A 108931-nucleotide genomic window follows, 5' to 3' on the forward strand; every position below is an offset into this window, starting at 1 on the left:
GTGCGCTACCGGTCGCCGTGGAAATCCGCGCTGGGCTGGCAGGTCACGCTCTTCATGGGGCTGCAGTCGCTGGCCTTCTTCGTGATGATTACCTGGCTGCCCGCGATCGAGCATGACCAGGGACTTTCGGCGATCACGTCGGGCCTGCATACGTCGGTGTGGCTGCTGGTGGGCGTGGGCGCCAGCCTGACCGCCGGCGCGGTGCTGCACCGGACGTCGGACCAGCGGCCAGTGGCGCTGGCCAGCAGCCTCCTGGCCTTCTGTGCCTACGCGGGCCTGGCCCTCGCCCCTCAGCTGTCCCTGCTCTGGGTGGTGGTCGGCGCCGCCGGGTGCGGCAGCCTCATCGTGATCGGGCTGTCGCTGTTCAGCCTGCGCACCGAGCACCACGACCAGGCGGCCGAGCTCTCCGGCATGGCGCAGTCCATCGGCTATGGCATCGCCGCAGTCGGGCCGGTGGCGTTCGGCGCGCTGCACGACGCGAGCGGCGGCTGGACCGTGCCGCTGCTGGCGGGGGCGGGCCTCATGCTGGTCCTCTGCGTGACCGCGGTGCTGTCGGGACGGAACCGTTTCATCGGCTGACCCGGGCCGCCCCTGCCGCCTGCCGGCCTCGACACGTCCGCCATTGGCCGCCACACTTTTGGTAGCACCACCCTTTGCGGACTCATGCCCGATCTGTTGCCCAAGCGGCCCTCTCCCCTGTGAACCGGTCCCCTGCGAAATGGTGAACTCCCATGAGAAATGCAGCAATGGCCACCCTGGCCCTCGCAATCCTGCGGGTGGTCCTCGGCTACATCTTCGTCATGCACGGCTGGCAGAAGTACAACGACATTGGCATCGCGGGGATGCAGGCGGGGTTCAGCCAAATGGGCGTACCCAATGCCGAGGTCTTTGCCGTGCTCGTCATCCTCCTCGAACTGGTCGGCGGCGTGCTGCTGATCGTCGGCTTCCTGTCGCGGCCCATCGCGGCCCTGCTGGCCGTGGAGATGATCGGCGCCTGGGTCCTCGTCCACGCACCGAACGGCTTCTTCGTCAACGAAAACGGCTACGAGCTGGTGCTCATCCTGGCCGCCGCCGCGCTGACGATCGCACTGGCCGGTCCGGGACGTTTCTCCCTCGACTACGCCGTGTTCGGCCGCAGGAAGTCGAAGCTGCGCGCCTTGGCCTGACCCTCGAGGACGACCGCTACCTCCGCACAGGCTGGAAGGTTGTCGCCCGGCGGAGGATCTTGACCGGCCGGTCATGCGGAACCGAGACGGCTTCGGGAATGTCCTGCAGGTGGATGTCCACGGTTTCCTTGGTGCGGCGGACGATGTAGCCGGCGAGCACCCCGGCGTGTTCGTCATCGTTGAAGCCAACTATGCTCACCGGGCGGCCCAGATCTTCCAGCCTGAGATCCGCCGCGAGCCTCTTGATGGTGGCCATCCTGGCTCCTCTAGGAGTTCTTATCGGTAGGGGAAGTCTATGCCCGGCAGTAGGCTGGGAGTACCTGCGACCAAGGAGAACACATGAGTTCACTGCTGACGCCGCTGATCACCAGCGCCGGGCTGATCGGCGGATTCCAGACCGCGCGAGCCACCAAGAACCGGCCGCTGGGCGGGGCCGTGCTCGCCGCCGCCGGAGCCGCGGCATTCACCCTGTGGAAGCGCGATGCCGGGACCGCGACCGCGTCGGCGCTGACCGCCGCGTACCTGGCCGCTTTCGGGCTGTCCCATCCGCTGGCGAAGAAAATCGGCGCGTGGCCGTCGGTCTACACCGTAACGGGGGCGACGGCGGTGCTCGCCGCGATCTTCGGCGGCCGCCGCCGCGCGTAGCGGCAGCCACGTAGCAGCATGCTGGACCGAACCCGGCGCGGGCGGGTCGGGGCCGTGCGTAGCAGCAGCCTGGACCGGAACCCGGCGCGGGTCGGCCGCGGCTTGAGCGCCCAGGTTGCGCTCGCTCCGAAGAGCCGGGCGGGTTCCTACAGGCCGGCGAGGTAGCCCGCGAACCCCGCCGGCGTCCGGCCTTGCAGCCGCCCGGAGGTGACCGCCGTCAGCCCCGGGCAGCTGCGCACGGCAGCGCCGGCGGCCCGCAGCCTGGCCACCAGCCGGACGTCTTCATGCTCGGAGACGCTCTCGAACCCGCCGGCGCCCAGGTAGGCCGAAGCCCGGACGCCCAGGTTGGCTCCGTGGATTCGGCTGTGCCGGTCCTGCCGGGTGTACTGCCGGCGCCAGCTGCCCAGCCGGACCGCGTCCAGCTCGTCCGGATCGGGTTCCACGGTTCCGAGGACGGCATCGGCTCCGGCCTGCGCCAGCGCCGCCTGGACGCTAAGCCAGTGCCCCGGGACGCGGGTGTCCGCGTCGGTACACGCGATCCAGGTGGCCTCCAAAGCCGTGGTTCCGCCGGCAAGGCCGCTCCCCAAGGCGGCGGCGGCTCCGGCGGCCCGGGCGGCGCCGACCGACCCGAACTGCGCGTCGAGGATCCTGATGCGCGGGTCGCGGGCTGCCGCCGCGTCGGCGATCCGTCCGGATGTGTCGGTGCAGCTGTCCAGCACGAGCGTGAGCGCCGCGGAGCAGCCGGGGCGGGCTTCCGCCAGCCGGTCCATCGCCACCCGAATATGCTCGATGCAGGCTCCGAGGAGTGCTTCCTCGTTCCGGACCGGGACCACCACGAGGACCTGCCCGACCGGCACGGGACCGGAAGCCGCGGGTGACGCGGTGCGCTCGGGCCGGGATTCCGGCGTCGTTCCCGGCAGGACCCCCGCAAGCTCAGCCATTGGTTTGTCCCGGCGCCTGCAGGACTTCCAGCAGGAAATCGCGTTCCCGGTGCTCGACAACCACATCCCAGCCGGTCGTGGCGCGGGCCATGGCGTGGACCGTCTCGCCGTCGAGTTCCCAGCCCATGATGGGGTTCAGCCAGTGGCAGAGCACCAGGTGGCCGCCCGGCACCAGCGTCTCCTTGGCCCGCTCCAGGAGCCGGCGCAGTTCGGCCGCCTGGAGGAAGTAGCCGATCTCCGAAACCACCACGAGGTCCAGGTCCCGGGCGGCGTCCGGCCACCCGTCCGGAAGGTCGCCGCGCAGCAGCTTCACCTGGGTGCTGCCGGCGAGCCGTTCCGCGGCGCGCTGCAGGGCGACCTCGCTGGCGTCCACGGCGGTTACCCGGCCGCAGCGCGCGGCCAGCTCCTCGGTGAGCAGGCCCAGCGAGCAGCCGGCTTCGAAGGCGTGCCGGTAGCGTTCGCGGGGCAGGGCCGCCATGGTCACCGCCCGCTTGCGCTGCTCGTACCAGCTGGAGAGGTACGACCACGGGTCTTTTTTGCGGCGGTAGAGCGAATCGAAGTCCTTGGCCGCCGTACCGGCTCCGCGCGGCGGCGGCGTCCAGCGGAAGACCTCGACGCCGCGGTCGAAGTAGGAAAGGAACCCTGGGCTCAGCAGGGCTTCGTCGCCCGGCTGCGGTGACAGCGGGCCGGTTTGGGACACGTGCGCGGCGAGGGCCTGCTGCTTGGCATCCAGCGCGGCGGGGTCCAGCGGGAGGGCGCACCAGTTGCGCCACTCCTCGTGCCCCGGCTCGGACCAGTGCCAGTACCAGATGGGGAATTCCAGCAGCCCGGCTCCGGCTTTGCGGGCCGCGCGGGCAGCCGAGCGGCCGACGGCCTCGTGGTCCGTGTGCCCGTCGTCGCGGTAGGTGGAAACGACGACGGCGTGGCGGCCGGCGGCGAGGAGTTCCGCCAGGGCGTCGTCCAGGTCCCCGGTCCGCCGGGCGACGCCGCTGTCCGGCAACCCCAGGTACCGCCAGGTCAGGGTCCCCGCGTCGGCGGTGTTCCGGGCGGCCGCCGACAGTGTGTCCATGGCCCGTCCGAATTCGGCGAGCCGCAGCTCCGCCAGCTGGTCGGGGGTGGTCGAGGGCGATTCGGGATGGGATGCCTCGCCGGCCGTGCACAGGAGGACGGCCACGTCCGCGCCGGCACACAGGGTCCGGTGCACAAGGCCCGCGCCGCCGAGCGATTCGTCATCCGGATGCGCGGCGACGACGATCAGCAGGCCGCCGCGGCCTGGCAGCGCGTGCGCGTCGAGGGGCGGCAGGGCCTCGACGCCGGCCTCCTGCCAACTCTGCTCGGGCGTGCCTGCGTCCAGATGCGAAAAGGTCACCATGAGGATCCGTCCTCCGCCAGGACCAGGCGGCCCAGGGCGGCGTCGTCGCGGGCAGCGTGATGCTGGCGGATGTAAAGCGTGAGGTCGGCGACGCGGCGGGCGTGCTCCTCGTCGAAGGCAAGCGGCCCGGGGCCGAGGGCCTGTCCGCAGATGTCGATCATGCGGGCGCAGAGCCCGGCGATTTGACCGCGCACGCGGTGGGCTGCGGCAGCCCCGGCTCGGTCCCGGTCCACGAGGCCGGCGGCGGCCTCGAGCGCTACGGCGCCGGCGGCCAGCAGCCGGTCAGCCTCGCCCAGCCATGCGAGTGCCAGTTGGTCGGGTTCGCGGCGGCGGGCGGCCGCTTCGAGGGTTCGGAACAGTCCGACGGCGCCGCCAAACCAGCAGGCGGCCACGCCGATCCCGCCCCAGGCAAAGCCCGGCCGCGTGAGGTACCAGTCGGTGCCGCCGACCGGTCGGGCCGCGGCCCGCTCGAAGCGCACGGGGCCGCTGGGCAGCTGCCGCAGCCCATGGCTGGTCCACGCGCTTTCGACCGGCCGCACGCCCTCCTGCCGCAGGTCCACGGCGAAGGCGCGGCGTCCGCCGGGCACGTGGGCGGTGAGGACGGCGGCGTCCAGTTCCCCCGCGAGGGAGCACCACGGTTTGGTGCCGGTCAGCACCCAGCCCGGCGTACCGCCGTCGTCCGTTGCCTCGAGCCGTTCAGCGGCCGACTCCGCGGCGAAGACGCCCCACGCCGTCCCGGCGGGCAGCGCTTCGCCGGCCTGGTCAAGGATGGCGGCGGCGTCCAGGTGCGGTTCAACGGTCCTGGCCGCCGCGAGGTCCGCGGCCGCCAGCGCTGCCAGCAGCTCCCACAGCGCCAGTGTCCCTCCGGCTCCCGGCAGCGGCACCGGCAGCCGGTTGCCGCGCAGCACGTCGAGCACCGGCTTCGGGTCGCCGGAGCAGTCGGCGGCGGCAGCGAGCAGGGGCCCGGCCGCGCCCCAGGCATGCTGGGCGGCGGGCCGGGCCCCGAAGGCGTGCCGCATTGGTCCTTCAGCGGACGTCACGGCAGTGCTACTTGGACTTGCCGGATTTGCTGTCCTTCTCAGTCTTGCCGGCGGCGTCCTTTTCCGTCCTGGCGCCCTCCGACTCCAGCCGGCCCTCGGAGTTTTCGAGGTGTGCGCGGATGAACCACTGGAACAGCTCCAGCTCGGCCGTCTGGCCTATCAGCAGGTCTTCGGTGATCGGATCGAGGTCCCCAACAGCTTCGATAGCCTTGCGGTGGTCCTCGACGACGCCGTTGTAGACCAGGTTCAGCGCGGCCAAGTGCTCGGCGGTGCCAGCGCGGCCGATCGAGTAGTCATCCCAGGTTCGCTCGCTGACCAGCGCGCCGGGGAGGCCGTTGGGCGAGACGCCCATGGTGGCCATGCGCTCGGCGACCGCGTCGATCATGGCGCGGACCTGCTCGATCTGGGGATCCAGCATCTCGTGGACACCGATGAAGTCCCGGCCCACGACGTTCCAGTGGGCATGCTTGAGAGTCAGCTGCAGATCGTTCAGGGCATGCAGCCGCATTTGCAGCGTCTCACCGACCTTGTAGCCGTCCTCCAGCTTCAGACCCGGTACCGTAAAGCCTGCCTTCGATCCGTTCTTCCCGGCCATCAAAAACCTCCTTACTTGGCGCTGCCGCTTCTCGGCGCGTTGTGTTCCCCAACGTAATCAGCATGCTTAGGGAAGTCCATTCGAACGGCAGACAGTCCGCTCAGCGCGAAACCCGGACCGGCAACCTGAATTGCCTCGGTTTCGCTCCATCCCCATCCGGCCGGTGCTAGATTGCGGAGCATGACGGATGGATCACCCGACGAACCTGACGCGGCGCACCAGCGGCCGGCGGGTCTTGACGACGCGACTGTGGAAGCGCTCGGCAAGCTGTCCGAGGCACTTGAGGTCGTCGAGCACGCGCGCGGCAACCTCTACGGCTTCCACCGGCTGACCGGCAAGGCTGACCTCAACCTTGGCGAGGCGGCCGAACTGCTCCGCAGAGCCGGACATTCGGACCTGGCGGACAGGATCGAAACCGAGCTCGTGGGACGCAACGTGATCGAGGGCCGCTGGACCTTCCAGATCGTGGAAGATTACGACGACGGCTACTACGCGGCGTTCAGGGAACTGGAACGGCTCGCGCGGGATGAGCTTGCCGGGGGCCGGCGCCACCTGTTCGAGGCGGAGATGAAGGAAGCGCGCCGGACCCACGGGCGGCGCCACCACGAGGCGAGGCCGCGGCAGGGACCGGGGCCGGAGGGCGAGGCCGAGCCTCGGAAAGGTCCGCGCGGCAGCTGATCCCGCTACACCGGCTTAGGTCCGCCGTCCGCGGCACAGCCGGAGGACAATGCCGGCGATGAGGACCACGGCGGCGCAGATTCCGGCAGCCACGGCCACGCCGGTTGAGACCAGCCCGCCGTCCAGCCGGCCGACGCTGATCCAGGCGAGCCCCCAGGACAGGGCCAGCGCGGGTGCCAGCCGACCGCCGCCGAACCAGGCCGTGGCCACCCCGATCAGGGCCGCGGCAGCGAGCACGGCGGACGCGAGCGCGACGGGCATACCGAAGCCGTCGAAGCCGGCGGCACCCAGGACGGCAGAGGTGTTGGCGACGGTGGCAATGGTGACCCAGCCGAAGTAGAGGCCGAAGGTTCCGTCCGTGATGATCGCGTCCGCCGGCCCATCCGGGCGGCTGCGGCCCAGCAGCACGAAGATCCGGGCCAGCACCGCCAGCAGCACCACGATGACCGCCTGGCTCAGCCCCAGCCATCCGGCCTGCACCACCCAGATCCAGGCGGCATTCAGCAGCATGGCCGCCACCGCCCAGGGCCGCAGGACCTGCTGCCGCGCGGACCTTCGCTGGGCGGGCAGCACTTGCCAGACCGAGTACACCAGCAGGCCCAGGTAGATCAGCGACCAGATCCGGAAGGCGCCCTTGGCCGGTGCCAGCGGGGTGGAATCCTCGTTCAGCCAGCCGCCGGCGGCCAGCTGGATGGGTGTCCCGCCCAGCACACCGCTGCCCAGGAAAGCGCCGATGATCGCGATCATCCCGCTGGCCAGCACCAGCACCGGGATCGCCAGACCGGTCCCGCTCCGTGTTGTGGTCTCCATGGTTCCTCCTCGGTTGGCGACCGGTCGCCCGGTGTGCTTGACTCGATCATAACCATCTCGATAATCGAGAGATAAGGCAACTGTTCTTCCCGCGCCCGGGCCCGGCGGGACACCAGGAAGGGGCATCCCATGACGACGTCGCTGGTATGGTTCCGCGACGATCTGCGCGTTCGGGACAACCCTGCGCTGCTGGCCGCGGCCGCGGACTCCGCCGCGGTGGCGTTGTATGTACTGGACGAGGAGAGCGAAGGGGTCCGCCCGCTCGGCGGCGCCGCCCGCTGGTGGCTGCACCACGCGCTGGAAGACCTGCGCGGCGAGCTGGACCGCCTCGGCATTCCGCTGCTGCTGCGCCGCGGGGCCGCCGCCGGAATCGTTGGCGGGGTTGCGGCCGCTCTGGACGCGGAGGCCGTGTACTGGAACCGGCGCTACGGCGGGCCCGAGCGGCAGGTCGATGCCGAGGTCAAGGCGAAGGCGGAGGAGGACGGCCGCCACGCGGAGAGCTTCCAGGCCTCGCTGCTGCATGAACCGTGGCGGATCCAGACTGGCCAAGGCACGCCGTACAAGGTCTTCACACCGTTCTGGAAGACCGTCTCCGAGCTGGATTTCCGCAAGCCGTTGGATGCGCCGGAACCGACGCAGCGCTTCCGCGGCAGGCTCCCGGAGTCCGAGGAGCTGGACGGCTGGGAGCTGCTGCCGCGCCGTCCGGACTGGGCCGGGGGCTTGCGGAAGGCCTGGACTCCGGGCGCCGCGGCCGGCCACGAGCTGCTCGAAGACTTTGTCGACGGGGCGCTGGCTGACTACCCGCAGGGCCGCGACCGCCCGGCCGTCCGGGGCACCAGCCGCCTCTCTCCCTACCTCCGCTGGGGCCACCTGAGCCCGTTCCAGGTCGGGCATGCGGTCGCCGCCCGGCGAGGCGCCAACCATGGCGAGGCCGTCCGCACCTACCTCGGCGAGCTGGGCTGGCGGGAGTTCTGCTGGCACCAGCTCTACCATCAGCCGCTGCTGGCGGAGCGGAACCTGCGTCCCGAATTCGACGCCTTTCCGTGGGAGCGTCCGGGCCGCAAACGGTCCGGTAACGACGGCGGCGCCTCGCCTTCCGGGCGGAATGCGAACCGTGGCGGTCCTTCGGCTGCCGCCCGGGTCCGAGCCTGGCAGCGGGGCAGGACCGGCGTGCCGCTGGTGGACGCCGGCCAGCGTGAGCTCTGGACCACCGGCTGGATGCACAACCGGGTGCGCATGGTCTCGGCCAGCTTCCTGGTCAAGAACCTCGGCATTGACTGGCGGGTGGGCGAGCAGTGGTTCTGGGACACCCTGGTGGACGCCGACGCGGCGAACAACCCGGCGAGCTGGCAGTGGGTTGCGGGCTCGGGGGCGGACGCGGCGCCGTTCTTCCGGATCTTCAACCCGCTGACCCAGCAGGCCAAGTTCGACCCCGAAGCCCGCTACGTTTCGCGCTGGGTGCCGGAGTATGCGAGCCCGGAGTATCCGGAGCCGATCGTGGACGTGAAGGAGTCCCGGCAGGCGGCGCTCGAGGCGTACCAGGCGCTGCGCGAGGACAACGCCCCGGCCCGGGACAAGGCCAGCCGGGGCAGAGCCAGCCAGGGCAGGACCGGTCGGGGCAGGGCCGGATGATGGGCTCCGGCGTCTCCGTGGTGATCCCGTGCCTCAACGATGCGGGGCCGCTGGAGGCCTGCCTCCGTTCACTCGCCGGCCAGCTGACGCCGCCGGACGAGGTCATCGTGGTGGACAACGGCTGCACGGACAACAGCGCCGAGGTCGCCCGCAGGTTCGGCGCCCGGGTGGTCGCCGAGCCCGCTCCCGGCATTCCGGCCGCGGCGTCGAGAGGCTACGACGCCGCCGCCGGCGACATCATCGCGCGCTGCGACGCGGACTCCGTCCTGCCGCCGGACTGGATCCTTCGGATCGCCGCCGCCTTCTCCCGGGATCCCGGCCTGGCCGCCGTGACCGGGAACGGACGTTTCCATTCCCTCCCCCGCCCGGCCGCCGTCGTCCTTTCCGCCCTGTACCTGGGCTCCTACTACCTCGCCGCCGGGTCGGCGCTGGGCCACGCGCCGCTGTTCGGGTCCAATATGGCGCTCCGGCGCTCATGCTGGCTGCAGGTGCGGGAACAGGTGCACCGCTCGGACGCCGAGCTGCACGACGACCTGTGCCTGAGCTTCCACCTCGGGCCGCTGCGGCGGATCCGGCTCGATCCGCGGCTGGCCGCCGGGATGTCGCCGCGGGCCATCGCCAGCCGGGCCAGCCTGGTGCTGCGCTTCCGGCGTGCCTTCCACACGTTGTCCGTACACTGGCCGGAGCAGGCGCCGGCGCGGCGCTGGCAGGCCCGCCTTGCCGCCGGCCGGACACTTCCCGCCAATCGAAGGAGACAGTCCGCATGACACAACGGGTACTGGTCACCGGGGCCACCGGCTACATCGGCGGCCGGCTCGTCCCCCGGCTGCTCGAGGCGGGCTACACCGTCCGCGTGCTGGTGCGGTCGCCGTCGAAACTCAATGCCGTCCCCTGGCGCGACGACGTGGAAATCGCCGAGGGGGACCTGGGCGACGCGGAGGCGGCGGCGAAGGCCTGCGAGGGCGTGGAGACGTTCTTCTACCTGGTGCACTCGATGGGCTCCGGCGCCGGGTTCGAGCAGAAGGAACTCGCGATGGCCCGGACCGTGGCCGAGGCCGCCGCGCGCTCCGGGGTGAAGCGGATCGTCTACCTCGGCGGGCTGCATCCGGAGGGGGTGGAACTCTCCCGGCACATGCGCTCGCGGACCGCCGTCGGACGGGTGCTGCTGGAAGGCGAGGTGCCCGCGGTGGTGTTCCAGGCCGGCGTCGTGATCGGCTCCGGTTCCGCGTCCTTCGAGATGATCCGGCACCTGACCGAGAACCTGCCGGTGATGCCGGCGCCGAGCTGGGTGCGGAGGAAGATCGAGCCGATCGCCATCCGGGACGTGCTGCACTACCTGGTGCACGCACCCCAGCTGCCGGAGGGGCTGAACCGGACGTTCGACATCGGCTCGCGCGAGGTGCTGACCTACGCCGGCATCATGTACGGCTACGGGCACCAGGCGGGACTGACACGGCGCAAGGTCTTCTCGCTCCCGGTCCCGGCGCCGAAGCTGGCGGGCTGGTGGGTGGCGCTGACCACGCCGATCCCGCACTCGATGGCGGTGCCGCTGGTGGAGTCGCTGCAGCATGACGCGGTGGCCGCGGAGCACGACATCGACGGCTACATCCCGCAGCCCGACGGCGGGCTCACCGGCTACCGCAAGGCGGTGGAGCTGGCCCTGGGCAAGATGGCCGCGGGCGAGGTGGAGACCAGCTGGACCAACGCGTCGCAGGCGCCGCCGTCGGACCCGCTGCCCAGCGACCCGGAGTGGGCCGGCCGCACCGTGTTCGTGGACGAGCGCACGCGCAGCACCGACGTGGCTCCCGAGCACGTCTGGCGGGTGATCGAAGGGATCGGCGGGGCCAACGGCTGGTACTCCTGGCCGGCCGCGTGGGCCATCCGCGGCGTGCTGGACAAGCTGGTCGGCGGGGCCGGGCACAACCGCGGCCGACGGCACGGAGACCGGCTCAGCGTCGGGGAGGCCGTGGACTGGTGGCGGGTGGAGGCCATGGAGGACTCGCCGGAAGGCAAGGTGCTGAGGCTGCACGCGGAAATGAAGGTCCCCGGCCAGGCCTGGCTGGAGCTCTCCGCGCTGCCCGACGGCGCCGGCACCACCTACCGGCAGCGGGCCATCTACTTCCCCACCGGGCTCTCCGGCAAGCTGTACTGGTGGATCGTCCTGCCGTTCCACGGACTGATCTTCCCGTCCATGGCGCGCAACATCATTCAGCGGGCGGCGGCGTACCAGAGCAGCAGCATCGTCACAAAGAAACCGGTCACGTAGTTCAGCCAGAGGAACCGCTTCCAGCCGGCGTTGCTGCTCTCCGCTTCGGCGTCCGTCAGCGACCGGAACGGCCAAATGTTCGCCAGGTACGGCAGGGCCAGCAGGGCGCCCAGAGCGCCCGGCCAGCCGCTGAAGAGCATCAGGATGCCGGCCAGCGCGTAGGCGGCGAGCGCATACCTGACCGTGGCGGCGGCGCCCAGCACCGTCGCCACGGAACCGACCCCGCCCTGCCGGTCCGCGTTGATGTCCTGAACCGCGCCGAACGCCTGGCTGGCCATCCCCCAGAGGAAGAACGCCCCGAGCACGGCCCACAGCCCGGCGGTGAAGTCCGCGCCGGCGAGCACCAGCCCGAACAGCGCCGGGCTGACGAAGTGGAAACTCGACGTCATGGAGTCCACGAACGGGCGCTCCTTGAACCGGAGCCCGGGCGCACTGTAGGCGACCACGGCGAACAGGCTCAGTGCCAGCACCGCCGCGGACAGCCAGGTCCCGGCCGCCAGCAGGTAGGCCACGAACGGCAGCGGCAGCAGCACGGCGGCCAGCAGCGTGGTCCGGTGTAGCGAGCGGTCCAGCACGGCGCCCTCCGCGCCGCCCTTGCGCGGGTTGAGCACGTCGGACTCGTAGTCGAACACGTCGTTGATCCCGTACATCGCGAGGTTGTACGGGACGAGGAAGAACAGCGTGCCGATGATGAGCGGAAGGTCCACCGTGCCGGCGGCGAGCAGGTAGGCGGCCGCGAACGGATAGGCTGTGTTGACCCACGAGACCGGCCGCGAGGAGACCAGCAGGTTCCGCAGGGTCGAACGGGGCTTGAGGTCATTCTCCATGCGCGTCCTTCCTCCCGGCCGCTTGCTTTCCGGCGGTTTGCCTGCCCGTCCTCTGCCGTCCGGCCGGCAGCAGCGTCCACAGGGCCGGCAGCAGCAGCGCCGCCGCGAGCACGTAGGCAAAATCCTCCAGCGGTGCGAGCCCGATCCGCCATCCCGACGTGTGCTCCGCACTGTACTCGAAGAGCCCGGCGGCGATCATGATGTTGTCGAACACGGCCGTCAGCACGCACAGCGCCAGCAGGGTGAGGACGACGGCGGCGCCCGCCGTGTGCGGCCGGCGCGCCCCGGTTCCGGCAGGAGTGCGCCTGCGGTGCCGGACGAGGACCGCGGCCAGGGCGACGGCCGCCGCGGCGGCGAGGAAGGCGGCGTTGAGCAGCCAGTACGTCATGGGCGTGCCTCCTCGCGGGTGCCGCTTGGGCCGGACCGTTCGCGCCGGACGCTACGCGCGGTGGCACTGGTGCCGGGCAGGAACGATCCGGTGGCGAGTCGGCGGGCGAAGAGCAGGTACAGGTTCATGGCCAGGTAGCAGAGGAAGGTCAGGAAGACGGCTTCCTCCAGGGGAAGTTCCGGCGCCAGCAGGAGGCCGGTCATGATGTCCGTCTGCCCGCGGTAGAAGATGCCGAGCGCAATGCCGGACAGGTCCCACGCCAGGAAAAACGCCAGGCCGGCCAGCAGCACCAGGCCGGCACGCAGCGGGGCCGCGCGGAAGAACAAGCGCAGCCGCCAGTCCAGGATGGCCATGCCCGCCAGCGACACGAACAGCGCGGCCAGGTAGACAAACCCCATCAACGCAACCCCGCACCCGAGGAGGCCGGCAGCGGTTCGGGCAGCGCCGCCGTCGTTAGGTCCCCGCGCACGCGCTTGAGCAGGATCTCCGCGCTGATCAGGCACATCGGCAGACCAATGCCGGGGATGGTGCTGCCGCCGGCATAGAAGAGGCCGTCGACCTTGCGGCTCTTGTTACTGCCGCGCAGGAAGGCGCTTTGCCGCAGGGTGTGTGCCGGGCCGAGGACGCCGCCCTGCCAGGAGTTGAAGTCGCGGGCGAAGTCCGCCGGGCCGACGGTCCGCCGTACGCGGATCCGGTTGGCGAGGTCCGGGATGCCGGCCCACCGGGCGATCTGGGCGATGACGCGGTCGGCGACCTCTTCGACGCGCGGGTCACCGCCGCCGTCGATACCGCCGCCGCCCAGGGCCGGGTCCGCCGGGACGGGAACGAGCACGAAGAGGTTCTCCTGGCCCGCCGGGGCAACTGACGGGTCGGTGGCGCTGGGCCGGCAGACGTAGACGGAGGCGGGATCCGGAACCCGGGTCGGCTGGCCGAAGATCGCCGCGAAGTTCGCGTCCCAGTCCGCGGTGAACATGAGCGAATGGTGGGCCAGCTCGGGCAGCCGGCCGTCGACGCCGAGCATCAGGAGCATGGCGCCCGGGCCCGGCACGCGGCGCCGCCAGTAGCGCTCGGGGTAGCTCTGCAGCTCCCGCGGCAGCAGCGCGGTTTCGGTGTGGTGCAGGTCCGCGGCGGAGACCACGGCATCGGCGGCCAGCACGTGGGACCCGCCGCCGCCGTCCCGGTAGCTGACACCGAAGGCCCGCGCCCTGGTGCCGGCGCGCTCGGTCAGGATCCCGTCCACCTCGGCACCGGTGACGATGCGGACGCCGTGGTCCTCGGCGAGCGCGCGGATGGCGCCGATGATCCGGGTGAAGCCGCCCTGCGGGTAGAGCACGCCGTCGTCCAGGTCAAGGTGGCTCATCAGGTGGTACATGCTGGGCGCGAGCTTCGGCGCCGAGCCGAGGAACACCGCCGGGTAGCCGAGGATCTGGCGCAGCCGCGGGTCCGTGACGAAGCGGCCGGCCCAGGTGTCCAGGGACTCCAGCAGCAGGCGGCCCAGCTTCGGCGCGCCGCGCAGCACCTCACGCGTGAGCAGCGGCCGGAAGGAAGCGAAGGACGTGTAGAGGAAGTACTTCTTGGCCAGGCCGTAGGTCTCCTCCGCGGAATCGAGGTACGCGGACAGCCGGGCCCCGGCGCCGGGCTCCAGGGATTCGAACAGTTCCTCGTTCAGCCGGCGTTCCCGGCGCAGGTCCACGGCGGGGCCGCCGCCTTCGAAGAACACCCGGTAGCCCGGATCCAGCACGCTCAGGTCCAGCTGTTCGGCGGAGGTGCCCAGCAGGCGGAAGAAGTGGTCGAAGACCTCCGGCATCAGGTACCAGGACGGCCCGGTGTCGAAGCGGAAGCCGTCGCGTTCCCAGCTGCCGGCGCGGCCGCCCACGTCGGCCTGCTTCTCCAGCACGGTGACCCGGTAGCCGTCGCGGGCCAGCAGCGCCGCCGACGCCAGCCCGGCGATGCCGCCGCCGATGACGCTGATCCGCCCGCCCGGTTCCACGGCAGCGCCGCCCCTGGCCGGCCTGCCCGGCCGCAGCGGAACGGGAGGCCTCACCGGTGGCTCCGGAACAGGGCGGCGGCGGGCAGGTGCCGGAGCCGGGCGGCCGGAAGATGCACGGGCAGCCGCGCCGCCGGGACCTGCTGCCGGTACCACGCCGTGGCGATCAGGCGCAGCTTGACCTGGTTCGGCACCCGGACCCGCCGGAGCAGCAGGTCCCCGGCCGGGGTGCGCCGCAGCCGCGCGGAGAGCTCGGCGAACAGCGCGTGCACGGCCGCGACGGCGGTGCGGCTGCCAGCGGGCAGCTCCGGCACCACCGCGCGGGCGGCGGCCAGGTCGGCGTCGATCCCGTCCAGCACGGCGTGCTTCTCGGCTTCGGTGAACCCGTCGACGGATATCCCGGGAAAGTAGCTGCGGCCGAGGTCGCGGTAGTCGTCCGCCAGGTCGCGCAGGAAGTTGACCTTCTGGAACGCGGCCCCGAGCCGCCGGGCGCCGGCGTCGAGCCTGGCGAGGCGGTCCACGTCCACCGGCTTGCCCTGCAGGAAGGCGCGCACGCACATCAGCCCGACCACCTCGGCGGAGCCGTAAACGTACTCGTCGAAGCTGTCGGCGCTGTGCGCGGCGCGTTCCAGGTCGGCCCGCATGGAGGCGAAGAACGGCCTGACCAGGTCCGCGCCGATGCCGGTCCGCTTCGCCGTGAGGCCGAAGGCGTGCACCACCAGGTTGGAGCTGTAGGCGCCGGCCGCCGCCTCAAGCGCCTCCTGTTCCAGCTTGTCGAGGCACGCGCGGATGGCCTCCGGCGCCGATCCGCAGCCGGCGCTGGCGCCGTCGACGATTTCATCGGCGATCCGGACCAGCGCGTAGATGCTCTCCACGTCCCGCCGGACGGGCTTTTCCAGCAATCGGGTGGCCAGAGAGAAGGAACTCGAGTAGCGGCGGATGACGACGGCGGACGCCTCCTGGGCGACCGCCGCATAGAGTTCCGCCTGGGTCCGGTTATCCATTACCGCCTCCTTTGGACAGCACGTTCCAGCACGCTTTCGAGGTCGGCCACCAGGGCCTCGGGCAGGGCGGATTCCGCCAGGGCCGCCCGGGCCCGGCTGGCATAGCACTCGGCAAGGTCCTCGACGTACTCCCGGGCGCCGCACTGCTCCAGCAGGCGGCGTGCCCGGGCCGCGTCCTGCCGCGTGGGCGTGCCGCCTAGCAGCTCCGCCAACTGCTCCCACTCCGGGCAGAGCCGCGCGTAGGCGATGAGCGGGGTGCACTTGCCCTCGGCCAGGTCGCCGGTAGTCGATTTTCCCGTCTCTGCCTCGTCTCCGAACATGCCCAGCAGGTCGTCCACTAGCTGGTAGGCGGTGCCGATGCAGCGCCCCGCAGTTCCGACTGTCCTGAGCGCGTCCGCGGAGGCTCCCGCCATCAGCGCCCCGGCGCGCAGGGGGGCCTCGAAGGAATATACCGCGGTCTTCAGCCGCGACATCCTCAGGACCTCCTGCAGCGACGGCTGCTCGGGCGTGCCGGAGAACTCCACGTCCAGCAGTTCGCCGCCGGCCGAGGCGAAGACCGCCGAGTCCAGCTCGTCCAGCAGAGTGAGCCGCAGGTCGGCGGCCAGCTCGGCACCGGCGATGAGCCGGTAGGCGCCGGTCAGGGCCAGGTCTCCGGCGATGATGGCGGCGGACTGGCCGCGGTGCGCCGCTTCCTCGAGGCTCATCCCCTGCCCGGCGGCGCGGGCGCGGTAGACACCGGCCAGGTTCGGGACGCCCCGCCGCTTGAAGTCACGGTCGATCACGTCGTCGTGCAGGACCAGCGCGGTATGCAGCAGCTCGAAGGCGGCCGCCACCGGTGCCGCCGGCGCGGGATCCGGGCCGCCGAGTCCGGTGTATGCGGCCAGGACCAGGGCAGGCCTGACGCGTTTGCCGCCCCGTGCGGCCGAGCGCAGGGCCCGCCACAAGCCGGCATAGCCTGCGCCCAGGCGGTCGGCGCGGTCCATGCCATCGCTGAAGAACCGCTCAAGCGTCCCGTCCACGAGCCGCAGCCCATCAAACTCGGTTCCTCCGGACGCCGGAGGGTACTGTCGGGCGATGGGAATCGTCATGATTCATAGTAAACATGATTATTTCTCGATAATCGAGAGATGGGGGAGGATGGCGTTGTGCGGAAGGACGGCGGCGTGGCAGGCATAGAAGAAGTGGTACTGGTCGACGAGGCCGGCCGACCCATTGGAACGGCCAACAAGGCGACCGTGCATGGACCGGCCACTCCCCTGCATTTGGCCTTCTCCTGCCACCTCTTCAACGAGCGCGGCGAGTACCTCGTGACCCGGCGCGCGCTGTCCAAGAAGACCTGGCCGGGCGTATGGACCAACTCCTTCTGCGGCCATCCCGGACCCGGCGAGGACACCGCCGATGCCGTGCTGCGGCGCGCGCCGCAGGAGCTGGGCGTCGAGGTGTCGGAACTGCGCCTGGCGCTACCGGATTTCCGCTACCGCGCCACCGACGCCGCCGGGACCGTTGAGAACGAGATCTGCCCGGTCTACGTGGCCCGCCTGTACGGCGACCCGGCCCCGGACGCGACGGAAGTCGCCGAATGGAAGTGGGCACCGCCGTCGTTAGCGCTGAAGGCGGTCACCGCCACGCCGTGGGCCTTCAGCCCCTGGCTGGCGCTTCAGCTGCCGTTGCTGGCCGAGGCTTCGCCCTCGCTGTTCTCCGGCTGACCCAAGGCGCGTTCCCGCGCCGCCGTCATCGCGTCGCGAAGCTCCTCCATGAACCCGGAGAGCATCTCGATCTCCTCGGGTGTGTGCCGGGTAACCACCTTCAGGAGCTCCTCGACCATCGGCGTGAAAATCTCCGAACCGCGCAGCCGCGCGCTGTCCGTCACGTCGAGGTGGACCCGCCGCCGGTCCTCCCCGCTGCGGGTGCGGACCATATGGCCCACCTTGCTCAGCCGGTCCACCAGGGCGGTGGTGGCGGCCGAGCTCAGCGACAGCTTTTCCCCCAGCACGCCGGGGGTGATCGGCTGGCCGGCGCGCCGCGCGTTGATCACCGCCGTGAGCGCGTTCAGGTCCGTACGGTGCATCCCGTACTTGTGGCCCAGCGCCTCGATGTAGCGGTCCGTCTCCGTGGTGAAACTCTGCAGCAGCAGCATCAGTTCGCGGCCGCGGTAGTCCGCGCCGGGACGGATCTCGCCGGCTTTGAACTCGACCTGCGGCCCATCGTGCCGGCTGACGCCGGGGGCAGCCGCGGAGGTGCTGGATGAGCTTGGCATAGTGACCATATTAAGCCTCGGTCCACCTTCCTGCCCGCGGCCGCCCAAATGGCCTAGTCGACGGCGAAGAACTCCAGCCGGACCGAATCCGGAGTGCGGACCCCGCTGCCGACGAACAGCCGCGAATTGACCCAAGCGAAGGCACTGTCCGTCGCGGCCGTGATCCGCGGCGCGCAGCGGAAGTAGATCAGCGAGGGGTCGACCGTACAGCCGCTGACCATCCGGGCCAGGTCCTCGGGACGCCCTGCCCGGAGCGCCTTGTTTTCGACGAAGAGCCGCGTACCGTCCCCTGCCTCGATGACGTAGGTGGCGGTGAGGTAGGCCGTGTCCGCGGACGGGTACAGCTGGAAGTCCGCGCCGGCGTCCAGCACCCGGCCCGACCAGCCGTTTCCGGCGACGCTTCCCCCGCGGATCGGAACCACGCGGCGCCGGCCGTCAATGGTTTCGCCCAGGTCCAGCACCTCACCGACCTCGACGGTCACGGACGCGAAGTGGGTCAGGGCCGGCCGGGGCACGGCGCCGGACATCCGGCTTCCCGTCATGGCCCGCCTCCCGTCATTGCTGTTGCTGCTGTTGCTGCCGGCGCTGCTGCCGGACGTGCCCGATGCGCCGCCGCCGACAGCTACTTGAGCAGGGCGACATCCGAAACCAGTTCGATGTGGGACTGCATGGCCCGGGCGGCCACGTCCGCCTCGCCGGCCCGGATGGCCTCGGCGATCCGCCGGTGCGACGCCAGGGACTGCTCCGGCCGGCCCGGCTGCCCGAGCGACTCCAGCCGGGTCTCGAGCACCATCTCGGCGATGAACGTCATCATCTGGGCCAGCACCGGCGAATGGGCCGCCTGCGTCACCGCCCGGTGGAACAGCTCATCGCCGTGCGCGCCCCGGTCCCCCGCGGCAATTTCCCGTTCCATGGCCTCCAGGGCGGCGCCGATCGCGTCAAGGTCCTCGGGCGTCCGGCGGGACGCGGCCAGTTCGGCCAGCTTGACCTCCAGGGCGCTGCGGGCCTCCACGATCTCCGGCAGGCGGTTCCGGTGCTCCTGCAGCTCCTTGACGAGCTTGGCCACGCTGGGCCGGTAGACCAGCACGGCCCCCGTCCCGTGCTGGACATCGATCACGCCGAGCACTTCAAGGGCCACCAGCGCCTGCGCCAGCGTCGCGCGGGAAACGCCGAGGCTGTCCGCGAGCTCCCGCTCCGGCGGCAAATGGTCCCCGGGACCGAGCTGGGCGTCCTCGACGTACTCCAGGATCTGCTTCATGAGCTGCTCATAGAGCCGTTGGCGCGATACCCGCGCCAACGGCCGTGCCGTCTTCTTCTCCGCCACGCTGCAGTTCCTTTCGGATCGAAGGCCTTTTGAGAACTTTACCCGGCTACCTTGACAAGGACAGCCACTCTCCTAGAGGCTAGGCCACTGAGACAGTGATTCACTTCACAACTATCCTAATCCACGGAGGAGTGCGATGTCCGCGCCAATTCTCTCCATCATCGTCCTCGCGGCGATGTTCCTGTTGGCTACGGTGCTGCCCATCAACATGGGTGCCCTGGCCTTCGTCGGGGCCTTCCTGCTGGGAGCGGTCTTCCTGGGCATGGACCCGGATGCCATCCTGGACAACTTCCCCGGCGGCCTGTTCCTGACCCTGGTCGGCGTGACCTACCTGTTCGCGATCGCGCAGAACAATGGCACGATCGACCTGCTGATCCGCAAGGCCGTCAAGCTGGTCGACAACCGCGTGGCCCTGATTCCGTGGGTCATGTTCATCATTACCGCCGCCATTACCGCGGTCGGCGCGCTCGGCCCCGCCGCCGTGGCCATCATGGCCCCGATCGCGCTCAGCTTCGCGGCGAAGTACAAGATCAACCCGCTGATGATGGGCATGCTCGTGGTCCACGGCGCCCAGGCCGGCAGCTTCTCCCCCATCGCAGTCTACGGCGTGATCGTCAACGACCTGGTCAGCGGCGCGGGCTTCCCGGGCAGCCCGATGGCGCTGTTCCTGACCAGCCTCATCTTCAACCTCGCCATCGCCGTCGTCCTCTTCTTTGTCCTTGGCGGGCGCAAGCTGTCCTCCTCCCGGGTGGGGCAGTTCGTCGAGCAGGTCGCCGAGGCCCGCATGGCGGTCAGCGTGGGTGCGCACGCCGCCGACGTGAGCTACAAGGGCTCCGGCTCCGGCACCTACGGCCCGCGCGACCCGGCCGGCGAGGGCGTGCCGGCCATGAACACTCCGGCCGAGAAGTTTCCGCAGATCATGACCATCCTCGGGCTGGTCGCCCTGGCCGTCGTGGCGCTCGGCTTCAAGGTCGACGTCGGGTTCGTCTCCATCACGATCGCCGTCATCCTCGCGCTGGTCTCGCCCAAGGCGCAGAAGGGCGCGGTCAATAAGATCAGCTGGTCCACGGTGCTGCTGATCTGCGGCATGCTGACCTTCGTCGGCGTCCTGCAGGAGGCAGGCACCATCGAGTACGTGTCCGACGGCGTGGCGAATCTGGGTGCCCCGCTGCTGGCAGCGCTGCTGATCTGCTACATCGGCGCCGTGGTGTCGGCTTTCGCGTCCTCCACCGCCATCCTGGCCGCCCTCATTCCGCTGGCCATCCCGTTCCTGGATTCGGGCGCCATCAGCGCCGTCGGCGTGGTGTGCGCCCTGGCGATCGCTTCCACGATCGTCGACGTCTCGCCGTTCTCCACCAACGGTGCCCTCGTGCTGGCCAATGCGCCCGAGGGCACCGACAAGGACCGGTTCTACAAGCAGATCCTGGCCTACGGCGGCGTCGTCGTGGTCGCCGGACCGCTGCTCGCGTGGGCCACGCTCGTCCTTCCCGGCCTGCTGTAGCCGCCCGCACGCTTCCCATTCATCGAACCAGAAGGAGCCGTTTTGAGCACTGAAACGATGCCAGAGACCGATTCCCCGGCCGTTCCGGCCGCTGCCGGACCGCTGACCGGTTACACCGTCATCGACCTGAGCCGCGCGCTGGCCGGCCCGCACGCCGGAATGATGATGGCCGACCTCGGCGCCCGCGTGATCAAGGTTGAAAATCCGGGCCACGGGGACGACACCCGCGGCTGGGGGCCGCCGTTCGTCGGCCCCGACGAGGACCCGATCGCCACATACTTCCTCTCCTGCAACCGGAACAAGGAATCCATCGCCCTGGACCTCAAGTCCGATGAGGGCAAACGGCTCCTGTCGGCACTCATCGAGCGCGCCGACGTCGTGCTGGAAAATTTCCGCCCCGGGGTGCTGGACCGGCTGGGCTTCAGTACCGAACGCATGCACGAACTGAACCCGGGACTGGTGATCCTCTCCATCACCGGCTTCGGCCATGACGGCCCGGAATCGCACCGCAGCGGCTACGACCAGATCCTCCAGGGCGAGGCCGGCCTGATGTCGCTGACGGGCTCCGGTCCCGATGACCCGCAGCGCGTCGGCGTCCCGATCGCCGACCTGCTGTCCGGAATGTACGGGGCCTACGGCGCCCTGGCCGCGCTGTTGGAGCGCGAGCGCACGGGACGCGGCCAGGTGGTCCGCACCTCGCTCCTGGCGGCGCTGGTCGGCGTGCATGCCTTCCAGGGCACCCGGCACACCGTCGCCGGCGAGATCCCGCGGGCCCAGGGCAACCAGCACCCGTCGATTGCCCCGTACGGCCTGTTCAAATGCGGCGACGGCCACGTGCAGATCAGCGTGGGCAGCGAGAAGCTCTGGACGGCCTTCGCGCAGGCCTTCGGCATCGACCCGATCCGGGAGGACTTCGCCACCAACGCCCGCCGCGTGGCGCACCGGCCGGAACTGATCGCGGAGATAGAAAAGGCGTTCAGTGCCTATGGCGCGGAAGAACTGCTGGCCAGGCTCAACGACGCCGGTGTCCCCGCCGGCAAGGTCCGCACCTTGGACGAGGTCTACGCCTGGGACCAGGTGAGGTCCCAGGGCCTGACGGTCGACGTCGAGCATCCCGTCCTCGGCAAGGTCACCTTGCCCGGGCCGCCCCTGCGGTTCTTCGCTCCCGACGCGAGTGAAACAACCAAGGCCGCGCATCAGGCACCGCCGCTGCTGGACGCCGACGGCGAGGCCATCCGCCGCTGGATTTCCGGAGCCGAGTCCGACGGCGAGGCCGCCTGATATGCCCACCCTGGACAAGACCCGCCGCCTGGACGCAATGGAGCTCATCGGCACCGTCCTCGACGCGGGATCGTTCCGGTCGTGGGACGTGCCCGCCGCCGCCCGGGAGGTGGATGCCGAGTACCTCGACGACCTAGCCAAGGCCCGCGCCAAGTCAGGCACCGACGAGTCCGTCATCACCGGCGAAGGCCTGATCCGCGGGCGCCGCGTCGCCGTCATTGCCTCCGAGTTCAATTTCCTCGCGGGCTCGATCGGCCAGGACGCGGCCGAACGCATCACGGCCGCGATCGAGCGGGCAACCGCGCAGGCCCTGCCCCTGCTGGCCGGGCCTGCCTCCGGCGGGACGCGCATGCAGGAAGGCACCCCGGCGTTCCTCGCGATGGTCAAGATCACCGCCGCCGTGCGCAGGCACCGCCAGGCCGGGCTGCCCTACCTCGTCTACCTGCGCCACCCCACCACCGGCGGCGTGATGGCATCGTGGGGCTCGCTGGGACACATGAGCGTCGCCGAACCGGGTGCCCTGCTCGGATTCCTCGGCCCGCGCGTCTACTCGGCCCTGCACGGAGAGCCCTTCCCGCAGGGCGTCCAGGTTGCCGAAAACCTCTTCGACAAGGGACTGGTCGACGCGGTCGTACCGCCGGAGGAGCTGGCGGGAATCCTCGACCGCGCCCTGCGCATCCTGATGCCGGAACCGGCCGAAGCCGTACCCGCCCCCGCCACGGTCGATGTCGGGCCTTCCCCCGTGGATGCCTGGACTTCGATACAGCTCTCCCGCAATCCCCGCCGGCCGGACCTGCGCTGGCTGCTCTCGGCGGGAGCGGACGACGCGCTGCCGCTGAACGGCACGGGCCAGGGCGAAAACGACCCCGGCCTGCTGCTCGCGCTGGCACGGTTCGGCAGCCAGTCCTGCGTGGTCCTCGGACACGACCGGCCCCGGCATCCCGGCGGACCTGCCATGGGCCCCGGGTCGCTGCGCGAAGCCAGGCGGGGCATGCGGCTGGCCGAGGAACTCAAGCTGCCGCTGCTGACCGTCATCGACACCCCGGGTGCCGACCTGTCGAAGGAGGCCGAGGAGGGCGGGCTGGCCAGCGAGATCGCCCGCTCGCTGTTCGACCTGATCGGGCTGGAGTCCCCCAGCGTCTCGGTACTGCTGGGCCAGGGCGGCGGGGGCGGAGCGCTGGCCCTCCTCCCGGCGGACCGCACCATCGCGGCGCAGCATTCCTGGCTTTCCCCGCTGCCGCCCGAAGGGGCCAGCGCCATCCTGCACCGCAGCACCGAGTTCGCGCCTTCGATTGCCGCGGCCCAGGAGGTCAACGTTGCCGGCCTGCGGCGGGTCGGCCTGGTGGACCACATCGTGGACGAACACCCGGACGACAGGCCCCGGGACTTCTGCAGCCGGATGGCCACCGCCATCGAGTACGAATTGTCCCGCACGGCGGCCGCCCCCAGGGATGAGCGGCTCCAGCGCCGGTGGGAGAAGTTCCGCTACCTTGGCGGCTGACCCCGGTCCGTCCCCGCGCCGCGGCGGATTCGGGCACGGACCCGCCGCGGCGCCGTCAGTCCGTTGACCGCACTGCGGCGAAAAGCAGCACGTCCTTGCGCTCGCCGCCGATCACCTGATGGCTGCGGAGCAGGCCCTCGCGCTCGTAGCCCGCGGCAACGGCCGTGCGGACCGAGGCCTCATTCCACGGCTCGATGTACAGTTCGACGCGATGCAGCGCGGGCAGCGTCCAGGCGAACCGGGTCAGCGCAGTCAGGGCCGCGGCGGCCACGCCCTGGCCGCGGGCGGAGGGCGCCACGATATACCCCGCCTTCGCCCGGCCGGTATCGACAGCCTTCAGCCACAGCCCGATCTGCCCGAGTGCCTGATCGGTGGCGGCGTCGGCGATGGCGAACGAATAGCCCATCCCCTGGGTGAACCGGCCGTTCTGGCGCAGGATCCACTCCGTGCCCTCTTCCTCCGAGGCATCCGCAGGGACTGTGCTGATCAAGGGAACGTACGGGTCGCGGGACAGTTCGGTCACCACCGCCGCATCCGTTTCCCGGAACGGACGCAGCACCACCGATCCATGCGACGGCGGGGTCCGGGGCCATTCCAGCGGCAACTGCACGTCCATGCCAGCGATTCTGCCACGGCCCCGTGGCGGGCGACGGAATCCGACGACTTCGGCGCCGCCTATTTCTTGTTCTCCCAAAGGCCCATCACGTTGCCCTCCGTGTCGCGGAAGTAGGCCGCGAAGCCCATGTCCATCACGGCCTGCTTGGCGAGCACAGTGGAGCCGCCCAGGCTGCCGATCTTCTCCAGCGTGGCGTCGATGTCCTCGACCTCGACCGTGATGACCGGCGTGGCCAGGTCCCCTTCGCGGGCAAACATGCCCCCGTTGATGGAGCCCGGTTCGGACGGCATGCCCTGGTCGTTGACCGGCGAAGTCATGACCATGTGATAGTTGATGTCCGGAACCTCGCTGATATTCCAGTCGAACGCGGACTGGTAAAAGTCCCGCGCGCGGTTCTGGTCATCAGCGGGAATCTCGAAGTGCACTACCCGTCCAGCCATTGTGCTCACCTGCTCCATCGAAGGTCGGCCATAAGCGGGCGCGGGCGGCCCGCGCCACAGGTCCAAGTGTAGGGCCGCATGCACCTCGCCGCCCCGGCCATTCGGGGGCGAAGTTCAGGCAATATTCACGTGCAGCTGACCGCAAGGGCAAGGGCACCAAATGCGGGTTCCGGGCCGGCCGCCAACAGGGCACGGCAGCTCGGCCAGGCCGCCAAGCGGCCAGTGAGGAGCGGCAGGCGCGGGAACGGCCGCCCGCCGCGGATGATCCGCGTCACTCCAACCCCTCCCGTGCGGGTAAACGGCAGGTAAACAGCCCGGAGTAGCACCTGCTCAGGCGGCGATGAAACCTTTGGACGCACGGAGTGGCTGCCCCGCTTCCGCTCAGGATGGTCCCCTACACTGGGCTGACATGTATGACTCGTCAACCACGGAAGGGGGGCCGCACGTGACACAGCTCGGCTCCGACCCCCTTTCCACGGGCGGGTCTTCCTCCCCTCAGGAAGGGATGCCTGCCTCCCGCGAAACAGGCCCGGCCGCCTCCCGCGAAACAGGCCCGACCGCCTCCCGCGAAACAGGTCCGCCCGCCGACCGCGAAGCAGGCCCGCCCGCCGACCCCGAAGGACCCTTGCTCCACTCAGCCGAAGCTCCAGCCCTTTCCCGCGCCGCCCCGACAGTCACGATCCGCCCGGCCATGCCGGCGGACCTGGCAGCGATGGCCGGCTGGCAGTGCCGCCACGTTCCCGACGGCCTCTTTCCGCAGATGGGCGAGCGGTTCGTGCGGCGCTGGCACGCCAGTTTCCTGGACAGCCCCTTCGGCGTCGCGCTCGTGGCCGAACGGCACGACGGGTCCGGTGCCGGCGGAGCCGCTGCCGGAGGCGGCCCGGACGGCGGCGCCCCTGCCGGCGGCGCCCCGGCGGAGCCGATTGGTTTCCTGGTCGGTTCCACCGACCAGGTCCGCCACGTGGCGGAAGTCGTCCGTCGCCACCGCGTCGGGCTGGCCTTCGGCGGACTGGTCGCGCTCGCCGGGCGGCCGCGGCTGGCCGCCCACTTCATCCGCACCCGCGGACGCTCCTACCTGAGCCGAATCTTCCGCAACGCCAACGCACGCGGCCGGCAACCTGCGGATTCCGCTGCTTCCGGAGCGCCCGCGGCAGCAGTAACGACGGCGGCCGACCAGGTCGCGGTGATTACCGCGGTGGCCGTGGACAACGCCGCCCGGGGTTCCGGGGCCGGACAGCTGCTGGTGGAGAGGTTCCTCGAGGAAGCCCGGGCCGCCGGCGCCCCGCGGGCGGAGCTGGTCGCGATGCTCGGCGAGGGAAGCGCGGCCCCGTTCTACGACCGGCTGGGCTGGATCGCGGTGGGCGAGCATTCCTCGCGCGATGGCAGCCTCGCCCGGACCTACCGCTACAACCTCTCCTAGCCGGCCGGCGGGCCCGGCTGGAGGTGCCGGCCCTGCGGGACCCGGACTAGAGTTGGTACCAGGCAGGCAAGCACCTCCAAGGCCGGTGGCGCCATGGATTCCGACGCGATCTCGATCTTCCTCGCCGGCGACGTGATGACGGGCCGGGGCATCGACCAGCTGCTGCCCGCACCGAATCCGCCCGGGCTCCGGGAGTCCTTCATCCGTGACGCCCGGGACTACATTGCGCTGGCCGAGGCGGCCAACGGCCCGATCCCCCGCCCGGTCGCGCCCGAGGTGCCGTGGGGCGAGGCGCTGGCACTGCTCGACGAGGCCGCCCCGGACCTGCGGATCATCAACCTCGAAACCAGCGTGACCACCAGCGGCCGCTTCGCTCCGGGCAAAGGCATCCACTACCGCATGCATCCCGGCAACATCGGCTGCCTCACCGCGGCCGGGATAGATGCCTGCGTGCTGGCCAACAACCACGTGCTGGACTTCGGTGTGCGCGGGCTCGAGGAGACGCTGGACGTCCTGCACACCGCAGGCCTGCGGACCGCGGGCGCCGGCCGGGATGCCACCGAGGCATGGGCGCCCGCCGAGCTCCGCACACCCAACGGCCGGGTCCTGCTCTTCGCCGCCGCGCATTCCTCCAGCGGCGTGGCCCGCGGCAACAGCGCCCTGGGGGAACGGCCGGGCCTGGCCTTCCTGCCCGACCTCTCCGAGGCAGCAGCGGAATCGCTGCTGGAGCGGATCCGGGCCGAGCGCCGGCCGGACGACGCGGTTATCGTGTCGCTGCACTGGGGCTCGAACTGGGGCTATGGGGTTCCGCCGGCGCAGACCCGTTTCGCGCACCGGCTCATCGACGGCGGGGCCGACATCATCCACGGCCACTCCTCGCACCATCCGCGGCCAATCGAAATCTACCGCGGCCGGCCGGTGCTGTACGGCTGCGGCGACCTCATCAACGACTACGAAGGCATCCGCGGCTACGAGGAGTTCCGCGACGACCTGCGCCTGCTGGTGCTGGTGACGCTCGAGGCCGGAACGCCCGGGCTCCGCGGGCTGCGGCTGGTCCCCGTACGCTCGCGGCGGCTGCGGCTGGAACGCGCCGGCCGGGAGGACTCGGAGTGGCTTCGCCGCACCCTCGCGCGCGCCTGCTCGCCCTTCGGTACGCGCTTCGAGGACGACGGCGATGGCGGCTTCCGCTGCGGCATCCCCTAACCGCCGGTCCGCGGGCGGCAACATGAGCGGGCCTCGGCGTCTTACGCGCCCCGTTCCGTTCATAGGCAAAACCGTTGAACTTGGGCAGTTATTACAGTTTTACAGGGGTGGTTGTGACACGGATCATGGAAGGCAGAACAACCGGCCGAAGCCGGAACAGCTCATCCTAAGGACTTCCCATTCCATGAAGACTTCCCTGAATCCGCATGTCGTCACGCTCGGCACCGCGGGCGGCCCGCGCTGGTGGACGGGCGAGAATGCCGGCCGCCGCACCGGCATCGCCACGGCGGTCGTCGTCGGCGACGCCGTGTACCTGGTGGACGCCGGCAGCGGAGTCGGGCGCCAGCTCATGAAGGCCGGCCTGCCGATCTCGTCCCTGCGCGGCATCTTCCTCACCCACCTGCATTCGGACCACACCATCGACCTGGCCAGCCTGGCCATCTTCGGCATGTTCACGCTCAAGCAGGACCAGCACACCATCCGGATCGTCGGCCCCGGCAACCGCGGGGAACTTCCGCCGGCTTCACTGCGCGCTGCGACGCCGCCGTCGCCGGTGTTCCCGGAACTGCCCACCCCGGGCACCCGCGAGATGTTCCACCACCTGATGCAGGCCTACGGCACGGACCTCAATGACCGGGTCATCGACGCGCTGCGGCCGTCGCCGCTGGATTACTTCGCGGCCGAGGACATCGCGATTCCCGCGTCGTCGGGCTACCACCCCAACGGCAACCCCACCCCGGCCGGCATGGAGCCGTTCGAGATCTACCGGGACGAGCTGGTCACCATCACCGCCACGCTCGTGGAGCACCCGCCGATCGCCCCCGCGTTCGCCTTCCGGTTCGACACCGAGGAAGGCTCGGTCACCATCTCGGGCGACACGGCACCGTGCGACAACCTGGTCCGGCTCGCCCGCGGCACCGACCTGCTGCTGCATGAGGCCATCGATTTCGACTGGGTGCAGCGCGCCTACGGCAGCATCGACACGGACGAGGCCCGCGCCTCCATCGACCACCACCGCCGCTCGCACACCTCTCCCCAGGATGCGATCCGAATCGCCCGGCAGGCAGGTGCCGCGAGCCTGGCGCTGCACCACCTGGTCCCGGGCACGACGCCCGACTCGGTGTGGCGCGCGCACGGCGCGTCGTTCGAGGGCGGCTTCCATATCCCCGACGACCTCGACATCATCCCGTTCTCTTCCCGCTCTGCCGGCGGCGCTTCGGTCGCCACGACGGACAATCTTGAAATGGCGGTTGCACGATGAGCACACGCACGACGGCGAAGTCGGCTTCGCTGCCCCAGCCTCCTGCCGGCGGCCAGGGCGAGCCGCTGAAGGTTCCCAGCCTCAACACCCCGCAGATGCGGCGCATCCTGGCCTCCAGCTTCATGGGCAGTGCCATCGAGTTCTACGACTTCATCCTGTATGCGACGGCGGCCTCGCTGGTGTTCAACAAGGTGTTCTTTGTCAACGTGGACCCGGCAGTGGGGATCTTTGCGTCCTTCGCGACCCTCGCCGTCGGCTATATCGCCCGGCCGCTCGGCGGCATCGTCTTCGGCCACTTCGGTGACCGGCTCGGCCGCAAGGGCGTGCTGATCACCTCGATGCTGCTGATGGGCGTGGCCACCACGCTGATCGGCCTGCTCCCGACCACGGCGCAGATCGGCATGGCCGCACCCGTCGCACTGATCGCCCTGCGCCTCGTCCAAGGCCTGGCCGTCGGCGGCGAGTGGGGCGGCGCCATGCTGATGGCGCTCGAGCACGCGCCCAAGGAACGCCGCGGCTTCGCCGCCAGCTTCGCCAACATGGGCGGACCTGCCGGCGCCGTCATGGCCACCCTCGCCGTCTCGGCCGTCTCGGTGCTGCCGGACGAGGCCTTCCTGAGCTGGGGCTGGCGCGTGCCGTTCCTGCTGAGCGTCGTACTGGTGGGTATCGGCCTCATCATCCGGCTCAAGGTCGCCGAGTCGCCGCTCTTCCTCGCCTTGGAAAACAAGGCGGAAGAACGCAAGATGCCGATCATGGAGGTGCTGACCAAGTACCCGAAGAACGTCATCATGGGCACCTTGGTCGGCATGAGCTCCTACACGGTGCAGGGCCTGATGACCGTCTGGGCCATCTCTTACGTGGTGGACCACGTCGGCCTGGACCGCACCGGCGTGCTGAACATCAAGGCCATCGGTGCCGCGCTGACAGTCGTCGCCATCTGGTTCGCCGCCCGCTACTCGGACCGGATCGGCCGCAAGCCCGTGATGCTGATCGGCATCCTGGCCGGCGCCGTACTGGCCTTCCCGATCATGTGGATGCTCGAACTCGGCGCCCTGTGGCTCTTCGCTATCGGCCTGTTCCTGGCCAACGGCGTCATCCAAGGCACCATCTTCGGCCCGTTCGGCGCCTTCACGGCGGAGCTCTTCCCCACCCGGATGCGCTACACCGGTGCCTCGCTGGTCTACCAGCTGTCGTCCACGCTGGGTGCCGGGTTCACGCCGATGGTCGCGTCGGGACTGGTCCTCGCTGCCGGCGGCGAACTCTGGATGGTCGCCGCCGCCTGGGCCGGCGCGTTCGTCGTCGCCGCCCTCTGCCTGCTCGGGGTCAAGGAAGGCAAGAACCAGGACCTGACCGCGGAGAAGATGTAGCCCGGCCCTCCCGCCGGCCCCGGCCGGACCCTCCCGCGAAGGCGGCCGCTGCCCAGCGCAGCGGCCGCCTTCCGGCGTCGGCTACCCCGTCGCCCTGGCTGCCGGGCCACCCGCCGCTCCGCCGGCTTCCGCGCAGAAGTCCAGGAACGCCCGCAGGCGCAGGCTCGGCCGGGCCGTGGACGAATAGGCAACGCAGACGTCGCTGTGGCCGACGGGGCCGTCGATCTCCACCGTGGCCAGCGGCAGGCCGTCGTAGCTCGTGTTGACCGGCGGGCGCTGGACCAGCACGGTGTAGCCGAGTCCCCGGGCGACCATGCCGCGGACGGCTTCGAAGCTGGAAGAGCGCCAGGCGATTTTCGGGTCCAGTCCGGACAGCCGGAGGTTGACCAGCTGGTTGTCGCGGACCGTGGGGATGTCCAGCGAGACGAAGTCTTCCTCGGCGAGTTCTGCCAGCCTCACGCTCTTGCGCCCGGCCAGCGGATGGTCCGCGGCGAGCAGCACGTAGGGGCGCCCTTCCTTGACCGTGCGTGCTTCGACCCCGGGCAGCAGGTGCCGCGTGTGGGTCAGCACGGCGTCGAGGTAGCCGTCCAGCATCTTCTGCTGCAGCTCCCTGCCTTCGCCCTCTTCCAAGGTGACCTCGAGCCGGCGGTTCGGCTTGATGAACTTCTGGCTGATTACCGGAACCCAGAAGGCGGCAAGCGTGGTGTAGCAGCCGATGGCCAGCGGACCAACCAGCCCCTGCTGGCGCTCCACGATGGTGTCCTGGACGTCATCCGCGTGGCGCACCAGGGAGCGGGCGTCCCGCAGGAACTGCTGTCCGACGCCGGTGAGCGAAATGCCGCGGGAGCGCTGGCGGACCACCAGTTGCGAACCGACGGTCCGTTCCAGGTCCGTCAACGCCTGCGACATCGCGGCCTGCGAGATGTGGCTGGCGGCTGCCGCTGCCGAGATGGATCCGTGGTCCGCGACGGCGACGAAGTACTGGAGCTGCTTCAGCGTGAAATTGACCACCGGCCCAGCCTACGCGGCCCGCTCCCGTCAAGGGGCGGCATCCGGCGGCGGCGCCGGCGGGCCGTATTTGTTGATCGGAGGGCCGCGCGGGGATGATAAGCGATGAACCCTTTCACTCCCGGAGGTTGGCAGCGACGATGACGAAGCATGTTCCCGAGTCCCGGACGGCTGAGACCGTCGGGCAGCCAGCCAGCCGGCGCGCCCTGCGGCAGTCGCAGCCCGGCACGCCTCCCGGACAGCCCGCCCAGCCGCCGCGGCCGCTGTCCGCGCCGGCCGAACCGATCCCGCCGGCACCTTCCGCGCCCGCCGAACCGATCTCGAAGGTGCCTTCCTCTCCCGCCCAACCGATCTCCTCGGTGCCCTCCGTGCCGGCCGCACAACCAGCTCCCGGCCAGCGGGCGATTCCCTCCCGGACATCGGAGGGCGCGGCCCGGTCAGGCGCCCCCGAGGCTTCCATCCCGGCCGCTCCCCCGGCCCGCCGCCGCGACCTGCGCGAGACGTCCTTCCTGGTGACCTGCTCAGCCCAGCAGCCTGCGACGAAGGGCTGGCGCGGCGTGCTTTCGCGCATGGGCCTGCGGATCGAGCCGTCCCGCGAGGAGCTGGCCGAGCGCGAGGATGTGCGGATGGTCAGCCAGCACTGGCCCGGGCCGAGGACGGTAGCCGTCGTCAACCGCAAGGGCGGGGCGAATAAGACCCCCACCGTCGTGATGCTGAGCGCGATCCTCGCGCGCTACGGCGGCGGTCCCGTGCTTGCCTGGGACAACAACGAGTCGCAGGGCACGCTGGGCTGGCGCACCGAGCAGGGGCCGCATAACTCCAGCGTGCTGGACCTGGTGGATTCGTCCGGTAAGCTCCTCTCCCCCGAGTCGAACGCCGCGGACCTGGCGCACTACGTCCACCATCAGGCCGCCGACAAGTTCGACGTGCTGCGTTCGGACGAAGACGACGAGGGCGACCACGAGGTCACGGCGGAGGAAGTCGACATCGCGCACCGGGTAGCCAGCAAGTACTACCGGCTGATCGTCATGGACTCCGGCAACACCTCGCGCTCGGCCAACTGGCGGCGGATGATCGACCACAGCAACCAGCTCGTGGTGCCGGTGACGGCCATGGAGGACCGCGCGGAAGCGGCACGGCTGACCCTGCAGACACTCGAGTCGCGCGGCGAGCATGAAGCGAAACTCGCGCGCAACGCCGTCGTGGTGGTCTCCGAGTCGACCGACGCCGGCCGCGGCATGACGGGTGAAGCCCGCAAGCGCGCCAAGATCGAGGCGGAGCGGATCGAGGAGGGCTTCCGCCCGTTTGTCCGCGAAGTGGTGCGGATTCCCTACGATCCGGCGCTGGTGAACGGGCTCATCCGGTACGCGATGCTGCAGCCGGCCACGCAGCGGGCCTGGCTGCGCGCGGCGGCCGCGGTGGCGAAGGGGTTCTAGGCCCGCCCGCCGTCCCGCCCGGTTCGCTGCCCGAGTGCCGCCGCCGGAATAACCGGGCGGGTGCCGTCGGTTGCCGCTTAGGAAGCCATCCGCAACCAAGGGAAAACCACGTGAACCTCTTTACTCCCCTGTCCGTCGGCGCCCTCGACCTGCCGAACCGCCTCGTTATGGCCCCGCTGACCCGCCTGCGCTCCGGCACGGACGGTGTGCCCGGCCCGCTGGTGGCCGAGCACTACCGGCAGCGCGCCTCGCTGGGCCTGATCGTGACCGAGGGGACCTACCCGAGCTTCGCCGGACAGGCCTACGCGCACCAGCCCGGGCTGGTCACGGAGGAACAGATTGCAGGCTGGCGGCGGGTCGCTGAGGAGGTGCATGCCGACGGCGGACGCATCGTCGCGCAGGTGATGCATTCCGGCCGGGTCAGCCACCCGGCGACCAACGGCGGCCGCGACGTGGTGGCACCCAGCGCCATCGCGATCGACGGCGAAACCCACACGTATGAGGGAAAGAAGCCCTATCCGGTCCCCCGCGCCCTGGCCACGGACGAACTGCCCGGGATCATCGACGAGTTCGTGCAGGCCTCGAAGAACGCCGTCGACGCCGGGCTGGACGGGGTGGAGCTGCACGCCGCCAACGGCTACCTGCTGCACGAATTCCTGGCGCCCTCGTCCAACCAGCGGACCGACGCCTACGGCGGTTCCCCGGAGAACCGCGCCCGCCTCGTCGCGGAAGTAGCCGCCGCCGTCGTACAGGAAATCGGCGCTGACCGCGTGGGCATCCGTATCTCCCCCGAGCACAACGTCCAGGATGTGCTTGAGTCCGACCCGGAGGAGACCCGCGCCACCTATGCCGCCCTGCTTGACCGGCTGGCGCCGCTGGGCCTGGCCTACCTGAGCATCCTGCACAAGGACCCAGCCGGCCCGCTGGTCCAGGACCTGCGCGCCCGCTTCGGCGGCGCGGTGCTGGTCAACACCGGGTTCAGCGTGGTCACCACGCGCGAGGAAGCCCTCACGATCCTCGACGACGGACTGGCCGACGGCGTCGTCGTAGGCCGCCCGGCCCTTGCCAACCCGGACCTGGTCCGCCGCTGGCAGGAGGATCTGCCGCTGAACACGCCGGACCCGCAGACGTTCTACACTGAGGGACCTGCCGGCTACACGGACTACCCCGCCCTGGCCAACTAGGCCGCTGCGGTGCGCGGCGCCCCGCGGCGCACCTAGGCTGGCGGTATGGACTCCCCCATCCAGACGTACCTGCAGGCCCTGCACGACGAGATCGCCGGCATCCGCGACGGCACCCCGGACAGCAGCATCCCGGGCATCGCCGGCGTGGATCCGGACCGCTTCGGCATCTGCCTGGCCACGGCGGACGGCTATGTCTATGAGGTCGGCGACACGCGGGAGGACTTCACCATCCAGTCCATCTCGAAGCCCCTGACGTACGGGCTGGCGCTGGCCGACCTGGGCGCCGAGGCGGTGGACGGGAAGATCGACGTCGAGCCCTCCGGGGACGCGTTCAACGAGCTGTCGCTGGCCGAGGGCACCGGCAGGCCGGCCAACGCGATGATCAACGCCGGTGCCATCGCGGCGGCCTCGCTGGTCAAGGGCAGGGGCGGCAGCTCCCGGTTCGAGCGGATCCTGAAGACCTACTCGGACTTCGCCGGCCGGGAGCTCGACTACAGCGCTCGGGTCTACGAGTCCGAGCGGCGTAGCGGTTTCCGCAACTACGCGATGGGCTACCTGCTCCGGCAGTTCAATATCCTCGAGCAGGATCCGGTCCCGGTGCTGGAGGACTACTTCCGGCAGTGCTCGGTCCTGGTCACCTGCCGCGACCTCGCAATGGTCGCCGCCACGCTGGCCAATGCCGGCGCCAACCCGGTGAGCGGGAAGCAGGTGCTGGAACTGGACGTGGTGGAGCGGGTGCTGTCCGTGATGGCCACCTGCGGAATGTACGACGACGCGGGTTCGTGGCTGAGCTCGGTCGGCATGCCGGCCAAGTCCGGGGTCGGCGGCGGCATCATTGCGGTGCTTCCGGGCCAGGTCGGCGTCGGGATCTACGCGCCGCCGCTGGACGGGCACGGCACGAGTGTCCGCGGCGCCGCGGCCTGCCGGCGGCTCTCCCGCGACCTCGGACTGCACTTCGTGCATGCCGCCAGAACCGGCCGCTCCGCGATCCATGCCAGCTACGACATCACCGCCGCCCCCTCGGGCATCCGGCGGAACGACGAGGGCGCCGAGGTGCTCCGCTCCCACGGCCACCGCGCCCGGATCATTGAGCTCAACGGCGACCTGCTTTTCGCCGGCACCGAATCCGTCATCCGCGAGGTCAGCGCGCAGAGCCCGGACGTGGAGCTGGTCATCCTGGACCTGCGGCGGGTGGACGAAACCGGGCGGGTGGCGGCCAAGCTGCTTCCCCGGCTCCGCGATGCCTTGGCCGATGCCGGCTGCGGGCTGCTGCTCATCGATCCCGGTGGCGTACTGGCCGGCGCCCTCGGCAGCAGCGAAGACGGCGGAGACGGCTGCGCCCCCGCCTTCGGCACCCGGCGCGCCGCCGTCGAAGACGCCGAAAACCAGCTGATCGCCCGCTACGGCAGCGAGCTCTGCCTGCCCGAAACGGTGGCGGTCCCGGATTCCCCCGCCCTCGGATCGCTGGACCCTGCCGTGGCAAAGGCGCTGGCGGAGCGGATGGAGCCACGGGAGTACGACGACGGCGACGTCATCCGGCGCGCGGGCCAGCGGTTCGGCGGGATCTACTTCATCAGCTCCGGCAAAGTGGCCAGCTCCCTCCCCGCGCCCGGCGGCGGCCGGATCCGGATCAGCACGCTCAGCGCCGGCATGACCTTCGGCGAACTGGCCCTGGCCAGCGACGACCGCCAAGAAACCACCGTCAAGGCAGTGGGCCCCGTCCAGGTCAGCGTCCTGACCGCGGAAGCCATGGCGGAGATCGAAGCGGGCGACCCGCGGCTCGCCGTCGAGCTGTGGAAAACGCTGACCCGCGATGCCTACGTGCGGGTGGACCAGTACCTGCGCGAAACTGCCATCCGGGACGACGGGAGATAACCGGAGTACGGTGGAAGTACCAGTCCGCCCCGTGCGGCGGACGCTTCTGTTGGAGGACAGCAGCTATGGCACAACCAACCATCCCGCAGGAATTCGACCGCAGGCATAGCGAAGACGCCGTAGAGGGCGAGGCGGAACAGGCCGTGCAGATGCCCCATCCGCACTCCCAGGACGCGGCTGAGGGGCCGGATATCGAGGAAGCCCCACGCTAGGACCCGCCTCCCACCGGGCCGGGCCGAAAGGCCTTAGCCCGACCACGAGGCCCGCATAGGGTTGCAGTATGAAGCGCGTCGTGGTCCAGCGATTCGGCGGCCCTGAGGTCCTCCAGGTGGTGGAGGACGAGGATCCCCGGCCGGCGCCCGGCGAGGTTGTTGTGAGGGTACTGGCAGCAGGCGTGTCCTTCACGGATTCGCAGCTACGGGCCGGCACCTATTTCCACGTCCCGAAGCCTCCGTTTACGCCGGGCTACGAGCTCGTGGGGGTCGTCGAGGAACTCGGCGCCGGACGCTCCCTGCTCCATATTGGAGATCGCGTCGCCGCCTTGACGGTCTGGGGCGCCTACGCGGAACGGGTCTGCGTGCCGGAGGCAGAAGCAGTGGAGGTGCCGGAGGACCTCGACCCGGCGGAAGCCGTCTGCCTCGTCCTGCCCTACATGACCGCTTACCAGGTGCTGCACCGCGTGGCGAACGCACAGCGCGGCGAAAGTGTGCTGGTGCAGGGCGCGGCCGGCAGGGTGGGAGTCGCCGTCCTTGAACTCGGGGCGGCGGCCGGACTCCGGCTTTACGGCACCGCCTCCGCCGAGGACTGTGCGTCCATCGAGCGGCTGGGCGCAGTGGCGATCGACTTCCGGAGCGAGGACTTCGTGGCCCGTGCGCACGCCCTTCCAGGGAAAGGGGTGGACGTTGTGCTCGACGGGATCGGCGGCCCGCTGTCGCTCCGTTCGTTCCGCGCGCTGCGTCCGGGGGGCCGGCTTGTCGTGTTCGGCCACTACGCGACGCTGTCGCACGGCCGCAAGAGCCGGCGGGGGTGGTTCGAATGGTACGTCTCCACTGCTGCCGTCGCGGCGTGGGGCCTGCTCTCCCCTCGGCGCCGTGTCCTCGCCTACCGGGTCCAGAAGGTGCACGAGCGTGCCCGGCCGCTGGGCGTCGGAGGAGGACCTCGGGACCCGGACTGGTACCGGGAAGACTTTCGTGCGCTGCTCGACCTGCTTCGCGGCGGACAGATCCACCCGGTTGTCGCGGAGCGGCTGCCGTTGTCCGAGGCCCGTCATGCCCACGAGCTCCTCGAGCACTCGGCGGAGAAAGGCAAGCTTGTGCTGGTCCCGTACGGCGCGCCGGGCGCTGGCTGACGGGCGATGATGCCGAACAGGCACCGCTCAACCCGCCCATGGCGCAGCGGCTCAGGCGCGGGCGGCCAGCCCCAGCCCCGCTAGGACCGTGTCCACCCCGAAGAGGAACGCCTCGTCGTCGTTGTTCCGCTCCGCCCCTTCCGGCAGCAAACCGGCGGCGGCGAGGTCGGCGTGCGTCTGCTCCTCCGCCACCGAGCCCAGGATGCAGTGGGTCAGCGTGCGCGCGCCCCAGGCAGCGGGCTGCGCACCCAGCCCGCGGCGCTCGAGCAGCCGGCGCAGGGTGCTGATGGCCGGAAGAGCCTCGGAGGTCATCGCCTGTGCCAGCGAGACGACATCCGCGCCGTCCCGCACGGAGAGCAGGGCCGAGCGGATGTCCAGGGCCAGCTGCCGGACGGGCTCCGGTCCGCCGATTGGAGACCCGGTATCCGCAGCGGCGCCGGACACCTCGCCCTCCGGCCCGTCGGGATGATCGGCGTCAGGCTCCGGCACGGCGGCCAGGATTTGACGGGCCAGCACGCCCAGCAGTTCCTGCTTGTTCTTCACGTGCCAGTACAGCGCCCCGGGCTGCACGCCGAGGTCGCGGGCCAGCCGCCGCATGGACAGGTCGGCCAGCCCATAGCTGCGCAGGATCTGCATCGCCGCGTCCTCGATCTGCCGGCGGGTCAGCGCCATCGGGTCCTCCTGTTGGTCGTATCCGCCGCAGCGGCAGGTTCCAGTCCATCATGCCGCGTCACATTCGAAGCAAACTTGAACGCCGTTCAATAATCTCTTGACACCGCCTCCGCCCATTCCGATACTTGAACGGTGTTCAATTACTTTAGCGACCTGGCCGCGAAACAGCTGGACGGCGGCACCCTGACCCGCGAGGAAGCCCTCGCCATCCTGCGGTCGACCGACGATCAGCTGCTCGACGTAGTGTCGGCCGCCGCCCGCCTCCGCCGCGCCCACTTCGCCAACACGGTCAAGGTGAACTACCTGGTGAACCTGAAGTCCGGCCTCTGCCCGGAGGACTGCACCTACTGTTCGCAGCGGCTGGGGTCCGCGGCCCAGATCCTCAAGTACACGTGGCTGAAGCCGGAGGAAGCGGCCGAGCAGGCGGCAACCGGTATCCGGGCCGGCGCCTCCCGCGTCTGCCTCGTAGCGAGCGGCAAGGGCCCCACGGACCGGGACGTGGACCGGGTGGCCAGCATGGTGGAGGGCCTGAAGGACGAGCACCCGCAGGTCGAGGTCTGCGCCTGCCTGGGCATCCTCAAAGACGGCCAGGCGGACCGGCTCAAGTCCGCCGGAGTCGACGCCTACAACCACAACCTCAACACCAGCGAGTCCAACTACGCGGACATCTGCACCACGCATGAGTACGCCGACCGGGTCCGCACCGTGGAACATGCCAAGGGCGCCGGGCTCTCCCCGTGCTCCGGCCTGATCGTCGGCATGGGCGAGTCCGACGACGAGCTGGTCGACGCGGTGTTCGCGCTGCGCGACCTCGACGCCGACTCCATCCCGGTCAACTTCCTGATGCCCTTCGAGGGCACGCCGCTCGAGGGCACCTGGCTGCTCACGCCCGCGCACTGCCTGCGCATCCTCGCGCTGGTCCGCTTCGCCAGCCCGGACACGGAGCTGCGCATGGCCGGCGGCCGCGAAATGCACCTGCGCTCGCTCCAGCCGCTGGCCCTGCAGGTGGCCAACTCGCTCTTCCTCGGCGACTACCTCACCAGCGAGGGGCAGGCCGCGAAGGCCGACCTCGAAATGATCGCGGACAGCGGCTTCGTGGTGCTCGGCGCGGACGGTGCCGCGGCGGCTGCCGGCGCGGAGTACGACGGCGGCGCCGCGGCTTCAGCGTCCGAGCCCGCCGCGGCGGTGGTCGACGATAACGATCCCGCGAGCGTCCCGGTCACGATCCGACGGCGCGGGGCCGGAACCCGGCTCGCCCCGAACGCCTAGGCGCGCCGTGGTACTGCACTCCCCCGCCGCCGTCGTTCCCGGCACGGCCCCCGGCTCCGGGACCGAAACCACGCGCCGGCGTACGCCCGGCACCGGCACCATCCGTCGCGACCGCGGCCTCCTCTGGCATCCCTACGCCCCGCTGGACGGCCCGGCGCCCTTTGCCGTCGAGGCGGCCGGCGGCGTCCGGCTGCAGCTGCGGGCGGCGGACGGCGAGCGCTTCGACGTCGTCGACGCGATGAGCTCGTGGTGGTCCATGATCCACGGCTACCGGAACCCGGTGCTGGACGAGGCACTGCGGCACCAGTCGGAGCGGTTCAGCCATGTCATGTTCGGCGGCCTCACGCACGAGCCCGCGGTGCGGCTGGCCGAGCAGCTGGTCCGCCTCGCGCCGCAGCCGCTGGAGCACGTATTCCTCGCCGACTCCGGCTCGGTCTCGGTGGAGGTGGCGCTCAAGCTGGCAGTGCAGTACCAGGCGGCGACGGGCCGGCCGGAGCGGCAGCGCTTCCTCGCGCTGCGCGGCGGCTACCACGGCGACACCTTCGCGGCCATGAGCGTCTGCGATCCGGTGGATGGCATGCATTCGGCCTTTCCCGGGCTGGTGGCGCAGCAGGAGTTCCTGCCGCGGCCGCCGGCGGCGCGATTGGACAACGACGGCGAACTGGTCGCCGATGCGGCGGCGGTGGCGGGCTGGATCGCCGCCCTCAAGGAGACCGTTGCCCGGCAGGCCGGGGGGCTGGCGGCGATCATCGTGGAGCCGGTGCTCCAGGGCGCCGGCGGCATGTTCGCCTACGCCCCGGAGTGCCTGCGTGCGGCGCGGCGGGTGGCGGACGAGCACGGCCTGCTGCTGGTCTTCGACGAGATCGCCACCGGCTTCGGCCGGACGGGCCGGCTTTTCGCTGCGGAATGGGCCGGGGTCTCTCCGGACATCATGTGCGTGGGCAAAGCGCTGACCGGCGGCTACCTCACGCTGGCGGCCGTGCTCTGCTCCGCCGAGGTCGCCTCGGCCGTCACGAACTCGGAATTCCGGGCACTGCTGCACGGGCCGACCTTCATGGGGAATCCGCTGGCGTGCGCGGTCGCCTCGGCGTCGCTGGACCTGCTGGAGGCCAACGGGTGGCGGCAACAGGTGGGCGGGGTGGAGCGCGGCCTGGCCGCCTCGCTGGCCCCGGCCGCCGCACTGGGATCCGTGCGCGAGGTGCGCGTGCTCGGCGCCGTCGGCGTGGTGCAGCTGGACCGGCCCGTGGACATCCCCGCCCTCACCCGGGCCGCCCTGGATCGCAGCGTCTGGGTCCGCCCGTTCCGCGACCTGGTCTACACCATGCCGCCCTATGTCTCGTCCGCGGCGGACGTCGCCGCCATCGGCGCGGGCATCACCGGCGCCATCGCGGAGGTGCACGGCTGATGGGCGCCATGCAGCGGTGGCTGGAGGACCAGGCCCGGGTGCGGAGCCGGCGCGGGATTGTCCGGCAGGCGGCCGTCCGGGACGGCGCCGCGGGTCCGGCGCCCGCGCATTCCGCGCCGTCCGCGCCGTCCGCGCCGTCCGCGCCTTTCGTGCCCGGGGCCGGCCGGCGCACCGCCCGCCCGGTGCTCGACCTCGCCTCCAACGACTACCTGGGCCTCTCCACTGACCCGCGGCTGAAGGCCGCGGCGGCCGGGGCCATCGACCGCTACGGAACCGGGGCTCGGGCCTCCCGCGTGGTCACCGGGACCCTGCCCGTCCACGACGAGCTCGAGGCCGAACTGTGCCGGCTGACCGGAATGCCGGCCGCCCTCGCCTTCTCCAGCGGCTACGCCGCGAACCTCGGCGTGCTGACGGCCCTCGGCGGTCCCAGAACGCTGCTGCTCCGCGACGAGCACAGCCACGCCTCGCTGGTCGACGCCGCCCGGCTCTCGCGTTCGCCGGTCGAGGTATTCCCGCACGGGGACCTCGCCGCCTTGCAGGCCATGCTGGCCGCGCGCACGCAGCCGCGCGCCGTCGTCGTTGTCGAGTCCATCTATTCGGTGCTCGGTGACGCGGCGGACCTGGCCGAAACGGCCCGGCTCTGCGCGGAGCATGATGCCTTGCTGGTGGTCGACGAGGCGCACGGGATAGGAGTCGCCGGCGGCGGCCGCGGCGCGGTGCATGCCGCGGGGCTGGCCGGAGCCGGGCAGGTGGTGCTCACCGCGACGCTGTCCAAGGCGCTCGGCGCGCAGGGCGGCGCCGTGCTGGGTTCCGGGGCCCTCCGCCGGCATCTGGTCAATACGGCCCGCAGCTTCATCTTCGACACCGGGCTGGCCCCGGCCGCGGCTGCCGCCGCAGCGGAGGCGTGCCGGATCATCGCCGACGAGCCGCAGCTGGCGGGACTGGTCCTCTCGAACGCCGCGGTCCTGGCGCAGACCTGCGCCGTTCCCCAGGCCGCGGGCGCCGTGCAGTCGGTCCCCGCCGGCGGCCCCGGGAACGCCGCCGCAATCGCGGAGGAACTGGAGGCAGAGGGCGTGCTGGTCGGCTGCTTCCGGCCGCCGAGCGTGCCGGACGGCATCTCCCGGCTGCGGCTGACCGCCCGCGCAGACCTCACCGCCGAGGAGACCCGCCGGGCCGCGGAGCTGGTCGCGGCCCGGCTGGCTTTGACGCTCCCGGCCGCGCAGGCCGCCGAGGCCGTCCAATGAATTTCCACGTCGTCACCGAGCCCGCGCAGGTCCGCGAGGTCATGCGCCGCACGGAAGATTTCCTCCCGACGAACGCGCTCACCGCCGTCGTTCCCCTGGCCCCGGCCGCGCTGCGCATCCTTAGCCGCGCCCGCTTCGCGCTGCCGCCGGTGCTTGCCTCCGCGACCGGCGAGGCGCACTTGCGCGTTCGCCGCCTCGTCGCCGGCTTCTTCACCCCCGCGAAGGTCGCCGCCGTCACTCCCCGCGTGCGGGAACTTGCCGCAAAGCGCTGCGCGGAGGCCGCGCCGGCGCTGCGCAACGGACCGGTCGATCTGGCGGACATGGTGGCAAAGCACGTCCCGCCGGTGGTGATGGCGGAGCTGATCGGCATCGGCCTGCCGGACCTGGACACATTGAAGCGGTGGAGCCGCGACTCGCTGGAGCTGTTCTGGGGCTGGCCGGACGCGGACCGCCAGCCGGCACTGGCCGCCAGCGCAGCCGAGTTCTACACCTGGCTGCGGTGCGAAGTCGCCGCCGCGCGGGGCACGGACACGCTGTTCGGCGTGCTGGACCGCGCTGGCCTCAAGCCTGCCGAAATCTGCTCGCTGGGCTACTTCCTGGTGATCGCCGGGCAGGAGACCACCGCCCAGCTGATCGCCACCGCGTTCTACCGCACGCTGCAGCACCCGGACCGGTGGCGGCTGCTCGCGGCGGGCGGTTCCGGCCGGGACTTGGTTCGGCGAGTGCTCGCGACCGAGTCATCGGTCCACACGTGGCGCCGCGCCGCCGCCCGCGCCACCGAGTTGGGCGGCACCGTGCTGCCCGCCGGGGCCGAGATCGTCCTGGAGCTTAGCGGCCATCACGGCCCCGATGCCGGCGCCACCGCCTACTCGCTGGCCTTCGGCCACGGACTGCACCGGTGCCTCGGGGCGAAGCTCGCCGAGCTGGAAACGGTACTCGTCCTCGAGGAGACGGCGCGTGCCCTGCCGCAGGTGCGGCTGGATGGGCCGGACCCCGCGTGGCTGCGCCTGCTGTCGTTCCAGAGTCCCCGGACCGTCCTCGTCCGGCAGGAGCCCGATCTTCCATGACCGTCCCTACACAGTCAGGCCCACGGCCCCTCGGCGGGGACCTCGCCGCCGGGATGCGGGAGCTGCCGCGGATCATTTTCGTCACCGGCACGGATACCGGCGTGGGCAAGACCCGAACGACGGCGGCGCTCGCCTCGGCCCTGTCCGGCCACCCGGAGGGGCCGGTGGCGGTCTACAAGCCGGCGCAGACGGGCGTGGCTCCGGACGAGCCCGGAGACATCGACGAGATCCGCGAACTCTCCGGCGTGGACCGGGTCTCCGAAGGCGTCCGGCTGCTGCACCCGATGGCCCCGCGCGCGGCCGCGCGCCGGGAAGGCGCGGTCCTCCCCGGCCTGGACGACCACGTCCGGCACATCCGGACCGAGGCTGAAACGGCCGCCCATGTGCTGGTCGAAGGCGCCGGAGGGCTGCTGGTCGAGCTGGACGGCGAGGGGCATACCCTGGCGGACCTGGCCGCACAGTTCCCGGACAACTCGGCGACCGTCGTCGTCGCCCGCAGCGGCCTCGGCACGCTCAACCACACGCTGCTTACGCTCGAGGCCCTGCGCACCAGGAAGCTGCGCGTGGCCGGCCTCGTCATCGGCTGCTGGCCCTCCGACCCCGATCCCGTAGAAACGGACAATCTCAAATTTTTCTACGGTCTTAATACCCCCCTCTTGGGCGCCGTACCGGCGGGCACATCACTCCTAGTCAGGCCGGATTTGCTCGATCAATCCCCAACTGTGGATTAACAGAATCTGAATGTGAAGTTGTCCACAACTGCCCGGTTCCGAGTTGGTGGTTACCAAACCGTTATGTAGTGTTGTCGAAGCGTCGGGCCCTACCCGGCCAGCTCGAGTGGATTGCCTAACTCTGCCACCACAATTCGAGCCCGTTCAGTAACCGCTGGCAGAGGCGGGGGACCCAAGTTTTTCGGGCTTCCACGGAAGCCCTTGGGGTTAAGCCGAGGAGTACGTTCCGTACTGCTCCACGGCCGGGTGACTCCCATCCGAACCCGACAGCTCACCTCGTAGGCATTGGGAGAGGCACAACTGTGTTCACGAACAATTCCGCGCGCCACCGCGCCACCCCGGCCCGCAACTTCCTCATCAGCGAGGCCACCAAGTCCGTTTCGGCCAACGCCGGCAAGGTCGGCCGCAGCGCCGCCGTCGTCACCGCCGGTGCCGGCCTGATGCTCGGTGCGGGCATGCCCGCCGCCAACGCCGCGGGCGAGGCCCCGGACCACGCCGCCGCGTACGTGGCTCCGGCCGCTGCCACCGAAGCCGCCGCCTCCGAGGCCGTGGCCGCAGTTGCCCAGTCCGCCGCTTCCGATGCCGCCGCCACCTCCCACACGGTGAAGCCGGGCGATACCCTCGGCGCCATCGCCAGCCAGTACGGCGTGGCCCTCGAGGATGTCTTCGCCGCCAACGGGATGGGCATGGAGTCCATCATCTACCCGGGCGACGTCATCGCCCTTTCCGGTGCCGCCGAGTCCGCTCCGGCTGCCCCGGCTCCCGCCGCCGAGGCCCCCGCCGCCGAGGCTCCGGCCCCGGAGATCGCCGCCGCTCCGGCCGGCAGCATGAACGTCTCCCTGGCCAGCGCCGAGATCTCCCCGGCGTCCGCCACCTCCGGCATTGCCGGCATCGCCAAGTCGATGGTCGGCAGCCCGTACGTCTGGGGCGGCACCACCCCGGCCGGCTGGGACTGCTCCGGGTTCACCAAGTGGGTCTACGCCCAGGCCGGAATCGACCTGCCCCGCACCAGCCAGGCCCAGGCCGCTGCCCTGACCCCGACCAGCAACCCGAAGCCGGGCGACCTGGTGTCGCAGAACGGCGGAAGCCACATCGGCATCTACCTCGGCGGCGGCAAGATGGTCAGCGCCCTGAACCCGGGCGACGGCACCCTGGTCCACCCGACCAGCTGGATGAGCGTCGACGGTTACTACACCGCTGGCTAAAACGTAGGCTTCCGGGCCGGCCCTTCCCCCATAGGCCGTCCCGGGATCGCGGAGCAGCTCCGTTCGGATTCGTTCCGGCGGAGCTGCTCCCTTTAACTCCCTGGCTCCGGTTAACTCCCCGGCCCCGGGAACCTGCGGACCGGCCCGGATTCACTCTTCCGGGGGAGCGGATCCGCCCCTCCGGGGGATCACCGGCACAGGCGGACTGGCCAGACTGAAGCCATGGCTATTTCACCCCCACCGTCCCCCGGTCCCCTGCCGCCGTCAGATAGCACCTCGGGTGCCGTATCCCGTAGTTTCCGCGTGCGCGGGGACGGGCTGGTTTCCGCCGCCCCGCTGCTGACCGCGGTAGCCGCGCTCAGCTACGCCGCCGCCGCCTTCGCCGTCGTCTTTACCGGCGGTACCCTGCCGCTCGCCGACCCCGCCGTACCCGTGGCATTGGCCCCGCTGAACGGTCCGCTTGGCGAAGTGCTCCTGTACCTGCTGCCAGCGGCCGCCGTGCCCGGCGGCCTGCTGGCGCTGGCCGTCCACGTGCGCCGGCGCCCGCGACGGCTGCTGGTCGGCGCGGCCGTCACCTTTGCGGGCCTCTATGCCGCGGCGGTCCTGCTGCTCATCGTGGACACCCGCATCCTGACCATGCTGGGATATGTTCCCTTCCTGCTGGTCCTCGCGCTGACCGATCCGGCTGCCCTGCCGGGAGATTACGGCTGGCCGATCGTCGGGCACCAGGTCGTGCTGCTGGCCGGGGTCGCGCTCTGGGCCATGACCGCGGCCGCCTGCCTCCGGAAGTCCCAAGGCGGCTGCCGGCGCTGCGGCCGCCGAAAGGGTGGCGGCCCGTTCACCGCCAGCGCCGCCCGCAGCTGGGGTAAGCCCGTAACCATAGCCGCCGCTGCGATTCCTGCGGCCTATGGAGCCACGCGGTTCGCGTGGGCAGCCGGGATCCCGCTGGGGATCAGCCCGGAGGTCCTCGCCATGATGCAGGAGACCGGGATGGTGTACGCAGGCCTCGGCCTGGCCTCGATGGCGCTGCTTGGCACGATCCTGACGCTCGGGCTCCTCCAGCGCTGGGGTTCGGCCGTTCCCCGCTGGATCCCGTGGCTGGGCGGACGCCGGGTGCCGGTCCGGCTCGCGGTCATACCCGCCGGCCTGGTCTCCGTCGTGGTAGTCCCGGCCGGAGCCACCTATTTGAGGATCTTCACCTCGGGAATCTCCACCGGCATCCCGTTCGATGCGGTCAACTGGGCCACCGGCGCGCCCACCCTGCTCTGGGTCCTGTGGGGCCCGCTGCTGGCGGCCGCCACGCTGGCCTACTACCTGAAGCGGCGCCCCGGCTGCCTGCGGTGCGGACGGGAAGGATGACCGGTGCGGGGCACGAAGGCTGATCCGGCGCGGGCGCACCTTCCCGGCCGGATAGGCAAGAATAGGGCCATGACCGAGTCGGGCCGTCCCGTGGCGCGGCGGGCGGGGCTGATCTTCAGGCACTTTGTGTTCATGATGATCGGCGCCCTGCTCGCCGTGCCGTATTTCGCGGTGTTCATCTGGGCCACGCAGCTGGCGGCGGTGAGTGCCGGCCTGGCGTCGTTCGCCTTCGCGATCCTCTTCGCCCTTCTGGCCGTCCCTGCTCTGCTGCCCGTGACGCGTGAACTCGAGCGCACGGCGGTGCGGGAACTGCTGGCGGTGGACCTGCCCGGCTCGCCGGACATGTCCGCCCTGCCCGGCCAGCCAGGCCGGCCAGGCTTCGGCCGGCGTTGGCGCGGCGCGGCTTGGTACCTGATCCACCTGCTGTCCGGGTCCCTGCTGCTGCTCGCCCTGGTTGTGGCCGGCCCCGTGCTTCTGTCGATCATTTTCTCCTGGCTCGCAGGAAGGCGGCAGGCCGTCGCGGAGGTGGCCGCCGCCGTCGTCCCCTTTGCGGATACGGCGACGGCCGCCCTCTGGGCCGCCGGACTGGGACTGGCCGTGCTGGTGTTCACGGTGTTGACCGGCAGCGCCCTGCCGCACTGGGCCCGCGGCCTGCTCGGGCCGGGCCCCGAGGAACTGGCAGCCCTGGACGAGGCGCGCGCCCGCGACGACGCGAGGCGGAACGGGCTGGCCCGGGAGTTACACGATTCCGTCGGGCACGCGCTGACCGTCACCACGCTGCAGGCCACCGCCGCCCAGGGCCTGCTTGCACGCGATCCCGCGGCGGCGGCGCGTGCCATGCAGGCCGCCGCCGAGACCGGCCGGGCAGCCCTCGCCGAACTGGATCGCGTCATCGGCATCCTTCGGTCGCCCGTCCCCGAGGAACCCGGTGCCGGCCTTGAGGAACTCCCGCGCGTGCTCGCCCGCTTCGCCGGCCAGGGCCTGGCGGTGGAGCATGATCACGACGGCGAGGGGCTCGCCCGGCTCCCCGGGGACGTCTCGGCCGCCGCGCTCCGGATCCTGCAGGAGGGCCTGACCAACGCCCTGAAATACGGGCACCCGGCGCGGGCCCGGCTCCGGATCAGCGCCGACGCCGGCACTCTGCGCGTCCGGCTCAGCAATCCCGTCCGTGCGCGGGCAGATGATGCCGGCGCGGTTGCCGGTTCCGCGCCGGCACCGGGGGTCGCGGCCCGTAACGCCGCAGCCTCGCCGGGACCTGCCGTTCCAGGCGCTTCCCCTCTTGCCTCCGCCGGGGGCCGCGGCCTCGACGGCATGCGCGAACGCGCCCGGCTGGTCGGCGGGACCGTGCAGGCGGGATTGGCGGACCGCCAGTGGATCCTCGACGTCGCCCTGCCGATCCCCGGCACACCCGGTTCCGGCGGCGCGGCCGGGCGGCGAGGGGTGGATGCCGCCGCCGGGGGTGACCGGCATGAGTGAGCCGATCCGTATCCTGCTCGCCGACGACGAGCCCCTGATCCGCTCCGGCCTCTCCGCCATCCTGTCCCTGGAGCAGGACCTGGCCGTCGTGGGTGAAGCAGGCGACGGGGCCGAAGTCTGGACCCAGGTCCGGCGGCTGGAACCGGACGTCGTCATGATGGACGTCCGGATGCCGCGGATGGACGGCATCGAAGCCACCGCGCGGCTCGTCGCGGACTCGGGACGGCTCAACCGGGTCCCGCGGATCCTGATCCTGACCACCTTCGAGAGCGACGACTATGTCTACGACGCCCTCAAGGCCGGTGCCGACGGTTTCCTCCTCAAGCGTGCCCGCCCCGATGAGCTCATCCGCACCGTGCGGGCCGTGGCGGCGGGCGAGTCCATCGTCTTTCCGGCCAAATTGCGCGAACTCGTGGCCGGGAGGCGATCGCGGGGACTGGCAGCCGCACCGGGCGGACAGGCCGCCGGACCGGACCTCGTGTCGCGGGCGGGGCTCAGCGTCCGCGAGGCCGAAGTCCTGCGACACATGGCCGAGGGACACAGCAACCAGGAAATCGCCGGCCTGCTGTTCCTCGGGGTAGAGACGGTCAAGAGCCACGTCGGCTCCATCCTCGCCAAACTGGGCGTGCGGGACCGGACGCAGGCCGTCATCGCCGCCTACGAGTCCGGGTTCATCCGTCCCGGTCGCTGAATGTGCCCCGGGCTACGCCCGGTCGGCCAGGTCGGTGTGCCCTGATTCGCGTGCGCAGTGTGCACAACAGTAGATCTGACCGCCGGCCTCTACACCGTGGCCCAGGATCCGGCAGCTGCAGTGGGCGCAGGCCGGTGCCATGGCCTGCACGGCACATTCGAAACTGTCGAAGGTCTTGGTCTCCTCGCCCTTCGTGATGGTGAACGTCTTGTCGTAGGTGTTGCCGCAGGTATCGCACGTCGCCATGGCGAGGCTCCCTCTTCGATCGCGGCGGCCACCGGAGCCGCCGGCTGCCGTTGCCGTATCCGGCACGAGCCAACTTACTCGCGCCCGCGGCAAATGCAACGCCCAAATCCGGGCCCGCGGGTAAGGTGAGGTCCGTGGACCTCGTGACCATCGCCGTCGAACTCTACGCCCTGATGCCCGATGAGTTCACGGCGGCGCGGAACGCGAAGGCGAAGGAACTCGGCGCGGCCGGCGAGAAGGAACTGGCCCGGCAGGTCAGGGCGCTGCCCAAGGCGTCCGCGGCGGCGTGGCTGGTCAACATGCTGGTCTCGCGGCGGCGCGAGGAAACGGACCAGGTGCTGGAACTGGGGGCGGCGCTCCGCGAGGCGCAGGAGGAGCTGGATCCGGGGCAGCTGAAGGAGCTCGGCCGGCGGCGTCACCAGCTCCTGGCTGCCATCGTGAAGGAGGGACGTTCGCTCGCCGGGGAACTCGGTCATCCGATCAGCGCGGCCATCGGCGACGAGGCAGAGCAGACGCTCCGGGCGGCGATGGCGGATGCCGATGCGGCCGCCGCCGTGGCCAGCGGCCGGCTTGTCAGGTCGTTGACCGCCAGCGGGCTGGAACCGGTAGAGCTCGACGGCGCCGTGGCCGGACCGCTGCCCTCCGTGCGTTCGGCGCGGACCGGCCGGCCGGCGAAATCCACCAGGCCCAAGGTGGTCGAGGAGCCCGTCCCTGCCGGGAAGCGGCGCGCCGACCGGGCAGAGCGTGCCGAGCAGCGGAAAGCGGAAGAAGCCGCGCGCGCTTCCCAGCAGGCCCGCGCGGAACTGGAGCGGGCCGAGAAGCGGGTGGCCAAGGCCGAGGCGGAGGCGGAGAAGGCGCAGCATCGGCTGCAGGACGTGGCGGCGCGGCGGGAAGAACTGGCCGGGGAGCTGGCGGAGCTCAAGGCGCGGATGCGCGAGCTGGACAAGGAAATCGCCGCCGCGGACCGGGAGGCGGATATCGCCCAGGCTGTCAAGGAGGAAGCCGAGGCCGGCCTGGGCAAGCTCGAGGCCGAGGCTTACCGGGCCCGGAAGCGGCTGGACCAGCTCGGCTGACCTTGCGGGTTGAACGCGCTCGGGGCTACGAGACCGTTTGATCCGGCCCGGCCGTAGCGCGGCTCGGACCGGTCAAACCGGAAAGGCCTGGACCTAGTTCTCGGCGTTCTCCGCCTCTTCACCGTTCTCGGAGTTATCCGAGTTACCGGACTCGTGCGTGTTCTCCGAGGAGCCGGAGCAGTTCGCGCCCAGCTGCCGGACGGCCTCCGCGGGAACCGCGTCGCCGGCCTGGGCGACCTGGTTGAGCGGCCCGGTCACGGACTCGGGCGCGCCCGCCCTCTCGGCGGCAGAGACCAGGCCGGCCAGGAACTGCTGCTCCGACGCGCTGACTGCACCGTCGTCGAGCACGCCGCAGATCTGGTCGGTCACTTCCTGGACGGCAGCGTTGGTGATGTCGTCGACCGCCTGGTTCGCGGCATCGGAGGCGGCATCCCCCACCGCGCTGCAACCGGTGGCAAGGAGGGCAAGGGGCACAAGGATCAGGGCTGAGAAACGGCGCATCGCTGACCACCCTACCGTCAGTGGACCGGAACGCCCGCTTCGGACGGCGCGGCCACCTCCGGCAGCCTGACGAAGAAGCCCGCGACGACGCCCAGGACGGAGATCACGGCGCCGCACAGGAAGGCCGCATGGATGCCACCGGCCAGGGCCTGCTGCTCCCCCGCCCCCGTGGCCGCGAGCGCGGCCGACTGCAGCGTCATCACCGAGATGAACAATGCCGTGCCGGCGGCACCGGCCAGCTGCTGCACCGTGCCGACCACCGCGGAACCGTGCGAGTACAGCTCCGGGCGCAGCGAGGCCAGCGCCGAGGTCAGCAGCGGCGTGAAGGTCAGCCCCAGTCCCACGCTCAGGCACACGTGCGCGGCCAGGACCAGGAACACCGGCGTCGTTTCATTCATCATCGCCAGGCCCCAGAACACCAGGCTCACCAGGACCGTACCGGGCAGCACGAGGATCCGGGCGCCGCGGGCGTCGTAGATCCGTCCCACCACGGGCCCGAGCAGGCCCATGACCAGGCCGCCGGGCAGCAGCAGCGCCCCCGTGGCCAGCGGGTCCAGCCCGAGGACCGACTGCAGGTAGATCGGCAGCACGATGATCATGCCGAACAGCGCCATCATGAGCACGACGACGGTCAGGATCGAGATCGTGAAGGAGCGCGAGGCGAACGTGCGCAGGTCCAGCAGGGCCCGGTCCGTGCGCTGCAGCCGGAGCTGCCGGAGCACGAAGAGCAGCAGCGCCGCTCCGCCGACGACGAGCGGCAGCCATGCCGGCATCGTTCCCCCGCCATGGGCCGCTTCGCCCAGCTGGCTCAGGCCGTAGATCAGTCCGCCGAAGGCGAAGGCCGACACGACCACGGACAGCACGTCGATCGGCTTGTGCTTGGGCTCGGTGACGTTCTGGATGCGCAGCAGGCCCATGGTCAGGGCGGCCAGGGCGATCGGCAGCACCAGCCAGAACATCCAGCGCCAGTCGAGGATGCTGAGGATGAACCCGGAGATGGTCGGGCCGATGGCCGGTGCCACGGAAATAACGATCGAAATGTTGCCCATGACTTTGCCCCGGGACGACGGCGGCACCAGCGTCATCACCGTCGTCATCAGCAGGGGCATCATGATCGCGGTTCCCGTCGCCTGGACCACCCGGCCCGCGAGCAGGACCTCGAAGCCCGGTGCCAGCGCGGACACCAAGGTGCCCAGGCTGAACAGGCTCATCGCCGCGGCAAACACCGGGCGGGTATTGAAGCGCTGGAGCAGGAAGCCCGTCACCGGGATCACCACCGCCATGGTCAGCATGAAGGCGGTCGTCAGCCACTGCGCCGCGCCGGCAGTGATGTCCAGGTCCTCCATCAGGCGCGGCAGCGCCACACCCATGATGGTCTCGTTGAGGATCACCACGAACGCCGACACCAGGAGCAGCGTGATCACCGTGCGGTCGCGCGGGGACAGCTTCTCCCCGACGGCGGAGGATTCAGCGGGCGCCTGGGGCGGCTGCGGCGGTGCCTGCCCGGGTGCAAGGGGCGATTTGTTGTCAGGCACAGTATTTCCTTAAGGAGCGCAAGAAGAAGAAAGAAGAATATGGGGCGGAACCGGAAGCCTGCCTAAGTGATCGGCACATCTCAATCAGTAAGCCCAAGCAAACAGCATAAACGCCGGCCGGCTCCAGGTCTATTCCCCAACCCCGAGGTTTGCGTCCGTCACACTCGTTCCGGCCCGAGGGTTCGTGGGCTTCGCGCGCACGGAAAGCCCCGGCGGCCCGGAAGCCTGGGCGTCACCGGCCACGCCGGCGCCGGATAGGAGGACCGGAGCTGCATCGATTAAGATCGATGGTCGGGTCCCACCTCAGCCAGAGTCCCACCGCAGCCAAGCGGCCGGCAGAAAGTTCTTGATGCGTTCCACTCAGCAAGCCGTCGCCAACTGGCATGCCCAGAAGGAGTTCAAGCTCTCTCCCGCATGGAAGCTGCTGTCGGCCGCCCCCTGGACTGTCGCCTTCTTCCGGTCCGAGTTCACCTCGAACCGGCCGCGGATCGGGATGGAGGAGTTCCACGCATCGCTGGCCGCCTTCATCGCCGAACTGCGCGAGGAGCACCTGAGCCTGAACGAACAGTGGCAGGCGTCGAACTACGCGGACTCGTGGGTCCGCCAGCAGTTCCTGGCCCGCCCCATGATCGACGGCCAGTTCGTCTATGAACCGACGGCGTCCACGCAGCGCGTGCTGAACTTCATCGACGGCCTGACCCGGGAGCGGACCAACCTGAACTCGTCGCGGCTCAATACGCTGCTGACGAGCATCGAGTCGCTCGCCCACGAGACCGATCCCGACGCGGACACCCGGATCCGGCAGCTCGAAGCGGAAATCGAAGAGCGACAGGCCCAGATCCGGGCGCTGAAAGCCGGCGCGGAACCAGACGTGCTCCCGCACGATACGGCGGTGGCGGCCGCACGGAGCATCCTGGACCTCGCCTCCAGCCTGCCGGCCGACTTCAAGCGGATGCGCGACGGCGTCGAACGGATGCTGCACGCGATCCGGCAGGAAATCATGGAATCGAGCGTGGCCAAAGGCGTCGCCGTCGGACAGGTCCTGGAAGGCGACCGGCAGCTGCGCAGCACCGCCGAAGGCGAGACGTTCCGCGGCTTCACCGAATTCCTCAATGATCCGCAGCAGCAGTCGCGGTTCCGTCAGGCCGTTCGCGAAGTACTGGAGCGCGAATTCGTCGAGGAGCTGGCCGCTGACGAGCGCCACACACTTGCGAACCTGGTCCGCGAGCTGCGCCGGCAGGCCTCCGAGGTGCACGCGATCTACGGCCGCCTGTCGGAGAGCCTGCACACCTACGTCCAGAGCGACGAGTTCCGCGAATCGATGCTGCTGCGCCGGGCGATCCGGGCCGCCGAACTCTCGGTGGCGCGCTCCCCCGCGCTGCGCACCCGCACCCCCGTAGCCCGGCTCCACCTCTTCGCCCCGGAGTTCGAGACCCTCGCCGGGATCGGACTCTTCAACCCCGATGACCATGTTCCGCCGCCGAAGCTGGCGGACCCGCCGCAGCTGGGCGAAGCGGACATCCAGCGAACCCCGGCAACCCCGAAGGCGGACTTCGCCGCCATCAAAGCCGCGGTGGCCGAGGCGACGGCGGCCGGACCGGGCGGCCGGGCCACACTCCGGGCGGTGCTGGACCGGCTGCCCGCGGGCCACCGGCACATCAACACCGTCCGCGGGCTGGTGCTCACCGCGCGCAATACCGGGCAGGACGTTTCCGGCGACCGCTTCGAAGAGGTCGAGTTCACCGAGCTTGGCGGCGCCAGCCGCAAGGCCTACCTGCCGCTCATCACGTTCACGAAGGAATCCGCATGACCGCCGCTGACCTCCCTTCCGACGTCGAGAACGGCTACCGCGCCGAGCGGCAGCTTTTCGACGGCGATACCGGCACCTTTGCCCTGGCGCTGCGGCAGGCGATCGTGCGGTTGCTGCGGGGGCCGTATATCGACGGCGTGGCCGAGCCTCGGCTGTGGAGCACCATCCTCGACAATCGCAGCGCCATCGCCGACTACTTCTGCGAGATCTTTCTGATCCTGAGCCTCGACCCGGAACGCAAGATTGCCATGCTCGCCCCGGCGGAGGTGGACGCAGTGCATACGACCGCCATCCAGCCGCGCAAGCCGCTGCGCCGCGAGGAGACCCTCCTGGCGCTGCGGCTGCGCCTGCTGCTGGACCGGCACGCCGGTTCCGGGACGGACGCCACGATCTCACGTGCCGGAGCGCGCGAGATCCTCGAGGAACACCGGCAGCCCGGCTCGGCCGACGACAAGCGGCTGGAGGAACTCACCGACGCCTCGATCCACCGGCTCCTGTCCCTGCGGCTGCTCCTGCCGACGGAGCTGGAGGGCGTCTACCGGGTCAGCAGCGCGCTGGCCATGGCGCTGCCGTTCGACCACATCGACGAAATCCCGCCCTATCTGGAGGCCCTGGCCCGGAGCGCCGGGACCCTGCCCGCCGACGGGGATGGCGGCCCCGACGAATCCGGCGAATCCGACGACGACGCCGGCGGCACGGCGGACGGGAGCGACCTGATGGAGACCGGCCCGATGGCTGTGGCCGAAGAAGAGGATGACGACCTGTGAGCATCGCGCAGACGCTGCCGTTGGGCGAAGAGATCAATCCGGGCCAGTACAGGCTGAGCAGCATCCAGGTGATCAACTGGGGCACGTTCCACGGGCGGCACTCGATGTACGTCGACCGGGCCGGCACCCTGCTGACCGGCCATCCCGGCGTGGGCAAGTCCACCCTGTTCGACGGCATCCAGCACATCTTCTATGCGGCGCCGCGACTGAACGAGTCCGCGAACGAGGCCAGCAACCGGCAGGACCGGCGCACCACGTACAGCTACATGCGCGGGCGCAAGGCCAAGACCAACGCCGGGGTCACCTACCAGCGCCCGGGCGCCACATGGTCGGCCATCGCCCTGGTGTACGACGACGGCCTGGGTCGCCAGGTGAGCATCGCGGCACTCTTCGACCTGCCGGCCAACGGTCTCGAGGGCCAGGTTGGCAAGCACTACGTCATCCACAACCGGCCGCTCGACACGGCCGCCCTGGAGAACCACGGCGGGCGCCGCTTCTCCCCCACCTCCCTCCAGGCGGCGCTGCCGGGCTGCGAAGCCTTCGACGTCCACAAGGCATTCGCCGAGCGGTTCCGCCGCCGGCTCGGCATCGACAATGACAAGGCCTTCAGCCTGCTCCGCACGCTGCAGAACGGCAAGGGTCTGGACAAGGGTGTGAACAAGTTCTTCCGCTACGAGGTGCTGGACATCCCCTCGACCCTCGCCGCTGCCGCGGGCGCCGCGGAAGACTTCAGCCATCTGCGCGGGATCTACCGCCAGCTGGAAGACGCCCGCGGCCAGCGCGACGCCCTGGCCAAGGTACCGGAGCAGCACCGCCGGTACCGGGAACTGGCCGGGCTGCTCGGGCGCAACACCGAGCTGGCCACCGTCCAGCTGCCGCGGCTGCGGCAGCAGCAGGCCGCGGCGGTGCTGGCGGCCGGGACGAAGCGGCTGGAGGACCAGCGCGCGGAAACGGCGGCGCAGATCGAGGCCGAGGCCGCCGCGAAGGAGAGCCTGGAGGAACGGGTCCTCTCGCTCGAGGAGCGCCATGCCAGCCACGGCGGCCGCGCCATCGAGTCACTGGAGCGGGACATCCGCGCCGCCGGCGTGGAGCTGGAGCAGCGCGAACGGGTCGAATCGCAGGTCCGGCGCGAGATGGACGACGCCGGGCTGGGGCTCGAGTGGTCCGCGGCGGGTCTGGCTGCGGCCCGGGAAGAGGCCGCGCGGACCGTCGATTCGCTCGCCGAGGAGGCCCAGGCCGCGCGGACGCTGGAATACGAAGCAGTCGCCGCGAGCATCAATGCCAAGGACCGCGAGAAGAAGCTGCGGGCGGAGATCGCCTCCTACCAGCGGCGCGGGAGCAATATCGACGGCGCCAGCGCGGCGGCCCGCCGGCAGATCAGCGCCGCGACCGGTATCGCCGCCGAGGACATGCCGTTTGCCGGCGAGCTCGTGGACATCGGGCCGGAACACCTGGCCTGGCGTCCCGCGGCGGAGAAGGCGCTGCGTTCCCTGGCCACCACGCTGCTGGTCCGCGGCGAACACCTCCGCGCCGTCACCCGCGCCATCGACGGACTGCAGGCGCACGGCAAGCTGCGCTGGATCAACATCGCCTCGGAGCCGCGCCCGGCCACCGCCGGCCCGGCGGACCTGGTCACCAAGCTGGAATTCAAGAACTCCGACGCCGGTGCCTGGCTGCGGGGCAAGATCACCGCGGACTACGCTTTCACCTGCGTCGAATCCGACGAGGGCCTGCATAACGAGGACAAGGCCATCAGCCTGGCGGGTACCCTCAAACTCGGCCGCAGCGCCTTCGAGCGCGACACCCGGACCGTCAACCCCGGCGACTATCTGCTCGGCTTCAACAACACGGAGAAGATCGCCCAGCTCCAGGCGCAGGCCGAGGCCATCCGGCAGGAGCAGGAGGACGCCGCGGAGCTCGCCGACGAACGCAGCAAGGCCAAGGACGCACTCTCCGGCCGGCTGGAGGCCCTGCAGCGCGTGGCCGCGGACCGGCGGGAGTTTGCCGCCGTCGATGCCTCTCCGCTGCGCACCGCGCTGGAGGCGCTGCAGGACCGGCTGCGCGAAACCGTGGACAGCAGCGCCACCCTCGCCGGCATCCATGCGGAACTCAAGGCGGCCAAGGCCGAGCTGGAGGCCTGCGTCGGCCGGCTGGCGGTGCAGCGCAATGAGCTCCAGGGCCTGGACAAGCGGTTGGAGCAGTCCCGCACCGCTTGGAAACAGACCGATGCCCAGGCGGCGGCCAACGTCCCGGCTGAGTGGGCTGCCGAGGCCCTGGCCGCCTACGTCCCGGTGCCGGCAGACCAGCAGTCGCCATCCGACGGAGCCTCGGCTGATTCGTCCGGGCCTGCCGCTTCCTCCGGGCTGGACGCGCTCGAAGCCCGGTTCCACGCGGCGCACCTGAGGCTGAACGAGGAAGCCGCCGCGCTCCGCGAGGAACTGCACCGCACCGAAACCGCGCTGACGGACACCTTCAAGTTCTTCGCCCGCGACTTCGGCGAGCACTTGAACGCATCCTTCGGCACCGGCGTCGAAAGCGCCGCGCAGTACGAGGCGCTCTACGAAAGCATCATCGACGAAGGCCTGCCGCAGCGCGAGGACGAGTTCCGCGAGTACTTCAACAACCGCTCGTACGAGCGCTTCTCCGACCTGCTGCAGCTGCTGGAGGAGGAACGCCGTGCCATCGAAGAGCGGATCCTGCCCCTAAACCAGATCCTCGCCGACGTGCCCTTCGACCACGGCAGCCGGCTCAAAATCGAAGTCAGGACCACCATTCCGGAGGAGGCACGGACCTTCCGCACCCAGCTGAAGGAGGCGCTCGGCAACGCCTACGTGAAGCAGACCCCGGAGCAGATGTCGGCCAGCTACCGGGCGCTGGAGCGCATCGTCGAGGCGCTGAACGATCCGGCGCGGCAGCACTGGCGGGACACCGTCCTCGACGTCCGCCAGCATGTGACCATCAGCTGCAACGAACACCGGCCGAACGGCGAGATCGAGACCGGCCTGGAGCCGGGCACGCTCTCCGGCGGCGAAGGCCAGCGCTTCACCTCGTTCATCATGGGCGCCGCGCTGGCCTACCAGCTCGGCATCGCCAGCCAGGGCTACAGCAGCTACGGCACGGTCATGATCGACGAGGCCTTCATCCAGGCCAACTCCGAATATGCCGGGGCCGGCATCAATGCGCTGCAGGAATTCGGCTTCCAGCTGCTGCTGGCCGCTCCCGAAGACAAGGTGGACCTCTCGCGGCATCTCGGCTCGATTACCGACATCATCAAGCACCCGGACGCCAATGTGTCCGGCTTCGTGGTCTCCGGCAAATCGCCGGCGACGGCCACCGAGATCGTGCTGCGCTGATGGGAAGGGCGGGTGCTGCCGGCCGAAGCCCGCTCAGGGTCAGGCCGCCAGCGCCAGCCCCGCCGCGCAGGCCACCGCGGTCAGCAGGATTGTCCCCAGTGCGTTGGCGAGCGCGGATCCCCAACGCGCCCGCTGGACCAGCCGGACCGTATCCACGCTGGCGGTGCTGAAAGTCGTGTAGCCGCCGAGGAACCCCGTCCCGAGGATCAGCTGCAGTTCCGGCGCCGCCTGGTGCGAAAGCACGGCGCCGGTCAGCAGTCCCAGCAGGAAGGAACCCGTGGCGTTCACCAGCAGGGTCCCCAGCGGAAAGGCGGCACGCTCCACCCACTGGTGGACGAGGCCATCGACCAGGAAGCGGGTGCCGGCGCCGGCGCCGCCGGCAAGGGCCATCAGCAGCAGCGTCATGCGCCGCGGCCGCCCCAGCGCGACGCCGCGGCCACTCCGGCCAGGCTCGCGAGGAAGCCGCCCACCAGGGTGAGGAGCCAATAGCCGGCAGCCAAGCCTGGCCCGGATGCGGCCAGCAGCTGGTTGCCCTCCAGCGCCAGCGTGCTGTAGGTGGTAAAAGCCCCGATGAACCCCGTTGCCGCCACCAATCGCAAGGCCCGGCGGCCGCCGTCGTCCGGGGCCCGAAGCAGCAGGAACTCCAGCAACAGTCCAAGCGCAAACGCCCCGCCGAGGTTCACCGCCAGTGTGCCCAGCGGCCAGCCACCCGCCGGCGGAAGCAGCCGTGAAACGACGAACCGTGCCAGCGTTCCAAGCGCACCGCCGGCCACCACGAGCAGGATCGCGCCGGGCTGCAGGTGCAGGGGCCGCTGGTCTGGACCGTCGGTCGGGGTGTGCATGCGCCTCCTGAAAATTTTTCCTTGACCCATTGAACCCGATGCCTCACGCTTACGTCTAAGGAGTATCCGGCGCGTTCTCCTCGTGCCGGGCATTGCCAGAGGGGGGATTCCAATGCCTGCCGTCCAAGACGACCATCTGAGCGCACAATTCACGATTTATTGGGATGGAGTAGTTGCCGGTTCACTGCGCTACCGGCTCGAAGGAAATGAAATCTGGTTCCTGCGGACCACGATCGACCGTGGCTTCAGGAACCGGAATCTCGAAACCGTGTTGGTGATGAACGCCCTCGACAGCGCCCACCGCCGGCACCTTGCGGTCCGCCCGTTCGATCGCACGGTGCGCAAGACCATGGTGGAACATCCTGAGTACCACCACCTGCTGGCCCGGCGCCAGGCCGTGCCCGCCCGTTCCCTGGCCACTCGATAGGCGTCCGGGGACCTGCCGGCGCCGCGGGCCGGGACCAACGACGGCGGCGCGCCCATCGCGGGAGGTCCGGCTGCCGCGCTGCCCCACATGTGCGGCGCGGCAGGAGCCTGCCTGTCAGTGGCGGTGGCTAAGGTGTTGGCATGGATCCGAATCTGCCCCCGGACGTGCATCGGCTGCCCCGCCGTCACAGCGGCCGTGACTTAGCCCCCGGGCACGCCCTGCCGGACGGCCCGGCAGTCCGGGATGCGGTGGAAGTAGCCGCGCTGTTCTGCGAGGCGCTCTTGGACCGCCGCCATTACCGGGCCACGCTGGAGAGCCTGGTGGTGCCCGGGTCGCTGGCTGGCTGGGGCGACTTCAGCGCGGCGGCCCGGATCATGGAGGCCATTCCCGAGCCCGAATACCTGGCAAACGGCACGCAGCCCGACCGGGGCGCGGTCGAGGTGGCCGTGCGGTCCACCCTGCCTGCGGGCACGCACGCAACGGTGGAAATGGTCTGGCAGGAAAGGATCGGAGCCTGGCTCGTGGCCGGGATGGCTAGCGCGCCGGCGTGACGTCGGCGGGCCCGGTCCCCGTGCCGTGGGCGAGGAACAGGCCGACGGCGATGCCGAGCAGTCCGATCGACGCGACCGGCACGAGGGAGGCATACAGGCCGAGCAGGATGGCCACGGCCCCCAGGAAGGCCAGCAGCCACCCGGCGAGCAGCCGGTTTCGATGGGATGCTGCGGGCGCGGCCAGGAACTCGTGGAGTTCCGGGGCCTCCGTCCTGAGCTGCTGCTCCAGCAGCCGAAGCTGTTCGCGTTCGTAGTCAGAAAGCGGCATCGCCGTCTCCGACTCCTGTGAAGTCGGGACGCACGCGTCCTTGCGCTGAAAGTTCCATGGTTTCTCCCGTGAGGGCCTGCTGCCACCGTTGTGGCCTGCAACAGATTACGAGATCTCCCGCCGCCCTGCGAGGCAAGACGCGCCGGGAAAATGCCGGGGCGGCGGCCCGGATCTCCGGGCCGCCGAAGCCGCTCCGTTCGTGCGGCTCTCCTGCACCGTTCCGCGGCCGTCCTACACCGCGAGCTGGCGCAGGACGAACTGCAGGATGCCGCCGTGGCGGTAGTAGTCGGCCTCGCCCGGCGTGTCGATCCGGACATCGGCGTCGAACTGCTTCTGTGACCCGTCCGCGGCCGTCGCGGTGACCCGCACGGTCCGGGGCGTGGCGCCGTCGTTGAGCGCCGTGACGCCTTCGATCGCGAAGGTCTCGGTGCCGGTCAGGCCCAGGGACTCCGCGCTCTCCCCCGCCGGGAACTGGAGCGGCAGCACGCCCATGCCGATCAGGTTTGACCGGTGGATGCGCTCGAAGCTCTCGGCGATCACGGCCTTCACCCCCAGCAGCGCGGTGCCCTTGGCCGCCCAGTCACGGGACGAGCCGGAGCCGTACTCCTTGCCCGCCAGGACCACCAGCGGAATGCCGGCGGCCTGGTAGTTCATCGCCGCGTCGTAGACCGTGGACTGCGGGCCGCCTTCCTGGCTGAAGTCGCGGGTGAAGCCGCCCTCCACGCCGTCCAGCAGCTGGTTTTTAATGCGGATGTTCGCAAACGTGCCGCGGATCATCACCTCATGGTTGCCGCGGCGGGAACCATAGGAGTTGAAATCCTTGCGCTCCACGCCGTGCTCCAGCAGATACTTGCCGGCCGGGGTGTCCGACTTGAACGAGCCCGCCGGGCTGATGTGGTCCGTCGTGACCGAGTCCCCCAGCTTCAGCAGGACGCGGGCCCCGCTAACGTCCGTTACCGGCTCCGGGCGGGCCTGCATGCCCTCGAAGTACGGGGGCTTGCGGACGTACGTGGACTGCGGGTCCCAGGCGAACGTGTCCCCGGACGGCGTCGGCAGCGACTGCCAGCGCTGGTCGCCGTCGAAAATGGTCTCATAGCTCGAGGTGAACATTTCCTTGTCGATCGACGAGTCGATGATGCGCTGGACCTCGATCGGATCCGGCCAGATATCCCTGAGGAAGACGTCGTTGCCGTCCGGATCCTGGCCCAGCGGATCGTCCTCGAAGTCGAAATCCATGGAACCGGCCAAGGCGTACGCCACCACCAGCGGCGGCGAGGCCAGGTAGTTCATCTTCACGTCCGGGTTGATCCGGCCCTCGAAGTTGCGGTTGCCGGACAGCACGGCCGAGACGGCGAGGTCGTTGTCGCCGATGGCCTGCGAGATCTCCTCCTCCAGCGGCCCGGAGTTGCCGATGCAGGTCGTGCAGCCGTAGCCCACCAGGTAGAAGCCGAGCTTCTCCAGGTACGGGGTCAGGCCGGAGCGCTCGTAGTAGTCCGTGACGACCTTGGAGCCGGGGGCGACCGAGGTCTTGACCCACGGCTTGGACGCCAGGCCCTTGTCGACGGCGTTGCGCGCCAGCACCGCGGCGGCCAGCATGACCGACGGGTTGGACGTATTCGTGCAGGAGGTGATCGAGGCGATCGTCACGGCGCCGTGGTCCAACCAGAAGTTCCGTCCGTCCGGCATCGTCAGCTCCACCGGGTGGGTGGCGCGGCCGGAGTCCGGATCCGTTTTCTTCACGGTCAGGTGCGAAGGGTTCTTGACCTTGCTGCCGGCGTCCGTGTAGGTCGGCGGGTCGGAGGCCGGGAAGGTCTCCTCGACGGCCTCGTCCACGCTCGGCCCCTCGGCTTCCACCTCCTTGTGCACGTAGTTCTCGAGGTCCCGGTGGAACTGCATCTTGGCGTTGGTGAGCTCGACCCGGTCCTGCGGGCGCTTGGGCCCGGCGATGGACGGAACCACGGTGGAGAGGTCCAGTTCGAGGTACTCCGAGTACCTGACCTCCTTGGAGGGATCGTGCCAGAGCCCCTGCTCCTTCGTGTAGGCCTCGACCAGCGCCACGTCCTGCTCAGAGCGGCCGGTGAGCCGCAGGTACTCCAGCGTCACCTCGTCGATCGGGAAGATCGCGGCCGTGGAACCGAACTCGGGGCTCATGTTGCCGATCGTGGCGCGGTTGGCCAACGGCACCGCAGCGACGCCGTCGCCGTAGAACTCCACGAACTTGCCGACGACGCCGTGCTCGCGCAGCATCTCGGTAATAGTGAGCACCACATCGGTCGCCGTCGCCCCGGCGGGAATCTCGCCGGTGAGCTTGAAACCAACCACCCGGGGAATCAGCATCGACACCGGCTGGCCCAGCATCGCGGCCTCGGCCTCGATGCCGCCGACGCCCCAGCCCAGCACGCCGAGCCCGTTGACCATGGTGGTGTGCGAATCCGTGCCGACGCAGGTGTCCGGGTAGGCCTGCAGCGTCCCGTCCACCTCGCGGGTCATGACGGTGCGTGCCAGGTACTCCAGGTTCACCTGGTGCACGATGCCCATGCCCGGCGGCACCACCTTGAAATCGTCAAACGCGGTCTGGCCCCAGCGCAGGAACTGGTACCGCTCGCCGTTGCGCTGGTATTCGATCTCGATGTTCCGCTCGAGGGCCTGGGCGTTGCCGAAGACGTCGATCTGGACGGAGTGGTCGATCACCAGTTCCGCCGGCGCCAGCGGGTTGACGCGCTTCGGGTCCCCGCCTAGGTCCACGACGGCCTCCCGCATGGTGGCCAGGTCGACCACGCACGGGACACCGGTGAAGTCCTGCATGATCACGCGCGCCGGGGTGAACTGTATTTCGGTGGCAGGCTCGGCGTCCGGATCCCACTGCGCCAGCGCGTTGACGTGGTCCGCCGTGATGTTCTGGCCGTCCTCCGTGCGCAGCAGGTTCTCCAGCAGCACTTTAAGGCTATAGGGAAGGCGCTCGGCGCCGTCCACCGCGTTGAGCCGGAAGATCTGGTAGCCGGTTCCGGCCACATCCAGCGTGCCCTGTGAACCGAATGAATTGACTGAAGCCATGGTGGGGTCCCTTCGAAGACCGATGGGTGGGGCTAGGACTAGGCTATTTCGCTTGCTTGTCGTTTGTACATGGACGGTTGTGTATGGACGGCGGTCAGGCCAGGTGCATGCCTCCGGTGACGCCGATCACCTCGCCGGAGACGTAGCGCGCGTCGTTCGAGGCGAGGTAGACGAAGGCCCCGGCGACCTCGGCCGGCTGGCCGGCACGACCCAGCGGCGTCGCGTCGCCGAAGCTCTCCAGCTTTTCCGGTGACGTGGTGGCCGGCTGCAGCGGCGTCCAGATCGGTCCCGGCGCCACGGCGTTGACACGGATGCCCTTCGGGCCCAGCAGTTCGGCCAGGCTGAAGGTCAGGTTGTTCAGCGCGGCCTTCGTGGCGGCGTAATCCATGAGGCCAGTGGAGGGGTGGTAGCCCTGGATCGAGGTCGTGTTGATGATGGCCGAGCCGGCCGACAGGTGCGGCAGCGCGGCCTGGATCATCCAGAAGGTGCCGAAGACGTTGGTCTCGAAGGTCCGCCGCAGCTGCCCGGCGGTGATGTCGGCGATCCCGTTGGGCTGCTCCAGGTGGTAGCCGGCGTTGTTGACCAGGATGTCGAGCCCGCCCAGCTCTTCGACCACCTCGGCGACGGCCTTGGCAGCGTAATCCTCCTCCCGCACGTCCCCGGGGACCGCCAAGGCCTTGCGGCCCTCCGCGAGGACCAGTTCCAGGCAGTCCTGCCCGTCCTCTTCCTCCTCCTTCAGGTAGGAGATTGCGACGTCGGCGCCCTCCCTGGCGAAGGCGAGCGCGACGGCGCGGCCGATGCCGGAGTCTCCCCCGGTGATCAGTGCCTTCCTGCCCTCGAGCCGGTTGTTGCCGCGATAGCTGTCCTCGCCATGGTCCGGGCGCGGCTGCATCTCCTCGGTGAAACCCGGATACTCCTGGGTCTCGGTGGAAATGTCGACCTTCGGCTCACGGGGATTCTCCCCGTCCAGCGTCCCGTGCGGCTCCTCGCTCATGCTGTCCTCCTCGTCAGGTGGTGCAGACGGGTCCGCGGTTCGCCTGCGCGGGCCCGTTCCTCACGCTATAAGCGCCCCGGCACCGCGGCAAGGCACCTGCCCAAGCCGGGCTCCGCCGTCGTTGTTCTGCGCCCTTGCCCCAGGTGTTGACCGGCTTTGTATGGTGGGTGCATGGCAGAACAACGTCCCCTTGGATTCTGGCTCCGGCTGGTCGACGGCCTGATCAACGAGCAGTTCGACACCATGGTCGAGGAACACGGCGTCACCCGGCGCCAGTGGCAGATCCTCAACGTGCTGGCGGAACAGCCCTCGACCGCGGCCGAACTGAACGACGCGCTGAAGCCGTTCTTCAGCCAGACCGCGGATGAGTCGTCCGCCGAGCACCTGGATGAGCTGCTGGAGAGCGGCTGGGTCTCCAACGCGGACGACCGCTTCTCCCTGACCGACCTGGGCCGCAGCAGCCTCGCGTCGCTGGGCGAGGTAGTGGACCGGAACCGCCAGCGGATCACCGAGGGCGTGTCCGCGGACGAGTACGACGCGGCCCTCGACGTGCTGCAGCGGATGGCGCGCAACCTGGGCTGGGACGGCTGACCGCCGCAGGGTAGTCAACCCCGTGGCGGCTCGCTAGGCTGGCGGATAGGCACTGTGCACGGTTCCGACGACCTACGTCAAAGGATGTCCGATGGGCTTTGACCAATACCACGAGCCGGCCGGGGAGCTCTCGGCCGAGACCCGCACCTTCGCCCGCATGTGCGCGAACCTGACGGAGGAAGCCGAGGCGATCGGCTGGTACGAGCAGCGGATCTCGCTGGAACCCGATCCTGCCGCCCGCGCCATCATGGAGGACTCCATGGGCGAGGAGTTCAAGCACTTCAGCATGGACCTGGAGTTCCTGCTGCGGCGCAAACCGAAATGGCGCGAGACCGCCCGCGGAGTGCTGTTCCGCGACGGGGACATCGTGGAACACGGCGAGGCCGCGGAGGCCGCCGCGAGCGGTTCCGCCGCAGAGCCGGCGGCTTCCGATCCCTCGCTCGGCATCGGGAGCCTGAAGGGGCAACAGTCATGGCGATGAACCATCTCCTGCGCGAGCACGCGCCGATTTCCGACGGCGGGTGGCGGCTGCTCGACGAAGAGGCCCGGCAGCGTCTCACCGTCGCGCTGGGCGCCCGGAAGCTGGTGGACTTCAAGGGTCCGCTCGGCTGGGAATACTCTGCCACCAACCTCGGCCGGACCGAGGACGTGGACGGCTCTCCCGCTGACGGCGTCTCGGCACTGCGCCGGCGGATCCTGCCTCTGGTCGAGGTGCGGGCCGACTTTGCGGTCTCGCGCCACGAGCTGCTCAACCACGACCGGGGTGCCGCGGATGTCGACCTGACTGATCTGGACGAGGCAGCCCTTCGGATCGCCAGCGCCGAGAATGTGGCAGTGTTCCACGGCTGGCCGGGCGCCGGCATCACCGGCGTCACTGAGGCCACGCCGCTGTCCCCCGTGCCGCGGGTGGAGGACTTCAACGACTACCCCAAGCGGATCGCCAAGGCCGTGGCGGTGCTGCTCAAGGCGGGCATCGGCGGCCCGTTCGGGCTGGCGCTCGGGCCCGGCCACTACACCGCCGTCGTCGAAACCGCCGAACGCGGCGGCTACCTGCTGGCTGAGCACCTCCGGCGGATCCTCGACGGTCCGATCGTGTGGGCGCCGGGTGTCCGAGGTGCCGTGGTGATGAGCATGCGCGGCGGAGACTTCCTGTTCGAGTCCGGCCAGGACCTGTCGCTGGGCTACGACCATCACGACGCGGAGAACGTGTACCTCTATATCGAGGAGTCGTTCTCCTTCCGGGTGGCGACGCCGGAGGCTGGCATCCACTTGACCAGCAGCGGCTGAGGCACCGGGAGGATGGCGGAATCCGGCCCCGGGCACCAAAAAACCCCGCGCTGGCGGGCGCGGGGTTTGATGTTGCTGTACGCGGGCTGCTTAGCCTTCGCAGTCGCGGCAGTACAGTTCGCCGTTCTTTTCGCGCGCCACCTGGCTGCGGTGGCGGACCAGGAAGCAGGAAGAACAGGTGAACTCGTCCTCGCGCGGGGGGACGACCTGGACTACCAGTTCCTCGCCGGAGAGATCGGCACCGGGGAGGTCGATGCCTTCAGCGGTGTCCGAATCTTCAACATCGATGATTGCGGTCTTGGCGCCGCCCCCACGCTGGGACTGCAGCGCTTCCAGGGACTCGTTACTCTGGTCTTCGTCCTTGTTGCGGGGTGCGTCGTAGTCGGTTGCCATGCGGGTTTAGAACTCCTGAAGCTGTTGTCGTATTGACGAGGTGTCGGCCCATTTTAGCGTCTCGCACTGATTAATCAACATCTATTTTCCTCGTCGCGATGATAACGAGTGGCGGGGGCCAGTAATTCCCGCTGGCGAGGCGGATTTTCGCCGGATGGATCCGCGGCCGAAGCGGCCGGCCGGCGGGGTCAGGCGGGGAAGCCCGCCACCGCCGCAACGGCCATTCCGGCGTGCACCCAGCAGGCGGTGATCACGGCTGCAAAACCGGCGAGCCACAGGGCCGACGGGACACCCGTGCGGCGGGCGAGAATGTGGGCGTCCGAATTGGCCAACTGGTGGCGCCTGCGGGTGTGCACACCGAGCAGGTTCAGCCAGTCCCGGACGGATCCCACGAGCAGCCCGATCCCGAGGGCCAGGGTCAGGTGGCCCAGCAAAGCCGCCGGCGCGAACCAGACCAGGAGGCTGGATGCGAGGGCCAGCCCGACGGCGATCACCGCGCCCTGGGCGTTGCGGATAAACAGCAGCGTGGCCAGGAGCAGCAGCGCACTTACGGAAAGCGCGAGGGAGGACCAGCCGCTGAAGGCAGCCAAAACCAGGATGCAGCCGACGACCGCCGGCACGGGATAGCCCCAGAACCCGGTCCAGGCAGCGCCGGCGCGGCCGGACCCGCGGCTCATCATGGCGCCTGACTGATCGAACCTGAGATGGATCCCCTTGACGAGGCGCCCGGTGGTCAACGCGGCGAAGGCGTGGCCAAGCTCGTGGACCATGGTGACGAAGAGCCCGAAGTACCGCCAGCTGGCCCGCGGAACGGACACCGCCAGCGCAACCGCGAGGATCAGGCCAAGCTCCAGCAGTGTCGGCTCCAACCCCGCGTCCCGGTGGAAGCCGGCGAGGATCCTGCTCCACCATCCGGCGCCGATTCCGTGCAGGTCGTTCAGATCCATCATTCCCTTTTGTCCAGAGCCGAAGCTGTTCCGCTGCGGACTGTAGCAGGCCTAGCTGTACGACCGCCCCATGCCCGGTGTCCGGCTTCCATGCGCGTGACAGGCACCACAAGGAGCAAAACTTGACAGTTCAACCTATGGCTGACAGTCTTTTATTGAAGCGTCAACAATTGATGCTTGTAGCTCGTTCCAGACGGCCGCTCCAATGACCAAACGAAACGGTGAAAACATCATGAAGAACCCCGCTTTGAACACGACCGCCCGCACCGTCCTGCGCGTTGTCCTCGGCTTCCTCTTTGCAGCCCACGGCTTCCAGAAGTTCAACGAATGGACCATCGCCGGCACCCAGGCGGCATTCGGCCAGATGGGCATCCCGGCCGCTGAGATCGCCGCCCCGCTCGTCGCAGTGCTGGAAGTCGCGGGCGGCATCGCCCTGATCCTTGGCCTCCTCACCCGTCCGGCGGCCGTCCTGCTGATGCTCAACATGCTCGGCGCCATGTTCCTCGTCCACGTCAGCGCCGGAGTCTTCGCCGCCAACGGCGGCTACGAACTGGTGCTGCTGCTGGCCGCCGCCTCGCTGGCCATCGCCCTGGTCGGCCCGGGCCGCATTTCCGTTGACCATGCCCTGTTCGGCCGCAAGGACAACAAGCTCAGCGTCCTCGCGTAACCAGCACCGAGGCCGCTTCCTTCGGGAAATGCGCCCGCAGCCCCAGGCCCTCCCGCCGCCCCTCCGGACGGCGGGAGGGCCTGGGGCTGCGGGCGTTTTTTGACGCCTCCTTCGGAGTGCCCTCGTCAAGATACAACCCGATGCGGCACTTCGACGGGCGGCGTCATGCGGCGCGGTCCCACACGAGGCCGTCGTCCGTCATCCGCGCCCCTTCGGAAGGACGATGCCCGGACCGCTTTCCACCGGGCATCAGGTGGACGACTTCCACGCCGTGCCGCAGGACCAGGACGTCGGAAATGAGCCGGCGGTGGCAGCGCCACCACACCGTTTCGCTGCACATGATCGCGGCGGCTTGGCCCGCGGCCAGTTCCAGGAGCCGGCCGAGTCCTGCCTCGAACGGCGGGGTCCGGGTATAGGCCGCGTACGCGCGGAACGCCTCGACGTTCCACCAGGTGTCGGGGGCCGGTTCCCCCGCAGGAATACGCCGGCGTCCGCCCAGGCCTTCTTCCCAGCGGTAGCCGATGCCGGCACGCGGCAGCCACTCGCCGAGGGCCTCCCTGCCCATCTCAGGATGCTTCCTGCTCCCGGGAAAACGGCGGACATCCACCAGGACCTCGACCCCGGCGGCGGCCAGCGTTCCGGCCAGGTCGTCCGGGCTGCTGGTCCCGTGGCCGAGGGTGAAGATCCGAGTCGCCGAGGAGGATGCCATCTGCCCAGTCTCGGCGCCGGCGTCGGACGGTGTCCAGCGGCGGCGCCCGGACCCGACGCTGGGCGCCGAGGCAGCGCCCGGCTCCGGGCCCCTAGGGGAAGTTGGACTCTCCCAGGTATGGAGCCAGCCGCTCCTTGTGGTCTGCGGTCACCCGAAGCAGCCGGCCGGTGCCTTCGTTGAAGAACGCCAGCATCGTCTCCGCCTTCACGCACTCCTCGAGGGTCACGGGATCCTTGACCACGTATGCAATGGTCAGGCTCGCTGCTTTCAACGCGCTGATCCACACCTCGACGTGTGCCGGAATATTCCGGTAATTGAGCGGCCGGACGTACCTGACGCGGTGCTCCACCACCAGGGCCTGCGTGCCTGCGGGCAGGTCGGAGAAGACCGGCAGGTCCACCTCCAGCCCCTCGCCACCGGTGCCGGCCGGTGGACCGAAGGCGTGGATGCGCGCTTCCTCGAGGATGCGCAGGATCTCCACGTTGTTGATGTGCCCGTAGGCATCCATGTCTCCCCAGCGCATCGGCACGCTGCAGCTCAGCCGCAGGCCTGCCGCCGGACCGCCGGGATTGCGGTTCACAGCCGTTGTATCAGTCATCGGTAACTATTTTGCCGCCGCTGGACCTCCAGCAGGAACTTCATGCCGGCCTCGGAGAGTTCCTGGCTCAGCCACGGCCTGTTCGAGGGCAGGTAGATATTCAGGTGTCCGAAGGTGTCCGCCATCTGGCGGGCGAGGTCCCGGCCCGCCGGCAGCCCGATGGGCCGCTGGTCGGGCCCGTGGAAGCCCTCCGCGGCCATGATCTCCACCAGGATCTCGCCGCGCACGGACACCGGGGGCAGCTGGTTCTCCACCAGCCACTGGGTGAACAGCCGATGCAGGAAGTCCTCGCCGAGGCTGCCCGGCTTGGCCACCCGCGACGCGAGATAGTGCCAGAGCCCCTCGTCGTCGTCGCAATGCTCACGGCCCGCCGGCGTGCGGAGCAGCCGGCCCTTGTACTTGCGCAGCAGTCCCCAGTCCTGCACCTGCCGGCGCAGCCCGAGGACCTCACGCGTGTTGACCTCCCGGTTCCCCTTGCCGTAGACGCGCCCGGCCAGTCCCAGCGCGACGACCGCTTCCTGCACCACGGCGGGGCGGAGGTAGCCGTCCTTGGTCAATTCCAGCCCGTCCGGCCCCACGCGTTGCAGCAGCCATTTGACCGGCCGGACCACCTCGGCGACTTCCTCGGGCGTCGGCGGCGCGTCGGACCAGCGCAGCCCCAGCCGGGTGAGCCTGCGGTTGACCTGCTCGCGGTCGAAGTGCGCCGGATCGAAGGACAGTTCCCCCGCGACCCCGTAGAGCCACTCCTGCACGGCCTGGTGTTCCGGGTGTGCGGGGTCCTGGGCAGCGGCGCAGAGCCGGGCATAGCCATCCATCCCGCCCGAGTCTTCCACCGGCCCCCGGTTGGCGCCCGCCAGGCAGACCAGTTCCCCCGCGGGCACGACGGCGTGTCCGGCCACCTCGATCTCGTGTATCCAGCAGTCGCCGAAGTCATACTCGTACACCAGCCGCGTATTCCTGGCGGAGAAGATGTCTTCCAGTGTGAAGCCCTCGGCGGACTCCATGCCGAGTTCCAAGGCGGTATCCTCATCCCCGGCGAAGATCCGCTCGCGGCCGCCGGGACCGCGGGTCCGGAACAGGTGGAGGTGCCGGTCTTCCCAATCGAACGCGAGCTGGATGACGCGGTGCATTTCGGGCAGTGTCAGCGCGGCCGGAACGCGAACGTCGCGCCAGATCGGCTTGTCCGTCCCGGTCAGGACGATGTGCAGATCGAGGGCTTTCACGGCGGCTCGCATGAACGACATTCTGCCAGTCGGCGGCGCCGTTCGGCAGACCTACTTTGCGAACTCGAGTGCCCGCCGGTAGATCGCCGCCAGATCCGCGGGGCCGCCGGCTTCCAGCTGCGAGGCCCAGGTATCCAGCGAGGCGCGCACGACGACCGAGGCGATGTCGATGGCCAGCCGCAGTTCGAGCGGATCCGTCCGCTCCGGCCCGAGCCTGGCCGCCAGAGCCTGCTGCACCTCCTCGGTGCGCTCGAGGTTTTGCCGCACCATGGCCGCGCGCAGCGCCGGCTCTTTCCGGATCAGCCGGCTGACCTGCAGCATCCGCTGGGCCGCCGGCGAATCGTTGTCCAGATAGGGGCGGACCATCAGCCCGTACAGCCCGTTGACCTCCCGACGCAGATCGCTGCCCGGGTCCACGGCAGGGAGCCCGTCGGCGAGGGCCGCATTGAACTCCTGGTGCACCGGCAGGGCCGCTTCCTCCTTGCTGGCGAAGTAGCGGAAGAAGGTCCGCGGAGATACTCCCGCGGCCGAGGCAATATCGTCCACGGTCGTCGCCGCGACTGAGCCCTGAGCGAACAATTCAAGCGCCGCGTCCGTGATTTCGGCCCTGGTCTGCTGCCGCCTGCGCTCCCGCAGGCCCTGCCCGGCCGGCTTGATCGCGCGTAATTCCGCGGTCCTTGCGCTCATGGGCCCCTTCCGATTCCTCCTGCCGGCGCCGGGAACGTCCGGAAAGCCGTGAGGTTCCACGATATCGCACGTTTGCGCCCTCCCTGTCAATATGGCAGTATCTGCCACAATGGCATGAGAGGACAAAATGAAACTTAAAGTGGGCGAAAACCTTGTCTACCCGCCGCACGGCGCCGTCACTGTCACGGGACTGACCAACCGGACGTTCAAAGAGACCGAGACCACCTATGTGCAGTTCCGAGTCCACCACGACGGCCTGACCATCGAGGTCCCCGCCGACAAGGCCAAGGATCTTGGCGTCCGGCCGGCCATCGGCAAGAAGGGCGTGCAGAAGGTCGTTGGCATCCTGCGCCAGCCGGCCTCGATGGAGAAGGAAATCTGGTCCCGCCGCTTCAAGGCGAACCAGGAGAAGATCACCACCGGCGATGTCTATAAGGTGTCCGAAGTCGTCCGCGACCTCACCCGGCGGCTGCAGGCAGGGCTGGCACCGGCCGGCGAGAAGCGGCAGCTGGACCAGGCCCGCCGCATCCTGGTGTCCGAGCTGGCCCTGTCCGAGCAGACGGACGCCGAGGGCGCCGGCGCCATCATCGACGACATCCTGCTTCCCGAGGACGTACAGCAGGAAGGTACGACGGCGAAGCGCGCCAAGGCGAGCTGACCACCTCGGCGGAACCGGCCGGGTCAGTCCGGGGCGATAATCCCCAGCTCGCGCAGCTGGGCGGTAATGCCGGCCCCGTCCGGGGCGTAAATCCACGGAATGCCGGGCGTGGCGTTGCCGGGTTTGGCCTGCGAGCGGCCGCCGGCGAGCACGGCCTCACTGGCCGAAAGCTGGCGGATAGCGATGGCCGCCACGTGGTCGGGATAGCGCTGGGCGAAGCCGGCGTAGATGGCCTCGTCGTGCTGGCCGTCATCGCCGATCAGCAGCCACTTCACCTGCGGGAACTCCTCGGCCAGGCGCATCAGCTGCGTGGTCTTGTGTTCCATCCCGCTGCGGAACCATCGGTCTTTCGTCGGCCCCCAGTCCGTCAGCAGCAGCGCCCCGTCCGGGTACATGTTCCGGGTGAGGAAGCGCGTGAGAGTCTGCGCCACGTTCCAGGCGCCGGTCGACAGGTAGAGCACCGGACTGCCGGGGTGCTGGCGGGTGACGCGTTCGAGCATCACGGCCATCCCCGGGGTCGCGTTGCGCGCGTGCTCATCCAGTACGAAGGTGTTCCAGGCGGCGAGCATCGGCCGCGGGAGCGCGGTGACCATGACGGTGTCGTCGACGTCGGATACTACGCCGAACTTCTTCTCGGACGGGACGATGTACACCGGTGTTTCCACCGGCGTCGACCCTTCGCAGCTGAGGCGGACAGTGTTCCACCCCTCCGGCAGGTCCACCGGAACGTGCGCGTCGATGACCCCGCCGCGGTCAGCGGTGACTTCGTGCTGCTCGCCGTCCACCTGGATGCTGACCTTGGCGCTGGCCACGGGCGGGCTGATGAAATTGCGCCACCCGCGGATGCCGTCGGCGATGAGCTTGGAAGACACCCGGCCGTTCTCGAATGCCTCGGGCTTGGCCATCACGACCCGTCCGAGGACGCGGACCCAGCCGGCGGACCCGTAGCCGGTGAAAGGCAGCACGGTCGCCAGGTCACCGCGCTCGCGCGCACGGCGTTCACGCCAGATCTGCCACCGGTCCTCGATGCGCATACCGATGTGCGCGGCCTTGTCCTGGATCTCGGCCTTGTGTTCCGTCCGCGATGACATACCGACAGTTTGCCACGCCGGGGCCGCCGCCGCGCAAACGGAAGCCCTTCCGGGTAGCCGTGGCCACCCCCCAGGTGGCCCCCGGCTACCCGGGAAGCGGCCCTACTGCCGGATATTGATGCAGGCCAGCCGATCGCCGGCGGTCCCCGCCTTGCCTGGCTCGGTCGCCGTAGGCATGGCGTGGATGACCACGGACTGGCCCTCGCCGTCGCGCAGCTTCCAGCCGACCTCGCTTTCGGCCTCACCTTCGCCCTTGCCGTCCGTGGTGAAGTCCAGCCAGATCTCGTTCTGCGGATTGGCATACTCAGGATCGGTCGACGGCTTCTGGGGATCCGCCTTGTCCTGGTAGTGCGGGCCGGCGTCGTCGGGGTTCTCGCCGCAGGCTGCGACGTGCACGTGCGAGCCGAAGGCGGTGTCCGGCTCCAACCCCTCGACCTTCAGCTTGACCTTGGTGCCGCCGTCTTCGTTTTCGACTTCCACCTCGGCCTCGGCCCCCACTGGTACGCGCTGTGGATCGTAGGTTATGGCGGCGGCACCGGCCGAGTACTCCTCGAACTTGGCCGACACTTCCTGGCCTTCCGCACCCCCGGAGGCGCTCGGCGAGCCGCTCTGTGCTGCTGCCCCGGATGTGGCGGCGGAGGCGGTCGGGACCGCGGTTTGCGGGGAGGGGTTGTCGGGCAGTTCCTGGTCCGGCTCTGCGGGCCCGCAGGCGGCCAGGACCATCGCCAGCGCCGCGGCACCGAGCAGCGGGATTCCGTATTTGCGCTCCATCATCGGCTCCTGAATCGGGGGTGGCTTACGGTTCGAAGCCTAGTGATCCGGCCGCGCCCCCGACAGGGGTTGTGGGTTTTCCGGCAGCCAAAAGCCGGCATCCGCCATCGTGGTTGGCCACGCCCGCGGGTTACGGCGTGCCGGCTGCCGGCTGGCAGCGCACACGGAAAATGCCCCGCATTCGTGCGGGGCACATCCTCATGCTGACGGCTGCCTTCGGTGCGGAAGGTCAGTCCGTCTCGGGGACCGCCTCCTTGCTGGGCCCGTCCTCGTGCCCGAGGGGCTCGTCCAGTTCCGCACTGTCCTGGGCCGATGGTCCGGTGGATCCGGGCTCCGGGACCGGCCGGTCCCCCTGTTCCATCTGATCCTGCGTTCGCATTGTCCGCCTCCTGCAGGCTGGCGCCTCTGACTTCCCCCGGCCAGCCTGCCTGCCCAACTGCCGGTACTTCCACATTAACAGCGTGGCGTTCCGTTGGTAAGCCCCGGGGAACAACAGCAAACCGCCCTGCAGCGTGCGGCTGCAAGGCGGTTCCGGCAGTACGGTCGAAGGCAGGTCAGGCGGCCGCGACGGCCGCTTCGCTGCGGACAGCTGCGAAGCCTTTGGTCCAGGGGACCAGCTGGTCGACCATCGGGGCCAGCGTGCCGGCATTCTGCTCGGTCGGCTTGAAGTCGGAGAAGTTCTCGAAATCGGTGAACAGGCTGAACATGACCTGGTTCCGGACCACGGCAACCTGCAGTTCGGCCAGGATGTTGCGCAGGTGCTCCGCGGAGCGGACGCCGCCCATCGAACCGTAAGACACGATGCCCGCGGCCTTGTTATTGAACTCGGCATTCAGGAAGGACAGCGCGTTGGTCAGGGCCGGCCCCACCGTGTGGTTGTACTCGTTGGCGACGAAAATGAAGCCGTCGAACGCGGCGACCTTCGCGGACCAGGCGATGGTGTGCTCGTTCTGGTAGCTCTGGTAGGCGGCGGGAGCCGGCTCGTCCAGCAGCGGCAGGTTGAAGTCGTTAATGTCGACGAGTTCGAACACGGCGTCGCTGCGGTCGGCCAGCTCGGCGATCACCCAGTCGGCCACGGAATTGTTGACGCGCCCGGGCCGGGTGCTTCCGGTAACGACGGCGATGCGCGGCAAAGGCTGTTCAGTTACCTGCTCGGGGACTGCGGTGACGGGAGCAGCAGCATGCCTGCCGGCAGGAGATTCGGCTGGGACGGGCGTGCCCTCGGTGCGCGCCTTGGACGAAAAGAGCTTCTTGAACCAGGACATCTCTACCCTCACAGTTGGTTGACGTTTCAATCATTGTTGCAGAAGCTAATTGACACGTCAACAACACGCGCGCGTTGCCGGCTGCTAGGCGGAGGACTGCCCCTCCGCTATGGCCCGCAGGCGCTCCAGGCTGGTCATGATGTCCTTGTGCATGGTCCGGCGGCGGTCCTTGTCGGCCCCGAAGCCGCTGACGATGATCCAGCCAACGCGGGTGATCGGGCGGATCACGAGGTAGGACTCCGTGACCCGGGTGCCTCCGGCTTCCGGCTCGAACCGGTACCGCCATTGCACCGTGCCGCAGAACGGCTCGGTCCGGGCGAAGGAGAACTCCCGGCCGCGTTCGGCCGCCGTGACAATGGGAGTGTTGTGCCAAGAGAATTTTCCGCTGGTGTTCGTCGCCCTGAACCTGGCGCCGGCGACCGGCCCCTGTGCGCCGCCCACCCACTTGGCTTCGCTGACCTCGGGACTGTATTCGGGCGTCCTGGTAACGTCCGCGACCAGATCATAGACAGCCTCCGGCGGCGCGTCGATGTGGATGCTTAGTTCGTCCTGATCCAGCGTCTGCATGCCGCCCTCAGTCTTCCGGCCGGACCGTGCCTGGCCTGACGTAGTCGAAGAGCACCGCGGTGCTGGTGCCGGCCACCTCGGGCCGGACGCTGAGGTTGCTGGCCACCAGCTCCCTCAGCGCCGCCGAGTCCGGAACGGCAACATGGATGAGGAAGTCCCGGTCTCCCGTCACGAAGAAGATACCTTCAACTGCCGGCAGCTCGGCCAGGTACTCCTCGAAGCGCGTCAGGTTGGCGCGGGCGTGGGCCTGCAGCCGTATCGAAATCAGCGCCTGCAGTCCGCGCCCGACGGCGGCGGGGTCCACATCCGCGTGGTAGCCGCGAATGATGCCACGCTCCTGCAGCGACCTGATCCTCGCATGGCAGGTGGAGGCGGCAATGCCGGCAGCGGCCGCGATGGCATTGTTCGGCAGCTTCGCGTCATCCTGCAGAAGGCGCAGGATCAGCCGGTCCGTGTCATCCAATTCGGCACCCCGAAGGTTCTTCGGTCCCGCGGAAGAGTTTCGCAGGCTTTCCGAAATATTCATACCCTACCGTCCTCCTTCGCGAATGATCTTCGATTCTATTGAGTCACGCCTTCCAGATATTCACAATGAAGCTAGAGTACGTGTCGTAGGTCACGACCAAGGAGAGTGTATGTATTCGCGCGCCCGCAAGCCGCAGACCGCCGTCGTCGTTGGGGCCGGAATGGTGGGCCTGTCCACCGCGTGGCACCTGCAGGAACACGGAATCGAGGTGACGGTCGTGGACCGGTCCGGCGTCGCGGCCGGCGCCTCATGGGGCAATGCCGGATGGCTGACGCCCGGCATGGCCATGCCGCTGGCGGACCCGACGCTGTGGTCCTACGCACCCAAGGCACTGCTGGACGTCACCGCCCCGCTGCATATCCCGGCGCGGCTGGATGTCAGGCTATGGATGTTCCTGGCGCGGTTCGGGCTGCATGCCACGTCCAGGGCGTGGAAGCGCACGATGGATGCGCTGACGCCCATCGACCGGATGGCGCTCGATGCGTTCGACGAGCTGACCTCGAACGGCGTTGACTCTTGGACCCGCAGCGGGCCGTTCATCGTTGGCTTCGAGAACGAGCAGGAGAGCAAGCCGTTCATCCACGAGATCCAGCAGGTGGAGCGGGCCGGGCAAAGCGTTCCGCTGCGGCCGCTTGAGAGCCCGCGGCTGAAGGTGCCGCAGCTTTCCGCCGGGGTCAGCACCGTCCTCGAGATGGAGGGCCAGCGCTTCATCGAACCAGGGCCGTTTGTCGACGCCCTTGCGGACGCCGTGCGGGCGCGCGGCGCGTCCATCATTTCCGGCGCCGAGGTGCGCGGGCTGCGGCATGGCCCGGGCGGGATCGCGGTGGACAGCTACGGGCACGATCCGCTGTCCGCCGACGTCGTGGTCCTGGCCACCGGCGCGTGGCTGCCGAAGCTGGCCAAGCCGCTCGGCGTTCGGACGCAGATCCAGGCAGGACGCGGGTACTCCTTTAGCGTCGCCACCGAGGAGCCGGCCGAGTTCCCGATCTACTTCCCGGCCCGCCGCGTCGCCTGCACCCCGTACCAGGGGCGGCTGCGGATCGCCGGGACCATGGAGTTCCGCGGACCGGACGAGCCGCTGCAGACGGGCAGGATCGAGGCGATCCTCGCCGCCGTGCGGCCGCTCTTCACCGGCATGGACCTGGACCAGCTCGAGGACCTTTGGGTCGGTCCTCGCCCGGTGACTCCTGACGGGCTGCCGGTCATCGGCGCCACCCGCTCCCCCGGCGTCTTCGTTGCCGGCGGCCACGGCATGTGGGGCATCGTGCTCGGTCCGGCCACTGGCAAACTGCTCGCGGGCCAGATCGTCAACGGCGCCGTCCCCGAGGAACTCAAGCCCTTCGATCCGCTGCGTTAGCGGTCCGCTGCGGGGGTTCCGGCCGCCCGCGAGGCGGCCGGAACACCCGGCGATGACAGCCGCCCGCGGCGGGTCTAGCATGGACTTCACGCAGGAAGGTGGCGGTCATGGAAGCGCTGACAATACCCGGCCTGGAGCCTCGGATCATGGAGGGCCTCCGCATCCTGGCGGAGTCCCACGGGCGCACGCTGGAGGCCGAGGCGCGGGCCATTTTGTGTCAGGCCGCCCGCGGGCTGACGGAAGCCGACGAGTTCCTGGCCTCGATGGTCGGCGAGCCCGGGCTGGAGCACCCCAAACATACTGCGCCCTAGGTCCCGGCCCAAGGCGGCGTAGGGAATGGTCTCCGTGCTGACACGCTGAGCCGGCTTCAGAGCGGCTGCTGCACCTCAAACACACTGTCCCACAACGCTGCGTCGCACTCCGGCGGGACGGGGACACCCGCATAGCCGCCGCCGAACTCGACCTCCGTGTCGAAGGCGAATCGCTTACCGGACAGCCCGACGACGGCCTTGCCGTCCTCGGCCAAATACGTTCCGGCGGGCCAGCGCAAGAGCGTCGGCTTCGACTTTGGATCGTATGGGGATCGTATCCCGACGCAGCCATCGGCCAGCTTGCTGAGGACTCCGACGCCGCTGAGAGCCAGCATCGCGTCGTCTCCATTTCGCCAGTTCGTCACAACGAGATGCGCCGCCGACGCTGGGACGGGTGCCTGTGAAATCGATGGAGGTGCCGACACGCCGGTCGGCACCCGTGCACAGGCGGCCAGGCCGAGGCACAGCAGCAACGCCGCCGTGCCCGCGGTTGTGCCGGTAATGCGGCGTCCTCTAGCCGGTGCGGGCCACCCGATGACCGAAGACGGGAACATACCTCATTATCCGCCGTCGTTGTTAAAGCGCGCTGCCTGCGCACCGCGAGGGTGCACAGGCAGCGCAGCGGGTCCGCATGGGTCCGCGTTGGAGAGTCAGCCGCCGAAGGCCGGGGCGATCGCCTTGACCAGTTGCTGGATGCCGAGGACGCCGAACAGCAGCGCGCACACGCCCAGTGCGATGTTGGTGTGCAGCCGGTTGGCCCATTCCTTCGGGATGCGCTTGCCGTTGAGCAGGCCCAGCAGGGTCAGGGCCAGGAACGGCATGAACAGCGAGCCGAGCACGCCGTACGCCAGGATCAGCGCGATCGGCTTGCCGAGGGCAAACAGAATCATCGGCGGGAACGTCAGCCAGAGCACGTAGAACTTGAAGTACTTGCCGCCCACACGCGTGTCCGGGTGGCCCGATTCCTTCTTGCGCATGTGGCCCCAGAAGTCCGCGAACATGAGGGACACGCCGTTCCACACGCCGATGATGGAGGAGAACGATGCGGCCCAGAAGCCGACCAGGAAGCCGGTGCCGATGACTTCGCCGTAGCGGGCATTCAGGACCTCGGCCAGATCCAGCAGGCCTTCGTCTCCGCCGCTGATCGAGACCCCCGCGGAGCGGACTACCTCGGCGCCGACAACCAGCATGGCCAGGACGAAGATGCCGGTCATAATGTAGGCGACCGAGTTGTCGATCCGCATGACGCGCATCCACTTGGGGGTGTACCAGCCCTTTTCGCGCAGCCAGTAGCCGTAGGCCGCCAGCGTGATGGTGCCGCCGACGCCGCCGGCGAGGGCCAGGGTGGACAGCAGGCCGCCCTTCTCCGGGATGGACGGAACCAGGCCCTTCAGCATCTCGGGAATGTTGGGCAGCGCGATGACCGCCAGTCCGACGACGGTAACGAACATGATGCCGACCAGTGCGGCGGTGATCTTCTCGAACGTGGCGTACTTGCCGAACCACACCATGACGAAGCCGGCCAGGCCCATCAGGATGGCCCAGGCCCACAACGGCAGCACCGGGAACAGCGCGGCCAGCGGCAGGGCCGCCGAGGACATGGCCGTACCGCCGTAGACGAAGCCCCAGATGAGGATGTACGGGCCGAAGTACCAGGTGGTCCAGCGGCCCAGCGAGCGCCAGCCCTCGAAGATCGTCTTGCCCGTGGCGAGGGTGTAGCGGCCGGCGCCCTCGACCAGGACGATCTTCAGGATGACGCCGACAATCACGGCCCAGAACAGCTGGTAGCCGAACTGGGATCCGGCCACGAGCGTGGCCACCATGTCCGCAGCACCGACGCCGGTGGCCGCGACCACGAGGCCCGGGCCGATAATTTTCCATTTCGCGGGTGCGCCGCCGTCGTTGTCGACACGATCGGCGTGGCTCACCGTCCCCGCGGGGATGTGTTCAGAGGACATTTGTGGGGAATTCCTTACGTATCAGAGTGCGGGAGCCGCTGCCTGCCGTGTCCCGGCCGTCACAGGGCCCCGTGTATTCTCCCACAGGTTCCGACCGGTCAGTCAGTAATTCGCCTGCCGAGCCGCAATGGCGGCGTAATTTATCACCGCATGGCCTCTCTGTGAAGTGCCAAACGAAACCCGGTCATTGCCCGCGCCTACTTTCTAAAATTACGACACGAAAGTTTGACGTTAAGGATTACCTAAGTAAGGCTTGCCTTTGTTTTGTCCGGCCTACAAGGAGTCCCCATGACCCTCTCGCCCCACCTCGACGAACTGGAGCTCGGCTCCGCCGTCGAATTTCCCCCGGAACCGCATGCACAGCTGCTCAATCCGCGGAACACGGAGCGGTACACCGCCGACATGCTGCAAGCCGTCAACGCGGTGGCGGCCAGGATCGCGGCGACGGACAGGCCGTTCACGGGAACCTCGCCGGCGCGGCTGCGTCCCGCCGTCAACGCGATCAACCTGGACCGGCCCCTGTCCGACACGGCCGCGGCCCTGGAGGAACTCGAGACCGTCTATCTGCGCGACGCCGTCTACTTCCACGACACCAAGTACGCAGCCCATCTGAACTGCCCGGTGGTGATCCCGGCGCTGGCGGCCGAGGCGGTGCTGTCCGCGGTCAATTCCTCGCTGGACACCTGGGACCAAAGCGCCGGCGCCACGCTCATCGAGCGGCGGCTGGTCGACTGGACGGCGGAACGGCTGGGCTTCGGCCCCGGGGCCGACGGCGTCTTCACCAGCGGCGGCACGCAGTCCAACCTGCAGGCGCTGCTCCTGGCCCGCAACCACGCGGTCGAGCAGCTACACGGGCCCACCGGCCCCCGGCGTCTGCCCCATGCCCTGGCGCCGCTGCGGATCTTCGCGTCCCGCGCCAGCCACTTCAGCATCGCCAAGTCCGCCGCGCTGCTGGGGCTGGGGTACGACGCCGTCATCTCCGTCGAGTGCGACCGTCACCGGAGGATGGACCCGGACGCGCTGCGCACGGCCCTCGCGGAGAGCCAGGTCCGCGGTGAGTATCCCATGGCGGTCGTGGCCACCGCGGGCACCACCGACTTCGGCAGTATCGACCCGCTGGGACCGGTGGCGCGGCTGTCGCGCGAGGCCGGGAGCTGGCTGCACGTGGACGCAGCGTACGGCGGCGGCCTGCTGGCATCGCTTCGCTACCGGCACCTGCTGGACGGGATTGCGTCGGCGGACTCGGTCACCGTGGACTTCCACAAGACGTTTTTCCAGCCGGTCAGTTCCAGCGCCGTGTTGGTCCGCGACGGCTCGATGCTGCGCCACGTCGCCTACCATGCCGACTACCTGAATCCGGCGAGCGCGGCCCGAGAGCAGATTCCCAACCAGGTGGACAAGAGCCTGCAGACCACCCGGCGCTTCGACGCACTCAAACTGTGGCTGACGCTGCGCACGATGGGGGCGGATGCCATTGGCTCGCTTCTCGACGCCGCGATCGACCTGACCTTCCGGACCGCACGGCTATTGGAAGCGGACCCGGATTTCGAACTCGCCGCTCCCCCGCAGCTGAGCACCATCGTCTTCCGCTACCGCCCGGCGGGCGTAGGCGAGGACTGCACGGACGACCTCAACCGCCATATCCGGCGCGCGCTCTTTGCCTCCGGCGATGCGGTCGTCGCGGGCACCGTCGTGGACGGCCGGCATTTCCTGAAGCTCACGCTCCTCAATGCCGAGACAACCTTGGCCGACCTGGCCGGGATCCTGGGCCTCATCAGCCGGACCGGCGACGCCTGGCTGCGCGGAGGCGAAGCATGAGCGACCACATCCATGACTTCCTCGCCATCGGCGCCGGCCCGTTCAACCTGGGGCTGGCAGCCCTGGCCGAACCCATCGCGGAGCTCGACGGCCTCGTCCTCGAATCCCGCCCGGGGTTCGACTGGCATCCCGGCATGATGCTGGAGGGCTCGCACCTGCAGGTTCCGTTCATGGCAGACCTGGTCACTATGGCGGATCCGACGTCGCCCTACTCCTTCCTGAACTACCTGAAGCAGGCGGACCGGCTCTACCGCTTCTACATCCGCGAGGACTTCTACCCGCTCCGTGCCGAGTTCAACGCCTACTGCCAGTGGGTCGCCGGGCGGCTGCCGAACGTACTGTTCGGAGAACACGTCACCGGCATCGACTACAGCGGCGGCCTCTACCGCGTGCGGTCCCGGAACCGCCGCGGGGAAACCGTGCGCAGTGCCCGCCGGCTCGTGCTCGGAACCGGCACCGTGCCCTACGTGCCTCGCGCCTGCCGGGAAATCCTCGGGGCCGGCGGGGCCGCCTTGCACAACTCCACCTACCTGGCGCGGAAGGCAGAGCTGCAGGCCCGTCCCAGCATCACGATCGTGGGCAGCGGCCAGAGCGCCGCGGAGATCTACTACGAACTGCTCCAGGACATCGATGCCTGCGGCTACGAGCTGAACTGGGTCACCCGCTCCGGCCGCTACTTCCCGCTGGAATACACCAAGCTGACCCTCGAGCTCACTTCGCCCGAATACGTGGACTACTTCCACGCCCTCCCCGGCGGGACCCGGCAGCGGCTCAATGCCGAGCAGAAGAACCTCTACAAGGGGATCGACGGGACTCTGGTCAACGCGATCTACGACCTGCTCTACGCGAAGAGCCTCGCCGGAGCGGTCCGCACCCGGCTGCTGCCCGGCTCCGCCGTGACCGGCGCTTCCTATGACCGGGCCTCCGGCCTCCACCGGCTGGAACTGCACCACGGCGAACAGGACCGCCGGCACCAGCTGGACAGCGCCGCCGTCGTCCTCGCCACCGGTTACCAGTACCGCGAACCGGACTTCCTCGCCGGCATCGGAGACCGCATCCGCCGCGGCCCGGACCGCCGGTTCGACGTCACGCGCGACTACAGCATCGGCATCCAGCCGGCCGAAATCTTCGTGCAAAACGCCGAGCTGCACACGCACGGCTTCGTGACTCCGGACCTGGGGATGGCCGCGTACCGCAATTCCTGCATCATCCGAGACATGCTCGGCTGGGAGTACTACCCGGTGGAGCGGCGGATCGCCTTCCAGGAATTCGGTGCGCCGCTGCCGGGGCCGGCGCCGGAGCCAGTGCCGGTTCCGGTTCCCGCGGGCGCGGAGGCCGTCCGATGAGCGCGCTGCCGGAATTCCGCTTCGTCCCCGCGGACCCCGAGGCCCACGCCGTCCTGCTGCACGGATGGGTCACGCGCGGCTATGCGCGTTTCTGGGGCATGCTCGAAGCCTCCCCAGGGGACGTCCGGGCCGAACTCGCCAGCATCGCCGCCAATCCGCACCATGAGGCTTGGCTGGGGTACGACGGCAGTGTTCCCGCCTTCCTGATGGAGCGGTACGAGCCGCAGCACTCGCCCCTGGCCGGGCTCTATCCGGCTGCGGAGGGCGATATAGGGATGCATCTGCTGGTGGGACCGCCGGACGCCCCCAGGGCGGGGTACACCACGGCGGTCTTCCGCAGCGTGCTCGAATTCCTCTTCTCCTCCCCCGCTGTCCGCCGGATCGTGGTCGAGCCGGATGTCCGCAACACCAAAATCCTGGACCTGAACCGGCGCCTCGGCTTCCGTCCGCAGCGCCGAATCCGGCTGCCGGACAAGGAGGCCTTGCTCAGCTTCTGCAGCCGCGAGGACTTCGCCGCAGCCACCCTCTCCCTTTCTGACCCGATGTCAACCCGAACTTCCATCCGACAGTCCGAAGGAGCCACCCTATGACCGCCGCAGCACTCCCCCGCGCCGCAGCCGCCGGTACCGCAGCACCCGAGCGCTCGTCCACCGTGGAACCCGCACATCTGCAGCCCGATGCCTGGGCCGCTGCCAACCGCCGGCTGGTCCGCAAGGCGATCGCCGAGTTCTCGCACGAGCGCCTTCTGCAGCCCGAGCCCCTGGGCGGCGGTGCCTACCGCCTCGCCTCGGACGATGGTGCCTCTGTCTACCACTTCGCGGCCGATCGGCTGGCGCTGGACCATTGGAGCATCCCCGCCGCCAGCATCCACCGGGTGCGCCAGGGCAGGGAACTCGCGCCGGATGCGCTGGACTTCATCCTGGAGTTCCGGCGCACTCTGGGCATCGGCGAGGAGATGCTGCCGGTGTACCTCGAGGAGATCAGCAGCACGCTGGCCGGGCACGCCTACAAGCTCAGGGCGCAGGACCCCGGCGCACCCCGGCTCGCCGCCGGGTCCAGCGCGGGCCAGGACCCGGCGTCGGACTTCCAGGAGATCGAACGAAGCATGTCGGAGGGACACCCGTGCTTTGTAGCCAACAATGGCCGGCTGGGCTTCGGACTCGCCGACTACCTGGCCTACGCGCCGGAAGCAGGCCAGCCGGTGCGGCTGGTCTGGATCGCCGTCCATCGCGGCAACGCAGCCTTCAGCGCGCTGCCCGGGCTGGGCATCCGCGAACACCTGGCCGCCGAGTTGGGCAGCGGCACGCTGGCCGCCTTCGAAGCGGACCTTGCAGCCCGCGGGCTGCTGCCGGAGGACTACCTGATGATGCCGGTGCATCCGTGGCAGTGGGAAAACAAGCTCACGGTAACCTTCGCGGCGGAGATCGCCCAGTCCCGGATCGTCCTGCTCGGCGAGACGGCGGACAGCTACCAGGCCCAGCAGTCGATCCGCACGTTCTTCAACCGGACCGCGCCGCACAAGGGCTACGTGAAGACGGCGCTGTCCGTGCTCAACATGGGGTTCATGCGGGGACTCTCGGCGGAGTACATGGCCGCGACGCCGGCGATCAACCAGTGGCTTCACGAACTGGTCTCTGCCGATCCGACGCTGCGGCGGCACGGCTTCGGCGTGCTCCGCGAAACTGCGGCGATCGGCTACCGGAACCGGTACTACGACGAGGGCGCGCCGACCGGTTCGGGCCACCGCAAGATGCTGGCCGCACTGTGGCGGGAGAGTCCGCTGCCGCAGCTCAAGCCGGGGCAGCAACTGGCCACGATGGCTTCCCTGCTGCACGTCGACAGCTCGGGGCGCCCGCTCGTGTCGGAATACATCCGGCGGTCCGGGCTGCCCGCCGCCGAATGGCTGCGGAGCTACCTGGAGGCCTACTTGGTGCCGCTGCTGCACTGCTTCTACCGGTACCAGCTGGTCGGTGTGCCGCACGGCGAGAACATCATCCTGGTGCTTGAAGACGGGGTTCCGGTGCGGGCGCTCCTGAAGGACATCGGCGAAGAAGTGGTGCTCATGGCGGACACCGTACGGCTGCCGGACGAGGCCGCGCGGATCCGGGTCGAGGTGCCGGAGGAGGACAAGCTGCTGTCCATCTTCACCGACGTCTTCGACTGCTTCTTCCGCTTCCTCGCCGCCATTCTGGATGGCGACGGGCAACTGGGCGAGGCCGAGTTCTGGCGCACCGTGGCAGGAACCGTGACGGCCTACCAGGCGGAGCACGAGGACCTGCACCCGGCCTTCACCAAGTACGACCTCTTCGCCCCGCAGTTCGCGCTGTCGTGCCTGAACCGGCTGCAGCTGCGCAACAACCAGCAGATGCTGGACCTAGCCGATCCTTCCGGAAGCCTTCAGTTCGCCGGGACCCTGGCCAACCCGCTGGCCGGGTTCCGGCCCTGAACCTGTCAGTCGCTGGGCGTGGTATCCGTGGTCAGGCCCCGGTCGTCCGAGGTCTGCCGGTCCTTCTCTTCTGAGGGGCCGGCGGCCTCGTCCGGCTCCGCAGAGCCCCCATCCGCGCCTGCGGTATCCGGGGCCGCTTCCGGTGTCTCCTCCGGTTCGAAGGTGGAGTCGGCACCGCCTGCGCCCACACCGACACCGTTCTTGGTATTGGGGATGGTGCCTTCGGGTCCGGCCTTGTCGTCGGGGCGGGACTGGGAACCGGTGTCTTCGCTCATGGCCGTCTCCTTATGTCGGTTGCGTCGTTATATCGGTTGCGTCGTGTCGGCTGGTGCTGAATACGGCCCGGGGGCCGTAGACTCCACGCTAACAGCGGAACCACACGTTGGTCAGCAGGCTTACCTGATCCCGTGGACAGAAGGGAAACGTGCCATGGCAGACCGAACCCCCACCAATCGACCCGGCAACCGTGAGGGCGGGAGCGCGAGCCGCACCGCGATGATCTGGATCTTCACGATCGCGGCCCTGCTCCTGCTCGTCCTCCTGATCGTCTTCATCCTGCAGAACCAGGATGCCGTCCTGGTCCGCTACTTCGGGCTGGAGGGGCAGCTGCCCCTGGGTGTCGCCCTGCTTATCGCCGCCGTCGCCGGCGGGCTGCTGGTCGCGGCGTCCGGTGTCGCCAGGGTCACGGCGCTGCGGATCAAGGCGCGCCGGGAGGCCAAGCGGCGGGCCGGCCGCCCGGCCTCCGCCGGGGTCCACGGGGAGGCGGCCGAAGCACCGGCGCCGGAACCGCGGCGCCTTGACGCGGGAGCCGGCGATGCGGGCTCAGCCGGGGCCCCCGCGGAGCCGCCGGCCGGACGGCGAAACCGCTTCCCGGAAGGGTAGGCAAGCGGCGGCCTAAGGCAACGAGCCGCGGCTACCCGCTGGAGGACGTCTCCGTGGTCAGGCCCCGGTCGTCCGGAGTCTCGCGGTCGAGTTCCTCCGCAGGCCCCGGTGTCACCCCGGGATCCGGAAAGGTGATGTCCTCGGGACGGGCCAGCGGGTCGTCGGCGGACGCGACCTCGGCCTCGCCGAGTTCGGGCGCCTCTTGCTCAAATGCCACCGGCTCCGGCCCCGGGTAGGCAGCCTCGGCCGGCTTGCCTCCGCCCTCCGGCTCGGCGTCCTGCGCCTGCCCTGTCTCCTGCTCCCGGTCCTGCCCGGACCTCCGCTCCTGCGCCTGCTCGCCCTGGTCCCGCCCATTCGGCGTCGACCGTTCCCCTGCTGCTTCCGGTTCCTCGCTCATCGTGCGCTCCTCACCTTGGCACTGCATCGCGCACGGCCGTCGGCCGCGCACAGCCCACGCTAATCCGCCGGACGCTGCCGGTAAAGGGAGCACGGGCACCGCCTACCGCGGGTGGTCAGTAGGCTAGAGGGATGAAGCGTCCGACCATCCTCGCAATCATTCTGGCCGGAGGTGCCGGCAGCAGGCTCGGCGTGCTGACGGACCGGCGGTCCAAACCGGCGATGTCCTTCGGCGGCCACTACCGGCTCATCGATATCCCGCTCTCCAACCTCAAGCACAGCCACATTCCCGATGTATGGATAGTCGAGCAGTACCTTCCGTACTCGCTCAACGACCACATCTCGAACGGCCGGCCCTGGGACCTGGACCGCACCAGCGGCGGATTGCGAATCCTGCCGCCGTACGAGGGCGCAGAGGGCGAAGGCTTCGCTGAGGGGAACGCCGACGCGCTGCACCGGCAGGCCGGCCTGATCCGTGAATTCGATCCGGACCTGGTGCTGGTGCTGAGCGCGGACCACCTCTACCGGCTCGACTTCCGCGACGTCGTCGACACCCACCTGGCGGCGGAAGCCCCGCTGACCATGGTCACCACGACCATAGACGGCGATGCATCGCGATACGGCGTGGTCCAGGCGGAGCACGGCCGCGTGACCGGATTCGATTACAAGCCGGAAAGGCCCGAATCCAACCTGGTTGCCGCCGAAATCTTCCTGTACGACGCCGACGCCCTGCTGGAAGCGATGGACCGGCTGGCGGAAGCAGACGGCGGCCTAAAGGACTACGGCGACAGCCTGATCCCGGACTTCGTCGAGCGGCAGGCCGTGGCCGAACACCGGCTGGACGGCTATTGGCGTGATGTCGGCACGATCCGCAGCTATTGGGAAGCGCACATGGAGCTGCTCACCGATAACGGCTTCGACCTGCACGATGCCGGCTGGCCCATCCTGACCGCCAGCCCGCAGCTGATGCCCGCGCGCGTCGCCGCCGGGGCACGGATCGAGGACAGCCTGGTTTCCGCGGGTGCCACGGTCCGCGGCACGGTGGTGCGTAGCGTCATCGGGCCCGGCGCGGTAGTCGAGGCCGGTGCCTACGTGGCCGATTCCGTGCTCCTGCAGGACTCCAAGGCGCGCAGCGGCGCCAGGCTGGTGCGGGTCGTGGCCGACGCTTCATCCGAGGCCGGCAGCGGCGCCATGGCGGGCTCTTCCGACGGCGACATCACCGTGCTCGGTAGCGGCGCTTCCGTGCCGGGAGACCAAAAGATACCCGCTGGCGCCGAGCTGGACCCCGAGGCCCCATAGTTGTCCTCCACAGCAGCACGCGGGCAGGTCATACCGCCGGCCACGCGTGAAAAGATGGAAGGCGTGCCACAGCTTTCCTTCCCTCAGGTCGACGCCGGCGAAATCATCCGCCACGTCGGCGGGGCGGCCTTTGCCCGCGGAAAGGCATACTCCAGCGGCCGCTCGGTCCAGGACCTGAGCTGGGACCCGGACACCGGTGTGCTGGCAAGCCGCGTCCAGGGCACGGCGGCCGTGCCCTACCGCTGCCGCATCCGGTTAAAGCAGACGGGGACCGGCTACCGGCTCGAGGAGAATTCGTGCAGCTGCCCGGTGGGCTGGGACTGCAAGCACGTCGCGGCCACGCTGCTCTTCGCCAACCTCAGCAACCTCCAGTCCCGGGAGGAGCTCAAGCTGCCCGTCCAGCCCGCCTCCCCTTCCGGAGTACCGCAGTGGCAACAGGCGCTGGGTCCGCTGCTCGAGCCTGCGGCGGCAGCTTCCGCCCGCACGCCCCGGCTCGCCGGCAAACGGGCCCCCGGCAAGGTCCAGCCGCTCGGCCTGCAGTTCGAAGTGCGCGACCAGACCCTGCAGGCGCATCAACAGTGGCGGCCGGGCTCGGGCGTCAGCCACAGCGGCCGGGTGCCCGCCAGCCGTCTGCAGTTAGGCGTCCGTCCGGTCGTCCGCAGCGACAATGGCCGCTGGGTGCGCAGCAACCTGCGCTGGAACTCGATCAGCTTCAAGACGTACGGGCTGAGCCTGGACCCCGAACAGCACCGCTGGTTCTCCCAGTTCGTGCCGCTGCACCGGGCCAACGGTCAACTGCATTTCGGCGAAGACAATGACTGGCTCTACCTGGACGAGTTCAGCAGCCCCCTGCTGTGGCGTCTCCTCGATGAGGCCAGGCAGCTGGGGATCGAGCTGATGGGCGCCAAGGCGGACACCAGCCTGATCATCGGCCGGCATGCGGAACTGCGGCTGGACGCGCGCTCCCCGGAAGAGGGCACCGGCCTCCGACTCGATCCAGTGCTCTTCATCGACGGCGAGCTCCAGCCGCTCCAGAGCGCCGGAGCCATCGGCAACCACGGCGCCTACAGCTACGACGCGGAACTGCGGCAGATCACCCTGGCTCCGGTGGACCGGAAGCTGAGCCGCGCGGAGCAGGAACTGCTGCAGCGCCCCGCGACCGTGAGCGTACCGGCCGGGGACGTCGCGGAATTCCTGGAACGGGTCTATCCCCGGCTGCAGCGCACGATCAGCGTGACCAGCACGGACGCCTCCGTCGAGCTGCCCGAGATCGTCCCGCCGCAGCTCGTGCTCACTGCTGCGTACGGCAAGGCCAACACCCTGAAGCTCGGGTGGGAGTTCGAATACCGCTCCGGCGAAGACGCCGTGCGGAAACCGCTCGACGCTGCCGCGCCGGATGGCGGATACCGCGACACGGAGACCGAAAGCGCGCTGCTGGCCGCGGTCCGCCGGGTCCTCGGCTCCGAACTCGCGCAGCCGGAATCGACGCTGCGGGAGATGGCGGCCGTCGAGTTCACGCAGGACGCACTCCCGCGGCTGGAGAAGCTGGACGGCGTCAGGGTGGACATTGTCGGCGAGCGCCCGGACTACCGGGAGCTGACCGCCACGCCCGAGCTGACCATCAGCACCGTGGAGACGGAACAGACAGACTGGTTCGACCTCGGCGTCATGGTCAAGATCGAGGGACGCGAGATTCCCTTCGGCAATATTTTCCGCGCGCTCTCCAGGGGGCAGAAGAAGCTGCTGCTGGTAGACAAGACCTATCTCTCCCTCGAACAGCCGGTCTTCGACCGGCTCCGCGCCCTGGTCGACGAGGCGATGGCCTTGCAGGACCGCAACAGCGGCGAGCTCCGGATCAGCCGCTACCAGGCCGGCCTCTGGGAGGACCTCGAGGAGCTGGCCGTCGAAACGGAACAGGCCAAGGCCTGGCAGGACGCCGTCGGCGGCCTGCTGCAGCTTTCCTCCGTGGAGCCGGCTGAACTGCCCCGGGGCCTGCACGCCGACCTGAGGCCGTACCAGCGCGAGGGCTTCAACTGGCTGGCCTTCCTATGGCGCTACCGTCTGGGCGGCGTGCTCGCGGATGACATGGGCCTCGGCAAGACCCTGCAAACGCTGGCGCTGATCAGCCACGTGAAGGAATCCGCGGACCCGCCCGCGGCCCCGTTCCTGGTGGTCGCACCGACCTCCGTGGTGCCGAACTGGGTCCATGAGGCTGCCCGCTTCACGCCCGGGCTGAGGGTCGCCGCGGTGGCCGAGACCCAGGCACGCAGCCGCCGGCCGCTGGCCGAAACCGCGGCGGGAGCGGACGTCGTCGTTACTTCCTACGCGATTTTCAGGATCAATGCCCAGGAGTACCAGGCGCAGGAGTGGGCCGGCCTCATCCTCGACGAGGCCCAGTTCGTCAAGAACCGCACCACCAAGGCTCACCACGCGGCGCGGGACCTGAAAACCGGGTTCAAGCTGGCCATCACCGGCACGCCGATGGAGAACAACCTGATGGAACTGTGGTCCATCCTCGCGATCGCGGCTCCCGGGCTGTTCCCCTCGGCGCAGAAGTTCGCGGACCACTACCAGCGGCCGATCGAACGCTCGGGCAGTGCGGAATTGCTTGGCAAACTGCGGCGACGCATCCGCCCCCTCATGCTGCGCCGCACCAAGGAAGCCGTCGCGACGGACCTCCCGCCGAAGCAGGAACAGGTGCTGGAGGTGGACCTCAGCCCCAAGCACCGGAAGATCTATGACACGCACCTGCAGCGGGAACGCCAGAAGATCCTGCGGCTGGTCGAGGACATGGACCGGCACCGCTTCACTATCTTCCAGTCGCTGACGCTGCTGCGCATGCTCAGCCTGGATGCCTCGCTGGTCCACGAAGATTACTCATCGGTGCCCTCCAGCAAGCTCGATGTGCTGTTCGAACAGTTGGAGGACGTGCTGGGCGAAGGCCACCGCGCCCTGATTTTCAGCCAGTTCACCAGCTTCCTGAAGAAGGCCGCCGCCCGGCTGGACGTCGAAGGGGTGGAATACAGCTACCTCGACGGGACAACGCGCCGGCGGGCCGAAGTCATCGACCGCTTCAAGGAAGGCAAGGCGCCCGTCTTCCTGATCAGCCTCAAGGCCGGCGGCTTCGGGCTGAACCTTACCGAGGCGGATTATTGCTTCCTGCTCGATCCGTGGTGGAACCCCGCGAGCGAGGCGCAGGCGGTGGACCGCACGCACCGGATCGGCCAGACAAAGAACGTCATGGTCTACCGGATGGTCGCGAAGGGCACCATTGAAGAGAAGGTCATGGCGCTGAAGGAAAGCAAGGCCAAGCTGTTCTCATCCGTGATGGACGACGACGCCATGTTCTCCTCCAAGCTGACGGCCGAGGACATCCGCGGCCTGCTGGAGAACTGAGGGGCCGGCCAGCCGCTCAGCGGTGCGCGAGCGCCCCGCGGTAGACCCAGCGGCCGTCCTCGCGCACGAACGTGCTGACCTCATGCTGGTCCTGCACCGTTCCACCGGCGCGGAAGCGGGCGCGGAATTCGACCTTTCCTGCCGCGTCGTCCGGGCCGCCCTTCACCACCCGGATGAGCTCGAGGCCCTCCCACTGCTGTTCCGGATCGAGCTCCAGCGAGCGCGGCCTTGTCTCCGACGACCAGCTGTGCAGCAGGTAGGCGCTGTCCCCCGCCACGAAAGCCGAATAGCGGGAACGCATCAGCTCCTCGGCCGTCGCCGCCTCGGCCAGGCTGGCGTGGAGTCGCCCGCAGCAGTCGCGGTAGGCCGCGGAGCTGCCGCAGGGACAGGGGTCGGACGGAGCAATCGGTGCGCGGAACATCGCTGCCATCCTAGGCGACCGCCTGCCGGGCCCCGAGGAAAGGCACCAGCTCGGCCAGGACCTCGTCCGCGGGGAAGAGGGTCGAGGCGTGCGTGCGTCCCGGCAGCGGGACGAAGCGGGCGCCAGGCATCAACGCAGCGGCGCGCCTGGAGTCATCGAACCGGGTCGTGTCCTCGGTTCCGGCCATGAGCAGGCCCGGCATCGCCAGTGAGGCCAACTGGGCTTCGGCGAGTCCGGGTTCCTCCTCGGTCCGTTCGAAATAGGCGGCCAGCGCCTGCGGGTCGTTGGCCATGAAGGCCGCCCTGGTGGCGGGGTCCAGCACCTTGCCCGCAGCCTCCAGCCCGTTGACAAAGCCCTCCATCCCGCCGCGGCGCAACTCCTCGAGGTACCCGTCGAAAAAGATCCTCGCCACCTGTCCCTGCTGGGCCCGGTAGGTGCCGCCCAACGTCGCGAAGCGATCCACGCGTTCGGGCGCAGCGGCGGCCAGCGCGAAACCCACGCGCGCCCCGAAGGAGTAACCCGCCACCGCGGCGCTGGCGATCCCCTCCGCGTCCAGGACGGCCAGGACGTCGCCGACAACCAGCGGCATCCGGTATGACTCGGTGTCATGGGGCTTGCCGCTGCGGCCGTGGCCGCGCAGGTCGATCCGGACCACGGTGAAATCGCCCGCCAGCGCGCCAACGTACCCGAGCCCTCGCCACATCGCGCGTGAGAGCGCGGAACCGTGCAGGAGGACGACGGCGGGTCCCTCCCCCGTGATGTCGTAGGCGATCGACGTCCGATCCGCGGGGTTTTCTGCTTCAGGCATGTCTTCAGTCTATGGACCGGCGCCCGAAGGAACGGTTATGCTCGCCGCAGCCCCTGCCGCCAGCGCCGGAACCTGCCCGTCAGCGACCGGCCGGCGGGCTGGTGTCCTTCCTGCTCGAACGGGTCGGAGACGTCGTCCGGCAGCACTCCGTCCTCGCCCGCCCTTACATGGCCGGTGCCGGGGCCGGGAATCTGGGCCGCGGCCAGGTTCGGCATCACCGGATCGTCTCCCGAGCCATGCAGCGGCAACGGACCCATCCGTTCTTCCGGTGCTGCCCCGAATAATCTCTTCCGCCTGGTTGCCATCGCTGCTCTCCTCCCACGCGCCACTGCTCCTATTGTCGCGCCGGTACTACCGGAAAGTAAGGGGTCGGCGGTCAGTTCGGCGGCGCAACCTCGACGGCGAACTGACCCACCTGCCAGGGATCGATGGCTGGAATGGCCAGCTTTCGGAAGCAGTCGACATTCCGGGACACGATTGTCAGGCAGTGCTGCACAGCCGTGGCCGCAATCAGGGAATCTACGGCGGTGACCTCGGGATGCCCCGCCATCGGCGCCCAGGCCATCGCCACGTCCAGGTCCACCGGCAGGATGAAGCCGGAGAAACGCGACGCCAGTTCGCCCAGCCAAGCACCGCCGTCGTCCGGTCCCCCGCCCTCCCGGCCGCCCAGCTGATGGAGCTCCGCCACGGACAGCGCGGAAATGTAGATGCCCAGATGGCGGCGGCGCTGCAGGAAATCGACCACCGCCGGATGCGGCTCTGCGCGGCGCACTTCGGCGACGACGTCGGTGTCCAGCAGCAGGCCCGAAGGGCCCCTCACAAGCCCGCCGCGCGTGGCGTCCGCGCATCCTGCCGGACCGGGAGGCCGGCGGGCCCGAGCAGGAAATCGACGAATTCCTGGCGTGCGGCCGTTACTTGTTCGTAGTCGGACAGGCTCATCACGCGCAGGCCGGCGTGGGCAGTGTTCGGTGTACTCATGGAAGCGGTGCCGGGCACCGGTCCTTTCACGTGCTCTTGCCCGCACCATTTGCCCTGAGGCGAATGCAGGCCGCTTCGTCATCCGAACCACCCAGAGAGCGTGGGGTTGGTACGCGGCCAAGTCGGAGCTTAGCGGCCGCAATTCCTGAAGCTGAAGCGAGTATAACCAGAGCCTGTGCAGCCAGTCACGGACTGCCTCGTCACCCGGGGTAATAAGGCCGCGCGGGCCGTCACGAAGGCCTAACGGACCGTCACGGCGGGTAACGGGCCCACAACAAAATGTTTACTTCGCAGCAACCGTTTGGCTATGTGCATGCAGGACCCTATAGTTGGTACTGCTTCACGAGATGTGATCCGCAGCACACCGGCTCGCCGGTCGCTGCAAGGCTCCGACCGATCACGCACCAACCCCATGTTCGCGGGTGGTTCGGATGACGAAGCGGCCTGCATTTCACAGGACAACGAGGTTCTGAAGGGGACTCGGTGCGGGCAAGAACAATCGGAGAGAACAAGAATGATGAGTGCATATCCAATAGAAAAAGACAGCCGCAGCAACAACCGCGAGCGCACCGTCGGTCTCAGGGACAACACTGTCCTGGACGAGTGGGTAGAGGTTGCCGTCCATATCGAGGCTGAGCTGAGCCTGGTCCAGTTGTGCCGGGACGGCGAACAGAAAATGCTGTATTCCGAGGACATCGGCGCCGTGCTGGAAGCCGCCATGGACTCGGACGGTTCCGCGCTGTGGTGCGAGAAGTACTCGAAGCTGCTTATTCCCAGCACCCGGCCGGGCGCGGGCAACCGCTTCTTCTCCCTTCGGCGGATGTTGACCGACGACGGCGGAGCACCGGACTGCCGTTAGCGCGCCTGGCGCCGCGGTGCGGTGTCCTTGCCTTGGCTTGCGCCGATGCCGGCCTGCCCGGTTTCGGGAGATCCGGCCGAACCGTGCGGAAACTGTCGGACCCGGCTGATAGAAGTTGAGCATAAAGAGCCGCCCGCCGGACCGGGGCCCCGACAGGGGTCTCGGAGCCGGCGGGACCAACTTCTCCTTCAGGAGGCACCGTGTTCCTGCTCGACCCGCTGCTGCCCGGCGCACCACGGGACCTGATCTTCACCGCCAGCGACCTGGTGGTGGCGGCCCAGTGCGAGTACCAGCTGCTGCGGAAGTTGGATGAGAAGCTGGGGCGCAGTCCGAAGGCGGAGTTTCCCCCGGACGAGATGCTGGCCCGCACGGCTGAGCTGGGCGACGTCCACGAACACCGCGTGCTCCAAGGATTCCAAGACGTCTTCGGGGCCGGTGTGGTGCAAATCGCCGAAATTGCGGATTACACCAGGCCGTTGCTAGAGGACAAGCACAGGGAATCAATCGCGGCGCTCCGCTCCGGTGCGGACGTCGTATTCCAGGCGTCCTTCTTCGACGGCAGCTTCCACGGCCGCTCGGACTTCCTGGTCAGGGAGGACGATGGCCCCTCGGCCCGCTATGCGGTGTACGACTCCAAGCTCGCCCGACATGCCAAGGTCACGGCGCTGCTGCAGCTAGCGGCGTATGGCGACCAGCTGCTAAGAGCCGGCATCACCCCCTCGCCCACCGTGACACTGGTGCTGGGCGACCGGTCCCGCAGCGACCACAGCCTGCGGGACCTGCTGCCGGTCTTCCGGGAGCGTCGCGACCGCTTCCTGGAGCTCACGTCCGCCCACCGGGCCCAGCCCGCCCCCGTGGCCTGGGGAGACGACCGGCACACGGCGTGCGGGCGCTGCGACTACTGCACCGAGCAAGTAGCGCTGCACCGGGACGTGCTGCTGGTTTCCCGGATGAGCCCTGTCCGTCGCCGCCGGCTGCGGGACCTGGGCGTCACAACGATCGACCAGCTGGCGGCCATGGAGCTGCCCCCGGGCGAGGCACCGGACGGCGTACTTGCCCGGCTGCGCGACCAGGCGAGGACGCAGAACGGCACGGTGGAGCCGGACGGGGCCGTGCAGTACACGGATGGCGACGGAGCCCGGCACAGCCTCGCTTACCGGGTGCTGGCGGCCAACGCGCTCGGAACGCTTCCCGCCCCAAGCGAGGGTGACATCTTTTTCGACTTCGAAGGGGACCCGCTCTGGCAGGACCAGGCCGGGACCTGGGGACTGGAGTACCTGTTCGGGGTCATGGAGAACCCGCCGGCTCCCGGAGCCGCCCCGCCCTTCCATCCGTTCTGGGCCCACAGCCGCGCCGAAGAAGGAAAGGCGCTGGCCGAGTTCCTGGACTACGTATCCCGGCGGCGGAAGCAGTATCCGGACCTGCACATCTACCACTACGCCAACTATGAGAAGGCCGCATTGCGCCGCCTCTCGCTGCAGCATGTGATCGGCGAGGACGCCGTGGACGCCTTGCTGCGCGAAGGCGTCCTGGTCGATCTCTACGACGTCGTACGCAACAGCCTGCTGATCTCGGAAAAGTCCTACAGCATCAAGAAACTCGAGCCCTTGTACATGGGATCGCACCTGCGCTCGGGGGATGTCAAGGATGCCGGCGGGTCCGTTGTCGCATACGCCCTCTACTGCGAAGCACGGGACAGCGGCCGGCAACAGGAAGCGGAAGCGATCCTGGCCAGCATCCGCGACTACAACGAGTACGACTGCCTCTCCACTCTCCGCCTCCGCGACTGGCTCTTGGAGCGGGCCGACGAGCGCGGGATAGCACGGGCACGGGCCACCGAACCGGATCCCGCTACCAAACCCGAAGAACCCTCGCCGGACGAGGCACGACTGCTCGAATATGTGCAGGCAGCGACCGAGCGCGCGCTGCACGCCGACGGAGAGCTGTCGCCGGACGAGCAGGCCATCGCCATGGTGGCGGCGTCCGTCGGATACCACCGCAGGGAAGACAAACAATTCTGGTGGGGGCACTACGACCGGCTAAATGCGCCGCTGGCGGACTGGGGGGAATCACGGGACATCTTCACGGTGGAATCCGGCGAGGTACTGCAGGACTGGGCCAAGCCGACCGCACGGTCGAATCCCGTCCGGCGGCTGCGCCTCACGGGCAGGCTGGCGCCCGGTTCCACCATCAAGGAAGGGACTACGGTCTGCCGCGTCTATGACCCGCCGGCCCCTGCGCACTTGGACGGACAGGACAACGGCGTCAACTACCGCACCTACTGCTTTCGCAGCGAGGTCCTCGGCCTCGACGCCGAGGACGGAAAGGACGTCCTGCTGCTCCTCGACCGGCTGCCCAGGGGCGCCGAGGAGTACCAGGACTTCCCCCTGGCGCTCACTCCGGACCCGCCTCCCAGCACCAAACCGCTGCGGGAAGCCCTGGCCGCCCTGGCCGCCGAGGTGGGACGCAACCTTCGGCAGCTTCCGCCTCAGCCCGCGCTGGACCTCCTGCGGCGCCTGCCCCCACGGCTGGGCACTCGGCCGGAGCTGCCGGCCGTGGGCGAGGGGCCGGACGCCTACATCGAGGCCATTTTGGCCGCGGTGGAAGACCTCGACCGCTCCTACCTTGCGGTCCAGGGACCGCCGGGTTCCGGCAAGACGCATGTGGGCGCCCACGTCATCGGGCGCCTGGTGTCGCGCGGCTGGAAGGTAGGAGTCGTTGCCCAGTCCCATGCCGTCGTCGAACACATGATGACGGCTGCCGTGGACAAGGGCGGCGTCGCGGTGGACCGGGTGGCGAAGAAGTCCAGTGGCAGTCCCGTTCCCTGGAGCCAGGTAACGGACGCGGACGTGGCCCGCCTGCTCGACGGCCCGGGGGGCGCCCTTGTCGGCGGAACGGCGTGGACCATGACCGGTAACAGCGTCCCCGCCGGCGCACTGGACCTGCTGGTGATCGACGAGGCAGGGCAGTTCTCGCTGGCCAACACACTCGCCGTGTCCCGGGCATGCCGAAGGCTGCTGCTCCTGGGAGACCCGCAGCAGCTGCCGCAGGTCTCGCAGGGCACCCACCCGGAACCGGTGGACGAGTCGGCCCTCGGCTGGCTTTCCGCCGGCCATGCCACCCTGCCGTCGGATCTAGGCTATTTCCTTGCCAGGAGCTGGCGGATGCATCCGGAACTGTGCCGGGCGGTCTCCGACCTCTCCTATGAGGGACGCCTTGCGAGCGCGCCCGCCGCGGCCGGCCGGCTGCTGGAAGGAGCCCCCGCCGGCGTCGAATGCGTGCTCGTACAGCACGAAGGAAACGCCACAGCGTCCCGGGAAGAGGCCGCAGAGGTAGTGCGGCAGGTCGGGAAGCATCTGGGCCTGCCGTGGACGGACCCGCAACGCGGGCCGGAGCCACGCCCCCTGACGCAGGCGGACCTGCTCGTCGTCGCTCCCTACAACGCGCACGTGCAGCTGGTCCGCCGCAGCCTGGAAGCCGCCGGTTACCCTGACGTGCAGGTGGGGACGGTGGACAAATTCCAGGGCCGGGAGGCGCCGGTGGTCATCGTTTCGACCGCCGTATCGGATGTCTCCCAGGCGCCGCGGGGCATGGACTTCGTGCTGAACCGCAACAGGATGAACGTGGCGGTGTCGCGGGGCCAGTGGCGGGCGGTCATCATCCGCTCGACTGCCTTGACCGCTTATCTCCCCTCCCGTCCGCATGGCCTGGAAGAACTCGGTGCATTCATCGGACTTTGTGACGGCAACCCTTCCCAATCTTCTACGTCTCGTAGAACAATAGGGGCATGATGTTCGAACACGATGATCCGGTCCTTGAACTCAGCGACGAGCAGTCCTGGAAGCTGCTCAGCAAAACCCAGCACGGGAGGATAGTCCTGACGGCGGCCGGGGAGACAGACATCTTCCCGATCAACTATCTCGCCCATGACAACCACCTGCTGATGCGCAGCGCGCCGGGCACTAAACTGGCTGAGATCACGATCAACGAGAACGTCGTCTTCGAGACGGACGGCATCAGCAGCGACGAAGCATGGAGCGTCGTTGTCAAAGGCACCGCCAGGGTGCTGCAGTCCGGGGAGGAGATCGCGGCGGCGGAGCAACTGGGACTCAAGACGTGGGTGCCGACACTGAAGGACTTCTACATCGAGGTCAAGCCGACGTTCATCAGCGGCCGCCATTTCATCCTCGGAGAGCAGCCGGAGCGCTTCTAGCTCCAGCCGAGAGGGAAAGCCGCCCCGGCCCGGCCCGCCTCCGGCAGGAATGCCTGCCCCGGAGACGGGCTTCCCGGTTCAGTGGCCGACGTTGGCCAGAATCTCCTCGAAGCTCATGGACTCCACGCCGCCGCGCCCCGCCTCAGGGGCAGCACTTTCGTGGACCAAAGCCACGAGTTCGGCCGCAGCACGCTCGGCGCGCCGCTCGATGCTGCCGCCCGCTCCACCCTCCGACCCCCAGTCCTCCGGTGCGGCGAAGATGACGGTTTGCGTGGTCCGGGCGCGCAGGTAGCTGAACAAGGGCCGGATGGCGTAGTCGAGTGCCAACGAGTGGCGCGCCGTGCCTCCGGTCGCGCCGACCAGTACCGGCTTGCCGGCGAGGGCATCCTTGTCGATGACATCGAAGAAGGATTTGAACAGGCCACTGTAGGACGCGCTGAACACCGGCGTGACCGCAATCAGCGCATCGGCCGAGGCGACGGCGTCGATCATTGCGGCCAGCTTCGGCCCCGCGTAACCGCTCACCATATTGTTGGCGATATCGACGGCATACTCACGCAGTTCGAAGGTTTCGATTGCCGCGCTCTCCTCCGATAGGGCGAAGCGGCCGGCAACCGACTTGGCCAACTGGTCCGCCAGCATCCGACTGGAAGACGGGACACCCAGCCCCGCGGACAGTACAACAATTTTGCGCTCGGACATGCCGTTCTCCTGACCCTCGAATCTTCATGCATTTGCATTCACCCAGTCAAACGGCGGGGCACGGCAGAATATTCCAACTCCCAACGGCACCTGCCACTCTCGGATACCTGGGGCCGGCGGGGTCGACACAAGAACACTGACGGAAAAGCAAATCGACGCGCCGCTTAAACGTTGATGTGTCGACAAACACGCATAACGAGTTTGTAACAGCCCCCGCCGGCCCGGTAACTTTGATTGCGCTTCCACGTAACGAGTGTTAGCCACCGCGGCTGCCCGCCTAACCCTGTCAGCAGCCGACGGGTACCGTTCAACGACCTTCCCGACAGGGGCGGAGGAACCACTTCCGGCGCTCAAGGCGCCTTGGGGTGAAGTTCGCCCGGCCGCAGAGACGACTCTCCTGCCTGCCAGCGAACCGAGCAGATCTCTCTGGCTCGAATCCGACAGCTAACTTCGCCGGCGCCCCGAGAGGAATCCCCGTGAACAGCAACTCCCCCATGCGCGGACGCCGACGCAGCACCGACACCTCGCTGATCGCCATCGTCCGCGGCAACCGGGCCACCGACCGCAGCAACAAGAAGATCGCCTCCGCCACCCGCGGCCAGAAGTTCAGCGTCGCCCTCGCGGCCGCCGGCATCCTGGCCCTCGCCGCCGTCCCCACCGCGCAGGCCGGAGCCGAACAGCTTGCTGCAACCCAGGCATCCAGCGTCACGCCCGCAGCTGTGACTGTCCCGGAGGATGCCAAGGCCGACTTTAAGCGTGTCGAGGTGATCGGCAAGGCCACCCCCAAGGCGGCCAAGATGGAGGCCGAAGCCGCCTCGATCAAGGACGCAGCCAAGGCGAAGAAGGAAGCGGCCAAGAAGGCGGATCCCAAGGGCCTCGTATCCCCGGTCCAGAAAATGGTCACCAGTTCCGGCTTCGGCTACCGGATCAACCCTGTGACGGGCGCGGCCGGAGAGTTCCATAACGGACTGGACTTCGCCCTGGCCTGCGGCACCCCCGTCAAGGCTGCCGCCGCAGGAACCGTCTCGGAGACTTCCTCCAGCGCCGGCGGTTACGGCAACCGCATCGTGATCAAGCACGCCGGCGGCCTGACCACCACCTACAACCACCTGCAGAACATCAGCGCCGCCAAGGGCCAGAAGGTCGCGGCCGGCGACAAGATCGGGGCTCTGGGCACCACCGGCAACACGACCGGCTGCCACCTGCATTTCGAGGTCCTGAAGGGCGGGTCCGAGATAGACCCCGCGAAATTCTTCTAGGTCATCTCCATCCGGGTTTCCTGCCAGAGGGGGCTGTGCGGCATGTCCGCGCGGCCCCCTCTGGTGCTTCTCCGGCTGCCGCGCCGCGCGGTGCAACGTCGCTACCTATAGTCATAGTGAGTCATCTCCGCTAGCGTGAGCTACATCACCGCCGTTCATCTGCGCAAAGGAGCTGTCCCGTGACCGACCCGATGACCGCCAAGAATCTGCAGGATGTCCTGGACCAGGCCGGCAACACCGTCGACCTGCTGCGCAACTCGCAGATCGGCGCCTACATCTACCCCGTCGTCGCCCCCGAATTCACCAATTGGCGCAGCGAGCAGCGGGCCTGGCGCGAGACGGCCGTGCTCTATGACCAGTCACACCATATGGACAACCTGTTCATCAAGGGTCCGGATGCGCTCAGGCTGATCTCGGACACCGCGATCAACTCCGTGGCCAGTTTCCCGGTCAATAAGGCGAAGCAGTATGTGCCGACGACGCCGTCCGGCCACGTGATCGGCGACGGCATCCTGTTCCACGAGGCGGAGGACGAGTACGTCTATGTGGGCCGGGCGCCGGCCGCCAACTGGCTGCTCTTCCACGGAGAGACGGGTGGCTACGATGTGGAAATCGTCGTCGACCGCCGCTCTCCGTCGCACCCGATGGGCCAGCCTGTGAAACGCAAGTACTGGCGGTTCCAGATCCAGGGCCCTAACGCGTGGCAGATTATCGAGAAAGTCAATGGCGGTCCTGTGGAGCAGCTGAAGTTCTTCACCATGGACCGCATGAATGCGGCCGGTTCACAGGTCCACACGCTCCGCCACGGAATGGCCGGCGCCCCGGGCCTGGAGCTGTGGGGTCCCTACGAGACCTACGACCGGACCCGCGATGCCATTCTGGAGGCCGGACAGGAGTTCGGAATGCTCGCCGTGGGCTCGCGGGCTTACCCCTCCAATACTCTGGAATCCGGCTGGATTCCGTCGCCGCTCCCGGCCATCTACACCGGCGACGAACTGCGGCCGTACCGCGAGTGGCTCGGCGCGGACAGCTATGAAGCCACCAACGCCGTCGCCGGCAGCTTCGTGTCGGAGGACATCGAGGACTATTACCTGACGCCGTGGGCGCTGGGCTACGGCCCGTTCGTGAAATTCGACCACGATTTCATCGGCCGCGAGGCCCTCGAACGGATCGATCCTGCTTCCCAGCGCAAGAAGGTGACGCTGGCTTGGAATCCCGAGGACGTCGCAAAGATCTTCGCCTCGCTCTTCGACACCAGCGGAACCCCGTACAAGTACTTCGACCTGCCGCTGGCCAATTACGGATCATCCAACTACGACGCCGTGGTGGATGCAGGCGGAACGACCGTCGGCCTGTCGATGTTCACCGGCTACAGCGCCAACGAGAAGCGCGCCCTCTCGCTGGCGACCGTGGACGCCGACGTCCCCGAAGGCACCGAACTCAAGGTGATCTGGGGCGAGCCGGACGGCGGTACGCGCAAGACGACGGTCGAGCCTCACCGGCAGTTCGAGGTCAGGGCCGTCGTCAGTCCGGTGCCGTACGCGGCGGCGGCGCGGCAGGATTATCGCGGCGGCTGGCGCACCGGCAACCGCCACTGACCCCTCAGGCCAGCAGGGCTGCGGTTCCCGGGCCGGCAAGTTCGTGCGTGTCCAAGGGTCGGCCCGACACCGCCAGCAGCAGGGCGGAGGCGGTCCCCCGCACGAGCTTGCCGGCACCGGTACCGAATTCCGTGTCGGTGGCTTCGAGCCGGAGTCCTTCGGTCCGTTCCTTGCCGCCGCCGAGCTTCATACTGGTGGCCGCCTGGTAGGCGAGCGCAGATGCCACGTGGCTGGCAGGATAGCTGCGGGCCAGGCCAAGCGGCCGGCGGATGTCCTCGCCGTGGACAAAGACTTCCACGAGCCGGGTCGCCGGCGGCGCCGGCGCGCTCGTAGTCCGCCGGACCGCCGCACGGAAGGCGTCCAAGGTACCGAACGGATCCTTCGCGCGCTCACGGGCGACCCCTTGGGCGTTGCAACGATCGAAGTCGAAGCCGGCGGCGATAAACCGGCGGACGAATCCGAGCCGCGTGGTCTTCGCGTCATCGACTAGATGGGCCAGGACATCGTGCACGTCCCAGCCGGGGCACAACGAAGGGGTGGCCCATTTGTCGGCTGGCAGGGCCTCCAGGTCGCGGACCAAGGCAGTCCGCTCGTCGTGGACCACGGTCCAGATCCCGGCGCCGGGATTTCGCTTCCTGCTCACGCTGCCGCCGCCTTCCGAACCCATTCCGCCGTTGCCTTGAGTCCGCCGAAAGTGTAGAAGTGCAACTGCACTGGGCCGTGGTCCGCTGCATCCAGCCGCCGGGCAAGCTCACCAACGAACCTGTCCGGACCTGCCGTGCCCAGCAGGTTGGCCAGGGAGAAACCGTACTTGTGGACGATGCCCGCCGAGGACGCCACGCCGAACCGGCGGGCAAAGGCGAGCAGCCGCTTCACGCCGGCAGGCCCCGGTACGCCGATCCGCACCGGCGCATCGACGCCTCGGCGCCGCAGGTCTGCGAGCCAGTCCAGCACCGGATCGACGTCGAATCCGAATTGCGTGATGATCGTCGGCTGCAGGTTCTGCGCCTGCAGGGCCGCGCACTTCTGCAGCAACACGGTCCACAGCCGGGCGCTGTCAATCTCCGGATGGCCCTCCGGGTAGCCGCTGATGCCTACCTGCCGGATTCCGTATCGGCCAAGCAGGCCGCTGCCGATCAAGGCCAGCGAGTCGTCGTAGGGGCCCATCGGTTCAGCCGGATCACCGGCGACCACGAATGCGTCTTCCACGGCGGCCTCGGCCGCCAAGGCACCGAGGAATTCCTCCAGCTCGGCTTGGGAACCCAGGCGGCGGGCGGATATGTGCGGCACGGGGACGAAGCCGAGCCGCCTGACCGCCGCGGCTGCGCCGACGCGCATCGGCAGGTCCTCATTGCCCAGGAAGGTGACGTTGACTCTCGTGCCGGGAGGGATCGATGCGGCCGCTTCCTCCAGGCCGGCCACGTCCTTGCCGGTCATCTCAAGGGAGAAATCTTCGAGCAGGGCGCGCTCCGCGCCGCGATGTGTGGTCTGTCCAGCCATGTCGCGATAGCTCCCTTCTTCCGGGCCTCCCTGCGGGGCCGCGGACGCCGGCACGCCCGCCGCTTCGTCCGAAAGCGAGGGGGCAAGCACGATTCTAGCCTCCCTTCCCTATCTTCATAGTGAGTTAGGGGAAGCGGCAGAGGCCCCGCCGCCCAACCTAAACTGGAGTCATGGCCGACAAGCTCACTCCCGAGCAGCGGAGCGCCAATATGTCGCGGATCAGGGGCAAGAACACCAAGCCGGAGCTGCTGGTCCGCCGACTGCTGCATGCGCGCGGGTACCGCTTCCGGCTCCACGGCTCCGCGGCCGGACGGACGCTGCCGGGCAAGCCTGACCTCGTGTTCGCCGGCCGGCGCAAAGTCATCTTCGTCAACGGGTGCTTCTGGCACTCGCACGATTGCCGGGCCGGCCAGCACGCGCCGAAGTCCAACGCGGATTTCTGGTCCGCGAAGCGGGAGCGGACAGCGTCACGGGATGCCGCGCAGCGGGAGCAACTGCAACAGGCCGGCTGGACCGTCCTGACCGTCTGGGAGTGCGAGTTCAAGAAGAGCTCGGACCTGCAGGAATTGGAGGAACGGCTGGTCGGCTTCCTAGGCTGAGCCGAAGGGGCGCCGTCCGGCCGCGGCCGGCCGCAAGGCCACCCTCGGCCGCGGGGAGTTCCAGGCGGCCGCATGGCAGCGGCCCCTCCCCTGGGCAAGGGGAGGGGCCGCTGCAGAGAGCAGAAGCGCGGGATTACAGCTGGGCCTGCCCGCTGACGCACTCGGCCTGGCCGGCGCCGGAGTCGGTGGCTACCGACTCGCCGTCCATGATGACTTCGCAGCTGACGTTGCCCTCGGAGACAACGGACAGCGCCGCCCCGGGGAGCCCGGTGAACGTCAGCTCCTGCTCCCAATCGCCGGTGATTTCCTCCTGCACCGGTTCCAGCCCGTCGCTGTAGACGACGGTGGCGGGACCGTCCGCAGTCACCTTGTACTGCACCGTGTGTTCACCGACCGCTTGGCTCACGGCGACCGCGATGAGCGCCGTGATGATGCCCGCGATGACGGCACCCAGCGCGCCAAGGACGATTCCGGTGATGGACATGCCCTTCTTCTGTTTCTTGACCAGGGCGATGATGCCGAAAATTACGGCCAGCGGGCCCAGCAGGAAGCTGATGAAGCCGATGCCGGGAATGACGCCGAAGACGATCGCGACGATACCGAGCACCAGCGCGGTGATCGCCAGCCCGCTCTTGGGTTTGGGAGCCTGGCCGTAGCCGAAGCCGGGCTGGCCCGGGTACGCGGTGTAGGGCGAGCCCTGCGGTGCGTTCTGGCTGTACGGCTGGGCGTAAACTCCGCCCGGTTGGGCTGCCGCATGCTGCGGCTGCCCGTCCCCCTGCGCGGCGGTACCCTGCGGATTGGCGGACGGTGATTCAAACTGGCTGGACACAGATTCCCCCGGAATAAAAGTGCGTGTGATCAGGCGCGATGCGAGTGCGGCGCCCTCCGCAGTCTATCCGAATGCCGGGCGGCCTCGATGGGGAGCCCTCCCCATCGAGGCGGTCGCTCAGGTGGCCAGGTGGGTGGGGGCGAACATCTTCAGGGTGGTTTCGACAACGACGACGTTCGGCCCCTCCGCGGTGAGGCTTTCCTCCAACGCCTGCCGGATATCTTCGGGCCGCACCCGCCTGGCCGGCACCGAGAACGATTCGGCGAGCCTGACGAAGTCCGGCCGCGCCAGCTCCGTTGCGGTGGCCTGCCCGAAGGCGTCCTGCATGTACTCGCGCAGGATGCCGTACCCGCCGTCGTCGACAATCAGCCAGGTGACCGGCAGATTGTGCTGCCGTACGGTGGCGAGCTCGCTGATCGAATACATCGCGGAGCCGTCGCCGGAGACAGCCAGTACGCGTGCGGGGAGCCCCTTGGACTCGAGGCCCACCGAGCCGCCGATCGCCCCAGGAAATCCGAAACCGAGCCCGCCGGCCCCCTGCGCCGAATGGAACTGCCCCTGGCGCGAGTCCCAGCAGCTCCAGGCCCAGTAGGCCGAGATGGTCATGTCCCAAAACGTCTGCATGCTGTCCGGAACGGCCGCACGAATGTCCGCCATGAACGCCCGTTCCCTCCCCAGGTCCTGGCCGTCGAGCCGCTCCTGGACCTTGGTGAGGGTCTCCTTGACCAGCTGCTCCGGGGTCTTGCCGTGCCAATCGGGGACGTTGGCCCCGGCACCCAGCACCGCGTCGAGGGAACTGTCCAGCGCCACCAGTGCCTGTCCCGCATCCGCCCGGATGCCGAGCGCGGGCCGGTTGGACTCCAGCACCCGCGGCTCGGCGTCCACCTGGATGATCCGGCCGCGCGGCTCCAGCGTGAAGTAGTTGCTGGTCACCTCGCCCAGCGACGAGCCCAGCACCAGGAGCACGTCGGCATCTTCGAGCACCTCCGTGACGTACCGGTCCTCCACCCAGGACTGCAGCGAGAGCTCGTGCTGCCATGGGAACGCGCCGTTCCCGCCTGGCGAGCAGACCACTGGCGCCCGCAGCTTCTCCGCGAGGGACAGCAGCCACGGTTCGGCCTTGCCGCGCCGGACGCCGCCGCCGGCGATGATCGCCGGGCGCTGCGCCGCGGCGAGCCACTTCACCGCCTCCTTGACCAGCTCGGTCCGCGGCGGGTTGTCGAAGGCTTCCGCGAGCGCATCTTCCACCGGCGGAACCATCACGGGATCCAGCAGCACGTTCTGCGGGACTTCGATCCAGACGGGCCCCTGCGGCGAGGAGATGGCCTCGGTCCACGCATCCTGGATGGCCGAGGGGATCCCGGACGCATGCTGGATCAGCCGCTGGCTCTTGGTGACGTTGGCCGCGGACGCCTTCTGGTCATCGAGCTGGTGCAGCATGCCCTTGCGGCGCGCGCCCAGGCCCTCCAGCGGAATCTGGCTGGCGACCACCACCATCGGCACGCCGGTGGCATAGGCTTCCTGGAGCCCGGCAAGCGAGGTCAGCGCCCCGGGACCGGTAGACAGGAACAGCACGCCGACCTCGCCGGTGGCGCGGGAGAAGCCGTCCGCCGCGAAGGCCGAGTTGTTCTCCACGCGGGAGGAGATGAACCGCAGACTGGAGCGTGAGAGCGCATCGAAGAGCCCGAGCGCATGCTGCCCCGGGATCCCGAAGACGGTCGTGGCCCCAAGCGCGCTGAGGGTTTCGACGACGAGGTCCCCGCCGTTGCGGACGGCAGCTGCGGTGGGCTGCGCGGTCACCTGCGGCTCACCGTCCTTCCGGTGCGAGGGCGTTCCCGGCCAGCGGGTCACCGTGCAGCTTACGTGAGCCGTCCTGCACCACACCGTGGGCCTCGGCACCCGCCGAGGCCCCGCCGTCGTTAAGGTCCGCCGTCCGGGCAGACCCGCCGGCGTCCTGCCGATCAGCGGCGTTGGCGGCCAGCAGCGTCACCAGGTCGAAGGCGACATGGCTCGCGGCGACGCCGGTGATCTCGGCGTGGTCGTACGCCGGAGCGACCTCGACGACGTCCGCGCCGACCAGGTTCATCCCGCGGAAGCCGCGGATGATCTCGAGCAGCTCGCGGCTGGTCATGCCGCCGGCCTCAGGGGTCCCCGTGCCCGGGGCATGGGCCGGGTCCAGCACATCGATGTCGACCGAGATGTAGAGCGGCCTGTCACCGATCCGGTCCCGCAGCTTCGCCACGACCTCAGCCACGCCCTGATAGTAGACGTCCGAGCTGGTCACGATGCCGAAGCCGAAGCGCCGGTCGTCCTCCAGGTCCTTCTTGCCATAGAGCGGGCCGCGGGTGCCGACGTGGCAGATCGCCTCGGTGTCCAGGATGCCCTCCTCGACCGCGCGGCGGAATGGAGTGCCGTGGGTGTACTCGGCTCCGAAGTACGTGTCCCAGGTATCCAGGTGGGCATCGAAATGCAGCATGGCTACCGGCTCGCCCGCGCGCTCCGAGGCCGCGCGCAGCAGCGGCAGGGCGATGGTGTGGTCGCCGCCGAGAGTCACCAGGCGGGTGCCGCCCGCCGTGAGGTCCAGGGCGTTTTGCTGGACTGTCTCGATGGCCTCGTTGATATTGAACGGATTGACCGCCATGTCTCCGGCGTCCGCAACCTGCAGCTCCTCGAACGGGCTCACGTCCCACGCCGGGTTGTACGGTCGCAGCAGCCGCGACGCTTCCCGCACATGGTTGGATCCGAAGCGGGCGCCGGGGCGGTAGGAAACACCGGCATCGAAGGGCACTCCGACCAGGGCGACGTCCGCCCGGTCCACTTGGTCCAGCCGGGGCAGCCGCGCGAAGGTCGCGGCGCCCGAGAACCGCGGCACGCGGGAAGAGTCGATGGGGCCTAGCTTGCCGTTGGTTTCGATCCGGACTTCTTCCATCATGGTCTCCTCGAGAAGTTGCCCATTAGGCATCAAGTGTTTTTCAGTACGCTAATTGTGGTCCGGGTCTCAGTCAAGGAAGAACGGTGCCTGCGCAGCTAGCGGGCGGCGGCCGGCACGAGCGTCCAGGTGACCACCGCCGGCTCCCCGCTCTCGTTGACCCAGGTGTGCGGCTCCCGCCCGGGAAATGAGATGGTGTCGCCGGCGTCGAGCTCGTAGCGCTCGGATGTGAAGATCAGGGTGATGCGGCCCGAGATCACCTGCAGGACATCGACGTCGCAGTCCACGGAGTACAGTTCAGCCTCGCCGCGGCCGTGCGGCTCGATCGTCGCGCGGATGACCTGCAGGCGATGCTCATGCCGGGCCGTGAGCAGTTCTTCCTTGATGCCCTCGCCGCCGAGGTTCACCCGCGGCCCTTCGCCCCGACGGGAGAGATGGGTTTCGGGCATGGTGAACAGGTCGCCGATCGAGATTCCCAGCACCTGGCAGAGCGTGACCAGCGAAGCCACCGAAGGCGACGTCAGGTCGCGCTCCACGCGGCTGAGGAAGCCTTTCGTCAAGCCGGTGGATTCGGCGACCTGCTCAATGGTCATGCGCTGGCCCTGGCGGGCAGCACGGATGCGCGAGCCAATCGCGACCGGGGCATTGCTGGGCTCGACGGGCAGTGCTTTCACGGATGTCCTCTTTCACGACGGAAGCTCACTAGAGCTTAACTACTCAACGGTTCACCGCCACCCGGGGCGCCATGCCAACCCGCGCGGTTGACGGTGACTCCCGCCACAATTAGCCTATCACTCAACACTTGTTGCCCTGTAGGCAATTCTTCCGACCCGGCCCTTCCCTCCCCGAGGTTTTCCATGAACAGTCAAGTCATCAACGTCGCCATAGTTGTGGCCTACCTGGCCGCAATGCTGCTCTTCGGCTGGTGGGGCAAGTCCCGCACCAAGGACACCAGCGACTTCCTCGTCGCGGGCCGGCGCCTCGGCCCGCTGCTCTATACGGGCACGATGGCCGCCGTCGTCCTCGGCGGGGCCTCCACCGTGGGCGGCGTCGGGCTCGGTTACCAGTACGGCATTTCCGGCATGTGGCTGGTGGTGGCCATCGGCACCGGCGTCCTGCTGCTCAGCCTGCTTTTCGCGCCGACGCTGCAGAAGCTGCGGATCTACACCGTGGCGCAGATGCTGACGCTGCGCTACGGCGTGCACGCCACGAAGTTCTCCGGCATCGTCATGCTCGCCTACACGCTGATGCTCTGCGCCACCTCGACCGGCGCCTACGCCACCATCATGGTGGTGCTCTTCGGATGGGAACGCTGGCTGTCCATCCTGGTCGGCGGCACGATCGTGCTTATCTACTCCACTGTGGGCGGCATGTGGTCCATCACCCTCGCCGACATGGCCCAGTTCATCATCAAGACCATCGGCGTCTTCTTCCTCATGCTCCCGCTGACCTGGTCCTCCGCCGGAGGGATCGAGGGCATCCGGGGCCGGGTGGACGCCGAGTTCTTCTCCATCGATGGCATCGGCGTGCAGACCATCATCACGTACTTCGTCGTCTATACGCTCGGCCTGCTGATCGGCCAGGACATCTGGCAGCGGGTGTTCACCGCGCGGACGCCCCGGGTCGCCCGGTGGGGCGGGGCAGCCGCGGGAACCTACTGCATCCTCTACGGCGCCGCGGGCGCCCTGATCGGCATGGCTGCCGCCGTCGTTATCCCCAACATCGAGGTGCCGGACGATGTCTACGCCGACGTGGCGATGAACCTCCTGCCGCTCGGTGTCGGCGGCGTGGTGCTCGCCGCGGCCGTCGCCGCCATGATGTCCACCGCCTCCGGCACGCTGATCGCCGCCGCCACGGTGGCGAAGGCGGACGTCGTGCCGTTCGTGATGTCCTGGTTCGGCAAGACGGTCGACGCCGACCACGAGCATGCCGAGCACGACGTCGCCGGCAACCGCTGGTGGGTCTTCGGGCTCGGCGCGCTGTCCATCCTGCTGGCCATCCTCGTGCAGGACGTCGTGGCCGCGCTGACCATTGCCTATGACATCCTAGTCGGCGGGCTGCTGATCGCGATCCTCGGCGGCCTGGTCTGGAAGCGCGGAACTGGCATGGGCGCCGCTGTCTCGATGGCCGCCGG

Annotated in this window: 111 protein-coding genes and 4 riboswitches (2 of these 115 cut by a window edge); of the genes, 56 read left to right on the forward strand and 55 right to left on the reverse strand. The window is 69.2% G+C overall.

What is annotated here, in order from left to right; translation table 11 throughout:
* Positions 1–579, forward strand: the 3' portion of a protein-coding gene (locus tag AHIS1636_RS10590; RefSeq protein WP_264795779.1) for an MFS transporter. It extends 618 nt beyond the left edge of the window; 579 of the gene's 1197 nt are visible here — the last part of the coding sequence; its start codon lies off the left edge, out of view; the stop codon is at positions 577–579.
* 152 nt (positions 580–731) lie between these two features.
* Positions 732–1166 (forward strand): DoxX family protein, encoded by a 435-nt coding sequence (locus AHIS1636_RS10595; RefSeq protein WP_264795780.1) that lies wholly within the window; start codon positions 732–734, stop codon positions 1164–1166.
* Between the two features lie 16 nt (positions 1167–1182).
* On the opposite strand, the gene AHIS1636_RS10600 is transcribed toward AHIS1636_RS10595, so the two are convergent.
* Entirely contained in the window at positions 1183–1422 is a 240-nt protein-coding gene (locus AHIS1636_RS10600; RefSeq protein ID WP_264795781.1) for a hypothetical protein, read from the reverse strand.
* Between the two features lie 83 nt (positions 1423–1505).
* On the opposite strand from AHIS1636_RS10600, the gene AHIS1636_RS10605 reads away from it, so the two are divergent.
* The gene (locus AHIS1636_RS10605) at positions 1506–1811 is read left to right on the forward strand and encodes a hypothetical protein (protein ID WP_264795782.1); all 306 of its coding nucleotides are present in this window, start codon (positions 1506–1508) and stop codon (positions 1809–1811) included.
* A 146-nt stretch (positions 1812–1957) separates the two neighbouring features.
* Here AHIS1636_RS10605 and AHIS1636_RS10610 read toward each other — a convergent pair whose 3' ends face one another.
* Genes AHIS1636_RS10610 through AHIS1636_RS10625 form a run of 4 tightly spaced genes read right to left on the reverse strand, consistent with a single transcriptional unit; the run spans position 1958 to position 5759 of the window.
* Positions 1958–2752: a glycosyltransferase family 2 protein gene (locus AHIS1636_RS10610; RefSeq protein WP_264795783.1), complete on the reverse strand. Its 795-nt coding sequence runs from the start codon at positions 2750–2752 to the stop codon at positions 1958–1960.
* Positions 2745–4124 carry a bifunctional PIG-L family deacetylase/class I SAM-dependent methyltransferase gene (locus AHIS1636_RS10615; protein ID WP_264795784.1) on the reverse strand — a complete coding sequence of 460 codons (1380 nt, stop codon included), beginning with the start codon at positions 4122–4124 and terminating at the stop codon, positions 2745–2747. Before AHIS1636_RS10615 ends, AHIS1636_RS10610 begins: the two co-directional genes overlap by 8 nt.
* Positions 4118–5143 carry an acyl-CoA dehydrogenase family protein gene (locus AHIS1636_RS10620; RefSeq protein WP_264795785.1) on the reverse strand — a complete coding sequence of 342 codons (1026 nt, stop codon included), beginning with the start codon at positions 5141–5143 and terminating at the stop codon, positions 4118–4120. The genes AHIS1636_RS10615 and AHIS1636_RS10620 overlap by 7 nt, the downstream gene beginning before the upstream one ends.
* Before the next feature lie 28 nt (positions 5144–5171).
* Positions 5172–5759 (reverse strand): Dps family protein, encoded by a 588-nt coding sequence (locus AHIS1636_RS10625; RefSeq protein WP_264795786.1) that lies wholly within the window; start codon positions 5757–5759, stop codon positions 5172–5174.
* Between the two features lie 180 nt (positions 5760–5939).
* Here AHIS1636_RS10625 and AHIS1636_RS10630 point away from each other — a divergent pair, with 180 nt between their 5' ends.
* On the forward strand, positions 5940–6437 hold the full coding sequence (locus tag AHIS1636_RS10630) for a hypothetical protein (protein WP_264795787.1): 498 nt from the start codon (positions 5940–5942) through the stop codon (positions 6435–6437).
* Positions 6438–6452: 15 nt separating this feature from the next.
* Here the strand turns inward: AHIS1636_RS10630 and AHIS1636_RS10635 are convergent, their stop codons facing one another.
* Positions 6453–7247, reverse strand: a complete 795-nt coding sequence (locus AHIS1636_RS10635) for a TspO-related membrane protein (protein WP_264795788.1) — start codon at positions 7245–7247, stop codon at positions 6453–6455.
* A 129-nt stretch (positions 7248–7376) separates the two neighbouring features.
* Here AHIS1636_RS10635 and AHIS1636_RS10640 point away from each other — a divergent pair, with 129 nt between their 5' ends.
* Genes AHIS1636_RS10640 through AHIS1636_RS10650 form a run of 3 tightly spaced genes read left to right on the forward strand, consistent with a single transcriptional unit; the run spans position 7377 to position 11145 of the window.
* Entirely contained in the window at positions 7377–8879 is a 1503-nt protein-coding gene (locus AHIS1636_RS10640) for a cryptochrome/photolyase family protein (RefSeq protein ID WP_264795789.1), read from the forward strand.
* Positions 8876–9646, forward strand: coding sequence for a glycosyltransferase family 2 protein (locus AHIS1636_RS10645; protein WP_264795790.1), 771 nt, complete (start codon positions 8876–8878; stop codon positions 9644–9646). Before AHIS1636_RS10640 ends, AHIS1636_RS10645 begins: the two co-directional genes overlap by 4 nt.
* Positions 9643–11145 carry an SDR family oxidoreductase gene (locus AHIS1636_RS10650; protein WP_264795791.1) on the forward strand — a complete coding sequence of 501 codons (1503 nt, stop codon included), beginning with the start codon at positions 9643–9645 and terminating at the stop codon, positions 11143–11145. Before AHIS1636_RS10645 ends, AHIS1636_RS10650 begins: the two co-directional genes overlap by 4 nt.
* On the opposite strand, the gene AHIS1636_RS10655 is transcribed toward AHIS1636_RS10650, so the two are convergent.
* The 6 genes from AHIS1636_RS10655 to AHIS1636_RS10680 are packed head-to-tail and all read right to left on the reverse strand — an operon-like array spanning position 11088 to position 16439.
* A complete protein-coding gene (locus AHIS1636_RS10655; protein ID WP_264795792.1) occupies positions 11088–11972 on the reverse strand; it encodes a prenyltransferase in 885 nt (294 codons plus the stop codon). The two genes, AHIS1636_RS10650 and AHIS1636_RS10655, sit on opposite strands and share 58 nt — an antisense overlap.
* Positions 11962–12360 carry a lycopene cyclase domain-containing protein gene (locus tag AHIS1636_RS10660; protein WP_264795793.1) on the reverse strand — a complete coding sequence of 133 codons (399 nt, stop codon included), beginning with the start codon at positions 12358–12360 and terminating at the stop codon, positions 11962–11964. The genes AHIS1636_RS10655 and AHIS1636_RS10660 overlap by 11 nt, the downstream gene beginning before the upstream one ends.
* On the reverse strand, positions 12357–12758 hold the full coding sequence (locus AHIS1636_RS10665; RefSeq protein WP_264795794.1) for a lycopene cyclase domain-containing protein: 402 nt from the start codon (positions 12756–12758) through the stop codon (positions 12357–12359). The genes AHIS1636_RS10660 and AHIS1636_RS10665 overlap by 4 nt, the downstream gene beginning before the upstream one ends.
* The gene (gene crtI / locus AHIS1636_RS10670) at positions 12758–14386 is read right to left on the reverse strand and encodes a phytoene desaturase family protein (protein WP_373875827.1); all 1629 of its coding nucleotides are present in this window, start codon (positions 14384–14386) and stop codon (positions 12758–12760) included. The genes AHIS1636_RS10665 and crtI overlap by 1 nt, the downstream gene beginning before the upstream one ends.
* A 14-nt stretch (positions 14387–14400) precedes the next feature.
* Positions 14401–15351, reverse strand: a complete 951-nt coding sequence (locus AHIS1636_RS10675; protein WP_264795795.1) for a phytoene/squalene synthase family protein — start codon at positions 15349–15351, stop codon at positions 14401–14403.
* Positions 15351–16439 carry a polyprenyl synthetase family protein gene (locus AHIS1636_RS10680; protein ID WP_264795796.1) on the reverse strand — a complete coding sequence of 363 codons (1089 nt, stop codon included), beginning with the start codon at positions 16437–16439 and terminating at the stop codon, positions 15351–15353. Before AHIS1636_RS10680 ends, AHIS1636_RS10675 begins: the two co-directional genes overlap by 1 nt.
* 39 nt (positions 16440–16478) lie before the next feature.
* On the opposite strand from AHIS1636_RS10680, the gene idi reads away from it, so the two are divergent.
* Positions 16479–17057 carry an isopentenyl-diphosphate Delta-isomerase gene (gene idi / locus AHIS1636_RS10685; protein WP_264795797.1) on the forward strand — a complete coding sequence of 193 codons (579 nt, stop codon included), beginning with the start codon at positions 16479–16481 and terminating at the stop codon, positions 17055–17057.
* Here the strand turns inward: idi and AHIS1636_RS10690 are convergent.
* From AHIS1636_RS10690 to AHIS1636_RS10700, 3 genes are all read right to left on the reverse strand, one after another.
* The gene (locus AHIS1636_RS10690) at positions 17009–17608 is read right to left on the reverse strand and encodes a MarR family winged helix-turn-helix transcriptional regulator (RefSeq protein WP_264795798.1); all 600 of its coding nucleotides are present in this window, start codon (positions 17606–17608) and stop codon (positions 17009–17011) included. The genes idi and AHIS1636_RS10690 overlap by 49 nt on opposite strands.
* A 53-nt stretch (positions 17609–17661) precedes the next feature.
* The gene (locus AHIS1636_RS10695; protein ID WP_264795799.1) at positions 17662–18150 is read right to left on the reverse strand and encodes a DUF3237 family protein; all 489 of its coding nucleotides are present in this window, start codon (positions 18148–18150) and stop codon (positions 17662–17664) included.
* Positions 18151–18230: 80 nt separating this feature from the next.
* Positions 18231–18932, reverse strand: coding sequence for a FadR/GntR family transcriptional regulator (locus AHIS1636_RS10700; protein ID WP_264795800.1), 702 nt, complete (start codon positions 18930–18932; stop codon positions 18231–18233).
* Positions 18933–19068: 136 nt separating this feature from the next.
* Between AHIS1636_RS10700 and AHIS1636_RS10705 the strand changes: the two genes are divergently transcribed.
* The 3 genes from AHIS1636_RS10705 to AHIS1636_RS10715 are packed head-to-tail and all read left to right on the forward strand — an operon-like array spanning position 19069 to position 23215.
* Positions 19069–20433, forward strand: coding sequence for an SLC13 family permease (locus tag AHIS1636_RS10705; protein WP_264795801.1), 1365 nt, complete (start codon positions 19069–19071; stop codon positions 20431–20433).
* 57 nt (positions 20434–20490) lie between these two features.
* The gene (locus AHIS1636_RS10710; RefSeq protein ID WP_264795914.1) at positions 20491–21714 is read left to right on the forward strand and encodes a CaiB/BaiF CoA transferase family protein; all 1224 of its coding nucleotides are present in this window, start codon (positions 20491–20493) and stop codon (positions 21712–21714) included.
* Between the two features lies 1 nt (position 21715).
* On the forward strand, positions 21716–23215 hold the full coding sequence (locus tag AHIS1636_RS10715; RefSeq protein ID WP_264795802.1) for a carboxyl transferase domain-containing protein: 1500 nt from the start codon (positions 21716–21718) through the stop codon (positions 23213–23215).
* 55 nt (positions 23216–23270) lie between these two features.
* On the opposite strand, the gene AHIS1636_RS10720 is transcribed toward AHIS1636_RS10715, so the two are convergent.
* Positions 23271–23831 carry a GNAT family N-acetyltransferase gene (locus tag AHIS1636_RS10720; protein WP_264795803.1) on the reverse strand — a complete coding sequence of 187 codons (561 nt, stop codon included), beginning with the start codon at positions 23829–23831 and terminating at the stop codon, positions 23271–23273.
* 59 nt (positions 23832–23890) lie between these two features.
* Positions 23891–24271 (reverse strand): VOC family protein, encoded by a 381-nt coding sequence (locus AHIS1636_RS10725; protein ID WP_264795915.1) that lies wholly within the window; start codon positions 24269–24271, stop codon positions 23891–23893.
* 625 nt (positions 24272–24896) lie between these two features.
* Between AHIS1636_RS10725 and AHIS1636_RS10730 the strand changes: the two genes are divergently transcribed.
* The 4 genes from AHIS1636_RS10730 (at position 24897) to AHIS1636_RS10745 (ending at position 29522) form a co-directional block, all read left to right on the forward strand.
* Positions 24897–25691, forward strand: a complete 795-nt coding sequence (locus tag AHIS1636_RS10730; RefSeq protein WP_264795804.1) for a GNAT family N-acetyltransferase — start codon at positions 24897–24899, stop codon at positions 25689–25691.
* Between the two features lie 93 nt (positions 25692–25784).
* On the forward strand, positions 25785–26894 hold the full coding sequence (locus tag AHIS1636_RS10735) for a CapA family protein (RefSeq protein WP_264795805.1): 1110 nt from the start codon (positions 25785–25787) through the stop codon (positions 26892–26894).
* 184 nt (positions 26895–27078) lie between these two features.
* Positions 27079–28155, forward strand: a complete 1077-nt coding sequence (locus AHIS1636_RS10740; protein ID WP_264795806.1) for an MBL fold metallo-hydrolase — start codon at positions 27079–27081, stop codon at positions 28153–28155.
* Positions 28152–29522, forward strand: coding sequence for an MFS transporter (locus AHIS1636_RS10745; protein ID WP_264795807.1), 1371 nt, complete (start codon positions 28152–28154; stop codon positions 29520–29522). The genes AHIS1636_RS10740 and AHIS1636_RS10745 overlap by 4 nt, the downstream gene beginning before the upstream one ends.
* Positions 29523–29603: 81 nt before the next feature.
* Here AHIS1636_RS10745 and AHIS1636_RS10750 read toward each other — a convergent pair whose 3' ends face one another.
* Positions 29604–30533: a LysR substrate-binding domain-containing protein gene (locus AHIS1636_RS10750; RefSeq protein ID WP_264795808.1), complete on the reverse strand. Its 930-nt coding sequence runs from the start codon at positions 30531–30533 to the stop codon at positions 29604–29606.
* Positions 30534–30670: 137 nt separating this feature from the next.
* On the opposite strand from AHIS1636_RS10750, the gene AHIS1636_RS10755 reads away from it, so the two are divergent.
* From AHIS1636_RS10755 to AHIS1636_RS10775, 5 genes are all read left to right on the forward strand, one after another.
* A complete protein-coding gene (locus AHIS1636_RS10755; RefSeq protein ID WP_264795809.1) occupies positions 30671–31966 on the forward strand; it encodes a MinD/ParA family ATP-binding protein in 1296 nt (431 codons plus the stop codon).
* 110 nt (positions 31967–32076) lie between these two features.
* Positions 32077–33150 carry an alkene reductase gene (locus AHIS1636_RS10760; RefSeq protein WP_264795810.1) on the forward strand — a complete coding sequence of 358 codons (1074 nt, stop codon included), beginning with the start codon at positions 32077–32079 and terminating at the stop codon, positions 33148–33150.
* Positions 33151–33195: 45 nt separating this feature from the next.
* Complete coding sequence (gene glsA / locus AHIS1636_RS10765) at positions 33196–35025, forward strand: glutaminase A (RefSeq protein ID WP_264795811.1); 1830 nt, start codon at positions 33196–33198, stop codon at positions 35023–35025.
* A gap of 65 nt (positions 35026–35090) precedes the next feature.
* The gene (locus AHIS1636_RS10770; RefSeq protein WP_264795812.1) at positions 35091–35237 is read left to right on the forward strand and encodes a hypothetical protein; all 147 of its coding nucleotides are present in this window, start codon (positions 35091–35093) and stop codon (positions 35235–35237) included.
* Between the two features lie 68 nt (positions 35238–35305).
* Positions 35306–36373 carry a medium chain dehydrogenase/reductase family protein gene (locus tag AHIS1636_RS10775; RefSeq protein ID WP_264795813.1) on the forward strand — a complete coding sequence of 356 codons (1068 nt, stop codon included), beginning with the start codon at positions 35306–35308 and terminating at the stop codon, positions 36371–36373.
* Between the two features lie 51 nt (positions 36374–36424).
* Here AHIS1636_RS10775 and AHIS1636_RS10780 read toward each other — a convergent pair whose 3' ends face one another.
* Positions 36425–37045 carry a TetR family transcriptional regulator gene (locus tag AHIS1636_RS10780; protein ID WP_264795814.1) on the reverse strand — a complete coding sequence of 207 codons (621 nt, stop codon included), beginning with the start codon at positions 37043–37045 and terminating at the stop codon, positions 36425–36427.
* A 132-nt stretch (positions 37046–37177) separates the two neighbouring features.
* Here AHIS1636_RS10780 and bioB point away from each other — a divergent pair, with 132 nt between their 5' ends.
* The 9 genes from bioB (at position 37178) to AHIS1636_RS10825 (ending at position 47492) form a co-directional block, all read left to right on the forward strand.
* Positions 37178–38314: a biotin synthase BioB gene (gene bioB, locus AHIS1636_RS10785; protein WP_264795815.1), complete on the forward strand. Its 1137-nt coding sequence runs from the start codon at positions 37178–37180 to the stop codon at positions 38312–38314.
* A 100-nt stretch (positions 38315–38414) separates the two neighbouring features.
* Positions 38415–39719: an adenosylmethionine--8-amino-7-oxononanoate transaminase gene (locus AHIS1636_RS10790; protein WP_264795916.1), complete on the forward strand. Its 1305-nt coding sequence runs from the start codon at positions 38415–38417 to the stop codon at positions 39717–39719.
* A gap of 8 nt (positions 39720–39727) precedes the next feature.
* Positions 39728–40963, forward strand: a complete 1236-nt coding sequence (locus AHIS1636_RS10795; protein WP_373875829.1) for an aminotransferase class I/II-fold pyridoxal phosphate-dependent enzyme — start codon at positions 39728–39730, stop codon at positions 40961–40963.
* On the forward strand, positions 40960–42030 hold the full coding sequence (locus tag AHIS1636_RS10800; protein WP_264795817.1) for a cytochrome P450 family protein: 1071 nt from the start codon (positions 40960–40962) through the stop codon (positions 42028–42030). The genes AHIS1636_RS10795 and AHIS1636_RS10800 overlap by 4 nt, the downstream gene beginning before the upstream one ends.
* The gene (bioD, locus tag AHIS1636_RS10805) at positions 42027–42761 is read left to right on the forward strand and encodes a dethiobiotin synthase (protein WP_264795818.1); all 735 of its coding nucleotides are present in this window, start codon (positions 42027–42029) and stop codon (positions 42759–42761) included. Before AHIS1636_RS10800 ends, bioD begins: the two co-directional genes overlap by 4 nt.
* A 127-nt stretch (positions 42762–42888) precedes the next feature.
* A riboswitch (cyclic di-AMP (ydaO/yuaA leader) is annotated at positions 42889–43060 on the forward strand.
* 3 nt (positions 43061–43063) lie between these two features.
* Positions 43064–43966: a C40 family peptidase gene (locus AHIS1636_RS10810; RefSeq protein ID WP_264795819.1), complete on the forward strand. Its 903-nt coding sequence runs from the start codon at positions 43064–43066 to the stop codon at positions 43964–43966.
* A 222-nt stretch (positions 43967–44188) separates the two neighbouring features.
* Positions 44189–45325, forward strand: a complete 1137-nt coding sequence (locus tag AHIS1636_RS10815) for a hypothetical protein (RefSeq protein WP_264795820.1) — start codon at positions 44189–44191, stop codon at positions 45323–45325.
* Between the two features lie 69 nt (positions 45326–45394).
* The gene (locus tag AHIS1636_RS10820) at positions 45395–46801 is read left to right on the forward strand and encodes a sensor histidine kinase (RefSeq protein ID WP_264795821.1); all 1407 of its coding nucleotides are present in this window, start codon (positions 45395–45397) and stop codon (positions 46799–46801) included.
* On the forward strand, positions 46794–47492 hold the full coding sequence (locus AHIS1636_RS10825; RefSeq protein WP_264795822.1) for a response regulator transcription factor: 699 nt from the start codon (positions 46794–46796) through the stop codon (positions 47490–47492). Before AHIS1636_RS10820 ends, AHIS1636_RS10825 begins: the two co-directional genes overlap by 8 nt.
* 12 nt (positions 47493–47504) lie before the next feature.
* On the opposite strand, the gene AHIS1636_RS10830 is transcribed toward AHIS1636_RS10825, so the two are convergent.
* Positions 47505–47738 carry a metallothionein gene (locus tag AHIS1636_RS10830; RefSeq protein ID WP_264795823.1) on the reverse strand — a complete coding sequence of 78 codons (234 nt, stop codon included), beginning with the start codon at positions 47736–47738 and terminating at the stop codon, positions 47505–47507.
* Positions 47739–47872: 134 nt separating this feature from the next.
* Between AHIS1636_RS10830 and AHIS1636_RS10835 the strand changes: the two genes are divergently transcribed.
* On the forward strand, positions 47873–48811 hold the full coding sequence (locus AHIS1636_RS10835; RefSeq protein ID WP_264795824.1) for a transposase: 939 nt from the start codon (positions 47873–47875) through the stop codon (positions 48809–48811).
* A 93-nt stretch (positions 48812–48904) separates the two neighbouring features.
* Here the strand turns inward: AHIS1636_RS10835 and AHIS1636_RS10840 are convergent, their stop codons facing one another.
* Positions 48905–49312, reverse strand: coding sequence for a hypothetical protein (locus AHIS1636_RS10840; RefSeq protein ID WP_264795825.1), 408 nt, complete (start codon positions 49310–49312; stop codon positions 48905–48907).
* Positions 49313–49329: 17 nt separating this feature from the next.
* On the reverse strand, positions 49330–50847 hold the full coding sequence (locus AHIS1636_RS10845) for an MDR family MFS transporter (protein ID WP_373875818.1): 1518 nt from the start codon (positions 50845–50847) through the stop codon (positions 49330–49332).
* 349 nt (positions 50848–51196) lie between these two features.
* Here AHIS1636_RS10845 and AHIS1636_RS10850 point away from each other — a divergent pair, with 349 nt between their 5' ends.
* From AHIS1636_RS10850 to AHIS1636_RS10860, 3 genes are read left to right on the forward strand one after another with little or no spacing between them, the layout of a single operon-like run.
* A complete protein-coding gene (locus AHIS1636_RS10850) occupies positions 51197–52657 on the forward strand; it encodes a DUF3375 domain-containing protein (RefSeq protein WP_264795826.1) in 1461 nt (486 codons plus the stop codon).
* Positions 52654–53424 carry a DUF4194 domain-containing protein gene (locus AHIS1636_RS10855; RefSeq protein ID WP_264795827.1) on the forward strand — a complete coding sequence of 257 codons (771 nt, stop codon included), beginning with the start codon at positions 52654–52656 and terminating at the stop codon, positions 53422–53424. Before AHIS1636_RS10850 ends, AHIS1636_RS10855 begins: the two co-directional genes overlap by 4 nt.
* Positions 53421–56777 carry an ATP-binding protein gene (locus tag AHIS1636_RS10860; protein ID WP_264795828.1) on the forward strand — a complete coding sequence of 1119 codons (3357 nt, stop codon included), beginning with the start codon at positions 53421–53423 and terminating at the stop codon, positions 56775–56777. Before AHIS1636_RS10855 ends, AHIS1636_RS10860 begins: the two co-directional genes overlap by 4 nt.
* 39 nt (positions 56778–56816) lie before the next feature.
* Here AHIS1636_RS10860 and crcB read toward each other — a convergent pair whose 3' ends face one another.
* Both crcB and AHIS1636_RS10870 read right to left on the reverse strand, forming a co-directional pair.
* The gene (gene crcB / locus AHIS1636_RS10865) at positions 56817–57182 is read right to left on the reverse strand and encodes a fluoride efflux transporter CrcB (protein WP_264795829.1); all 366 of its coding nucleotides are present in this window, start codon (positions 57180–57182) and stop codon (positions 56817–56819) included.
* On the reverse strand, positions 57179–57619 hold the full coding sequence (locus AHIS1636_RS10870; protein ID WP_264795830.1) for a fluoride efflux transporter FluC: 441 nt from the start codon (positions 57617–57619) through the stop codon (positions 57179–57181). The genes crcB and AHIS1636_RS10870 overlap by 4 nt, the downstream gene beginning before the upstream one ends.
* Before the next feature lie 112 nt (positions 57620–57731).
* Between AHIS1636_RS10870 and AHIS1636_RS10875 the strand changes: the two genes are divergently transcribed.
* Positions 57732–58046 (forward strand): GNAT family N-acetyltransferase, encoded by a 315-nt coding sequence (locus AHIS1636_RS10875; RefSeq protein ID WP_264795831.1) that lies wholly within the window; start codon positions 57732–57734, stop codon positions 58044–58046.
* 140 nt (positions 58047–58186) lie between these two features.
* Positions 58187–58597 (forward strand): hypothetical protein, encoded by a 411-nt coding sequence (locus AHIS1636_RS10880; protein ID WP_264795832.1) that lies wholly within the window; start codon positions 58187–58189, stop codon positions 58595–58597.
* Here AHIS1636_RS10880 and AHIS1636_RS10885 read toward each other — a convergent pair.
* From AHIS1636_RS10885 to AHIS1636_RS10895, 3 genes are all read right to left on the reverse strand, one after another.
* Positions 58581–58865, reverse strand: a complete 285-nt coding sequence (locus AHIS1636_RS10885; protein ID WP_264795833.1) for a DUF3040 domain-containing protein — start codon at positions 58863–58865, stop codon at positions 58581–58583. The two genes, AHIS1636_RS10880 and AHIS1636_RS10885, sit on opposite strands and share 17 nt — an antisense overlap.
* 231 nt (positions 58866–59096) lie before the next feature.
* Positions 59097–61919 (reverse strand): aconitate hydratase, encoded by a 2823-nt coding sequence (locus AHIS1636_RS10890; protein ID WP_264795834.1) that lies wholly within the window; start codon positions 61917–61919, stop codon positions 59097–59099.
* A gap of 94 nt (positions 61920–62013) precedes the next feature.
* Positions 62014–62913: a glucose 1-dehydrogenase gene (locus AHIS1636_RS10895; RefSeq protein WP_264795835.1), complete on the reverse strand. Its 900-nt coding sequence runs from the start codon at positions 62911–62913 to the stop codon at positions 62014–62016.
* A gap of 171 nt (positions 62914–63084) precedes the next feature.
* Here AHIS1636_RS10895 and AHIS1636_RS10900 point away from each other — a divergent pair, with 171 nt between their 5' ends.
* The 3 genes from AHIS1636_RS10900 (at position 63085) to AHIS1636_RS10910 (ending at position 64791) form a co-directional block, all read left to right on the forward strand.
* Complete coding sequence (locus AHIS1636_RS10900) at positions 63085–63504, forward strand: MarR family winged helix-turn-helix transcriptional regulator (protein ID WP_264795836.1); 420 nt, start codon at positions 63085–63087, stop codon at positions 63502–63504.
* A gap of 91 nt (positions 63505–63595) precedes the next feature.
* Positions 63596–63985 (forward strand): ferritin family protein, encoded by a 390-nt coding sequence (locus AHIS1636_RS10905; RefSeq protein ID WP_264795837.1) that lies wholly within the window; start codon positions 63596–63598, stop codon positions 63983–63985.
* Entirely contained in the window at positions 63976–64791 is an 816-nt protein-coding gene (locus tag AHIS1636_RS10910; RefSeq protein ID WP_264795838.1) for a family 1 encapsulin nanocompartment shell protein, read from the forward strand. Before AHIS1636_RS10905 ends, AHIS1636_RS10910 begins: the two co-directional genes overlap by 10 nt.
* Positions 64792–64881: 90 nt before the next feature.
* Here AHIS1636_RS10910 and AHIS1636_RS10915 read toward each other — a convergent pair whose 3' ends face one another.
* Positions 64882–65184, reverse strand: coding sequence for a DUF4193 domain-containing protein (locus AHIS1636_RS10915; protein WP_262106043.1), 303 nt, complete (start codon positions 65182–65184; stop codon positions 64882–64884).
* 188 nt (positions 65185–65372) lie between these two features.
* A complete protein-coding gene (locus AHIS1636_RS10920; protein WP_264795839.1) occupies positions 65373–66134 on the reverse strand; it encodes a M50 family metallopeptidase in 762 nt (253 codons plus the stop codon).
* A 229-nt stretch (positions 66135–66363) separates the two neighbouring features.
* On the opposite strand from AHIS1636_RS10920, the gene AHIS1636_RS10925 reads away from it, so the two are divergent.
* The gene (locus AHIS1636_RS10925) at positions 66364–66798 is read left to right on the forward strand and encodes a DoxX family protein (RefSeq protein WP_264795840.1); all 435 of its coding nucleotides are present in this window, start codon (positions 66364–66366) and stop codon (positions 66796–66798) included.
* 163 nt (positions 66799–66961) lie between these two features.
* Here AHIS1636_RS10925 and AHIS1636_RS10930 read toward each other — a convergent pair whose 3' ends face one another.
* The 4 genes from AHIS1636_RS10930 to AHIS1636_RS10945 all read right to left on the reverse strand — a co-directional run bounded on the left by AHIS1636_RS10930 (position 66962) and on the right by AHIS1636_RS10945 (position 70015).
* Positions 66962–67507, reverse strand: a complete 546-nt coding sequence (locus AHIS1636_RS10930; protein ID WP_264795841.1) for a DUF488 domain-containing protein — start codon at positions 67505–67507, stop codon at positions 66962–66964.
* Between the two features lie 91 nt (positions 67508–67598).
* On the reverse strand, positions 67599–68105 hold the full coding sequence (locus AHIS1636_RS10935; RefSeq protein WP_373875819.1) for an acyl-CoA thioesterase: 507 nt from the start codon (positions 68103–68105) through the stop codon (positions 67599–67601).
* Complete coding sequence (locus tag AHIS1636_RS10940; RefSeq protein ID WP_264795842.1) at positions 68102–69340, reverse strand: plasmid pRiA4b ORF-3 family protein; 1239 nt, start codon at positions 69338–69340, stop codon at positions 68102–68104. Before AHIS1636_RS10940 ends, AHIS1636_RS10935 begins: the two co-directional genes overlap by 4 nt.
* 39 nt (positions 69341–69379) lie before the next feature.
* Complete coding sequence (locus tag AHIS1636_RS10945) at positions 69380–70015, reverse strand: TetR family transcriptional regulator (RefSeq protein ID WP_264795843.1); 636 nt, start codon at positions 70013–70015, stop codon at positions 69380–69382.
* Between the two features lie 139 nt (positions 70016–70154).
* Here AHIS1636_RS10945 and AHIS1636_RS10950 point away from each other — a divergent pair, with 139 nt between their 5' ends.
* Complete coding sequence (locus AHIS1636_RS10950) at positions 70155–70673, forward strand: CarD family transcriptional regulator (RefSeq protein WP_444979309.1); 519 nt, start codon at positions 70155–70157, stop codon at positions 70671–70673.
* Between the two features lie 23 nt (positions 70674–70696).
* On the opposite strand, the gene AHIS1636_RS10955 is transcribed toward AHIS1636_RS10950, so the two are convergent.
* The 6 genes from AHIS1636_RS10955 to AHIS1636_RS10980 all read right to left on the reverse strand — a co-directional run bounded on the left by AHIS1636_RS10955 (position 70697) and on the right by AHIS1636_RS10980 (position 74893).
* Complete coding sequence (locus AHIS1636_RS10955) at positions 70697–71764, reverse strand: App1 family protein phosphatidate phosphatase (RefSeq protein ID WP_264795845.1); 1068 nt, start codon at positions 71762–71764, stop codon at positions 70697–70699.
* A 102-nt stretch (positions 71765–71866) separates the two neighbouring features.
* Positions 71867–72535: a superoxide dismutase family protein gene (locus AHIS1636_RS10960; RefSeq protein ID WP_264795846.1), complete on the reverse strand. Its 669-nt coding sequence runs from the start codon at positions 72533–72535 to the stop codon at positions 71867–71869.
* 229 nt (positions 72536–72764) lie between these two features.
* The gene (locus AHIS1636_RS10965; RefSeq protein ID WP_264795847.1) at positions 72765–72914 is read right to left on the reverse strand and encodes a hypothetical protein; all 150 of its coding nucleotides are present in this window, start codon (positions 72912–72914) and stop codon (positions 72765–72767) included.
* A 175-nt stretch (positions 72915–73089) separates the two neighbouring features.
* Positions 73090–73800 carry an NADPH-dependent FMN reductase gene (locus AHIS1636_RS10970; protein ID WP_373875820.1) on the reverse strand — a complete coding sequence of 237 codons (711 nt, stop codon included), beginning with the start codon at positions 73798–73800 and terminating at the stop codon, positions 73090–73092.
* Between the two features lie 84 nt (positions 73801–73884).
* Positions 73885–74367 (reverse strand): SRPBCC family protein, encoded by a 483-nt coding sequence (locus tag AHIS1636_RS10975; protein WP_264795848.1) that lies wholly within the window; start codon positions 74365–74367, stop codon positions 73885–73887.
* Positions 74368–74374: 7 nt separating this feature from the next.
* Entirely contained in the window at positions 74375–74893 is a 519-nt protein-coding gene (locus AHIS1636_RS10980; RefSeq protein ID WP_264795849.1) for an Lrp/AsnC family transcriptional regulator, read from the reverse strand.
* Between the two features lie 109 nt (positions 74894–75002).
* Between AHIS1636_RS10980 and AHIS1636_RS10985 the strand changes: the two genes are divergently transcribed.
* Positions 75003–76250 (forward strand): NAD(P)/FAD-dependent oxidoreductase, encoded by a 1248-nt coding sequence (locus AHIS1636_RS10985; protein WP_264795850.1) that lies wholly within the window; start codon positions 75003–75005, stop codon positions 76248–76250.
* Between the two features lie 107 nt (positions 76251–76357).
* The gene (locus tag AHIS1636_RS10990) at positions 76358–76561 is read left to right on the forward strand and encodes a FitA-like ribbon-helix-helix domain-containing protein (protein WP_264795851.1); all 204 of its coding nucleotides are present in this window, start codon (positions 76358–76360) and stop codon (positions 76559–76561) included.
* Positions 76562–76617: 56 nt separating this feature from the next.
* Here AHIS1636_RS10990 and AHIS1636_RS10995 read toward each other — a convergent pair whose 3' ends face one another.
* Together AHIS1636_RS10995 and AHIS1636_RS11000 are read right to left on the reverse strand one after the other, a co-directional pair.
* Positions 76618–76896 (reverse strand): hypothetical protein, encoded by a 279-nt coding sequence (locus tag AHIS1636_RS10995; RefSeq protein ID WP_264795852.1) that lies wholly within the window; start codon positions 76894–76896, stop codon positions 76618–76620.
* A 315-nt stretch (positions 76897–77211) separates the two neighbouring features.
* A complete protein-coding gene (locus tag AHIS1636_RS11000; RefSeq protein WP_264795853.1) occupies positions 77212–78519 on the reverse strand; it encodes an Nramp family divalent metal transporter in 1308 nt (435 codons plus the stop codon).
* A gap of 288 nt (positions 78520–78807) precedes the next feature.
* Between AHIS1636_RS11000 and AHIS1636_RS11005 the strand changes: the two genes are divergently transcribed.
* The 4 genes from AHIS1636_RS11005 to AHIS1636_RS11020 are packed head-to-tail and all read left to right on the forward strand — an operon-like array spanning position 78808 to position 84129.
* Positions 78808–80337, forward strand: coding sequence for a pyridoxal phosphate-dependent decarboxylase family protein (locus AHIS1636_RS11005; RefSeq protein WP_275116374.1), 1530 nt, complete (start codon positions 78808–78810; stop codon positions 80335–80337).
* Positions 80334–81683, forward strand: a complete 1350-nt coding sequence (locus tag AHIS1636_RS11010) for a lysine N(6)-hydroxylase/L-ornithine N(5)-oxygenase family protein (protein WP_264795854.1) — start codon at positions 80334–80336, stop codon at positions 81681–81683. Before AHIS1636_RS11005 ends, AHIS1636_RS11010 begins: the two co-directional genes overlap by 4 nt.
* On the forward strand, positions 81680–82273 hold the full coding sequence (locus AHIS1636_RS11015) for a GNAT family N-acetyltransferase (protein ID WP_264795855.1): 594 nt from the start codon (positions 81680–81682) through the stop codon (positions 82271–82273). The genes AHIS1636_RS11010 and AHIS1636_RS11015 overlap by 4 nt, the downstream gene beginning before the upstream one ends.
* On the forward strand, positions 82270–84129 hold the full coding sequence (locus tag AHIS1636_RS11020; RefSeq protein WP_264795856.1) for an IucA/IucC family protein: 1860 nt from the start codon (positions 82270–82272) through the stop codon (positions 84127–84129). Before AHIS1636_RS11015 ends, AHIS1636_RS11020 begins: the two co-directional genes overlap by 4 nt.
* A gap of 5 nt (positions 84130–84134) precedes the next feature.
* On the opposite strand, the gene AHIS1636_RS11025 is transcribed toward AHIS1636_RS11020, so the two are convergent.
* Complete coding sequence (locus AHIS1636_RS11025) at positions 84135–84404, reverse strand: hypothetical protein (protein ID WP_264795857.1); 270 nt, start codon at positions 84402–84404, stop codon at positions 84135–84137.
* Positions 84405–84558: 154 nt separating this feature from the next.
* Between AHIS1636_RS11025 and AHIS1636_RS11030 the strand changes: the two genes are divergently transcribed.
* On the forward strand, positions 84559–85011 hold the full coding sequence (locus tag AHIS1636_RS11030) for a LapA family protein (RefSeq protein ID WP_264795858.1): 453 nt from the start codon (positions 84559–84561) through the stop codon (positions 85009–85011).
* 31 nt (positions 85012–85042) lie between these two features.
* Here AHIS1636_RS11030 and AHIS1636_RS11035 read toward each other — a convergent pair whose 3' ends face one another.
* Positions 85043–85408: a hypothetical protein gene (locus tag AHIS1636_RS11035; RefSeq protein ID WP_264795859.1), complete on the reverse strand. Its 366-nt coding sequence runs from the start codon at positions 85406–85408 to the stop codon at positions 85043–85045.
* Positions 85409–85539: 131 nt separating this feature from the next.
* On the opposite strand from AHIS1636_RS11035, the gene AHIS1636_RS11040 reads away from it, so the two are divergent.
* Both AHIS1636_RS11040 and AHIS1636_RS11045 read left to right on the forward strand, forming a co-directional pair.
* On the forward strand, positions 85540–86706 hold the full coding sequence (locus AHIS1636_RS11040) for a glucose-1-phosphate adenylyltransferase family protein (RefSeq protein WP_264795860.1): 1167 nt from the start codon (positions 85540–85542) through the stop codon (positions 86704–86706).
* Positions 86707–86769: 63 nt separating this feature from the next.
* Entirely contained in the window at positions 86770–90102 is a 3333-nt protein-coding gene (locus AHIS1636_RS11045) for a DEAD/DEAH box helicase (protein ID WP_264795861.1), read from the forward strand.
* A 16-nt stretch (positions 90103–90118) separates the two neighbouring features.
* Here AHIS1636_RS11045 and AHIS1636_RS11050 read toward each other — a convergent pair whose 3' ends face one another.
* The 5 genes from AHIS1636_RS11050 to AHIS1636_RS11070 all read right to left on the reverse strand — a co-directional run bounded on the left by AHIS1636_RS11050 (position 90119) and on the right by AHIS1636_RS11070 (position 92309).
* Complete coding sequence (locus AHIS1636_RS11050) at positions 90119–90523, reverse strand: YchJ family protein (RefSeq protein WP_264795862.1); 405 nt, start codon at positions 90521–90523, stop codon at positions 90119–90121.
* A 10-nt stretch (positions 90524–90533) separates the two neighbouring features.
* Complete coding sequence (locus tag AHIS1636_RS11055; protein WP_264795863.1) at positions 90534–91331, reverse strand: alpha/beta fold hydrolase; 798 nt, start codon at positions 91329–91331, stop codon at positions 90534–90536.
* Positions 91332–91366: 35 nt separating this feature from the next.
* Positions 91367–91636 carry a hypothetical protein gene (locus AHIS1636_RS11060; RefSeq protein ID WP_264795864.1) on the reverse strand — a complete coding sequence of 90 codons (270 nt, stop codon included), beginning with the start codon at positions 91634–91636 and terminating at the stop codon, positions 91367–91369.
* 71 nt (positions 91637–91707) lie between these two features.
* On the reverse strand, positions 91708–92151 hold the full coding sequence (locus AHIS1636_RS11065; RefSeq protein ID WP_264795865.1) for a PIN domain-containing protein: 444 nt from the start codon (positions 92149–92151) through the stop codon (positions 91708–91710).
* The gene (locus AHIS1636_RS11070; protein ID WP_264795866.1) at positions 92148–92309 is read right to left on the reverse strand and encodes a hypothetical protein; all 162 of its coding nucleotides are present in this window, start codon (positions 92307–92309) and stop codon (positions 92148–92150) included. The genes AHIS1636_RS11065 and AHIS1636_RS11070 overlap by 4 nt, the downstream gene beginning before the upstream one ends.
* 27 nt (positions 92310–92336) lie before the next feature.
* Positions 92337–92460: riboswitch (SAM riboswitch) on the reverse strand.
* Positions 92461–92647: 187 nt separating this feature from the next.
* Positions 92648–92811: riboswitch (SAM riboswitch) on the forward strand.
* A 15-nt stretch (positions 92812–92826) separates the two neighbouring features.
* Here AHIS1636_RS11070 and AHIS1636_RS11075 point away from each other — a divergent pair.
* The 3 genes from AHIS1636_RS11075 to AHIS1636_RS11085 all read left to right on the forward strand — a co-directional run bounded on the left by AHIS1636_RS11075 (position 92827) and on the right by AHIS1636_RS11085 (position 97381).
* Positions 92827–93168: a hypothetical protein gene (locus AHIS1636_RS11075; protein ID WP_264795867.1), complete on the forward strand. Its 342-nt coding sequence runs from the start codon at positions 92827–92829 to the stop codon at positions 93166–93168.
* 200 nt (positions 93169–93368) lie between these two features.
* Positions 93369–96959 (forward strand): TM0106 family RecB-like putative nuclease, encoded by a 3591-nt coding sequence (locus tag AHIS1636_RS11080; protein WP_264795868.1) that lies wholly within the window; start codon positions 93369–93371, stop codon positions 96957–96959.
* The gene (locus AHIS1636_RS11085; RefSeq protein ID WP_264795869.1) at positions 96956–97381 is read left to right on the forward strand and encodes a pyridoxamine 5'-phosphate oxidase family protein; all 426 of its coding nucleotides are present in this window, start codon (positions 96956–96958) and stop codon (positions 97379–97381) included. Before AHIS1636_RS11080 ends, AHIS1636_RS11085 begins: the two co-directional genes overlap by 4 nt.
* 78 nt (positions 97382–97459) lie before the next feature.
* Here AHIS1636_RS11085 and AHIS1636_RS11090 read toward each other — a convergent pair whose 3' ends face one another.
* Positions 97460–98083 (reverse strand): CE1759 family FMN reductase, encoded by a 624-nt coding sequence (locus tag AHIS1636_RS11090; protein ID WP_264795870.1) that lies wholly within the window; start codon positions 98081–98083, stop codon positions 97460–97462.
* A 301-nt stretch (positions 98084–98384) separates the two neighbouring features.
* Positions 98385–98556, forward strand: a riboswitch (cyclic di-AMP (ydaO/yuaA leader).
* A gap of 3 nt (positions 98557–98559) precedes the next feature.
* On the opposite strand from AHIS1636_RS11090, the gene AHIS1636_RS11095 reads away from it, so the two are divergent.
* Complete coding sequence (locus AHIS1636_RS11095; protein ID WP_264795871.1) at positions 98560–99342, forward strand: M23 family metallopeptidase; 783 nt, start codon at positions 98560–98562, stop codon at positions 99340–99342.
* A 191-nt stretch (positions 99343–99533) separates the two neighbouring features.
* Complete coding sequence (ligM, locus tag AHIS1636_RS11100) at positions 99534–100940, forward strand: vanillate/3-O-methylgallate O-demethylase (RefSeq protein WP_264795921.1); 1407 nt, start codon at positions 99534–99536, stop codon at positions 100938–100940.
* 4 nt (positions 100941–100944) lie between these two features.
* On the opposite strand, the gene AHIS1636_RS11105 is transcribed toward ligM, so the two are convergent.
* Together AHIS1636_RS11105 and AHIS1636_RS11110 are read right to left on the reverse strand one after the other, a co-directional pair.
* On the reverse strand, positions 100945–101583 hold the full coding sequence (locus AHIS1636_RS11105) for a maleylpyruvate isomerase family mycothiol-dependent enzyme (RefSeq protein WP_264795872.1): 639 nt from the start codon (positions 101581–101583) through the stop codon (positions 100945–100947).
* Entirely contained in the window at positions 101580–102440 is an 861-nt protein-coding gene (locus AHIS1636_RS11110; RefSeq protein ID WP_264795873.1) for a methylenetetrahydrofolate reductase, read from the reverse strand. The genes AHIS1636_RS11105 and AHIS1636_RS11110 overlap by 4 nt, the downstream gene beginning before the upstream one ends.
* A 170-nt stretch (positions 102441–102610) precedes the next feature.
* Here AHIS1636_RS11110 and AHIS1636_RS11115 point away from each other — a divergent pair, with 170 nt between their 5' ends.
* A complete protein-coding gene (locus tag AHIS1636_RS11115) occupies positions 102611–103039 on the forward strand; it encodes a very short patch repair endonuclease (protein WP_264795874.1) in 429 nt (142 codons plus the stop codon).
* Between the two features lie 133 nt (positions 103040–103172).
* Here AHIS1636_RS11115 and AHIS1636_RS11120 read toward each other — a convergent pair whose 3' ends face one another.
* From AHIS1636_RS11120 to AHIS1636_RS11135, 4 genes are all read right to left on the reverse strand, one after another.
* Positions 103173–103868 carry a DUF4190 domain-containing protein gene (locus AHIS1636_RS11120; RefSeq protein ID WP_264795875.1) on the reverse strand — a complete coding sequence of 232 codons (696 nt, stop codon included), beginning with the start codon at positions 103866–103868 and terminating at the stop codon, positions 103173–103175.
* Between the two features lie 117 nt (positions 103869–103985).
* Entirely contained in the window at positions 103986–105668 is a 1683-nt protein-coding gene (locus tag AHIS1636_RS11125) for a thiamine pyrophosphate-binding protein (protein WP_264795876.1), read from the reverse strand.
* Between the two features lie 7 nt (positions 105669–105675).
* The gene (speB, locus tag AHIS1636_RS11130; RefSeq protein ID WP_264795922.1) at positions 105676–106797 is read right to left on the reverse strand and encodes an agmatinase; all 1122 of its coding nucleotides are present in this window, start codon (positions 106795–106797) and stop codon (positions 105676–105678) included.
* A 98-nt stretch (positions 106798–106895) separates the two neighbouring features.
* Positions 106896–107471 carry a helix-turn-helix domain-containing protein gene (locus AHIS1636_RS11135; RefSeq protein WP_264795877.1) on the reverse strand — a complete coding sequence of 192 codons (576 nt, stop codon included), beginning with the start codon at positions 107469–107471 and terminating at the stop codon, positions 106896–106898.
* Between the two features lie 183 nt (positions 107472–107654).
* Here AHIS1636_RS11135 and AHIS1636_RS11140 point away from each other — a divergent pair, with 183 nt between their 5' ends.
* Positions 107655–108931: the 5' portion of a sodium:solute symporter family protein gene (locus AHIS1636_RS11140; RefSeq protein WP_264795878.1), read on the forward strand. The gene runs 244 nt beyond the window's last position; 1277 of the gene's 1521 nt are visible here — the first part of the coding sequence; its start codon is at positions 107655–107657; the stop codon falls past the right edge of the window.

Origin of the sequence: Arthrobacter mangrovi (assembly GCF_026011795.1) — a bacterium.
Classification (GTDB): Bacteria; Actinomycetota; Actinomycetes; order Actinomycetales; family Micrococcaceae; genus Crystallibacter; species Crystallibacter mangrovi.

What these genes read in the sequence shown, in the direction of transcription:
- AHIS1636_RS10595 (WP_264795780.1), top strand. Translation starts at nt 732, where the DNA reads ATGAGAAATGCAGCAATGGCCACCCTGGCCCTCGCAATCCTGCGGGTG.
- AHIS1636_RS10600 (WP_264795781.1), bottom strand. Translation starts at nt 1,422, where the DNA reads ATGGCCACCATCAAGAGGCTCGCGGCGGATCTCAGGCTGGAAGATCTG.
- AHIS1636_RS10605 (WP_264795782.1), top strand. Translation starts at nt 1,506, where the DNA reads ATGAGTTCACTGCTGACGCCGCTGATCACCAGCGCCGGGCTGATCGGC.
- AHIS1636_RS10610 (WP_264795783.1), bottom strand. Translation starts at nt 2,752, where the DNA reads ATGGCTGAGCTTGCGGGGGTCCTGCCGGGAACGACGCCGGAATCCCGG.
- AHIS1636_RS10615 (WP_264795784.1), bottom strand. Translation starts at nt 4,124, where the DNA reads ATGGTGACCTTTTCGCATCTGGACGCAGGCACGCCCGAGCAGAGTTGG.
- AHIS1636_RS10620 (WP_264795785.1), bottom strand. Translation starts at nt 5,143, where the DNA reads ATGCGGCACGCCTTCGGGGCCCGGCCCGCCGCCCAGCATGCCTGGGGC.
- AHIS1636_RS10625 (WP_264795786.1), bottom strand. Translation starts at nt 5,759, where the DNA reads ATGGCCGGGAAGAACGGATCGAAGGCAGGCTTTACGGTACCGGGTCTG.
- AHIS1636_RS10630 (WP_264795787.1), top strand. Translation starts at nt 5,940, where the DNA reads ATGACGGATGGATCACCCGACGAACCTGACGCGGCGCACCAGCGGCCG.
- AHIS1636_RS10635 (WP_264795788.1), bottom strand. Translation starts at nt 7,247, where the DNA reads ATGGAGACCACAACACGGAGCGGGACCGGTCTGGCGATCCCGGTGCTG.
- AHIS1636_RS10640 (WP_264795789.1), top strand. Translation starts at nt 7,377, where the DNA reads ATGACGACGTCGCTGGTATGGTTCCGCGACGATCTGCGCGTTCGGGAC.
- AHIS1636_RS10645 (WP_264795790.1), top strand. Translation starts at nt 8,876, where the DNA reads ATGATGGGCTCCGGCGTCTCCGTGGTGATCCCGTGCCTCAACGATGCG.
- AHIS1636_RS10650 (WP_264795791.1), top strand. Translation starts at nt 9,643, where the DNA reads ATGACACAACGGGTACTGGTCACCGGGGCCACCGGCTACATCGGCGGC.
- AHIS1636_RS10655 (WP_264795792.1), bottom strand. Translation starts at nt 11,972, where the DNA reads ATGGAGAATGACCTCAAGCCCCGTTCGACCCTGCGGAACCTGCTGGTC.
- AHIS1636_RS10660 (WP_264795793.1), bottom strand. Translation starts at nt 12,360, where the DNA reads ATGACGTACTGGCTGCTCAACGCCGCCTTCCTCGCCGCCGCGGCGGCC.
- AHIS1636_RS10665 (WP_264795794.1), bottom strand. Translation starts at nt 12,758, where the DNA reads ATGGGGTTTGTCTACCTGGCCGCGCTGTTCGTGTCGCTGGCGGGCATG.
- AHIS1636_RS10675 (WP_264795795.1), bottom strand. Translation starts at nt 15,351, where the DNA reads ATGGATAACCGGACCCAGGCGGAACTCTATGCGGCGGTCGCCCAGGAG.
- AHIS1636_RS10680 (WP_264795796.1), bottom strand. Translation starts at nt 16,439, where the DNA reads ATGACGATTCCCATCGCCCGACAGTACCCTCCGGCGTCCGGAGGAACC.
- idi (WP_264795797.1), top strand. Translation starts at nt 16,479, where the DNA reads ATGGGGGAGGATGGCGTTGTGCGGAAGGACGGCGGCGTGGCAGGCATA.
- AHIS1636_RS10690 (WP_264795798.1), bottom strand. Translation starts at nt 17,608, where the DNA reads ATGCCAAGCTCATCCAGCACCTCCGCGGCTGCCCCCGGCGTCAGCCGG.
- AHIS1636_RS10695 (WP_264795799.1), bottom strand. Translation starts at nt 18,150, where the DNA reads ATGACGGGAAGCCGGATGTCCGGCGCCGTGCCCCGGCCGGCCCTGACC.
- AHIS1636_RS10705 (WP_264795801.1), top strand. Translation starts at nt 19,069, where the DNA reads ATGTCCGCGCCAATTCTCTCCATCATCGTCCTCGCGGCGATGTTCCTG.
- AHIS1636_RS10710 (WP_264795914.1), top strand. Translation starts at nt 20,491, where the DNA reads ATGCCAGAGACCGATTCCCCGGCCGTTCCGGCCGCTGCCGGACCGCTG.
- AHIS1636_RS10715 (WP_264795802.1), top strand. Translation starts at nt 21,716, where the DNA reads ATGCCCACCCTGGACAAGACCCGCCGCCTGGACGCAATGGAGCTCATC.
- AHIS1636_RS10720 (WP_264795803.1), bottom strand. Translation starts at nt 23,831, where the DNA reads ATGGACGTGCAGTTGCCGCTGGAATGGCCCCGGACCCCGCCGTCGCAT.
- AHIS1636_RS10725 (WP_264795915.1), bottom strand. Translation starts at nt 24,271, where the DNA reads ATGGCTGGACGGGTAGTGCACTTCGAGATTCCCGCTGATGACCAGAAC.
- AHIS1636_RS10735 (WP_264795805.1), top strand. Translation starts at nt 25,785, where the DNA reads ATGGATTCCGACGCGATCTCGATCTTCCTCGCCGGCGACGTGATGACG.
- AHIS1636_RS10740 (WP_264795806.1), top strand. Translation starts at nt 27,079, where the DNA reads ATGAAGACTTCCCTGAATCCGCATGTCGTCACGCTCGGCACCGCGGGC.
- AHIS1636_RS10745 (WP_264795807.1), top strand. Translation starts at nt 28,152, where the DNA reads ATGAGCACACGCACGACGGCGAAGTCGGCTTCGCTGCCCCAGCCTCCT.
- AHIS1636_RS10755 (WP_264795809.1), top strand. Translation starts at nt 30,671, where the DNA reads ATGACGAAGCATGTTCCCGAGTCCCGGACGGCTGAGACCGTCGGGCAG.
- glsA (WP_264795811.1), top strand. Translation starts at nt 33,196, where the DNA reads ATGGACTCCCCCATCCAGACGTACCTGCAGGCCCTGCACGACGAGATC.
- AHIS1636_RS10770 (WP_264795812.1), top strand. Translation starts at nt 35,091, where the DNA reads ATGGCACAACCAACCATCCCGCAGGAATTCGACCGCAGGCATAGCGAA.
- AHIS1636_RS10775 (WP_264795813.1), top strand. Translation starts at nt 35,306, where the DNA reads ATGAAGCGCGTCGTGGTCCAGCGATTCGGCGGCCCTGAGGTCCTCCAG.
- AHIS1636_RS10780 (WP_264795814.1), bottom strand. Translation starts at nt 37,045, where the DNA reads ATGGCGCTGACCCGCCGGCAGATCGAGGACGCGGCGATGCAGATCCTG.
- AHIS1636_RS10795 (WP_373875829.1), top strand. Translation starts at nt 39,728, where the DNA reads ATGCAGCGGTGGCTGGAGGACCAGGCCCGGGTGCGGAGCCGGCGCGGG.
- AHIS1636_RS10800 (WP_264795817.1), top strand. Translation starts at nt 40,960, where the DNA reads ATGAATTTCCACGTCGTCACCGAGCCCGCGCAGGTCCGCGAGGTCATG.
- bioD (WP_264795818.1), top strand. Translation starts at nt 42,027, where the DNA reads ATGACCGTCCCTACACAGTCAGGCCCACGGCCCCTCGGCGGGGACCTC.
- AHIS1636_RS10815 (WP_264795820.1), top strand. Translation starts at nt 44,189, where the DNA reads ATGGCTATTTCACCCCCACCGTCCCCCGGTCCCCTGCCGCCGTCAGAT.
- AHIS1636_RS10820 (WP_264795821.1), top strand. Translation starts at nt 45,395, where the DNA reads ATGACCGAGTCGGGCCGTCCCGTGGCGCGGCGGGCGGGGCTGATCTTC.
- AHIS1636_RS10825 (WP_264795822.1), top strand. Translation starts at nt 46,794, where the DNA reads ATGAGTGAGCCGATCCGTATCCTGCTCGCCGACGACGAGCCCCTGATC.
- AHIS1636_RS10830 (WP_264795823.1), bottom strand. Translation starts at nt 47,738, where the DNA reads ATGGCGACGTGCGATACCTGCGGCAACACCTACGACAAGACGTTCACC.
- AHIS1636_RS10840 (WP_264795825.1), bottom strand. Translation starts at nt 49,312, where the DNA reads ATGCGCCGTTTCTCAGCCCTGATCCTTGTGCCCCTTGCCCTCCTTGCC.
- AHIS1636_RS10850 (WP_264795826.1), top strand. Translation starts at nt 51,197, where the DNA reads ATGCGTTCCACTCAGCAAGCCGTCGCCAACTGGCATGCCCAGAAGGAG.
- AHIS1636_RS10855 (WP_264795827.1), top strand. Translation starts at nt 52,654, where the DNA reads ATGACCGCCGCTGACCTCCCTTCCGACGTCGAGAACGGCTACCGCGCC.
- crcB (WP_264795829.1), bottom strand. Translation starts at nt 57,182, where the DNA reads ATGACGCTGCTGCTGATGGCCCTTGCCGGCGGCGCCGGCGCCGGCACC.
- AHIS1636_RS10870 (WP_264795830.1), bottom strand. Translation starts at nt 57,619, where the DNA reads ATGCACACCCCGACCGACGGTCCAGACCAGCGGCCCCTGCACCTGCAG.
- AHIS1636_RS10875 (WP_264795831.1), top strand. Translation starts at nt 57,732, where the DNA reads ATGCCTGCCGTCCAAGACGACCATCTGAGCGCACAATTCACGATTTAT.
- AHIS1636_RS10880 (WP_264795832.1), top strand. Translation starts at nt 58,187, where the DNA reads ATGGATCCGAATCTGCCCCCGGACGTGCATCGGCTGCCCCGCCGTCAC.
- AHIS1636_RS10885 (WP_264795833.1), bottom strand. Translation starts at nt 58,865, where the DNA reads ATGCCGCTTTCTGACTACGAACGCGAACAGCTTCGGCTGCTGGAGCAG.
- AHIS1636_RS10890 (WP_264795834.1), bottom strand. Translation starts at nt 61,919, where the DNA reads ATGGCTTCAGTCAATTCATTCGGTTCACAGGGCACGCTGGATGTGGCC.
- AHIS1636_RS10895 (WP_264795835.1), bottom strand. Translation starts at nt 62,913, where the DNA reads ATGAGCGAGGAGCCGCACGGGACGCTGGACGGGGAGAATCCCCGTGAG.
- AHIS1636_RS10900 (WP_264795836.1), top strand. Translation starts at nt 63,085, where the DNA reads ATGGCAGAACAACGTCCCCTTGGATTCTGGCTCCGGCTGGTCGACGGC.
- AHIS1636_RS10905 (WP_264795837.1), top strand. Translation starts at nt 63,596, where the DNA reads ATGGGCTTTGACCAATACCACGAGCCGGCCGGGGAGCTCTCGGCCGAG.
- AHIS1636_RS10910 (WP_264795838.1), top strand. Translation starts at nt 63,976, where the DNA reads ATGGCGATGAACCATCTCCTGCGCGAGCACGCGCCGATTTCCGACGGC.
- AHIS1636_RS10915 (WP_262106043.1), bottom strand. Translation starts at nt 65,184, where the DNA reads ATGGCAACCGACTACGACGCACCCCGCAACAAGGACGAAGACCAGAGT.
- AHIS1636_RS10920 (WP_264795839.1), bottom strand. Translation starts at nt 66,134, where the DNA reads ATGATGGATCTGAACGACCTGCACGGAATCGGCGCCGGATGGTGGAGC.
- AHIS1636_RS10925 (WP_264795840.1), top strand. Translation starts at nt 66,364, where the DNA reads ATGAAGAACCCCGCTTTGAACACGACCGCCCGCACCGTCCTGCGCGTT.
- AHIS1636_RS10930 (WP_264795841.1), bottom strand. Translation starts at nt 67,507, where the DNA reads ATGGCATCCTCCTCGGCGACTCGGATCTTCACCCTCGGCCACGGGACC.
- AHIS1636_RS10935 (WP_373875819.1), bottom strand. Translation starts at nt 68,105, where the DNA reads ATGACTGATACAACGGCTGTGAACCGCAATCCCGGCGGTCCGGCGGCA.
- AHIS1636_RS10940 (WP_264795842.1), bottom strand. Translation starts at nt 69,340, where the DNA reads ATGCGAGCCGCCGTGAAAGCCCTCGATCTGCACATCGTCCTGACCGGG.
- AHIS1636_RS10945 (WP_264795843.1), bottom strand. Translation starts at nt 70,015, where the DNA reads ATGAGCGCAAGGACCGCGGAATTACGCGCGATCAAGCCGGCCGGGCAG.
- AHIS1636_RS10955 (WP_264795845.1), bottom strand. Translation starts at nt 71,764, where the DNA reads ATGTCATCGCGGACGGAACACAAGGCCGAGATCCAGGACAAGGCCGCG.
- AHIS1636_RS10960 (WP_264795846.1), bottom strand. Translation starts at nt 72,535, where the DNA reads ATGGAGCGCAAATACGGAATCCCGCTGCTCGGTGCCGCGGCGCTGGCG.
- AHIS1636_RS10965 (WP_264795847.1), bottom strand. Translation starts at nt 72,914, where the DNA reads ATGCGAACGCAGGATCAGATGGAACAGGGGGACCGGCCGGTCCCGGAG.
- AHIS1636_RS10970 (WP_373875820.1), bottom strand. Translation starts at nt 73,800, where the DNA reads ATGTCCTGGTTCAAGAAGCTCTTTTCGTCCAAGGCGCGCACCGAGGGC.
- AHIS1636_RS10975 (WP_264795848.1), bottom strand. Translation starts at nt 74,367, where the DNA reads ATGCAGACGCTGGATCAGGACGAACTAAGCATCCACATCGACGCGCCG.
- AHIS1636_RS10980 (WP_264795849.1), bottom strand. Translation starts at nt 74,893, where the DNA reads ATGAATATTTCGGAAAGCCTGCGAAACTCTTCCGCGGGACCGAAGAAC.
- AHIS1636_RS10985 (WP_264795850.1), top strand. Translation starts at nt 75,003, where the DNA reads ATGTATTCGCGCGCCCGCAAGCCGCAGACCGCCGTCGTCGTTGGGGCC.
- AHIS1636_RS10990 (WP_264795851.1), top strand. Translation starts at nt 76,358, where the DNA reads ATGGAAGCGCTGACAATACCCGGCCTGGAGCCTCGGATCATGGAGGGC.
- AHIS1636_RS10995 (WP_264795852.1), bottom strand. Translation starts at nt 76,896, where the DNA reads ATGCTGGCTCTCAGCGGCGTCGGAGTCCTCAGCAAGCTGGCCGATGGC.
- AHIS1636_RS11000 (WP_264795853.1), bottom strand. Translation starts at nt 78,519, where the DNA reads ATGTCCTCTGAACACATCCCCGCGGGGACGGTGAGCCACGCCGATCGT.
- AHIS1636_RS11005 (WP_275116374.1), top strand. Translation starts at nt 78,808, where the DNA reads ATGACCCTCTCGCCCCACCTCGACGAACTGGAGCTCGGCTCCGCCGTC.
- AHIS1636_RS11010 (WP_264795854.1), top strand. Translation starts at nt 80,334, where the DNA reads ATGAGCGACCACATCCATGACTTCCTCGCCATCGGCGCCGGCCCGTTC.
- AHIS1636_RS11015 (WP_264795855.1), top strand. Translation starts at nt 81,680, where the DNA reads ATGAGCGCGCTGCCGGAATTCCGCTTCGTCCCCGCGGACCCCGAGGCC.
- AHIS1636_RS11020 (WP_264795856.1), top strand. Translation starts at nt 82,270, where the DNA reads ATGACCGCCGCAGCACTCCCCCGCGCCGCAGCCGCCGGTACCGCAGCA.
- AHIS1636_RS11025 (WP_264795857.1), bottom strand. Translation starts at nt 84,404, where the DNA reads ATGAGCGAAGACACCGGTTCCCAGTCCCGCCCCGACGACAAGGCCGGA.
- AHIS1636_RS11030 (WP_264795858.1), top strand. Translation starts at nt 84,559, where the DNA reads ATGGCAGACCGAACCCCCACCAATCGACCCGGCAACCGTGAGGGCGGG.
- AHIS1636_RS11035 (WP_264795859.1), bottom strand. Translation starts at nt 85,408, where the DNA reads ATGAGCGAGGAACCGGAAGCAGCAGGGGAACGGTCGACGCCGAATGGG.
- AHIS1636_RS11040 (WP_264795860.1), top strand. Translation starts at nt 85,540, where the DNA reads ATGAAGCGTCCGACCATCCTCGCAATCATTCTGGCCGGAGGTGCCGGC.
- AHIS1636_RS11050 (WP_264795862.1), bottom strand. Translation starts at nt 90,523, where the DNA reads ATGTTCCGCGCACCGATTGCTCCGTCCGACCCCTGTCCCTGCGGCAGC.
- AHIS1636_RS11055 (WP_264795863.1), bottom strand. Translation starts at nt 91,331, where the DNA reads ATGCCTGAAGCAGAAAACCCCGCGGATCGGACGTCGATCGCCTACGAC.
- AHIS1636_RS11060 (WP_264795864.1), bottom strand. Translation starts at nt 91,636, where the DNA reads ATGGCAACCAGGCGGAAGAGATTATTCGGGGCAGCACCGGAAGAACGG.
- AHIS1636_RS11070 (WP_264795866.1), bottom strand. Translation starts at nt 92,309, where the DNA reads ATGAGTACACCGAACACTGCCCACGCCGGCCTGCGCGTGATGAGCCTG.
- AHIS1636_RS11075 (WP_264795867.1), top strand. Translation starts at nt 92,827, where the DNA reads ATGAGTGCATATCCAATAGAAAAAGACAGCCGCAGCAACAACCGCGAG.
- AHIS1636_RS11085 (WP_264795869.1), top strand. Translation starts at nt 96,956, where the DNA reads ATGATGTTCGAACACGATGATCCGGTCCTTGAACTCAGCGACGAGCAG.
- AHIS1636_RS11090 (WP_264795870.1), bottom strand. Translation starts at nt 98,083, where the DNA reads ATGTCCGAGCGCAAAATTGTTGTACTGTCCGCGGGGCTGGGTGTCCCG.
- ligM (WP_264795921.1), top strand. Translation starts at nt 99,534, where the DNA reads ATGACCGCCAAGAATCTGCAGGATGTCCTGGACCAGGCCGGCAACACC.
- AHIS1636_RS11110 (WP_264795873.1), bottom strand. Translation starts at nt 102,440, where the DNA reads ATGGCTGGACAGACCACACATCGCGGCGCGGAGCGCGCCCTGCTCGAA.
- AHIS1636_RS11115 (WP_264795874.1), top strand. Translation starts at nt 102,611, where the DNA reads ATGGCCGACAAGCTCACTCCCGAGCAGCGGAGCGCCAATATGTCGCGG.
- speB (WP_264795922.1), bottom strand. Translation starts at nt 106,797, where the DNA reads ATGGAAGAAGTCCGGATCGAAACCAACGGCAAGCTAGGCCCCATCGAC.